Below are 115343 nucleotides of genomic sequence, written 5' to 3'. Positions count from 1 at the left end.
TACCAGGCCGGCCCATCGCTATGGCAGGGAGTGAAGAGCTTCGGCGGCTGACGCCTGCGTGACCGTTCTCCCCATGAAAAAACGCCGCGGGTGCGGCGTTTTTTCATGCAGCGCAAAGAGTCCGGTCAGAACGTTTCCCATTCGCCGTCGTCGCCGGCCGGCGCCTTGGGAGCGGCCTTGGCGGCGGGCGCCGGCAAAGGCTTGGCGACCGGGGCCGGCGCCGTCTTGAGCGCGGGCTTGGCCGCCGCGCGCGGGGCGGCCGGCTTGGCGGCAGCACGTACCGGCGCAGGCGCCGGCGACACGGCTGCGGCAACGGCCGGCGCCGCCTCGCCGCCTTCCACGCGGAAGGTCGCCACGGCCTGCTTCAGGCGGCGCGCCTGTTCTTCCAGCGAGCCGGCGGCGGCGGCGGCCTCTTCCACCAGCGCCGCGTTCTGCTGCGTCACCTGGTCCATCTGGCCGATGGCGTGGTTGACCTGCTCGATGCCATGGCGCTGCTCTTCGGAGGCGGCCGAAATCTCGCCGACGATGTCGGTCAGGCGGCGCACCGCGGCCACCACTTCGCCCATGGTCTCGCCGGCGCGGGCCACCTGGTCGGAGCCGCTGCCCACACGCTGCACCGAATCCTCGATCAGGCCCTTGATCTCCTTGGCCGCCTGCGCGCTGCGCTGGGCCAGGCTGCGCACTTCGGAGGCCACCACGGCGAAGCCGCGGCCCTGCTCGCCGGCGCGCGCGGCTTCCACCGCGGCGTTCAACGCCAGGATGTTGGTCTGGAAGGCGATGCCGTCGATCACGCCGATGATGTCGGAAATCTTGCGCGAGCTTTCGGTGATGCCTTCCATGGTCTGCACCACCTGGCCCACCACTTCCCCGCCGCGGCTGGCGATCTCCGAGGCGCTGTTGGCCAGCTGGCCGGCCTGGCGCGCGTTGTCGGCGTTCTGCTTCACGGTGGAAGTCAGCGCATCCATGCTCGAAGCGGTGGTCGCCAGCGAGCCGGCCTGCTCTTCCGTGCGCGAGGACAGGTCGAGGTTGCCGGCGGCGATCTCGCGCGCGCCGATGTCGATGGCGTCGGTGCCCTGGTGGATGCCCTTGATCACCTGCGCCAGGCGCTCGCGCATGGACGCCATTTCAAACAGCAGGCTCTTGCTGTCGCCGGGGCGGGTATCGACACGCACGGTCAGGTCGCCGGCGGCGATGCGGGTGGCGATGTCGACCGCATAGGCCGGCTCGCCGCCCAGGCTGCGCGTGATGCGGCGGATGATGGCCAGCATCATGGCCGAGACCACCACGCCCACCACCAGCAGGATGCCCAGCAGCTTGAACAGGTTGTTGAGGAAGTGCGCCTGCACGTCGCTGAGGAACACGCCGGTCACGATGAACCAGTCCCAGTCCTCGTTGTGGATCACGTAGCTCATCTTGGGCGTGCGGTTGCTGTCGTCGGTGCCCGGCAGGCGGCCCATGTATTCGACATAGCCCTTCTTCTCCGCCTTGCCGACCTTCACCATCTCGGTGTAGTAGGCCTTGCCTTCCGAGTCCTTGCGGTCGGCCACGTTCTTGCCGACCATGCCCTTGTTGGAGGGCAGCAGCAGCACCACCGGCTGCGAGTCGAAGACGAACAGGTAGTTGTCGCCGTCGTAGCGCATGGCGCCGATGCGCTCCAGCGCCGCCTTCTGGGCGTCGGCCTTCTGCATGCGGCCGGCGGCGACATCGCCGACGTAGCTGGCGACCACGCCATTGGCGGCCTCCACCACGCGGCGCAGGCCGTCCTTGCGTTCATTGATCATGTTTTCGCGGGCGCTGAAGGCGGACCATGCCGCCAGCAACAGCAAGCCCACCCACATCACCACCAGGGCGGACAGCAGTTGCGCTTTGAGGCTTTTCATTGTTGTTCTCCGTATAACGCTGCCGGCGCAATGTTGCCGGCAAATAATTTGGCGAACCGCGAAGATACGCCATAAGCAAGCCCGACAATCGCCTGAATACACCGCCATCGCACCCGCGATTTTGCGGATTGCGGCGCTGCCACATGACGAAGCGACAAGAACTTTCCGATCGGAAAGCGTTTTCCGCAGGCCGTTTCGACAATGCCCGGCCTGGTTCCGGCGGTTCATCCGATGTTGCAATGACGGTATAATCCGAAACTTTCCCCCTGCCCTTTGCACAGGCCGCCCGCGAGGTTGCGCGGACCGGCTGCGAGGCTTTTCCAGTTCAGCGCCGTGAATCCCCTACTCGACCAACTGCAGCCCTACCCCTTCGAAAAGCTCAAGAAGCTGTTCGCCGGCATCACGCCCGACGCGGCCTTCCGCCCGATCAGCCTGGGCATCGGCGAACCCAAGCACCCTACGCCGGCCTTCATCCAGAAAGCGCTGGCCGACAACCTGGCCGGCCTGGCCAGCTATCCGGCCACGCTGGGCAGCGACGCGCTGCGCGGCGCCATCGCCGACTGGCTGCAGAACCGCTACGCCATCCCGCGCCCGGATCCGGCCACCGAGATCCTGCCGGTGAACGGCTCGCGCGAGGCGCTGTTCGCGCTGGCGCAGACCGTGATCGATCCCGGCAAGCCGGGCGCGCTGGTGATGTGCCCGAACCCGTTCTACCAGATCTACGAGGGCGCGGCCTACCTGTCGGGCGCCCAGCCCTACTTCGTCAACTCCGACCCGGCGCGCAACTTCGCGCCCGATTTCGGCGCGGTGCCGGAAGAGGTCTGGCAACGCGTGCAACTGCTGTTCGTGTGCTCGCCGGGCAACCCGACCGGCGCCGTGCTGTCGCTGGAGGACTGGAAGGAACTGTTCGCGCTGTCGGACCGCTACGGTTTCGTGATCGCCTCCGACGAGTGCTACTCGGAAATCTATTTCAAGAACGACCCGCCGCTGGGCGGCATGGAGGCCGCGCGCAAGCTGGGCCGCGGCTATGAGCGCCTGATCTCTTTCTCCAGCCTGTCCAAGCGCTCCAACGTGCCGGGCATGCGCTCGGGCTTCGTCACCGGCGACGCCGCGCTGATCAAGAAATTCCTGCTGTACCGCACCTACCAGGGCGGCGCCATGAGCCCGGTGATCCAGGCCGCCTCGGTGCTGGCGTGGCAGGACGAAACCCACGTGCAGGACAACATCGCCAAGTACGTGAAGAAATTCTCCCAGGTCACCCCGCTGCTGCAGGAGGTGCTGGACGTGGCGCTGCCCGACGCCAGCTTCTACCTGTGGGCCAGGGTCGACGGCCTGGGCATCAGCGATACGGAGTTCGCCCGCCGCCTGTACGCCGAATATAATGTCACCGTCCTGCCCGGCAGCTACCTGGCGCGCGAGGCGCACGGCATCAATCCGGGCGCCGGCCGCATCCGCATGGCCCTGGTGGCCGAGGTCGATGAATGCCTGGAAGCAGCGCAGCGCATCGTCGCCTTCGCCAGGAAACTCTCGGGCCGCGCCTGAGCCGCCCGAACCCCATTCGCATTTTTATCGCATCTTTATTTTTCACCCAACGCTCATAGATATCAACATGACACAGTCCATTCAGCAAATCATCGATCAGGCGTGGGAAGACCGCGCCAGCCTGTCCCCGAAGTCCGCTCCCGCCGACATCCGCAATGCGGTGGCCGAAGTGATCTCCGGCCTGAACGATGGCACCCTGCGCGTCGCCAATCGCCAAGGCGTCGGCCAGTGGGAAGTCAACCAATGGGTGAAGAAGGCCATCCTGCTGTCCTTCCGCCTGGAAGACAACGTCGTGGTCTCGTCGGGCGCGCCCGGCTATCCGCAGTTCTACGACAAGGTCCCGACCAAGTTCGCCAACTACACCGCTGAAGATTTCGCCCGTGGCGGCTTCCGCGTGGTGCCGCCGGCGGTCGCCCGCCATGGCTCCTTCATCGGCAGGAACGTGGTGCTGATGCCCTCCTACGTCAACATCGGCGCCTACGTCGATGAAGGCGCCATGGTCGACACCTGGGCCACCGTCGGCTCGGCCGCGCAGATCGGCAAGAACGTCCACCTGTCCGGCGGCGTCGGCATCGGCGGCGTGCTGGAGCCGGTGCAGGCCGGCCCGGTCATCATCGAAGACAACTGCTTCATCGGCGCCCGTTCGGAAGTCGTGGAAGGCGTGATCATCGAAGAGAACTCGGTGCTGTCGATGGGCGTGTACATCGGCCAGTCGACCAAGATCTACGATCGCGAAACCGGTGAAGTGCACTACGGCCGCGTGCCGGCCGGCTCGGTCGTGGTGCCGGGCAACCTGCCGTCCAAGGACGGCAAGTACAGCCTGTACGCCGCGATCATCGTCAAGAAGGTCGACGCCCAGACCCGCTCGAAGACCTCGATCAACGAACTGCTGCGCGGCGAGTAATCACCGACGCCCGTAGTACCTCGCGCCGCGCCGGCTGTCTCGCACACCGGCGCGGCGTCGTGTTCTAAGGACGAACGCATGAGCAAGAACATCACGCTGTACGGCATCCCCAACTGCGACACCGTCAAGAAGGCCCGCGTGTGGCTGGACGGGCAAGGCATCGCCTACACCTTCCACGATTTCAAGAAGGCCGGCCTGGACGCCGCCCAGGCGCAGGCCTGGCTGCAGGACGTCGGGCGCGACGTGCTGGTGAACCGCAAGGGCACCACCTGGCGCGCGCTGCCCGACGCGCGCAAGGCGTCGATCACCGATGACGCCGCCGCCGTGGCGCTGATGGTGGAGAACCCCTCGGTGGTCAAGCGCCCGGTGCTGTTCGACGGCCGCCAATATCACGTCGGCTTCAAGGCCGACCAGTATCAACACATCTTTGAAAAATAATCATGAGCAAGACGCTGGCCCTGACCCAGGAACTGATTTCCCTCTCCTCCGTCACCCCTGAAGACAAAGGCTGCCAGGCGCGGCTGGCGGAACTGCTCGCGCCGCTGGGCTTCGTGTGCGAGACCATCCAGTCCGGCGAGGTCACCAACCTGTGGGCCCGCCGCGGCAGCGCGCAGCCGCTGCTGGTGTTCGCCGGCCACACCGACGTGGTGCCCACCGGCCCGGTCGAGAAATGGCAGTCGCATCCCTTCCAGCCGACCATCAAGGACGGCCGCCTTTACGGCCGCGGCGCCTCCGACATGAAGACCTCGATCGCCGCCATGGTGGTGGCCTGCGAGGAGTTCATCGCCGCCAACCCGAACCACGGCGGCTCGATCGGTTTCCTGATCACCAGCGACGAGGAAGGCCCGGCCATCGACGGCACCGTGGTGGTGTGCAACGCGCTCAAGGCGCGCGGCGAACAGCTCGACTATTGCATCGTCGGCGAACCCACCTCGGCCAAGACCCTGGGCGACATGATCAAGAACGGCCGCCGCGGCACCATGTCGGGCAAGCTGACCGTCAAGGGCATCCAGGGCCACATCGCCTACCCGCAGCTGGCGCGCAATCCCATCCACCAGGCCGCGCCGGCGCTGGCCGAGCTGGTGGCCGAGCAGTGGGACGCCGGCAACGAATACTACCTGCCGACCTCCTGGCAGGTCTCCAACATCCACGGCGGCACCGGCGCTTCCAACGTGATCCCGGGCGACGTGGTGATCGATTTCAATTTCCGTTTCTCCACCGCCAGCACCGTGGAAGGATTGCAGCAGCGCGTGCACGCCATCCTCGACAAGCACGGCCTGGAGTACGACCTGAAGTGGACCGTCGGCGGCCTGCCGTTCCTGACGCCGCGCGGCGGCCTGTCCGACGCGCTGGCCAAGGCGATCAAGGATGAGACCGGCCTGACGACCGAACTCTCGACCACCGGCGGCACCTCCGACGGCCGCTTCATCGCGCAGATCTGCCCGCAGGTGATCGAGTTCGGCCCGCCCAACGACAGCATCCACAAGATCGACGAGCACATCGAGGTGCGCTACATCGATCCGCTGAAAAACATTTACCGCAAGACGCTGGAGAACCTGCTGGGCTGAGGCCCGCTCGCCAAGCCGGGATACGCCCGCCCTTTTGCCGTCGTCCCCGCGAAAGCGGGGATCCAGTGACGTTTTTCGATACGCAACGAACGTCGCTGGGTTCCGGTTTTCGTCAGGACGACGGAAGTGAAACAAAGATTGCCGAAGCGATCACGCTCACCAAGAGATCAACACCATGACCGCCAATACCTTCGCCACCGTACGCGACCTCCTGCGCTACGCCGTGACCCGCTTCAACACCGAGCAGCTGTTCTTCGGCCACGGCAGCAGCAATGCCTTCGACGAGGCCGCCTACCTGATCCTGCACACCTTGAAGCTGCCGCTGGACCAGCTCGATCCTTTCCTCGACGCCCGCCTCTTGCCCGAGGAAATCGCCGCCGTGATGAGCGTGATCGAACGCCGCAGCAAGGATCGCGTACCGGCCGCCTACATCACCAACGAGGCATGGCTGGGCGCCTACCGCTTCTACGTGGACGAGCGCGTGATCGTGCCGCGCTCCTTCATCGCCGAACTGCTGCCGCAGCACTTCGCGCCATGGATCCAGGATCCCGAAGAGATCGGCAACGTGCTGGACCTGTGCACCGGCTCCGGCTGCCTGCCCATCCTGCTGGCCGACGCCTTCCCAAATGCCAGGATCGACGCCGTCGACATCTCTGCGCAGGCCCTGGAAGTGGCGCACAGGAATGTGGCCGACTACCAGCTGCAGGACCGCATCACGCTGGTCGAGTCCGACCTCTACACCCAGTTGGCGCCGCGCAAGTACGACCTGATCATCAGCAATCCGCCCTACGTGAATTCCGGCTCGATGGCCAAGCTGCCGCCGGAATACCTGCGCGAGCCGCAACTGGCGCTGGCCGGCGGCGAGGACGGCATGGACCTGGTGCGCAAGATCGTGGCCGGCGCCGCCGAGCGCCTCACCGAGAACGGCGTGCTGGTGGTGGAGATCGGCAACGAGCGTGAATTCGCCGAGGCCGCCTTCCCTGAACTGGAACTGACCTGGATGACCACCAGCGCCGGCGACGACATGGTGTTCCTGGTCACCGCCGAACAACTGCAACTGGGCTGAGCCCCGGGCTCTCCCTGATGATGATTCACCGATGATCCGTTTCCAGCAAGTTTCCCTCCAGCGCGGCGTCAAGCCGCTGCTGGAGAAGGTCGACCTCACGCTCAACCCGGGCGACAAGATCGGCCTGATCGGCGCCAACGGCGCCGGCAAATCCAGCCTCTTCGCCATGCTGCGCGGCGAACTGCATGCCGACCAGGGCGACGTCGATTTCCCCGCCAAATGGCGCATGGCGTACGTGGCGCAAGAGACGCCCGCGCTCGACCGCGCGGCGATCGAATACGCCATCGACGGCGACGTCCACCTGCGCCAGTTGGAGGCCGCGCTGGCCGAGGCCGAAGCCCAGCCCGACGGCGCCCATGACGGCAACCGTATCGCCGAGCTGCATACCGGGCTGGCCGACGCCGACGCCTATACCGTGCGCTCGCGCGCCGAACAGCTGCTGCTGGGCCTGGGCTTCTCGCTGGAACAGATGGCGCGGCCGGTGGCCAGCTTCTCGGGCGGCTGGCGCATGCGCCTGAACCTGGCGCAGGCGCTGATGTGCCCGTCCGACCTGCTGCTGCTGGACGAGCCGACCAACCACCTGGACCTGGACGCCATCATCTGGCTGGAAGACTGGCTGAAGCGCTATCCCGGCACGCTGCTGATCATTTCCCACGATCGCGATTTCCTCGACGGCGTAGTGAACGTGATCGTTCACATCGACGACCGCAAGCTCAAGCGCTACTCCGGCAACTACTCGGCCTTCGAGCGCCAGCGTTCGGCCCAGCTGGAGCTGATGGCCGGCATGATCGAGAAGCAGCAGCGCCAGCGCGCCCACCTGCAATCCTTCATCGACCGCTTCAAGGCCAAGGCCACCAAGGCACGCCAGGCGCAGAGCCGCATGAAGGCCTTGTCCAAGATGGAGGAGCTGGCGCCGCTGCGCGCGGCGGCCGAGTTCTCGTTCGAGTTCCGTGAGCCATTGTCGGCGCCCAATCCGCTGCTGGTGATGGAGAAGGTCAACGCCGGCTATCGCATCGCCGGCCAGGGTAGCGAACCCGATGAAGAGAAGATCATCGTGCGCGGCATCGACTTCTCGCTGCAAAGCGGCCAGCGCATCGGCCTGCTGGGCGTGAACGGCGCCGGCAAGTCGACCCTGATCAAGACCGTGGCCGGCGAGATCGACCCGCTCTCCGGCACCGCCCGGCTGGGCAAGGGACTGGTGATCGGCTACTTCGCCCAGCACCAGGTCGAGATGCTGCGCCACGACGAATCGCCGCTGTGGCATCTGGCGCGCCTGGCGCCGGATGTGCGCGAGCAGGAGCTGCGCAACTTCCTCGGCAGCTTCAATTTCAACGGCACCATGGCCAGCTCCTCGATCGCGCCGTTTTCCGGCGGCGAGAAGGCGCGCCTGGCGCTGGCGCTGATCGTGTGGCAACGCCCCAACCTGCTGCTGCTGGACGAACCGACCAACCACCTCGACCTGGAAACGCGCGAAGCGCTGACCATGGCGCTGGCCCAGTTCGAAGGCACCCTGGTCCTGGTGTCCCACGATCGCCACCTGCTGCGCGCCACCACCGACCAGTTCCTGATCGTGGCCGACGGCAAGCTGCAAGATTTCGACGGCGACCTCGACGACTACAAGGACTGGCTGTTCAAGACCAAGCTGGCCGCGCGCAGCGAAGGCGCGGACACCGCGCCGCTGCCATCCAAGGCGACGGCCGCCGCCGTGGCCGCGGGCGAGGCCGCCTCGGCGGTGGACCGCAAGGAGCAAAAGCGCCTGGAAGCCGAGCAGCGGCAGAAGATGTCGGCGCTGAAAAAACCCATCGAGCAGCGCATCAAGCGGCTCGACGAACAGATCGCCAAGCTCAATGCGCGCAAGGCCGGGATCGACGCGCGCCTGGCCAGCCCGGACATCTACGACGCCGCCAACAAGGAAGAACTGAAGACCCTGATCACCGACCAGGCGTACTGCGCCAAGGAGCTCGACCAGCTGGAGAACGAATGGCTGGAACAGCAGGACGCGCTGGAGCAGTTGCAAGCCTGAGCCGCCGGCCCCGGAAGCTTGCGCATCGCTGCATAAGCTTCCTACATGAATGTATGTAGCAGGCCCTTGAACTTTGCCAAAACGAAGGCATCATTGCGGCCTGGCTGCTTTTTCCGCAGCACTCACTCTGAAAGGACGCATGCGATGAACAAGAATTTCAAGACATGGCTGCTGGCAGCCGCCGGCGCGACCCTGCTGGCATCGAGCCTGTCGGCCTCCGCCGCCGACCTGCTGCAAACCGTGAAGAGCCGCGGCACCCTGAAGGTGGCGCTGGAAGGCAACTATCCCCCGTTCAACTTCAAGGATCCCAAGACCGGCCAGCTGACCGGTTTTGAAGTGGACGTGGCCAACCTGCTGGCGGCCAAGCTGGGCGTCAAGCCGGAATTCACCACCACCGAGTGGAGCGGCATCCTGGCAGGCCTGGGCGCCGGCAAGTATGACGTGATCATCAACCAGGTCGGCATCACCGACGAGCGCCAGAAGGCCTTCGACTTCTCCGATCCGTACACCCTCTCCAGCGCCCAGCTGATCGTGCGCAAGGATGAGACCCGCCAGTTCAAGAGCCTGGAAGACCTGAAGGGCAAGAAACTCGGCCTGGGCCAGGGCACCAACTTCGAACAGAAGGCCAAGAGCGTGCCGGGCATCGACGTGCGCACCTACCCCGGTTCGCCTGAATACCTGGCCGACCTGGCTGCCGGCCGTATCGACGCCGCGTTGAACGACAGCCTGCTGGTGAGCTACATCCTGAAGTCGACCAAACTGCCGCTCAAGGGCGGCAGCCCGGTGGGCGCGGTCGACAAGATCGGCATCCCGCTGCGCAGGGACAATCCGGAATTCAAGGCCGCGCTGAACAAGGCCCTGGCCGACATCAAGGCCGACGGCAGCTTCAAGCAGGCTTCCGAGAAGTGGTTCGGCATTGACGTCAGCCAGCCGCCGAAAGCACAATAAGCGGCGCGCCGGCCAGGCTGGCCGGTCTCCGTATCGAAGCAGAGTTATCCCCGCATCGCGGGGATAATTTTTTATATCGAATTCTTATGGAAATCCTCGAACTGCTGCAGCAAGCCGGCCCCACGCTCATGAAAGGCGTGGGCTACACCCTGCTGTTCGCGCTGGCCTCGATGCTGGGCGGCCTGGTGCTGGGGTTCGTGCTGGCCGTGGCGCGCATCGTGCCGTGGCGCCCGATCCACTGGCCGGCCGCGGTCTACGTCAGCCTGATGCGCGGCACGCCGCTGCTGGTGCAGATCTTCGTGGTGTACTACGGCTTGCCCAGCATCGGCATCGAGTTCTCACCGCTGACGGCGGGCGTGCTCACGCTGAGCCTGAACGCGGGCGCCTATCTTTCGGAGAGCCTGCGCGGCGCCATCCTGGGCGTGACGCGCGGCCAGTGGAATGCCGCCTACAGCATCGGGCTGCCGTATTTCCAGACGCTGCGCTTCATCATCGTGCCGCAGGCGGTGCGCATCGCCGTGCCTGCCATGAGCAACACGCTGATCAGCCTGATCAAGGACACCTCGCTGGTGTCGGTCATCACGGTGACCGAACTGATGCTGGCCACCAAGGAAGTGATCGCCGTGACCTTCCGACCGCTGCCGCTCTACATCGCTGCGGCGGGCATTTACTGGATCCTCAGCCTGGGGTTCGAAGCCTTGCAGCACCGGCTGGAGAAGAAGCTCGGGAAGGCGCACGAAGCCTGAGGCCGCGACGGATGTCACGCGCAAAATGAAAAAGCCCGGACGGGATTTCGTCCGGGCTTTTTCTTTTCATAAAATTACCGCTTGAACGTTGTGGCGCGCATACGATCTGATGCAAACGGGCCGCCGCAGTTTCCGCTGGTCAATCTTCAGCGCTTGACGCGGTAGATGTCCTGGCCTGCTTCGTTGATCTGCCGACGCAGTTCGCGGCGCTCGTCGGGACTCAGTTTTCCGGCCCGGCGCTGCTCCTGTTCGGCGGCCATCTGGTTGCGGTGATCCTGGGCATTGAACTCGCCGCCGCGCTGGCGAAACTCGCCCTGCGCACCCGACATCGGCCGGCCGCCTTGCGGTGGGGCCGCCAGCGAGGCGGCTACCGCTCCCAGCGCCAGCCATGCGGCCAGACAGAGCTTGTTGACGACAGCAATCTTCATAACGCGTTTTTCACCGATGCAGGAATCAAATTCAGGATACTTTTGGGGTTACGTTCGACTCGATTCCAGTGTAGGCCGCAGGCCGCGATGGTATAAGATGATTAAGGTAAGGGATGTAACAGTTTGTAATGAATAGTCGACCGCGACTTGCTCTAAATCGCGAAGACGCTACCATAGGCACCATGAACTCGACCAACGGCAACAATACTAATACGACAACATCCGCCAATCAATTCAAAGTGTTGGTGGTGGATGACGATATCCGCCTGCGCGACCTGCTGCGACGCTATCTCACCGAACAAGGCTTCAACGTGGTGACCGCGGAAAACGCGCAGGCCATGAACAAGCTGTGGATCCGCGAGCGCTACGACCTGCTGGTGCTCGACCTGATGCTGCCGGGCGAAGACGGCCTGGCCATCTGCCGCCGCCTGCGCGGCGCCGGCGACCAGACCCCGATCATCATGCTGACCGCCAAGGGCGAGGACGTGGATCGCATCATCGGCCTCGAGATGGGCGCCGACGACTACCTGCCCAAGCCCTTCAACCCGCGCGAGCTGGTGGCGCGCATCAATGCCGTTCTGCGCCGCAAAGGCCCGGAAGAACTGCCCGGCGCGCCGTCGGAAACGCCGGAGACCTTCGAATTCGGCGACTTCCTGCTGGACCTCGGCACCCGCACCCTGAAGAAGAACGGCGAGAGCATTTCGCTGACCACCGGCGAATTCTCGGTGCTCAAGGTGTTCGCCCGCAACGCGCGCCAGCCGCTGTCGCGCGAGAAGCTGATGGAAATGGCGCGCGGCCGCGAATATGAAGTGTTCGACCGCAGCCTGGACGTGCAGATCTCGCGCCTGCGCAAGCTGATCGAACCGGACCCGGCCAACCCGCTCTACATCCAGACCGTCTGGGGCCTGGGCTACGTCTTCATCCCCGAAGGGAAGCCGCGCTGATTCCCCGCTTGCATTCCAACGCTGACCCGCAGGCCGCTTGCCGATGAAAGTCCGCTCCCAATCAGGATGGTTCAGCAACGGCCTGTTCTGGCGCACCTTCTTCCTGTTGACCTTCCTGATCACCGCCAGCATGGTGGCGTGGGTGGCCAGCTTCCGCATGGTCGAACGCGGCCCGCGCGCCGAACAGCTGGCCGCGCAGATCGTCTCGGTGGTCACCATCACCCGTGCGGCGCTGACCCACTCGGCGCCCGAGATGCGGCGCGAGCTGCTGTTCGACCTGGCCAGCAACGAGGGCATCCGCATCTACCCGCTGGAGAAGACTGACAAGATCGTCCCGCCGGAAGACTCCCCCATCGTTCCCGAGCTTGAGTACTACGTGCGCCAGTCGCTGGACGAGAACACCTTGTTCGCCTCCAGCGTCAACGACGTCGAAGGCTTCTGGATCAGTTTCAACATCGACGACGACAAGTACTGGCTGATGCTCGACCGCGGCCGCCTGGACCGCACCTCCGGCTTGCAGTGGCTGGGCTGGGGCTCGATCGCGCTGTTCCTGTCGCTGATCGGCGCGGTGTTCATCTCGACCCTGATCAACCAGCCGCTGGCGCGCCTGACGGCCGCCGCGCGCGCCATCGCCAAGGGCCGGCCGACCGAGCCGCTGCCCGAGTCCGGGCCGACCGAGATCGAGGAAGCCAATCGCAGCTTCAACCAGATGGTGGCCGACCTGAACCGCGTCGAATCCGACCGCGCGCTGATCCTGGCCGGCATCTCGCACGACCTGCGCACGCCGCTGGCGCGCATGCAGCTGGAAGTCGAAATGGCCAACCTCTCCGACGAATCGCGCGACGGCATGCACCTGGACCTGGCCCAGATGGACAGCATCATCGGCCAGTTCCTCGACTACGCCAAACCCTTCGATGCCGGCAGCCTGGATCCCATCGACCTCGGAGCCTTACTGCAGGATGTCGCCGCCAACGCCACCCGTCTCTCCGACGTGAAGATCAGCACCGACATCGCGCCCTCCGCGGAAGTGGCCGGCAACGGCACCGAACTGGCGCGGGTGTTCAGCAACCTGGTGGAGAACGCGCGCCGCTACGGCAAGACGCCCGGCACCGATTGCGCCGAGATCGACTTGCGCAGCCGCATCGAGGGACATAGCGTGGTGGTGGAAATCGGCGACCATGGCCCCGGCGTTCCCGACAGCGAATGCGAACGCCTGCTGCGCCCCTTCACCCGGTTGGAGATCGCGCGCAGCCAGGCCAACGGCTCTGGCCTGGGCCTGGCCATCGTCAACCGCATCGTGCTGCGCCACAACGGCAAGCTGGTGCTCAAGGGCCATGAAGAAACGCATGGCGGCCTGGTGGTCCAGATCACCCTGCCGCTGCGGCACCATCGCCGCCATGGCTGAGCGCCGCCGTACGGGGGCGTGCGTCGCCCTGCTCCTGGCGGCCTGGATCGCCCCATCGATCGCCGCCGCGCAAAGCTACGTCGACCGCAATCTCAGCGTGTCGCCGGCGGCCAGGGACGGCGGCCGGCCGATCGTGATCATCGCCCCGGTGCAACCCTCCACGCCCCCACAGGCCGCGACCCCGCAGCAGAAAACCGGCCCCATCGGCTCCTACGCATCGGACGCGCCCGGCCCCGACATCCGCGCCAGGAACGCCGACTACGTCACGCAGTTTCGCGTGATCGAACGCATCCCGCCGGGCGCGACCATCCGCGACGTGGCATGGCGCTACGGCGTGGCAAGCAAACCAAAGGGATTCGAAGCGGTATTGTGCTGGCAGGACGCCGGCACCTGCTGGAGCGTGACCGAAGCGGGGAGCGGCAACACCGCCTTCTTCAACGGCAAGGACGCAAGCCGGCCATTCCTGCTCTACTACCGGGTCAAAGGTAGCGGCCACCTGCCGGGCGGGCCGATCAAGGGCGACATGAACCAGGTCATCGTCACCTACGACGTGCCCGGCTGACGCCCCGTTCAATTCATTCAGCCGAGATCGTCGATCTCGCGCGACTTCTGCAGCGCATCGTCGATGCGCTCCACCGCAATCACCTTCAGGCCTTCGATCGCTTGCTTGGGCGCGTTGGCCTTGGGGATCACTGCGATCGAGAAGCCCAGCTTGGCGGCCTCGCGCAGGCGCTCCTGCCCGCGCGGCGCCGGACGGATCTCGCCGGCCAGGCCGACCTCCCCGAACACCACCAGGCCGCGTGGCAGCGGCTTGTTGCGCATCGAGGAGTTGATCGCCATGAGCACCGCCAGGTCGGCCGCCGGCTCGGTGATCTTGACCCCACCCACGGCGTTGATGAAGACGTCCTGGTCGAACGCGGCAATGCCGGCATGGCGGTGCAATACCGCCAGCAGCATGGCCAGCCGGTTCTGCTCCAAGCCCACCGACAGGCGGCGCGCGTTGGGCACGTGCGAGCTGTCGACCAGCGCCTGGATCTCCACCAGCAGCGGGCGCGTGCCTTCCTGCGTCACCATCACGCAGGAACCGGGCACCTGGTTCTCATGCTGCGACAGGAACAGCGCCGACGGGTTGGAGACGCCCTTCAGGCCCTTCTCCGTCATCGCGAACACGCCCAGCTCGTTGACCGCGCCGAAGCGGTTCTTGAACGCCCGCACCAGGCGGAAGCTGGAATGGGTGTCGCCCTCGAAGTACAGCACCGTGTCGACGATGTGCTCCAGCACGCGCGGGCCTGCAAGCGCACCTTCCTTGGTCACGTGGCCGACCATGATGATGGTGGTGCCGGAGGTCTTGGCCGCGCGCGTGAGCTGGGCGGCGCATTCTCGCACCTGGGCCACCGAGCCGGGCGCCGAGGTCAGCGCGTCGGAGTAGATGGTCTGGATGGAATCGATCACCGCCACCTCGGGCTTGTGCTCGGCCAGCGTGGCCAGGATCTTCTCCAGCTGGATCTCGGCCTGCAGCTTCAGTTCGCCCGCATCCACCGCCAGCCGCTTGGCGCGCAGCGCGATCTGCGCGCCGGACTCCTCGCCGCTCACGTACAGCACCTTCTTGAGCCTGGAGATGTTGGCCAGCGCCTGCAGCAGCAGGGTCGACTTGCCGATGCCCGGGTCGCCGCCGATCAGCGCCACCCCGCCCGGCACCAGGCCGCCGCCCAGCACGCGGTCGAACTCTTCGATGCCGGTGCCGAAGCGTGGCACGTCGATCGCCTCGATATCGGCCAGGCTGAGCACCGGCGCGGTCTGCGCCAGGCTTTGCGGCTGCGAGGAATAGCGGTTGCCGCCGGCGGGCTCGACCAGCGTCTCGACCAGGGTGTTCCACTGTCCGCACGCCGGGCATTGCCCCGCCCATTTGTTGTTGATGCCGCCGCACTCGGTGCAGGTGTAATTGGTCTTGACCTTGGCCATCGTCCCTTGCCTGTTTCTTTGCTGTTGTTGACGCTTGTTGTCGCTTATTCCACTTCGCGCACCGCGACCCGGGGGGCCAGCGCGCACATCAATTCATAGCCGATGGTGCCGGCGGCGAACGCCACCTCGTCGATCGGCAGGTCCTCGCCCCACAGCACCACGCGGCTGCCCACGCCGGCGCCGGGAATGTCGCTCAGGTCGACCGCCAGCATGTCCATCGACACGCGCCCCACGGTGCCGGCGCGCCGGCCGTCGACCAGCACCGGCGTGCCGTTGGGGGCATGGCGCGGATAGCCGTCGGCGTAGCCGCAGGCCACCACGCCTATCTTCATCGGCTTGTCGGCCACGAAGCGGCTGCCGTAGCCGACCGCTTCGCCGGCCACGATGTCCTGCACGCCGATGATGGCGCTTTCCAGCGTCATCGCCGGGCGCAGGCCGAAATCGGCCGCCGTGCCGCCGCCGGGAGTGCCGCCGTACAGCATCACGCCGGGACGCACCCAATCCTGCGCCAGCTCGGGATGCAGCAGGTCGGCCGCCGAATTGCAGACGCTGCGGGCCCCCTCCAGGCCGGCGGCGCCGGCCTCGAAGCGCCTGACCTGCTCCTGCAGCGACAGGCCGGGATTGCCGGCGTCGTCGGCATTGGCGAAGTGCGTCATCAGGGTGATGCTGCGAATCGACGGGATCTTCCCAAGCCGCTCATGGGCGGCGCGATAGGCCTCGGGCCGAAAGCCCAGGCGGTTCATGCCGCTGTTCATCTTCAGGTGGGCATGCAGGCCGGCCTCGGTCTGGAACGCCTCCAGCAGCGCGATCTGCTCCTCGCAGTGGACGGCGAACTGGATATCGTGGCGCGCCAGCAGCGGCAGGTCGTCGGCGTCGAAAAAGCCCTCCAGCAGTAAAATCGGTTTGTTCCAGCCCAGCTCGCGCAAGCGCACCGCGTAGTCCACCTCGATCAGCGCCAGGCCGTCGGCGGCCGCCAGGCCGCGCAACGCGCGCTCCAGGCCATGGCCGTAGGCATTGGCCTTGACCACGCCCCAGGCGCGGGCTTTGGGCGCGCGGGCGCGGGCGACGGACAGATTATGTTGAAGCGCGGAAATGCTGATGGAGGCGACGATCGGTCTTGGCATGATGTCCTGAAGCGGGTTGGCGATGGGCGCAGGCAATGCGGAACCGGAAGGTCCGCCCGGAAGTTTTGCCCTGCCGGGGAACAAGCGGCAATTTTACCGGACGAACTTGTTTCTGGTTCACTTATAACTGGGACCTCATGGTTTCATGGTATAAAGCTAGCCGGACCTAATTTGTTACATTTTGGACAGGGATGAATCGCGGTTTTTACACCATCATGGCGGCGCAATTCTTTTCGTCGCTCGCCGATAACGCGCTGCTGATCGCCGCTATCTCGCTTCTCGCCGAAATGCATTCCCCCGCGTGGATGACGCCGCTGCTCAAGCTCTTCTTCGTCCTCTCCTACGTCCTGCTGGCCGCATTCGTCGGTGCCTTCGCCGACGCCTTCCCCAAGGGGCGGGTCATGCTGATCACCAACATGATCAAGATCGTCGGCTGCTCCCTGATGTTCTTCACCGTTCACCCGCTGCTGGCCTACGCGGTCGTGGGCTTCGGCGCGGCGGCCTACTCGCCGGCCAAGTACGGGATCCTGACCGAACTGCTGCCACCGGAGAAACTGGTAGCCGCCAACGGATGGATCGAGGGGCTGACGGTAGGCTCCATCATCATGGGAACGGTACTGGGCGGCGCGCTGGTCAATCCGCATGTTGCCGCCATGATCCTCAGCTTCGACTTCCCCCTCTTCGACCTCCCGGTCGATACGCCCACCGAAGCGGCGCTCTGCATCATCTCCGTCATCTACATCGTCGCCGCCCTGTTCAACCTCAGCATTCCCGACACCGGCGCCCGCTACGAGCACCAGCAACGCAATCCCATCCGCCTGATCATCGATTTCGCCGGCTGCTTCACCACCCTGTGGAAGGACAAGCTGGGCCAGATCTCGCTGGCGGTGACCACGCTCTTCTGGGGCGCCGGCGCGACGCTGCAGTTCATCGTCCTGAAATGGGCAGAGAAGTCCCTGCACATGCCGCTGGACCGCGCCGCCATCCTGCAGGGCATCGTCGCCGTGGGCGTGGCGCTGGGCGCGATCGCCGCCGCCCGCTTCGTACCGCTGAAGAAATCCCTGTCGGTGATGCCGCTGGGCATCATCATGGGCATCGTGGTGATGCTGATGACCACCACCACCTCGGTCTGGGTCGCCTATCCGCTGCTGGTGATCGTGGGCGCGCTGTCGGGCTACTTCGTGGTGCCGATGAACGCCCTGCTGCAGCACCGCGGCCACGTGCTCATGAGCGCCGGCCATTCGATCGCCGTGCAGAACTTCAATGAGAACCTGTCGGTGCTGACCATGCTGGTGCTGTACGCGGTGATGGTGCGCCTGAACCTGGACGTGAACACCGTGATCATCATCTTCGGCTCCTTCGTGGCCGGCATGATGTACCTGATCATGCGCCGGCACGCCGCCAACCAGCGCGAGCACGATTCGCTGGCCCTGATCGGCGAAGACAAGCACCACCACTGACGCCGCCGGCGGCGTGTGCTCGCCGCCTGTCCCTTCAAACCCGCTGCACGGCAAGCCTGACGGCTTCGGCCGCGCGTTGGCGCCAGCCGTCCGGCGCGATGAAGCCGCGCTCGGTCTCGATCGCCTCTTCCCCATCCTCCGAGATCTCGCACACCGCCACCATCTGCGGCGCCGCCTCAAGGGCCAGGCGCGTCGCCAGCTCGCCTTGCAGCTCAGGCCAGGTCAGCGTGCGCGCCAGCGCCACCCGCGCCGGCGCCAGCCATTCCAAGCGCGGCAGCAGCACGAATCGCGCGTCTTGCGGAAATACGCGCGCCGCCAGCTCCTGCGCCTCGCACCAGAAGCCCCGGCAATGTCCGGCGGCGATTCCCATGGACGGCGGCAACGGCAATGCTTCGTCGCGATAGAACAGCCAGCCCTTGACCAGCGCCCGGGCCGACGTCACCGGCTGCGCCAGCACGGCGGCCGCGGCCGGATGCCGCGACAGCATCAGCTGCCGCTCCATGATCTTGCGCATCTTGCGCCCCAGCGAGTCGGCCAGGTTGGGGCCGACGAAGGCCTCGGCGCCCGGGCCTGCCGGCGATATCGACGGCGTTTCAAGCAGATAGAATTTGGTCGCGAACTCCCAATGCTCCAGCCCCTCTGCGCAAGCGACATCGGGACGCCGGACCAGGAAATCGAATTCCCCCAGCGTCTCGCGCGTGGGGCCGCCGTTGCGCACCTGGAGATTGGCCGCCACCAGCTGGTTTTGCTGCTGCAGGTAGAAGCCGAGCAGCTTTTCGGCGTAGCGCCCCAGGCGCGCCGATGCTTGGCGCGCCAGGTGGTCGCGCAATAAATGATTGAGCTGCGGATCGTCCTGCAGGCGGTTCACCCAGGCCTCCACCCCGGCGCTTACCGGCCCCAGCGTGGCGATGCGCCCTTCCCAACAAGGCGCGTCGGCGGCCATCAGGTCGGACGCATCCAGCAGCCAGGCCAGCGCCCTCGCGTGGGGATCGCGCAGGCGCGGCCAGCGGCGCTGGAAGCGTTGCTGGAACTCGCCGCCGGCCATGTCAGCGGGGCGATTGCTGTTGATAGGTCGTCATCGCCAGGCAGAGGTCGGCCCATGCCTTGCTCTTGTCGCCCAGCGTGCGCAGCAGGTAAGCCGGGTGATAGGTCACCACCAGCGGCAGGTCCTGGTAACGATGCACGGTGCCGCGCAGGCGCGACACCGGCGTCGACGGATCCATGCCCAACAGCGAGATCGCCGCGGTCTTGCCCAGCGCCACCAGCACGGTGGGCTGGATCAGCGCGATCTGGCGCTGCAGGTAAGGCAGGCAGGACGCCACTTCCTGCGGCGTCGGCGGACGGTCGCGGCCATCGTCGCCGGTCGGCCGGCATTTGACGATGTTGGCGATATAGGCGTTGTCGCCGCGCTTCAAGCCCATGGCCACCAGCATGTTGTCGAGCAGCTTGCCGGCCGGGCCGACGAAGGGTTCGCCCTGCTGATCCTCGTTGCGGCCGGGGCCTTCGCCGATGAAGAGCCACTTGGCCTTCTCGTCGCCGACGCCGAAGACGCTGTTCTTGCGCCCGTTGCACAGGCCGCAGCGGCGGCAGTCCGCCACCAGCTCCTTGAGCTGCGGCCATTCCATGGCGGCGATCTTCGCCACCATCGGGTCGACCGGGGCCGGCGCGTCATCCTCGTCATGCGCGCCGCCATCGGGGATCAGCAACGGCTCGGCCGAGGCCGCGAAATCCATCTCGTCCAGCCAGGACGGCGGGCCGCCGTCGTCGTCGACCGGTGCGCTGCGGCGCTCGGGCGGACGGGCCGCAGCGTGCGGAGCCGCCGACGCCGGACGTGCGACCGGGCGCGCCGGCGGCGCGGCCGGTGCGGCGGCGAAGGCATCCTCCAGGGCGCCGTCGTCGACTGCCGCGCTTGCCGGAGCAATCGCGCGGGCCGGCGCGACGGCCGCTTGCGCATCCTGCGCCGGCGGTGCGTCCTGCTCGATGGCAGCAACGGCCACCGCCTCTTCCGCCGCCAGTTCACGGCGCACCCACACCGGGCCGATGCCCAGGGCGTCGAGCAGCTCCAGCGAGGAGCCGAATCCGTTCTCGTTGTTCAATTCTTCGCTCATAGCGCCAGACTCATGACGATGGCTCCCTCGCGGGCATGGTCGGCGGCGGGATAGTAGTTCTTGCGCCGGCCCAGCTCCGAGAAGCCATATTGTTTGTACACCTTGATCGCATGCGCGTTGGACTCGCGCACCTCCAGCAGCATGGTGCGCATGGCATGCCGGCGCGACACCATCACCGCCTGGTCCAGCAGCATGCGGCCCAGGCCGCGGTGCTGGTGCGCGGCGGCCACGCTGATATTGAGCAGGTGCGCCTCCTCCACCGCCAGCATCACCAGGAAGTACCCCAGCAACTGCTGCCCGTCGCGCAGCGTCTGCGCCTGGTAGCCGCTGTAGAGCGAATCGAGGAAGTTGCCGCGCGTCCAGGGATGCGAATAGACCGCGTTCTCGATCTCCACCACGGCGTCGATGTCATCGGCCGTCATCGGTGCGAACTGCGGCGCCTCGTGTTGCGCCGCCGCCGTCATCACGCAGCCCCCTTGTGGGCGTCGCGCACTTCGCGTTCGGCGGTGGTCAGGGCCACCTTGTTGCGCAGGTAGAACGGTTGCGCCTCCTCCGCAGGCAAGGCCCGGCCTTCGCTGAAATGGTATTGGCCAAGCGCGGCGACATGGCGCGCGTGGGGCATGGCTTGCGGCCAGGCGGCGGCAAACTCCCGCTCGCAGAATGCCGGCGTGAAATGCGCGCCGTACATGGCAAGGCCGTTGCCGCCGGCGACCGGACGGCCGCCGGTCGCGACCCCTTCGGCTGCGGACAGGGCCGGTTCAGCCAGCACATCCCAGCCGCCGCCGATGCGAGCACGGTAGCGCGCCCAGTAGACCTCGCCCATGCGGGCGTCCAGGATGCTGAGGACTTCATCGGCTTGCGGATGAAGCGCGCGGCAGGCTTGCGCGGCCGCTTCCAGCGTGACCACCGGCACCACCGGACGGTCGCTGCCGAAGGCCAGCCCCTGCACCACGCCGCATGCGGTGCGCACGCCGGTAAAGGAGCCCGGGCCGACGCCGAAGGCCAGCGCATCGCACTGCGCCAGCGAGAGGCCGGCCTCGGCCAGCAGTTGCTGGATCATCGGAAGAATCGAATCGGAATGCGTCTGCGCGCCGGCGGATTCGCGCGCGATGAGCTCGCCCTTGTGCAGCAGCGCTGCCGATGCGAGCTCGGTCGATGTTTCTATGGCTAAAATCGTGGACATCCCGCTATTTTACCGTGCGGCGCGCCAAAAACCTGCGTCGGCGCCGGCGCGCGCATGCACTTTGTTCCTGCGCAAAACCGGGCGCGCCGAAGGGGGTAAAATAGCGGCGCCATGTCCTACCAGAAATTAGACCAGACCAACCGCCGCCAACTCGCCGAGGCGCTGCGCAACGACACCTGGGTCGTCGCCTGCCTGTGCGCAGCCTGGTGCGGCAGCTGCCGCGAATACGAGGCGGCCTTCAGCGCGTGGGCGCAACGCCACCCGCAGCACCATTTCGTCTGGATCGACATCGAAGACCAGGCCGACCTGATCGGCGACCTCGACATCGACAACTTCCCCACCCTGCTGATCGAACGCGGCGCCACCGTGGCCTTCTTCGGCCCGATGGAGCCCGATACCCGCCTGGCCGAGCGCATCCTGCTGTCGCAGCTGGAAAAGAGCGACGGCGAGCTGCAGCGCGAAGCGCTCAGCACTGCGGAACGCCGGCAATGGCAGCAGGAATGCAGCCTGCTGGACAAACTGGCCGACGTGGTCTGATCAGCCCAGCCAGGGATCGCTCTCCGGGTGCGGATAGCGCGCGCTGACGAACTCCACGAAGCTGCGCACCTTGGCCGACAGCAAGCGCCGGCTCGGATAAGCCATCGAGATGGCGACCTGGCCGATGTCGTACTCCGGCAGCACCCGCACCAGCTTGCCGCAGCGCAGGTCATCCCCCAATGAAAACGACGGACGCAGCGCAATCCCCATGCCCGCCAACGCGAACTCGCGCAGCAGCACGCCGCTGTTGGACACCACCTTGCTGGTGATGGGCACGTCCTGCACGCCGTCCACCGTGTTGACGTGCCAGTGGTGGCGCAGGTATTCATGCGAGAAATTCAAGCAGCTGTGCCGCGTCAGGTCTTCCGGCACCTCGGGCGCGCCGCGCTGCGCCAGATAGGCCGGGGAGGCCGACAGCACCACCTGGGCCATGCCCAGCTGGCGCACGATCATGCTGGCGTCCACCTTCTGGAAGCTGCTGAAAAATCCGATATCGATGCCTTCCTCGACCAGGTCGACGGCGCGATCGGACAGCGTGATGTCCAGCACCACCTCGGGATAGGCCTGCGAATAGCCCGACACCAGCTCGCCCAGCTGGCTCTGGCCGAAACCGGCATGCGAATAGATGGCCAGGGTGCCGGCAGGCTTCTTGGTGTCCTGCGACACCAGCGCCTCGGCATCCTCGACCTCGGCCAGGATCATGCGCACCCGCTCCAGGTAGGCCTGCCCCGACTCGGTCAGCGAGAGGCGGCGCGTGGAGCGGTTCAGCAGGCGGGTGCCCAGGTGCGACTCCAGGTCGGCGATGAAGCGCGTCGCCACCGCATTGGAGATCTCCAGGATCTCAGCCGCGCGCACGAAGCTGCCCTGCTCCACCACCTTGGCGAATACCCGCATGGATTGCAAGCGGTCCATAGTTCCCCTCAGATTGTTCCGTAATTGGAAATAGTCAATTCCGATTAAAGCCGTTTTTCTTTGCGCAGGCAATATTTACACTGCGTACATCGGTTGGGGGAATGCAACAGACCTCCCCGCCGGGCTCCCTGGAAAGCCGCCGCACAGATGCCGGAGACCATGGAGTTTTATCAACTCACCAAGAAAGAAGGACAAGATCATGAACATCAAGAACATCACCGTCGCAGCCGCCCTGTTGATCTCCGCCGGCGCCGCCATGGCCGAAGCACCGTATCCTCCTGCCACCGCCTTCGTCTCGACCCAGACCCGCGCCGACGTGCAAGCTGAACTGCAACGCGCCCGCGCCAACGGCGAAATCGCTTCGCGCAACGAGTACCCCATCGTCCGCCAGGCTCCCTCCAACCTGACCCGCCAGCAAGTGCAGACCGAAGTCCAGCAAGCCAACAACGCCAAGGACCAGAACCTGTACAGCGGCGCCTGATGCCGCAGCGCCGGACATGAACGTGTCACGGCCCCGGGCATGCAGCGTTCCGCCACCGCGCGTCTGAACCGCAGCCTCAAGGGCCGAACGGCAAGCACAGCAGCAAGCAGTACCGAAGCATCACATCCGTACCGCAGCACCAACTGCCATGCCGCCTGCGACCATCGCAGAGCATGACAGCTGGTGCCCCCTCCCTCTCTCCCGCAGCGCCCTCCGACTCCATTGCCCGTATATGCGCCTCGACGGTTGCATTCGCACGGTTTTCGCATGGTTTCGCGCCAAGCCCCGCAAATCTCCCGATCCAGACGTCCGACACCTTTGATTTGCTGCATTGCCACATGCAAATACCAGCCTCAAAAGCCCGCTCCGGCCAGCTTTTCCTTGAGGTTTTGGCCCGCCGGATGTAGAGTCAAGGGTTTGTTCCCTTCGGCCTAGCTAGCGGTTGTTCGTCAAAGTCGGCCACATTTTTCTATCCCTATGGCTTTATACGTTCACAAATACGGCGGCACATCGATGGGCTCGACCGAGCGCATCATGAATGTCGCGAAGCGCGTTGCCAAGTGGCACGACGCAGGCCACCAGATCGTCGTCGTTCCGTCGGCGATGTCCGGTGAAACCAATCGTTTGCTCGGCCTGGCCAAAGAAATCATGGCCCAGCCCGACGGCCGCGAGCTGGACATGCTGGCCTCGACCGGCGAACAGGCATCGGTAGCCCTGCTGGCCATCGCGCTGCAGGCGCTGGGCAAGCAAGCCGTGTCCTACGCCGGCTGGCAAGTGCCGATCAAGACCGACTCCGCCTTCACCAAGGCGCGCATCCGCTCGATCGACGACACCAAGGTCCGGCGCGACCTGAACGCCGGCAAGATCGTGATCATCACCGGCTTCCAGGGCGTTGACGCCGACGGCAACATCACCACCCTGGGCCGCGGCGGCTCGGACACCTCGGCCGTGGCGGTCGCCGCCGCCATCAAGGCAGCCGAATGCCTGATCTACACCGACGTCGACGGCGTCTACACCACCGACCCGCGCGTGGTCAGCGAAGCGCGCCGCCTGAACACGGTCACCTTCGAGGAAATGCTGGAAATGGCCTCGCTGGGCTCCAAGGTCCTGCAGATCCGCTCGGTGGAATTCGCCGGCAACTACAAGATGCCGACCCGCGTGCTGTCGTCGCTGACAGACCCGCTCATGCCGCTCGCCGAGGAAACCGTTTCCGGCACCCTGATTTCGTTTGAGGAAGACAACAACATGGAACAAGCAACCATCACCGGCATCGCCTTCTCGCGCGACGAAGCCAAGATCACCGTGCTGGGCGTCCCCGATCGTCCAGGCATCGCCTACCAGATCCTGGGCCCGGTAGCCGACGCCAACATCGAAGTGGACATGATCATCCAGAACCAGTCCGTCGACGGCAAGACCGACTTCACCTTCACGGTTCCGCGCGGCGAATACGCCAAGGCCGTCGAAGTGCTCAACAACAGCGTCAAGGCCCACATCGGCGCCGCCTCGATCAACGGCGACACCAAGGTCTCGAAGGTCTCGGTGGTGGGCGTGGGCATGCGCAGCCACGTCGGCATCGCATCGCAGATGTTCCGCACGCTGTCGGAAGAAGGCGTCAACATCCAGATGATCTCCACCTCCGAAATCAAGATCTCGGTGCTGATCGACGAGAAGTACATGGAGCTGGCCGTACGCGCCCTGCACAAGGCCTTCGACCTCGACAGCGCCAAGTAATCCGCGCCAGAAAAAGTCGACGGAAAAATCAGTGTTTTTTTGCAAGACGCTGATTGACCAAACGCAGATGAGAAGCTATTATGCGTGACTTCGCTCAGGCAGAGTAACAACAGCCTGCAGTGTGGAGACGTGGCCGAGTGGTCGAAGGCACTTCCCTGCTAAGGAAGCATATGGGCTTAAACCTGTATCGAGGGTTCGAATCCCTCCGTCTCCGCCAAAGCTTTAAAAAAAACGGGCCTTTCGGCCCGTTTTTCATTTCTGCCCATAATACAACTCATAAATTACTGTCGGCTCAAACAGGCACTCATGGGAGTTGATTGGCACAATCTTCGACTGGATCGAGACGTGAGAAGCCTGCTTGCTGTCGCGAGCTGTGGCCCTGGCTCTCATCTAAAACATGGCGCCTTGAGCGCTATCGCAAGCTGATTCGCAAAGTCGCCTTTCGAGATATGTTCTACATCTTCCAACCGCTGCATCATCTCAACCGCATTTCCCAGTGGGTTAAGGACTGCAATGGTCAGGTCCATGTGTCAGCAGATACATTTGCGCTCTCCATTCACTTAGCAGGTCGCGTAATCAGGCTGCAACCCAGATTCTCAACTAAAGTCGCGGGAAGAATGGGCTATACACGTCTCTTTGACGGCAAAGGAGCCTTTATTGGCTGGGTCCCGGATGCCTCGCCGACGTGGCCCGAATCGCTCGATAAGGCACGATTCAAGCTCAGCGCCAGCAAACTAAAGCTACGTGTGCCCGCCGGCTGGAATAGCGGCGAATTTCTAGCGGAAGACTATCTGATTAAACCAAGGAATGGATCGTTCGGCGCAAACATCGTCGGTCCGTACAAGACAAGCCTGGTAAAACGACCGCTCGCGGGGCCGGAACAATTCTACGAACAGTTCATTCCCGGACGCAGCATGAAAATATGGTGCTGGAACCAGCATGTAGCGGCGGTCGAGGTAATCGAACCGCCTTACCTGATTGGCGATGGTCGAAGGAGCCTTCAGGAACTTGCCGGATATCGGCGCAGCAACGTCGATAAGGTGCTGTCGCTGGACACCTCGGCGGATATCTTGGCCTGGCAAGGAGTGCGTCTCGACTCGGTGCCCAAAGCGGGCGAACGCATCTGGATCGATTTCAAATACGTGACACCATTCGATAATGTCACTTTCCTTGATCGAGACAACTGGAATGCGTGTTCCTCTTCCGTGCGACATCAGGTGGCGCATGCTGCAGCAAGCCTGTACAAGCACATCTCGGAGGAGCTCCAGAACCTGCTGTTCACCATTGATGCTGTGGTCGACCACGAGGATCGGGTCTGGCTGCTTGAAATGAACAGCCATCCGATGGTTCATCCCAATATCTACCCATTAATGCTGCCAGACATCTGTCGCCCCCCAAATGCCTGACATGTCGTCCGGCGACTGGGTGAATTCAGGGGAACGGATGGGGGAAGCGTGCCGCCCGCCGTAAGAACATATCCATCGCCAATGGCATCTTGCCGTAGCCGAAACTGATGGAGATGGCATTCGGCACCAATATCCGGCCCGACACCAGGCGCGTTCCATCGATCGTTGTGGGGGCGTCGGGCAATGTCATGTCTACCCATAGCGCGGATGTGCCAGCATCGCGCAAACGAAGAGCGATATTGGCAGAATTACGCGAAAGACATTCGAGGACAGTGTCGTAATCGATTACGAGACGTGACCTCCCTAGCGCGTCGGCACGCCTGAAATAGCGCGGATTTGTGTACAACTCAGCGTGGTCGTCAGCATTCGTCACCCGTCGCGGAGTCAAGTCTGATCCTGATGCACGTCCCATTCTTGCGCTAACCGCGGTTTCGATTTCCGAAAATACGGATTCGAGAGAACGCTCGACATCTACCCCGGCAGCGGCGGACACAGCCGTGAAGTGACGGCCGGCGTTCTGAACGAAAAAGAACCAGACTGGAAACAATCCCAGATCCAGCATCTGCAAACTGACGTGACAACCTCTGCGCGTCAGCTCGCCCATTCTTGATGACCAGTGGCCCGGCAGAGAGGCCTGCCTTACCTCCTGCCCGCCACGCTGCGCGAACCAATGGCGCATGAAAGCATCACGTTCAACCACCTCAAACAGCGCAGCCTGCTGCGCTGTCTGCTCATTCCTGCCGCTCGCGCATCCTGACGAGTTTGCCGACGTAAGTGGATACGCACTGTACTCTTCGGGAAGCGAAGACAAGGCATAGACGCATTCAGCGGGTAACCAATGCCGTGCTCCGGTGTGAATATTCATCGCCTCACGCCAGAGATATTGGCGTGTCGGGTCGAATGGATGATAAGGAAAGTCCTTCGAGCGATATTGAGATGGTAGATATCCCACCAATGACTGTGGCGGTAGCATATCGGGCAGCTCACCCCACCGCCCCACGCGGCAGCCCCGTGGCTGCCGGTAAGCATATCGCTCGGCGGCTTCTGCGATTGCCTTGTCGTAGGCGCGCGCAGGATCTGCGTCACGCCCATAGCCGCTGACCCGCATTCCCGGTTGCGGCCCAGAGATGACCGCCTGCCCGGTATGAAACGGCCAAGCATGCCGTTTCTCCTTCCATTCGAAATGAACCTCCGATGCACGAGATAGTGTTCCGCCATAGTCCGTACCATCAGCACCAGGATTGCCGAATAGGCCGCTGACGATAGGAGGCGAAATTGCCGGATCGCAGTCAAACACGGCGCCAGCATGAGCTATGTCGATGACTCCCATGGCGCGCCAAGCACAAGCTTGCTCTGTTGCCGCCAGCGCGATGTTCTGCACCACCGAACCGGCTTCGATCAAGGCATGAGAAAACGCCCGGTTACCGTATTTCAATGCGCCTGCCCGAACATCAGCCGAAATGAGCAACCATCCTGTAGCGCCACGCATGATGGCTGGATTTGCCAAGGCCCTCGGTACCTGACCAACATCAACCGATGGCAAGGCCTCTAGCAGAACAGCCCCCTCGGTGAAGTGCACCTTGTATCCACCCGCAGGAATATCCTCAATTTCGCTCAACAACACCAGATGCAGTATCAACGGATAGAAGCCGCCCGCTGAAGCGACCATCCTGTGACCATCATTACTTTGCCCATAGGCGGCGAAAAGGAGCACATTCAGGCTAGCCTTCGAAAAGGCCCCACCTCCGAAAGCGGGCGTCGATGAGCGTGCCGCCCCCAGCGACAACAGCTTGCTAGCGGGCGGGGCGCCAAGTCCGATCAGGTTACCCAGTTGTGGTAATTTCGGGGCTGCAACCACTGGCCACGAATCGGCTTGCGGAGGCTTGCCACTCTTTTCCAGTACCCTAGAAAAATGTGCCAAGCCAAGCGAGGCATCGACTAACACGCCGCTTGCCAACATGGCCGAGACGAAAGCGGAGAACTCGCAATCACCGAAATGTGCGAGCGCGCGTTCGTCAATCTGCGTCAGCGAGAGCTCGCCCTGGCACCAGTCAAATAGCTTGTCCAGATAGCGACCGGGCGCTGCTACCTCAACGATCTCGTCAGCCAGTCTGATCCACAACCTGTTGCCACTAATCTTGCCAATTCCGGCCAATATCGGACATAGCCGCGCTGGATCCTTCAGGCGTTCCTGCAACCCCGGTGAGGATGTCGTCATGCGATCAGTCCTTGTGAGCGATCCACAGTTCGCGCGGCAAGTCGTAACCGGAATGGCGTACCAGCTTGCCGCCGAAGCGCTCATGCGCACGACGCAGCCGTTCAATACCACGCGCGCTGACCGCATTACACGCCATCCAACCGCCCGAATCCAGATACGACCACAATGGCACGAACAGATCGACCTCGCTTTCTCCGGGACAGCCTAGCCAAATCATGTCTGGGGTAGGCAACATCGCTGGCACGCCCTCCAGTTCAGAGAGAAGGATGTCGACATGTACGCCGTGAGCGAAAGCGTTGTAGGCGATGTCCTCGCAGCGATCTTCGTATCGTTCAATGGCAATCACCCGGGATTCGGGACGCGAAATCTTCCATTCAATGGCTATCGCTCCAGAACCGGCGCCGACATCCCACATCACATCACCCGAAACACCATTCAGCTGTCGCATGATCTCCTGACGCAAACGCATCGGAGTCTGCTGCGCTCCGAAGCGAGACAGATAGTGACGCGAAGCACGCGCCGCCTCGTCCGCGTCCGTGTACGGTGCTGGTATGGTCATATGCGCAAACTGATCAGGCGTTGGCCAACGAGGCAAGGAACTCGTCCGCCTCGACATGGGTTCCAGCACCAGTCCAACGAACGCCCTCGCCATCGCGGTCGACCGCATGGCTACTGATAACGAAGCCGCCGGCAATATAGCTCCCGCCCTCTTCCACATCCAGGTGATAGAGCGGCGTGTCAGGGTGCATCATGTGGTAAATCGGCTGCACATGTTTCCAGCCATCGATGTGAGCATGAGTCTGGGGTACGTCGAAACGCAACGGTTTGGCATCGCGCTGCAACCTGACGCCAATCCCGTTTTCCTTTTCCACCAAGTAGTGATTGAAGTTGTAGACGCCCCACCATTCGGTCTGTAAGCCATCTTGTTCAAATCGCATCCACATCGCATGCTCATCGGAGATCATCAAAGGCGCTTCGTTGCCTACACACAATTCGATAATCCGGCGCGTTACCCCCAGCCTTGGATTTTCCAGCGCCCGCACCCGCGATACACCGCTCAGAGTGCGCACCATCTCGCCCCCCGTAAAAGTCTCGATGGCTTTGGTCGTGCCATCGGCGAGCAAGACTGGAGTGCCGGCCAGCACGCAAGATCCGGAGTCGCAACCAAGGCTGGCAACGGAAGCATCAAATGAGCGCTCGACCGGCAACCGCGTCACACTCCAGCTAGCTACGGTCTGTGTCGAAGGACGGTAGAAAATAGTAAAGTCGCTCGGATTTTCGGTGTTCGCCGACGTGGACTGAATGTGTTGTTCGGACATCGCCTTGCTCCCTGAATAGTTAGTGTTTAGCCGAAGAAGCGACTGCTTCCCATTTGATTACCTTTGCGTCACCTTGCGGCATCGGTGCCAACTGGTGGATGACCTGGCCCGGGAAGATGTTGACACGCAGTTCGGTCAAAATATCCTGTACGCCGCCATACGGTGCAATCAGGTCGATGATCCACACCTGCTCACCGGAACGCCAATCGGCGGCTGTCAAATGATGTGGCGCTTTACGATAGCGGCTCACCACGTCGTCCGACAATTTTGCCCAAGTGACAAAAGCCAACGGCATCTGCTCGCGCATGTATAACTTGGCTTGATCCAACACCAATGGCGGCATGATGCGCCACTCCAGGTCGCTTAGCAGCGTATGTCGTGTTGCTGCCTGCTGCATCATCAACCAGGTGACCGGCCCCAGAATCGGGATTTTCTGGCTGACGCGCTTTGCTTGGTCCATCGCGATTTCGGCCAGATCGTGCAGCTCCTTGCCGGAAAATTCATTCTTTGCTTCGCTCATCAATCATCCTTCAGTGTCATATATGTTCGGCGCTCAAAAGACATCGCATGCTATTGAGCTATGGAAGATGGTTTGCGCACCATCAGAGCATCAATTTGATAGACATCTTGCTCTACCAGCAAGCCTGCTGACGCTTTAAGGCGGAGGCCTTGCATCAAGGTTTCATATTTGGTCTTCACCAGATCGCGCTGAGCAGAGGCCAATTGCTGTTCGGCATTCAAAACGTCGATGTTAATACGCGTTCCGATACGGTAGCCCACTTTGTTGGCTTCGACGGAGCTTCGGCTAGACTCGACCGCCGACTGCAATGCATCAATCTGAGACTGTCCGCTGTCAAAGGCAGTAAACGCTTGCTTGGCTGATGTCGCCGCTTGCCGTGTTGCCGTCTCCCAGTCTGCTCGCGCTTTATAGTAGTTGGAGGCCGCCTCGCGTACTTTGGACTCCGTCGCACCGCCTGAGTAGATTGGAATGTTCAGCTGGACACCGATCTGGGTGGAACGCGCCCGCGTATCGATATCCGCCGGCGAAGTCAGGCTGCCCGACGAGTAGTTGCGTCCGTACGAGGCAGTCATGTCCAGCGTCGGAGCATGCCCTGCCCGGTTCTTCGCGATCTCCTTCTTCGCTACCTCTTGCGCCGCCAACTGCACACGCACCAATGGATTCTGTTCTCGCGCAGCCGCTAGCCAGGACGGTAGATCCGGCGGGGTGGGCTTGGGTAGAGATATATCCTGACGCAATTCGAGAAGATCACGAGGTTCTTCACCGGTCACGCGCTCATATTCAGCGCGTTTGTTAACCAGGTCATTCATCGCCGCAATGCGCTGCGAAGTAGCCAGATCAAAACGTGATTTAGCTTCATAGGTATCTGTAATCGTCGATACCCCGACGTCAAAATTGCGTTTGGCCAAGCCAAGCTGCTGCTCGACCGCGTTGAGCTGCGTCTGGGCAACCGACAAGCTTTCTTCAGCAACCAAGACATCGAAGTACGCCTGAGCGACCCGTAGTACCACGTCCTGCTGCGCTTGTGAAAATTGGGCATCTGCTTGGCGGATTTGCGCATCCGCCTGATCGTAAGCAATCCAATTCGCAAGCCTGAATAGCGGCTGGTTCAACTGCAAGGACCATCCCCGTGTGCGCGCGTCTCTCGCCATATATGGTGCGTCGCTGAACGATGCGTCGCCTTTCTGCGAACTGGCGTTGAATCCGGCATTAACGTTTGGCAACAATCCTGCTCTGGCTTGCGGCAACCTCTCCTGCGCAGCTTCCAATGCATAGCGGGCCGAATCGAATACCGGGTCTTGTTTCAACGCTCGCCGATATGCCTCACTCAACGTCTCCGCACGCACCGGGAAAATAGAAGCCGCTAGCGCAAATCCTACTAATCCGATCACATAACCACGCTGCGCACCATTCTTAAGAATCCCGGTCGACTGATGCTTCTTCCAACGATCAACGCTCACGCAACGACTCCTCTTTGTAGCGCAGCATCGGAGCGAGGAAATACTCGATCATACGGCGTTCATCGGTCTTGATATCGGCGGTGACGTTCATCCCCGCGACAATGCGGCCCTTGTTACCGTGGACCCTATTCGGTGTGTGCATGTCCTTGAGCTGGATACGCACCGGGTAGATAGGGCCTAGCTTTTGATCCATCACAGCATCAGTTCCTACCCACTGAACTGTTCCTTCGATATAGCCATAGCGCGTGAAATCGAACGTCTCGATCTTCGCAATGACTCGCTGTCCAATGCGGACGTGGCCGATATCACGATTATTGACCTGCGCCTCCACCTCCAACGGCGAATTTTCGGGAACCACGCTCATCAACGGTTGCGCCGGTGTGACCACCCCACCTACCGTGGTCACGGCCAATTGTTGGACAACGCCATCAATGGGTGCCTTGAGCACTTGCAGGTCGCGACGCTGCGTAGCCTTGACCAGCTCCTGCTTGGCTACGTTGACCTTCTTGATGGCGTCGACCAGTTCCGACGATGCCCTTGCCCGGAATTCCGCCAGCGCCTGCGCCTTCTGCTGCACGGCCGCACGCATGCCCGCGCCAGATTCCTTCAGCCGATTCTGCTGGATGGCCTCTTCCTTCTGCAGGTTGATCAGCTCCAACTTGGTCTCGATCAGGCCGGTTTCGGCGATATGCCCGGTCTTGGCCAGTTCCTCGCGCATCTGATGCTTCTTTTCAACTAGCGGCAAGCTGACCCTGATTTGCTGAACGTTGGAAGCCACCGCATCATAGTCAGCCTGACGCCGAGCGACGTCGGCATCAAGCGACGCCATCTTCGATGACTGTTCAGTCAGGCGGCTTGTCAGAATCGCCTGTTGGTTCACCAGAATCTCCTTGGGCGCATCACCAGGCAGACTGAAACTCGACTTCCCCTGCAACAGCGCGTTCAGACGGGCAACATCCGCCTCGCTCTCCCAGTATTCGTATTGCAGACGGCGTCTGTCGGCATCTGTCGTGGTCTGATCAAGCGTCAGCAGGATGGTGCCGGAGGCTACTTTTTGACCATCCTTGACGAATATCTCCTTGACCACCCCGCTCTCCAGAGACTGAATTACCTTGCTCTTCCCCGACGGAATAACGCGCCCTTGGACTGAGACGACGATGTCGATATGCGCCAGGAAGGCATAGATCGCCGCCATGAACGCCATCGCGCAAATGGCCAGTGTCACCATGCGCGCTATGTAGGCCGGCGGCCTAGCCTGAATGCTGATGGCTGCAGAAGAAAAAGCATGACCGAATTCCTTTTGCGCAGAATTGGCAGTGGCCAGTTGCAGATCAGACATGTGCCACCTCCACCTGCTTGAGCGCCACCGCCTCCCCGCTAACCTCCAGTACTTGGTGCGCGTTGTACAAATCGAAGTAGCGGCCGCGTCGCGATACCAGTTCCTGATGGTGCCCCGTTTCGATCACCTTGCCGCGCTCCAAAACAAGAATGCGGTTGGCTAGCCGCAAGGTTGACAGCCGATGCGCCACAATAAACACTGTCCGTCCACGACAAATTTCCGCCATGTTGTCGTGAATGACGCGTTCAGACTCATAGTCCAAGGCTGCCGTTGCCTCGTCCAGCAGCAGTAGTCGCGGATTGGTCGCCAGGGCGCGGGCGATCGATATGCGCGCGCGCTGTCCGCCGGAAAGCTTGCTGCCACGCTCACCGATGACGGTGTCATAGCCCTCCGGTAACTCGAGAATGAACTCATGCGCGCCGGCCAACTTGGCGGCATTCATGATCTCTTCCATCGACAGCTGTGAATTGGCCAGCGCAATGTTGTCGCGCACTGAGCGGTTGAACAAGATATTGTCCTGGCCCACCACCCCGATCTGCCTACGAAGCCAGCTGGTGTCGACCAGGTTCAGGTCAATGCCATCAACCAGGATACGCCCGCGCTGCGGCGTATAAAGCCGCTGTATCAGGCGCACCAGCGTAGTCTTTCCAGCACCGGACACGCCCACCAGCCCGATTATCTCGCCGGCGGTGACATCGAACGAGACTTCGTCCAACACGTCAGGGCCATCCTGGCGATAACGGAACGAGACGTCGCGGAAACTCACGTTGCCTTGGATGCTGGGCGGCGTCGCGCGCGCGGGTTGGAATGCCGGCTCTGCCGGCGCATCCATGATGTCAGCCAGGCGTTTGATCGAGACCTTCATCTGCGTGAAGTCCTGCCACAAGGAAGCAAGCTTCAGGATTGGCGCATTCACGCGGCCCGATAGCATGTTAAAGGCGATCAGGCCGCCGACGGTCAGGTCGCCGTCGATCACAAGTCGAGCACCAAACCACAGCAGCAAGACAGTCAGCAACTTGCTGGTGAGCGAAATGAACTGGTTGGTCGCGCTGCCGAGGTGGCCGCTAGAAAAGGCTACGTTGACATAGTCGCCCAGGCGCCGCTCCCATTCGCGCTGCCATTGCGGCTCGACGGCTTGGCCCTTCAAGGTTTCCATGGCCGTGATCGTCTCGACCAGGAAGGTCTGGTTTTCCGCACCCAGCGCGAACTTGTCTTCCAGCTTCTTGCGCAGTAGCGGCGTAATGAGCCAAGAAGCACCGAAAAAAATCGGCAAGGCGGCCAGCACGATGAAGGTCAATGTGGCGCTGTAATAGAACATGACACCCAGGAAAACAATCGCGAAGAGCAGATCCAGCCAACTGGTCAGCGCTTGGCCGGTCAGGAAATTGCGGGCGTTCTCCAGTTCGCGCATGCGCGCGACGGTGTCGCCGCTGCGGCGCGACTCGAAGAAGGCGAGCGGAAGGTGCATCAGGTGCCTGAACAACTTGGAGCCTAGCTCCACATCGATGCGGTTGGTGGTATGCGAAAACAGGTAGTGGCGCATGCCGGAAAGCACCACCTCGAAAATGGCAACACCGACCATGGCAACGACCATCACGTCCAGCGTGGATAACGACCGATGCGTCAGCACCTTGTCAATCACAACTTGGAAAAACAGTGGCGTAATTAAGGCAAATACCTGAACGAAGAACGATGCCAGCAGCACTTCGCCCATCAAACCGCGGTACTTGCGCAGAGCTTGCCAGAACCAGCCCACACCGAACTTGTGCACCTCCGTGCGGTTCTGCTCGTGAATACCGGCGCGGCGTACCGCCTTGATCCAGCGACCGGTCCACATCTCACCGAACTGCGTCAGAGCCAGTTGGTGAGGCTGACGTTCGCCGGCAACCTGCACCACGACGCTCCCGGCCTCGACGCGTCCCAGCAGCATGAAACGCCCGTCGAGGCCTTCCGCCAGCAAGGGCAGCATTCCCGCATTCAGTTGTTCAATACGCCCTCTTTGCAGCGAAGCTTCGAACTCCAGTCCTTGCAGGGCCTGGATCATTTCAGCCATGCCAAGAATCGTTCCCGGCACTGAGAAATAGTGCTCCAACTGCTGCGCATCCAGGCTCAATCCATTGAGCTGGGCATACAGCCGGATCAAATCCAGATTGGCCGTATCGGCTGGAGTGCGCTGCCTGTCGTCCAATGCAGCGGCCGGGCTGTTGAGCCCGTCATTTACGGTGTTCATTTTGCTATCCCTCGTCGCCCCACCCCTGGGGCATTGACTTTCTCAGTAGCTCAGGCCGATTGACGAATCGCCAATGGCGTCATGAAGTTGGAACCGCAGTTCTTGAAACCCAGGTGCGCCATGAAACGATTGAAGCGCTCCTGATCCACATCGACACTCATGTTGATGCACAGCTCCGACGCATTACGGTTCTCAGCCCAGCGGCGGAACGCGATCAATAACTTCAATGCAGCCGAGCTTCCCCGATGCTCCGGCGTGACGAAGAAATAGCTGTCCTGGGCCACCAGCGCGTTGCTGAAAAAATAATCGACGACATAGCCGGCGAGCATCCCCACCGCCTCTCCTCCCTCGTTCCTGGCCAACAGGATGCAACCAGCCAAAGGATTGCCTATCAGCTTTTCCATCGAGGCCCGGGTTTTCGCATGGTTCATCGGAAACACGCTGAAACGAGATTCCGCGTGCATCCGAATTCCCAGTGCCATCAAATCATCGACGTCCTTCAATTCCGACAAATAGATCTTCATTTACGTCCTAACTGGTGCCTGTATGGGCGACTACGTATTGGGATTGTTCGTTCGATCCTGCATCCGCAATAGCGAGCAGGTCCGCGCCCAGCGACGCGACCGAGTGATCGGGTGCCGGAATGAACGCCAGCGGGTCGTCGGGCGGGCTGTGGCTGGTCGCCACGACCTGGTTGAACAGGAGCGCCATCTGCCTGATGGCCGCAAGATCATCCATTGCTGCCTCAACTATCGACGGTGCGATCTGAGATGCAACTGTGGCCCCGTCAACCGGCTGAGATGGAGGATCCATCGACGCGGGCGTTACGCTCGCAACATCGCCATGCGCGGCGACCGTTGCCTCCACGACGCCCTGTGCCACAGGTGTCGTTTCGTTATGAGCAGCTCCGCCACCGTCACTTGCCGCCGCCGAATGCGCGCCGGAATCAGTTGTGGAAGCCGACTGCGCGTGCGCGCCGGCATCAGCCCCGGAGCTACCGGTCGAATTCGCGCTGACGGCTTCGAGGGCTGCCTTAGCGGCATCGGGCAAGGGCGATATCTCACCACCGAACATGACGTCGCCGGCGCGTGATGTATGCCCGTCGGAAAAGCTTACCTCGCTGGTGCCGAACACGACGTTGCCGTTGTTCAGTTCTGGGCTGCCCTCCCGATGCAAGCTGATCGAGGTGATACCCATCTGGTCCAGCGAGATGAATTCACCCGTATCCTGCACCCCGTTCTTGTTCAAGTCCCGCAAGATGCCGAACGACGACCATTGCGCATCATAGGCGGTCAACTTGCCGTCACCGTCGGTGTCGAACGCGGCCAGACCTTCCATGTCGGTTCTGGCACCTTCCTTGTAGCCAACGAAGGAAATCTCATTGCTGTCGGTGATACGACCATCGTGGTTGACATCAAAGGCCAGAATTCCGTCGTCAGTCGAAGCCCAACCGATGTGCTCGCGCCATCCTTGTCCGTTCAGATCGGCAAACATGTGCGAATCCTGAGGTTTTACCAATTCGATACCGTCGCCGTCCAGGTCGATCACAATGGGGCACTTACCGCCACCGCCCGCACTACTGCCCCTGTGAGCCGTATAGATCATTGCATCGGTGCTTGCCCCCTGCGCATCTGTGACCCTAATTGAGAAAGGATCCGAGCCGGAATAGGGATCGCCACGATGGCTGTAGTATTGCCATGCACCCTTTTCGTACACGGCGTAATAAGATTCCTGCGTGTGATCGACACCACTCGAAGCAGACGGGGCAGACGGTGTGGTGTATTCATTGGCCCACGCGTGCCCATGCTGCGGGCCGCCGCCGACCGAGAACGTCAGCGCAGCCGTCGGACCGTCAACGTCGTACGCAATCACCTTGCCGTTCTGGCGATACGGGTCATCGTTTGGCACGTGTCCATTCTCGCCATACAAATCGGTTGCATCGATATAATCGAAACCAATCGGTCGCAGCTGGCCACTGCGGTAGTAGTTCAGCCCCATGGCGTTGCCGTTCGCATCTAGCAAATCGTTTGACCGAGACTCGGTCATTCCGGAGACGCGATCGTATGGATTAGACGCTAATGCAATTGCAGTAGCCTCATCCGTGACCGGTACCAACGACCAGCTCGCCGTGTGATACCAGCCGCCTTCCTCCAATACGTCATTTGGTGCCCAGCGATATCCGTAGATCGGACGGCCATACCAGATGTCTTCAATTACAGGTGCGTCATTGACCGATTGCACGGTCAGATACGCCGTTGCCCACGTGGATCCGCCTTCACCGTCAGACACCTGGTATTGGAAACTGGCCGCGCCGTTGAAGTCCTGAGTCGGCATGAAACGCACACTGCCATCGGCCTGCAGCGTCACTGTTCCATGAGATGCATTGGCCACGGCCGAAATGCTCAGGTGCGATAAGGACGATGGATCAGGGTCGGTATCGTTGGCCGTCAACTGCGCTGCCGAGATGATGAAAGCGGTATCCTCGAAACCAACGAAACTGTCATCGACCGCGATCGGATTGACATTGACCCGAGAGAAATCGATCTGGGTCGTACCCACCACTTCCGCGCCATCGGTATCCCGCACCACATACTCGAAACTGCCCACGCCACCGTATCCTGCCTCCGGTACGAAGGTAATGGTGCCATTTGGGTTCAACACGACGGTACCGTGCTCGGCATGTTGGACCGCCACGATGGTCAGCGCGTTCGGGTCTTCGACATCGGTGTCATTGGCCAGCAGCGCCGCCTGGGTCAGCGTGTAGGTGACGTTGCGTTTGCCGTTGAACATCTCGTCGTTAACGACAGGGATGTCGTTGACCGAGTTGAAATTGATGTCCACGCGCGCTTCGCTCTGCCCGCCGACGCCGTCGTCGACGACATAGGTGAAGCTGGCAGGGCCGAAGTAGTTGAGATCAGGCGTGAAGACGATCTCGCCGTTCTCCAAACGAACCGTTCCGTGGGTAGCATTGCCCACCGACGTCAAGCGCAGCTCGCTGTGATCGTTGTCCACGTCGTAGTCGTTGGCCAGCAGGCCGTCGACGGAGAAATGGATGACCTGGTCTTCGTCGGTAGTCGCTGCCTCTCCTTGCAGGCGCGGCGCGTCGTTGACAGGGAGGATGTCCAGCGTGGCCGTGCCAACGGTGAATCCGCCCACGCCGTCGGAAACGGTATAGGTAAAACTGGCCGCACCGAAGTAGTCCGCGTCCGGCACGAAGCGAATCGATCCGTCCTGGTTCAAGGTCACTACGCCGTGGCTGGCGTTGTCGACGGCAATGATCTTCAGGTCAGTATGGGGATTGTCAACATCCGAATCATTGGCCAGAAGGAGCGCCTGGTCGATAGTCTGGATGTTGTCCTCATCGAACGTCAGCGTCTCACCCACCACATCCGGCGCATCGTTGACTGGCGCGAGATTGACCACGGTGGTCCCAATGACCTGGCCGCCGTTTCCATCGTCGACCGTGTACGAGAACGACGCCGGGCCGAAGTAATTCAGCTCAGGGATGAACCTGATCGTACCGTCCGCCAATAATTGCACAGTGCCATGCTGGGCGTTGCTGACGGCCGTGATGGACAGCACCTGGCCGTTGGTGGCGATGTCGACGTCGGTGTCGTTGGCCAGCAGGAAGGATTGCGGTATGTCCAGGATGATATCTTCGTCGCTGTCGATCTGCTCGCCCGTGACCACCGGCAAGTCATTGACCGGAATCACCGTAAGATGCATCGTCCCCGGGACCTCATATCCCACTCCGCCGTTCACGACCAGCTCCGCGTTATCGCGGTCGGCGACCCAATAGGTGAATTGCGCCGGCCCGTTGTAATCCTGGTCGGGTACGAAGCGAATCGTTCCGTCGCTGTCCAGGAAGACCTGACCGTGCTGCGCCTGGCCGACACGGGTGATGCGCATGACGTCGCCATCGACCGCGCTGTCCACGTCCAAATCATTGGCCAGCAGGTCGGCCGCGTGGAACATCAGCACATTGTCTTCATCGCCGGCGACGGTATCGTCGCGCACCAGCGGCGCGTCGTTGACCGGTGCCAACTCAATAGTAGCGGAAGCCACGCTCGAGAGGCCATACTGGTCGGTCACCGAATAGCTGAAACTGGCCTGCCCATGATAGTTGGCCTCCGGGATGAAGACGACTTCGGTCTTGCCCTCTTCATTGGTGCGCAATGCCACCTGGCCGTGCGTTGGACTGAAGACGGCCGTGATGCGCAGCATCTGCTGGTCCGGGAAAGCCGGGAAGTTGATGGTCGAGTCGTTGGCCAAGAGCATCGATTCCGGCAAGCGCAGGCCAATGTCCTCGATGCCAGTGATGAATTCGCCGGCCACGGTGGGATAGTCCAGAACGACCTCGGCAGTCGCGGGAAGTACGGATCCACGGCCATTCGTGCTATCGAAAACCTCTTCCTGCGGTGCCTGAACTGCCGATATGTCGCCGTGATCCTGTCCTCCGGCGCCAGTTCCGCCGCCCAGTCCCTGAAATGGCACCAGTGGATCGGCGCCGGCAATGCTGCCGGGCGGCGGTAGCAAGGTCCCGACAATTCCGGAGCCCGAGTTGCTGATGGCCGTGGGCTGGTACAACTGCTCCAGCGGCACGTTGACGGCCGACTGGTGCGCGCCAGAATCGGTCGAGGTGCTGCCGGTTGCGGTCGAACCGAGATCAGTGCTGATGAATTCGCCGACCCTGTTCGCATTGCCTTCCTGCGTACGTGCACTGCCCGCCGTGCCCGCATCCACGTTTCCAGCGGAAGCAACGGTCGGCCATTGCACTGCCGCCGCAGCCACGCCGACGGCAACCAGCGGCGCGCCTGCGCTGCTGAGGCCGAACAGGCTGTTGTCGGCGTTGCGGATCATGTCCTCGGTAACCTGGCGCAGTTCCTGGCCGGCCGTTGCCGCCCCATTGGGAACAAAGGCGACCGGATTGGAGCGCACCTGGCCCGCCGTCGTGTTGCTGGCCCCCGGCGTCCCGGTCCCTTGCCCCGAAACAGCGACCCCGGCCGTGCCTGCCCCCAGGCGGTTGTCGTTGGCGCCGATCGTTGTATCACCGCGCTGACTGGTATTGGCAATGGTCTTACTGGTGGTCGACGTCAGGCCGGGATTGCCGGCATCGACCAGCACCTGGCCGCCGTCTGTATCGGCATCTCCGCCATGCGTATGCTCAGCTTGGCCGTCGAACTCACGCGTGTTGACGGCATGCAGCACCGTTTCACCGCCCTCCTGCGACTCCAGCAGTCCTCCCGGCGTCATCAAGTAGGCCACGCCCTTGACGTCGCCGGTGAGCTGCCCGGCATTGAGCGCAAGGGTGCTGCTGTCGGACTTGACCAGTACCGGCGGATTCTTCGAGAAATCGATCGCGGTGATCCCCGCCGCCGCCAGCGACTGCAGCTCTCCAGGCGAGGTCGAGGTCGCTGTCTGCGATACGCCGTCATGATTGGCGTCGATCCATACCTTCAGCACCGCAAACGCCGGATCGCGCGCATCGAGGATGCCATCACCGTTAGCATCGAGCCAGCGCACGCTGTTGCGCTCCAGCGAAGCAGCAGGATCAAGATTCAGCAGCTCGCCTGCAGTGATCTTGCCGTCGCCGTTCAGGTCGATGGACAGGATCCCCTGATTGGAGGAAATCCAGTCCACCTTTTCCAGGTAGCCGTCACCGTCAATATCGGCATAGATCCGATCGTTGGTGGCGCCAGCCGCCGCCGGGACCACCGGGAAAGTCAGCGCCGTGAAGCTTTGCGTCAAATGCTGCACGTCCTCTACCGGCATGCCGGCGTGCTCACCTGGTTTGGCGGTGGCGCTGACGCCTTCCTGGAGGTAGTGCTGGCGGATGGTTTCGGCTTCCCAGGCAGGAACGACGGCGTCCATCGCATGCTTCATGAAGTCGCTCAGGAGCGTATCGCCAGTACCGTCGCCGCGGCTGCCTGCGCCGTCGTAGTAACGCGTCTGGACTTGACCGTTGTCGTCAATCCATTTGAGATACAAGTGACCGCTAGCACCGTTGGCCAAATTGAAGCCATCTGGATCGTATTGATAGCCAATCGAAGGCAGCCTCGAGGCAATCAGTCCATACAGCGGCTGTCCATTGGCATCCACCATTCCGCCGAGCTGCGACTGCAAGCCGTCGACTAGGTTTTGCATCCACTTAGTGGCCGTTGCGCCCCCACCTTCGGCATCTTGGGTTGTAATGACATGGGTATGCCCATCGGCATCCCAGACCGCCTGAGCTTGTCCCTCCAGCATAGGCTCATCTGAGCCAAACATGCTACTGATGATGGTAATAACGACCGCAGCAATTGCGCCATAAGGGCCGAGATACCCGAGAGTAGATAAAAGACTGAGGGCCGACGACGCAATCGACAAGGGATTGCCCGACTGAATTGCCATCACGAGCCCAACGCCTCCTGCCACTGCGCCCAAGCCTTGGGCAGCATTGCCTAGCGCGCCTACCGCATTGCCGGCCTTATCCACCAAGTCGACATTCTGCATCATGGCGTATAGCTGAATGCCCTGCGCCCCCAGATTGGCTGAGGACTGTATGATGGCTAGGGCATTACCAGACTTCAGCGCATCAGCGAGATTCATTGCTGAAGAAACAGCTCCGAGTCCAGCACCGACTTCTTTCATCGCATCGGAAAACGACCTCAGCTCCGCCGGAATTTGACCACCAGCAGCGAACATTTGGTTCATCATTGAAACGCCAGCAAGAGAGGCGGCAAATGTATTACCAGTCTCAAGTGCCTGTATCAATGACAAAGCGCTCTGAACAGCCCCAAATCCGGCTTGCATTTGCTGGATTTGCTGGCGATCGGTCTCGCTGTAGCCTTTAAGAACCAATTGCGAGCGACCGTCAGCGCCAACCTCGAATCCGTTCTCGTTACTATCGACATAGCGAATTGCACCGTCGCTACTTTTACTCAAATAACCGACCGCTGTCCCATCACTATTGGTGAGCGTGACAGTTCCATCCGACATCTGATGGAAGTCGACATCAGTCAAGCCGAGTTGCGCTAACTGTTGTGTAAACGTGGCTTGCTGGCTCCCGGCAAGGCCGAGGGTAGTGTTTTGTAGTTGCTCACTGATTGACTGATGAGTACCGGAGTATTGATCTCCGGCCAGATCCATACCGCTAATCGGCGAGAGAGGCTCTTGCTCAGTAGCGCTCCCCGCAATTGACTTCCGAATCCGTTGCTCCAGCTCCTCTGAGAAAGGTAGATCTTGCACATTCCCGTCAGCGCCCACTTGCTGGTAGGAAGATGCTTTGTAATTTCCTTCTTTATCAAAAACGGAAACCACTCTTCCGTTGCCTGATACGTGCTCGACCTTATATCCTGTGACCTCGCCATTTTGATCGACGACGTCAGAAACTATACCGTCGCTCCCGTGCAAGACCTCAGCTTGACCTTGAATCTTCAGACGAAGAGCTACCTCTGAAATTTGAGCGTCGTGCGCTCCATCTGAATTTCCAAACGAAATATGCAACGCGTCTTGCCCGGCCCCATCTTGCTGCGATGAATGCTCTTGACTATCTCCTTCATTATTCGGTGGATTTGTGCTTGATGGTATTTGGTCATCTACACTATGCGAAGAATCCGGCACATGCACCGATTCAACAATTCGATTGAGCTCAGCTAATCCTTCAGGATCCGCCATCGCAGACGAAATCGCTGTAACCAAATTCGGATCAGAAAATACTTTGGACTCAGTTACTGCTGCCCAAATCTGGTCTACCTGAAGTTTAAGATCGTCGGGCAGTACTGCGGATGCATAGCCTGCACCTACGGCAATGGCACCTGCAGCCGCTGCAACAGCCAATGCCGTCCCAATGGGAATTGATGCACCGGCGACAACAACGGTTGTCGCACCTGCAGCCAATGCAGTACCTAGCGCGGTAAAAAGGCCGCCAGACACCATACCGGACACATCACCCACCAATGCTGTGAGTGTGTTGTACTGTATAGCACCATCACCGAGCTGGAGAGATGCTTTCTGCATATCTCCGTATAAACTGACACCTCCGCCAACTACCCCTGCATAGCCACTTGCCCTTGATAGGGTGTTAGATGCTGTGACAAATAACGACGTGACTCCACTGCCTAACTGTATTGCACCACCTGTAGCAGTAAGCGCCGCAGCGTCCTTCAAGGAATCAGGAACTCCCGCATCGTTGCCAAAAGCGGCTTTCGCGTCTCCAACGGCGCTGTAAATTCCGCTCCCTTGTCCCGTAATCGTAAGAAACGATGACCATATTGCCGCAACATCTCCCGACTGGCTTGCTTGAATTGCGGCCGTACGCGCCGCTTGCTGCTGCGCGATTAAACCCCATGGAATATTACCGGCCACGATTCCCCCGACCTTGAGTAAGCCCCCCCCATCGGATGAAGCTCAACAATAAACTTAGCGCAAAGAAACCAGCCGCCACCCTGTTTAGCTTATAAAGCCAAGCCTCTTTCTTTAGATTTTTCTCTGCTTTTTCGTACGACAAGACGTTTATATCGTCGATATCAATACGCCACACAGTGACTTCTCCGCCTTGGTGGTGGTGTGTCCATAAATATGCGTACACAACACCTTTTTTGCGCTGCTCTTCTATTAGCGAAAAAATATCCACGCTTTGATTGAATGCATAAGAAGCGACAAGAAAACCTCTTCCATCGCCATCCTTGCGAACAAATCTGACCGCTGCGTTTCTCCCCCTTATTGTCTCGACTTCGAACGGTCCCTCGCGAACTAGCTCTTGTTCGAGAGGACCAGCTTGGTAAAGCTCCTTCCAGGGCTTGCCGGCAAACAGCGCACAGACAAATGCCGTCAGCAAAAGCAATTTAACAATTGATATTTTTTTTATAAACAACTGCATAAGCACTCCACCGCACTATTTAATAGCTTTCCTACCTACCACCGCACTCGCCATGTTGGCGACCAAATTGCTCTCCAAGGAGCCAAGGCCTCAACAGCTAGGTTCACTTTGCGAATAAGAGTTGGATACACGCCCATTTAAAAATCCCGTGAAATGGGAAATATTCCAAACGGCAATTGTATTTCAGTTGTAAATAGATGTAACCAATATTTTCAAAAATCAATTTACATAGTTAATTTTTTATTCATTTATTACTAAAGCCATATCCAGAAATCGCGCAGCGAACTAGCTGACTCATCAATTTTCCGAATATGCCTTGCGAAACTTTAGGTGGTCAAACAGCTGACAACGCGAACCAAGGTGGCCGTTCTAATTGCCGCTCCATGTGATGCAGTCACCCTGCTTAAAACCCAGAAAACAAATCTCTTAATTTTGCGGAGGCATTTAGCCATGAACTGTTGAATTGCATTGAAAACCCACTTTTGGAGTGAACCCCTCGGGCTGGGCCAGGGCATGGAGATGAAGTGATACGCTTGTCGAGCCTTCTCAGGAGGAGCGACATCATGGCATCACGAGGTCACCATAGGCGGCACAGTCCGCAATTCAAGAACAGATCTGCAGCGATATCCGCAGCGGAAAGGTGGGGCGACGAGAGGCGCTCAAGACCCATAACTTGTCAGCGAATCTCATGCAGATGTGGCTTGGGTAGTTTGATCGCGGCGAGCTGGACCAGGAAGACGCCGCTGCAACAACGGTCGCAGAGTATGAAGCCCATATTGCTGCTTTGGAACGGAAGGTCGGCCAGCTGACGATGGAGCTGGATCTCCTTAAAAAAACGCCACGGCTACGACTCGTCAGCAACAACGAGAACTCATCGATTATCAGCGGCCCCAAGCCTGCTCCATCCGACGAGGATGCCAAATGATCGATCTGCCACGTAGCACCTATTATTACCAGTCTAAGCTGGCTACTTTGGCACTCGGTGATACTGAACTGGCGCGTCTGGTAGAGGACATCCACGATGTCTTTCCAGGTTATGGCTATCGTCGAATCACGTTGGAGTTGAGGGCACGCGGGCATGTGGTCAATCACAAGCGCGTAGCCAGGATCATGCGCGAGCACCAGGTGTGCGGCCACCATCGGCGCAGATTCAAGCCAGTCGCCGGCTCTGAAACTAACGTCGCCGTCTTTCCTAATCTCTATCAGAACATCATTCCAACGGAGCCAGATCGTGTCTGGGTTGCCGATATCACCCACATCCGAATAGCATCCGGCTTTATCTACCTGGCCGTTGTTTTGGATGCTTGCAGCCGCAAGGTAATCGGCTACGCTTTATCCAAGCGGATCGACACGCCTTTGGCCCTGGCCGCACTGGCGGCCGCCTACAGAATTCGCAAGCCGGCGCCCGGCACCTGCATTCACCATACGGATCGCGGGTGCCAATATGCCAGCGCTTTGTACCGGGATGCTCTGGCGGAGTTTGGTCTGATAGGATCGATGAGTGCGCCAGCCAATCCGTATCACAACGCGCAGGCGGAGAGCTTCATGAAGACGCTCAAGGTCGAAGAGGTTTATCTGGCCGGCTATGAGAAATTCGACGACGTAGCGGCGAGACTGCCATACTTCATCGAAGAGATTTACAACGAGCGGCGCATGCACTCTGCACTGGGCTATCAATCACCTAACCATTTCGAAGCACAACTCGCTCGGCAAGCGGCTTAGTTTCTCCATCAACCTTGGTCCAGCTAGAGGGGTTCACTCCATAGCTGGGTCAAAATTAGGAATGTAGATTTTTCCCTCATTGCTTGCTGAGGGCAGCTCGGCAGTCATACCACTTCTATATTTCAGTCTCTAAAGTTCAGGAAATCTGTTTCAAGGCAGTTCGTTGTTCACGAAATTTGACCATGGCCCTTCAATTCCAATAGCTTTCAAACCCATATCACTCCACTATCAAGAGAATTATTGGGAGCGGACAAATATGCTGAGATCATGCGCATAACTGATCGACATAATTTTCGGTGTTAAGGAAACGGATGTGGAAAGCCTGAGGCTTGCTTCGAGAACAGGTCCATCGCTAGCGACATCTAGCCCCAAGCGTATGCGGGCAACCAAGAGATCGAACCAGAATCTCTAAAATCGATATATATAGTTAGCTCTCGACTACCAACATCCAGAACATCAACGAGGCACGAGAAGCCGAGCAGGTTCCGTGGCAGCCGATTGCGACCGGGAATTGGGAAGACCGCTGTACCGGGCGCGGATCTATCGTGAGCGGGAATCTGCCTCGACGGTGACGGCACGATTTTTCCGTTCTCAACATTCGCCACCATGCCCCCCCAGAGGGCTGGTTCTTTATTGTGCAGCAGCGCCATCCCACGCCCAAAACAGCGCACACCCGCCCCACTTTACGCCGCACGCGCACGTCTGCGGCGGCACTACCAAAAACAGCATCCCTCACAAAGCCGCCACCAGACTGGATTAGCGTGATCCAGCAACAACCAGAAGGACGCTGGCACGCCTCCTGCTTAAAGATATTCATTCTTGTATTCAAGATTGAATATAACCATGCCAACCACCTCGCCTCTCCGCCACGAACCCGCCCAGGCGCCTGATCGCCTCACCATTTCGGCGCTGCTCGACGATTACCGCAGCGGCGCCGCCACGCCCGGCAAGACGGTTGCCGAGCTGCTCTCGCGCATCGAGGCGTCCGATCGCCATGAGGTGTGGATCAGCCGCGTGCCGGCCAAGCAGTTGAAGCAGCAGGCGGCGGCGCTCGACCTGATGTTGCAGATCAAGGGCGAGGCGGTGTTCGATGCCATGCCGCTGTTCGGCATTCCCTTTGCCGTGAAGGACAACATCGACGTGGCCGATATGCCCACCACCGGGGCCTGCCCTGAGTTCAGCGCGGTGGCCGCGGCCAGCGCCACCGTGGTGCGGCGCCTGCAGGCGGCCGGCGCGCTGCTGGTGGGCAAGACCAATCTCGACCAGTTCGCCACCGGCCTGGTGGGCGTGCGCTCGCCCTACGGCGCGGTGCGCAATTCGATCAAGCCGGAGTATGTCTCCGGCGGTTCCAGCTCAGGTTCCGCCGTCGCCGTGGCGCTGGGCCAGGTGCTGTTTTCACTCGGCACCGACACCGCCGGCTCCGGCCGCGTGCCGGCGGCCTTCAATCACCTGGTCGGGTTGAAACCCACGCGCGGCCTGATCAGCGGGCAAGGCTTGCTGCCGGCCTGCCGCACGCTGGATTGCATCTCCATCTTCGCGCATGACGTCGCCGGCGCCTGGCGCGTGCTGCAAAGCGCGGCCGGTTACGACGATGCGGATTCCTACTCGCGCAAGCCGCCGATGCTGGGCGTGAAGCGCCGCGGCTATCGCATCACCGTGCCCGAGCAGCCGGAGTTCTACGGCGACGCCCTGGCCCAGGAAGCCTACGAGCGCACGCTGGCCAGGATCGCCGCCATGCCAGGCGTGGCCATTGCCAAGATCCCGTTCGAGGCCTTCACCGATGCGGCGCAGCTGCTGTACCAGGGGCCATGGGTCGGCGAGCGCCGCGCCGTGCTGGGCGAGTTCTTTGTCGAACACGCCGCGGACATGGATCCGGTGGTGCGCCAGATCACCGCCCAGGCCGACAACTACGATGCCGTCGACGCCTTCAACGCCCAATACCGCCTGGCCGACCTGAAGCGCGAAGCCGAGACGCTGCTCGAAGGCAGCGACCTGCTGCTGGTGCCTACCACCACTACCTTCCCCACCATCGCCGAGGTCGAGGCCGATCCGGTGGCGCGCAATTCGCAGCTGGGCTACTACACCAACTTCGTCAACCTGATGGATATGGCGGCCCTGGCCATTCCCGGCCTCTGGCGCGACGACGGCCTGCCGGCCGGCGTGACGTTGATCGGGCCGGCCGGTTCCGACCACCGGCTGGCCGAAGCCGGCGCGCAATTTCAATTGCTCCTGGGCGGTGCCGCGCAGGCCGACGACATCGCGACCGCGCCGCTGCCTTTCAACGAGACCACGATCGCGGTCTGCGTGGTCGGCGCCCATCTCTCCGGCCAGCCGCTGAACTGGCAATTGCTGGAGGCCGGCGCACGCCGCGTGGCCGTCACCCGCACGGCCGCGCAGTACCGCCTGTACGCCCTGGCCGACACCACGCCACCCAAGCCGGGGCTGGCGCGCACCTCCGTCGGCGACGGCGCGGCCATCGCGGTGGAAGTGTGGGAAATGCCGCTGCGCCAGTTCGGCGGATTCGTCGCCGCCATTCCGGCGCCGCTGGGCATCGGCACGGTGGAGCTGGCCGACGGCAGCAGCGTCAAGGGCTTCATCTGCGAGCCGGCCGGCATCGCCGGCGCCACGGACATCACCCATCACGGCGGCTGGGCGGCCTACCTGGCGGCGCGCGCCTGAACCTTTTTTTGCAGCATCGCATCACCCCTGACCCCTCACCACGGAGCCGGCAATGAAAAAGATTTCTGAAGCAAGTCCCCCGCACACTGCGAATCCTTCCCGCCGCAGCTTCATCGCCAAGACCGGCGCGGTCGTCGCCACCGCGGCCATCGCCGGCGCGCCGGCCATCCTGCGTGCGCAAAGCGTGCCGATCCGCATCGGCTACTGGCCGGTGGCGGCCGGCCTGCCGTTCTACGCCGCGGTGGAAGCGGGCTATTTCAAGGAAGCCGGGCTGGAGGTGCAGGCCCTGAAATTCGCCGGCGCCCAGCAAGTGATGGAGGCCATGCTCTCCGGCCGCGCCGACGGTTCGGCCAACGGCACCGGCGCGGGCAACCTGGCCATCGGCGAGATCGCCCAGCCGGGCCTGTTCAAGATCTTCGCCACCAACCCCAGCAACGCCAAGTACGTGCTCGATGAATTCCTGGTGCCCAAGGACAGCGCGATCAAATCGATCGCCGAGCTCAAGGGCAAGAAGGTCGCCTCCGGCCCCGGCATCCAGAACGTGACGCTGGCCAAGACGGTGCTGGAACGCGCCGGCGCCACCGGCGCCACGGTGGTGGAACTGCCCATCGGCCAGCACGTGGCTTCGCTGGCGGCCGGCCAGATCGACGCCTGCTACACGCTGGAGCCGACCGGCACGGTGGGCCGCATGAGCAACAGCACCCGCGTGCTGGAAACCGGCGTGATCGCCAAGTACATCCTGGGCGACCCGATGGCGCCATGGCATGGCGGCGCCGCCGCGCTGACCACCGAGTTCATCAAGAAGCATCCGGTCGAGGCGAAGAAATACATCGCCGCCTACGCGCGCGGCATCGAGCTGGTGCGCAGCAATCCCGACAAGGCGCGCACCTACCTCAAGGGCTATACCGCCATCGAAGGTTCGCTCACCAATGAGGTGCCGCTGGCGGCCTACATGCTCTACAACGAGTTCAAGCCCAGCGATATCGCCTACTTCCAGAAGTTCTACGACCTGTTCGTGGAGAAGGGTGTGTTCTCGCAGCGCATCGTGGTGGACAACCTGATCTACAAGGGCTGAGGCCATCATGACCGAGACCGTCGCCGGCGCCCGCGAAGCGGGCCGCGCAAGAGAACCGCAGGCGCGCGCGCCTGCCCGCCCTGCCGTCAAACGCGGCCTGCCTTCGCTGCGCAGGCTGCTACCCTTCATCGGGCCGATCGCGCTGTTCGTGGTGTGGGACCTGGTGGTGCGGGCCGGCTGGATCAAGGCCATCCTGCTGCCGCCGCCGGGCGCCACGCTGATCACCATGGTCAACGGCCTGGCCGGCGGCCCGCTGCTGCTGGACTTCGCGGTGACGGTGGCGCGCACGCTGGAGTCCTTCATCATCGCCGCCGTGGTCGGCGTGCCGCTGGGCGTGCTCCTGGGCAGCAACGAGCGCGCTTACCGCAGCGTCGAGTTCCTGATCGACTTCTTCCGCTCCACGCCCTCCTCTGCGCTGATCCCGTTGTTCCTGCTGATCTTCGGCGTATCCGACATCAACAAGGTGGCCATCGCCGCCTTCGGCGCCTTCCTGATCGTGCTGTTCAACAGCGCCTACGGCGTGCTCAACGCCCGCAAGCAGCGTGTGATGGCGGCCAAGGTCATGGGCGCCTCGCGCTGGCGCATCTTCTGCGACGTGCTGCTGTGGGAGAGCCTGCAAGCCACCTTCGTCGGCCTGCGCAGCGCGGTCTCGATGGCGCTGGTGATCGTGATCGTGGCCGAGATGTTCATCGGATCCGAGAACGGCCTGGGCCACCGCATCATCGATGCCCAGCAGGTCCTCAACGTGCGCGAGATGTACGCCGCCATTCTCTCTGCCGGCGCGCTGGGCTATGTGCTCAACGTGGCCTTCATCGTGATTGAAAAACGTATCGTCCACTGGAGCGGAAGATGAGCGTCGTGATCAGCCCCAAAGTCGAGTTGCCCCCGGAAACCCCGTTCGTTCCCGGGCCGCCCGGCACCCATATCACCATCCGCGGCCTGACCAAGCACTTCGCCGGCTGGCCGCTGTACGAGGACTTCGACCTCGACATCCCCAAGAACAAGATCGTCTCGGTGTTCGGCCCCAACGGCTGCGGCAAATCCACGCTGATCAACATGATCGCCGGCCTGATCCCGGTCGACGCCGGGCAGATCCTGTTCGACGGCAAGTCGCTGGCCGACACCAAGATCGGCTACGTCTTCCAGAACTACCGCGACGCCATGTTCCCGTGGCTGCGCACCATCGACAACATCGCCTACCCGCTCAAGCTGGAAGGCAAATCCAAGGCCGAGATCAAGCGCCGCGTGGACGAGCTGGTGGCGTCCTTCGACGTCAAGTTCGACCTGATGCGCTATCCCTACGAGTTGTCCGGCGGCCAGCAACAGACCGCCTCCATCATGCGCGCGCTGGCGCCGGGGCCGGAGGTGCTGTTCCTGGACGAACCGTTCTCGGCGCTGGATTTCGAGATGACGCTGTTCATCCGCGAGAAGCTGCAGGAAGTCTTCATGCAGACCGGCACCACCATGGTGCTGGTCTCGCACGACCTGGAGGAGGCCGTCTACCTGGCCGATGAAATCCTGCTGCTGACCAAGCGCCCCACCGCCGTGGCCGACATCCTGCGCTACGACGATCCGCGCCCGCGCACGGTGGAGACGCTGTCGCAGCCGGGCTTCATCTCGGCCAAGAAGCTGTCCATGGAAATCTTCCAGCGCGAGGTCCGCAAGCCGGCCCGCATGCAGGCGCCGGGCACGCTGGCGCTGTCCTGATCCCGGGCCCGATTGATCCCTTTCAACCACCACGCACGTCCTCATTGGAGCACAACAACATGAAGAACCGCCGCGATTTCCTGAAACTGTCCGGCGCCGCCGCACTGGGCGCCGCCTTGCCGCTGGACCTGCTGGCGGCAGGCCCGCTGACCGTGGGATTCATCTACGTCGGCGCGCGCGATGACTTCGGCTACAACCAGTCCCATGCGCAGGCCGCCGCCATCATCAAGAAGCTGCCGGGCGTGAAAGTGATCGAGGAAGAGAAGGTGCCCGAGACCGTGGCGGTGCAAAAGACCATGGAGGCCATGATCCAGCAGGACGGCGCGCAACTGATCTTCCCCACGTCCTTCGGCTATTTCGAACCGCACGTGCTGAAGATCGCCGAAAAATATCCCAAGGTGCGCATCGCCCATTGCGGCGGCCTGTGGACCGCCGGCAAGCACCCGATGAACGTGGGCAGCTTCTTCGGCTACATCGAAGAGTGCGAATACCTTTCCGGCGTCGTCGCCGGCCATATGAGCAAGAGCAAGAAGCTGGCCTTCATCGCCGCCAAGCCCATCCCGCAGGTGCTGCGCAACATCAACGCCTTCACGCTGGGAGCGCAGTCGGTCGATCCGGCCATCACCACCCACGTCATCTTCACCGGCGACTGGTCGCTGCCGGTCAAGGAGGCCGAAGCCGCCAACAGCCTGATCGACCAAGGCTGCGACGTCATCACCTGCCACGTGGACGGCCCCAAGGTGATCGTCGAGACGGCCGAGAAGCGCGGCATCATGACCACCGGCTACCACGCCAGCCAGGCGGCGCTGGCGCCCAAGGGCTACCTCACCGGCGCCGAATGGAACTGGGCCACGCCCTACACCGAGATCGTCAAGGCCACGCTGGAAGGCAAGCCGATGATCAACTTCCTGCGCGGCGGCCTGAAGGACAACTTCGTGAAGATGTCGCCCTACGGCGCCTCCGTCAGCGCGGCGGCGAAGAAGAAGGCGGATGACATCAAGGCGCAGATGCTGGCCGGGAAGTTCCAGATCTTCAAGGGTCCGATCAAGGACAACAAGGGCAATACCGTGATCGCCGCCGGCACTACCCAGGTCCAGACCGACGTGGCGCTGGAGAAGATGAACTACCTGGTAGCCGGCGTCGTCGGCCAGGTTTGATCCGCACCGCCAGACGCGGCGCGGCCGACCGCGCCGCCCCGATTTCCTCGCACGGGATATCGCCATGACATCCGTTCCCGCACCGGCCGCCGCACCGGCCGCCGAGCACACCGCAATCGCCGCGCCGCCGCACCTGAAGCTGCGCGCCGCCCTCTTCAACGCCGCCGCGCCGGCGCTGCCCACGCTATTCGCGCTGGCCGGCACGCTGTTGCTGTTCGTGCTGTTCCTGCTGCTGCAAGGACGGCCGGCCGGCGAAGCCTGCCTGCTGATCTACCAGGGCGCGTTCGGCTCCATGTTCGCCTGGCAGAACACCTTGCAGCGCGCCGCGCCCCTGCTGCTGACGGCGCTGTGCGTGGCGCTGCCGGCGCGCGTGGCCTTGATCGTGATCGGCGGCGAAGGCGCGCTGGCGCTGGGCGGGCTGGCGGCGGCGATGATGCCGCAACTGGCCCCGGGCCTGCCCTCGGCGCTCATGCTGGCGCTCATGGCGGCCGCCGCGATGGTCGCCGGCGGCCTGTGGATCGCCCTGTGCGGCGGGCTGCGCCAGTGGCGCGGCGTCAACGAGACGATCTCCAGCCTGCTGCTGTCCTACCTGGCGGTGGCGCTGTTCAAGCACCTGGTCGAAGGCCCGCTGCGCGATCCGGCCAGTCTCAATAAGCCCTCGACCCTGCCGCTGCCCGAGCCTTACCTGGTCGGCTCCATGCCCTGGCTGGACGTGCATTGGGGCCTGGTGTGGGGCGCGCTGGCCTGCGTCGCGGCCTGGGTCTTCCTGCGCCATAGCGTGACCGGCTTCGCCATGGGCATCGCTGGCGGCAACGTGCGCACCGCGCGCCTGGTCGGCTTGCCGGTGAACCGGCTGGTGCTGCTCGCCTGCGCCCTGGGCGGCGCCGCGGCGGGCCTGGCCGGGATGTTCGAGGTCAGCGCCGTGCAAGGCAGCGCCACCAGCGCGCTGCTGGCGGGCTACGGTTTCTCCGGCATCCTGGTGGCCTTTGCGGCGCGCCAGAACCCGCTGGCCATCATCGTCTGCGCGTTGGTGATCGGCGGCGTGGAAGCCAGCGGCAGCCTGCTGCAACGCCGCCTCGACCTGCCCGACGCCACCACCCTAGTGCTGCAAGGCCTGCTGTTTTGCAACCTGCTGGCGTGGGAGGCCGTCACCGGCCGCCTCGCCGCCGTGAAGCTGCGCTGGCAGCTGCAAGCCCGGCCGCCCGTCAGCGTCAACCCCGCCAAGGAACCCGGCCATGCATGACTTCGACTACGCCACCCTGCTGCTGGCCCTGTTCGCCGGCGCAATCCGTGTCGGCACGCCGTTCCTGTTCGTCAGCCTGGGCGAATGCCTGACCGAGAAAGGCGGCCGCGTGAACCTGGGGCTGGAAGGTATCCTGGTATGCGGCGCCATGACCGGCTACGCCGCCGCCTTCTTCACCGGCTCGGCCTGGCTGGGCGTGCTGGCAGCCGGCGGCTCGGGCCTGCTGCTGGGCACGCTGCACGGCCTGGTGTGTTCGCTGCCGCGGGTCAACGACATCGCCTTCGGCATCGCGCTGATGCTGCTGGGCACCGGCCTGGCCTTCTTCCTCGGCAAGCCGTTCATCCAACCGCAGGCGCCGATGCTGCCCTCGATCGATTTCGGCGCCTGGAGCGGCAACCCGCAACTGCACCACGCGCTGCAGATCAATGCGCTGTTCATCGTCGGCGTGGCGCTGGCGGCCGCGCTGCAATGGGGCTTGTCGGCCACGCGCTGGGGGCTGGCGCTGCGGCTGGTGGGCGACCATGCCGAGACCGCCCGCGCGCTGGGCTATCGCCTCAACGCCACGCGCATCGCCGCCACCGCGGCCGGCGGTTTCCTGGCGGCGGTGGGCGGCGCGTATCTCTCGCTGTACTACCCGGGCAGCTGGAACGAAGGGCTCTCCAGCGGCCAGGGCCTGATGGCGGTGGCGCTGGTGATCTTCGCGCGCTGGCAGCCTTGGCGCTGCCTGCTGGCGGCCCTGCTGTTCGGCGCCGCCGGCGCGCTGGGCCCGGCGCTGCAAGCCGTCGGCGTGACCTCCGGCTACTACCTGTTCAACGCCGCCCCCTACGCGTTGACCTTGCTGATCATGATCCTCACCTGCCGTCCCGACCGCACGCTCTCCAGCGCGCCCGGCGAGCTGAGCCTGACACGATAAATCCACCAAGGAGAACCCCATGTCCGAACGCTTCATCCACGCCGAACCCTACCCCTGGCCCTACGACGGCGCGCTCACGCCGGCCAATACCGCGCTCATCGTGATCGACATGCAGACCGACTTCTGCGGCATCGGCGGCTACGTCGACAAGATGGGCTACGACCTGTCGCTCACGCGCGCGCCGATCGAGCCGATCAAGCGCGTCCTGGGCGCCATGCGCGCCGGCGGCTACACCATCATCCACACCCGCGAAGGGCACCGCCCCGACCTCTCCGACCTGCCGGCCAACAAGCGCTGGCGCTCGCGCCGGATCGGCGCCAACGGCGTGGGCATCGGCGACGCCGCCCCTTGCGGCAAGATCCTGGTGCGCGGCGAACCGGGCTGGGAAATCATTCCCGAGCTGGCCCCGGCCGCCGGCGAGGTCGTCATCGACAAGCCGGGCAAGGGTTCGTTCTGCGCCACCGACCTTGAGCTGGTGCTGCACACGCGTGGCATCCGCAACATCGTGCTGACCGGCATCACCACCGACGTCTGCGTGCACACCACCATGCGCGAGGCCAACGACCGCGGCTTCGAGTGCGTGATGCTGGCCGACTGCTGCGGCGCCACCGATCACGGCAACCACCTGGCGGCGCTGTCGATGATCAAGATGCAGGGCGGCGTGTTCGGCGCGGTGTCGGATTCGGCCGCCCTGATCGACGTCATCGGAACATAAGGAGACACGGCCATGCACGCGCTCGAGCTGGAAATCATCGGCGCCGGCAAGTCCTTCGGCGACTTCCGCGCGCTGGACGAGGTGTCGCTCAAGATACGCGCCGGCACCATCCATGCGCTGCTGGGTGAGAACGGCGCCGGCAAGAGCACGCTGGTCAAGGGGCTGGTAGGCTACAGCCCGCTCGACCAGGGCATCGTCATGGCCGACCGCCGCGAGGTCGAGATCCGCGGCGCGCGCGTGCCCAACCAGCTCGGCATCGGCATGGTGTACCAGCACTTCACGCTGGCGCCCAGCCTGACGGTGGCCGAGAACCTGCTGCTGTCGCGCGGCGACCTGCCGTGGCGCATCCGCTGGCGGGACGAACGCGCCGCGCTGCGCGAGTTCATGGCGGCGATGCCGTTCAGGCTGGAGCCCGACCGGGCGGTGAGCGGCTTGTCCGCCGGCGAGAAGCAGAAGCTGGAAATCCTCAAGCAGCTCTACCTGCGCCGGCGCCTGCTGATCCTGGACGAGCCGACCTCGGTGCTCACCCCGCAGGAGGCCGACGAAGTGCTGGGCCTGATGCACGCCCTGACGCGCAAGCAGGAACTCAGCGTGCTGATGATCACGCACAAGTTCCATGAAGTCACCGCCTATGCCGACGACGTCACCGTGTTGCGCCGCGGCCGGCTGGTCGGCGGCGCCCGGGTGGCCGACACCAACCCGGCCGAGCTGGCGCACTGGATGATGGGCCAGGCGCGCGAGGAGAAAGCCGCGGCGCCGCGCGCGGCGGTGCCGGCCGATGCGCAGGACGGGCTGGCCATCGAGGGACTCAACGTCAACAACGACCGGGGCGTGGCGGCGGTGCGCGACCTGTCGCTGCGCGTGCGGCGCGGCGAGATCGTCGGTCTGGCCGGCATCTCCGGCAACGGCCAGAAGGAACTGGTGGAAGCGCTGCTGGGCCAGCGCCGCCGGCTCTCGGGCAGCGTCATGGTGGACGGCGCCGGCTATGGCGCCAGCCGCGAGGAGATGCGCCGCCTGCGCGTGTTCGCCCTGCCCGAGGAGCCGCTGCGCAACGCCTGCATCCCGGGCATGAGCGTGGCCGAGAACATGGCGCTGCGCAATTTCGACGTCGCCCCCTTCAAGCGCGGCGGCTGGCGCGTCGACCGCGGCGCCATGCGGCGCCAGGCGCAGGACCTGATCGCCGCCTTCAACGTCAGGCCGCCGCTGCCCGAGCGCGCCATCGGCACGCTCTCCGGCGGCAATGTGCAGCGCGCGGTGCTGGCGCGCGAACTGGGCGACGCCGCGCGGGACGATGCTGCGAACGTGCTGATCGTGGCCAATCCGGTGTTCGGCCTGGACTTCGCCTCGGTGGCGGACATCCATGCGCGCTTGCTGCAGGCGCGCGCACGCGGCGCCGCCGTGCTGTTGGTGAGCGAAGACCTGGACGAACTGCTGGAACTGTCCGACCGCATCCTGGTGATGGCCGAGGGCCGCATCGTGCATGCCGCCGAGGACGTCGCCGCGCGCGGTGCCGACCGCGCGAGCCTGGGCCGGTGGATGGCCGGCCACGATGAACAGACCCGACAAGCGGAGGCCGCATGAGCAGCGTCGATGCATTTCCCTATCCCTATGATTTCGATGCGCGCACCACCGCGCTGCTGGTGATCGACATGCAGCGCGACTTCGTCGAGGAAGGCGGCTTCGGCAGCGCGCTGGGCAACGACGTGCGCCCGCTGGCGGCCATCGTGCCGACGGTCGCGGCGCTGCTGCGGCTGGCGCGCGGCGCCGGCATGATGGTGGCGCATACGCGCGAATCGCACCTGCCCGACCTGTCCGACTGCCCGCCGGCCAAGCGCCTGCGCGGCAATCCCATCCTCGGCATCGGCGACGCCGGACCGATGGGCCGCATCCTGGTGCGCGGCGAGCCGGGCAACCAGATCCTGGCGGCGCTGGCGCCGGCGCCGGGCGAGAGCGTCATCGACAAGCCCGGCAAAGGCGCCTTCTACGCCACCGACCTGCATGCGCAATTGCAGGCGCGCGGCATCACCCACCTGCTGTTTGCCGGCGTGACCACCGAGGTATGCGTGCAGACCTCGATGCGCGAGGCCAACGACCGCGGCTACGAGTGCCTGCTGGTGGAAGACGCCTGCGCCAGTTATTTCCCCGCGTTCCACGAGGCCACGCTGGCCATGCTGACGGCCCAGGGCGGCATCGTCGGCTGGAAGGCGCCGCTGGCGTCGCTGCAGCGCGCCCTGCCCCTACCCCAAGGAGAAACTCCATGAAGCCGATCAACCTGCCGCACGTGGTGGCCGAGGTCGAGGAGGCCTTCGCCGACTACGAGTACGCGCTGCTCGTCAACGACATCCCGACGCTGGACCGCTGGTTCTGGTACGACCCGCAAACGGTGCGCTACGGCGTGGCCGAGGTGCTGCTGGGCGGCGAGACGATCCGCCAGTACCGCAAGACCTGCGCCCCGGTGCCGGCCTCGCGCAAGCTGCATCGCACCGTTGTCACCACCTTCGGCACCGACTATGCTACGGTCTCGACCGAATTCACCGACCACACTTCGGACCGGATCGGGCGCCAGATGCAAACCTGGGTGCGCATGGATGAAGGCTGGCGCATCGTCGCCGCCCATGTCAGCCTGATGGCCTGATCCCGATACCAGCCCATGCGCCACCCCACCGAACCCGATCCAGGCCAGCCATGACCGTCACCGTCGCCAACCCGCTCGCCGAACAGGTCTACAACCGGCTCAAGGACGACATCTTCAGTTTCCGCCTGCTGCCGGGCGACAACTTCACCGAGACCGAGATGGCGCAGCGCCAGGGCGTGTCGCGCACGCCGCTGCGCGATGCGCTGTTCAGGCTGCAGCGCGAAGGTTACCTGGAGGTAGGTTTCCGCCGCGGCTGGAAGGTGCGCCCCATCGATTTCGACCGCCTGGACAACCTCTACGACCTGCGCATCGTGCTGGAGATGGCGGCGCTGGACAAGCTGTGCCAGCAGCCGGAACCGCCCGCCGAGCTAAAGGCGCTCAACGCGATCTGGCTGGTCGCGCCGCAGGCGCGAGAGACCGACGCCGTCAAGGTCGCCGAGTTCGACGAGGCCTTCCACACCAACCTGGTGGCCGCCGCCGGCAACGAGGAGATGACCCGGGTGCACACCGAGGTCACCGAAAAGATCCGCATCGTGCGCCGCCTCGATTTCCTGAAGAAGAAGCGCATCGAAGCCACCTACGAGGAGCATGCCAAGATCCTGCAGCTGGTGGCCAAGCGCCGCGCCACCGAGGCGCAGATCCTGCTGCGCGCGCACATCACGCAGAGCAAGCTGGAGGTGCGCAAGATCACCATCTGGATGCTGGCCGAGGCGCGCCAGGAACAGGAGCCGGAGGCGATGCGCGCCCAGCAGTGACGGCGGCGCCGGCATCGGCCGGGGCGCCTGCGACCGTGTTTGAGCAAGCTCATCAGCAGCACAAATAGAAAGCGTCCGGAGGGGCGCTTTTTCGTTATTGCCACATGGAAAATGGAGTATCATTCGGTCGTTCCGGCCCTCTCGCCTGCGGCTTACGGGACGCTCTTGGCAACGGCAACTTAATTCTTTATCACATAGAAATAAGCGGTTCTTTCCAAATGGATAATAACGAATTCGAACTGCAGGACGCGAGATACCAGGTGTCGTCCCGAAGGGAAATCATTGCGCTGCTCAGCGCGATGATGAAGGACAACCTTCGCCTGACCATGCTGCTCAAGGACATGGATATCGAGAACGAGGTGCCGACCTCGATCCTGCACATGGATGAGGATGCGATGTTCCTCAAGGCCGCTCCCGATCCCGACCTGAACAAGGCGATCGTCGAGGGCGGCGATATCGTCTTCGCCGCCAATCCGCACAATGCCCTGATCAAGTTCTCGGGCAAGGTCCAGCGCACCCAGGTCGAGCACTTCCTGGCGCTCAAGGTGAGCATCCCCGAAAGCCTGGTGCGCATCCAGCGCCGCGAATTCTTCCGCATCGCGGTTCCGGCGGCGGCCTCGCTGCGCTGCAAGATCAGCTTCACCGGCGCCGACGGCCAGTTCAACATCGTCTGGGCCTCGGTCCACAACATCAGCGCGGGCGGCATCGGCATCACCGACAACAGCGCTTGCATGCCGCTGGCGACCGACGTCACCTACAACGACTGCAAGCTCGAGCTCGGCGTGGCGGTCCAGGTCCCGGTTCGGCTGAAGGTCTGCTCCAGCAGGAAGGAGGAGCTGCAGAACGAGCGGTTCCTGCATCATTTCGGCTGCGAATTCGTGGAGACGCCGCGCGCCGTGCTGGCCAGCATCCAGCGCTACATCCTGCAGCTGGAGCGCGAGCTCAATGCGCAGAAGATCAAGGATACCGGCTGAGCGCCACCCGCAAGCCGACGCCAGCAAACGCACAGCCCGCCCTCGCGGGCTGTTTCGTTTCCGCGGCGCCGCGCGCATATCGGCCAACTCGGCTATGCTCTCCATGCCTCATCCAAACCGCCTCCCCGGAGACAGACAAGAATGAAAATCGCCGCCATCCTCGACAAGAGCCTGCTCACCCTCACCTTGCTCACATCGGTATCCGCCATGTCCTCATCCGCCCAAGCACAAGCCGCCGCGCCAAGCGCGGCCATCGTCTCCGCCTTCGCGCCTTCCGGCACGCTGCGCGCCTCGATCAATCTCGGCAATCCGGTACTGGCCAATCTCGATGCCAAGACCGGCGAAGCTGTCGGCGTCTCGGTCGATCTCTCGCGCGAGCTGGCCAGGCGCCTGGGCGTGCCGCTGCAACTGGTGGTCGTGAAGTCGGCCGGCAATTCGGTGGAGAACATCGAGCAGGACAAGGCCGACATCGGCTTCTTCGCCATCGATCCCAAGCGCGCGCAGGAGATCAGCTTCACCCGTCCTTACGTGCTGATCGAAGGCTTCTATGCGGTGCGCCAGGATTCGCCGGTGACCGGCAACGAGCAGGTGGACCGCGTCGGCACCACGGTGGCCGTCGGCCTGGGCAGCGCCTATGACCTGTTCCTCAGCCGCGAATTGAAGCACGCCACGCTGGTGCGCGTGCCGACCTCGCCGGCGGTGGTGCAGGCCTTCATCGACCAGAAGCTCGACGTCGCTGCCGGCGTCAAGCAGCAGCTGGAGCACGATGCCCAGAAGGCCGGCGGCCTGCGCATCCTCGGCCAGCGCTTCATGGTGATCCGCCAGGCCATGGGCGTGCCGACGCGGCGCGGCGCACAGGCCGCCGCCTACCTGGCCGCCTTCGTGGAAGACATGAAGGCCTCCGGATTCGTGGCCGCCTCGCTGGCGCGCCAGGGCATCGAAGGCGCCATCGTGGCCGGCCCCAACGACTGATCGGCGGCAAGCGCACAAAAAAGCGCCCCTGCGAGACTAATGCCGTTCAGTTAAGCACTGAACGGCATTATTTTTTGGTTGTTGGAAGTGAAGCTCCGTTTGCCCTGAGCAGCCGCGTAGCGGCGTATCGAAGGGCAGCTTAGGGCGATGCCCTTGGTAAACAGGCTTCGATACGGTCCTGGGAACCTACTCAGCCCGAACGGAGGCGCATAGGGAGCATCGCGCTTAACTGAACGGCATTAGCCCTGCGAGGCCGCTTTTTTTCCGCTGGGACTTCAGGCCCCAGGCATTGGCATCATCCCATCCCGCTGGTGCTTGGCATCTGGCCGACGTCGTCCAGCGGCAGCAGCGGATGCTCGCCGGCGATGACCAGCCTGCGGCCGTCCATCAGCATGGCGTGGAAATCGGCGGCCGGCACCGGGCGCGAGAAGATATAGCCTTGCAGCTCGTTGCAGCCGGCGTCCTTGAGGAAACTGAACTGCTTCTCGGTCTCCACCCCCTCGGCGATCACCTTGTGGCGCAGCTGCTTGGCGATGCCGATGATGGCGCTGGCGATGGCGCAGTCGTTGGTGTCGTCCGGGATGCCCATGGTGAAGGAGCGGTCGATCTTGAGGGTATTGATCGGGAAGCGCTTCAAGTAGGACAGGCTGGAATAACCGGTGCCGAAATCGTCCAGCGAGATCGTGATGCCCAGGCTGCAGATCTTTTCCATGATGGAGATCACGCGGTCGGTGCTGTGCATCAGCATGCTCTCGGTGATCTCAAGCTCCAGCCAGTCGCCGCTGAGCAGATGCCGGCTCAGCGCGGCGCGGATGCGGTCCGGCAGCGAGCGCGTGAATTCGCGCGCGGTGACGTTGAGCGCGATGCGGATCGGCGCCAGGCCGGCTTCCTTCCAGGCGCGCGCCTGGCGGCACACCGCATCCAGCACCCAGTCGCTCAGTTGCACGATCAGGCCGGTCTCTTCGGCGATGGGAATGAACTCGCCCGGCAGCAGCAGGCCGCGCTCGGGATGCTGCCAGCGCACCAGGGCCTCGGCGCCGGTGATGGCGCCGGTGAGCATGTCGACCTTGGGCTGGTAGTACAGCAGCAGTTCGTTGTATTCGAAGGCGTGCAGCAGACCGGTTTCGATGCGCAGCAGGTCCAGCGTGTTGCGGTTCATCTCTTCGCTGTAGTACGCGTAGCCGCCTTCGTTGTTCTCGCCGCCCCGCTTGGCGCGGTACATGGCGATGTCGGCCAGGCGCAGCAGGGTTTCGGTGTCGCCGGCGTCTTCCGGATACATGCTCACGCCGATGCTGGCGCCCACGCGCAGCTCGTGGCCGTCGATGAAGAACGGCTCGTCGAACAGCGACAGCAGTTTTTGCGCCACGAAGCCGGGATGGTAGTCCTTGTCGATGTCGAACAGCGCCACGGCGAACTCGTCGGCGCCCAGGCGCGCCACCACGTCCTGGTCGCGCAGCGCGCGGCGCAGGCGGATCGCCACCTCCACCAGCAGCATGTCGCCGGCCACGTGGCCCAGGGTGTCGTTGATGGGCTTGAAACGGTTCAGGTCGATGAACATCACGCAGCCGTGCATGCTGCCCTGCTGCGCTTCCAGCAGCGCCTGGTCGACGGTGCGCGTGAGCAGCGTGCGGTTGGGCAGGCCGGTGAGCGAATCGTAGTACGCCAGGTGGTGGATCAGCTTCTCGGCGTTCTTGCGTTCGGTGATGTCGTTGATGTAGCCGATCAGGCCGATGGGGTTGCCGTGCTGGTCGCGCATGACCGACAGCGACAGGCTGGCCCAGAAGGTCTCGCCGGATTTCTTGCGGCGGCGCACCTCCATCTCGCGCCCGCCCTGCTCCAGGAACATGCCGGCCAGCGTGTCCTCTTCGTCCTCGTTCTCATAGAGGAACAGCACGTTGCGGCCGATCGCTTCCAGCGCGGTGTAGCCGAACAGCTGTTCGGCGCCGCGGTTCCAGCTGGTGATGAAGCCGGCGGCGTCCATCGTGATCACCGACTCGTGCATCTGGTTGAGGATCTGCGCCTGCTGCTCCAGCTTGGCCTCGATCTGGTCCAGCGCGCGGGCGCGCTTCTCGGTCTCGGCGCGACGCTGCATCAGCCGGCCGGCAAAGGCGGCGAGCATGGCCAGGCGATCGCGCTCGGGTTGGGTATAGGGACGATTGAGTTCCGGGAAAACGAAATGCCCGAATTGCTCGCCCTCATGCGCCACCGGCTGCAGCAGGCCGGCGCCTTCAGGCGCGGGACCGCTTACATAGCGTCCGCCGGGGCGCTTGAGGAAGCCCGTGGCAATGCCGCCCAGCGCCGTATGCAGCGCCATGCCATGCAGGTTTTGCATCGCGTCCAGCAGTGCCGAGCAACATGCCAGATCATCGGTGCCGACAGAGGAAATCATCGAATTCAAGCCTCTGTGCTGACTCTGGTTGCCCAGTTGAAGGCCTGCATGAGGCATTCGCAATACACCCGGCCGTCGAGGCCGGCGGCCTCAAGATCGGTGTGGCGCAAGGGAATGCGGCCGTACTCGGAGCGCTCCACCACGTCGAGCAGCTTGCCCAGGCGGCCGGTGCGCGTGGTCAGGGCGTTGACGATGTCCACCGGCAGCTTGAGCGGTTCGATGATGTCGTTGAGCGGCATGCCCAGGAGCACGTCGAGCAGCGAGAACATGCCGGTGATGAACGCGCGGTCCAGCTCTTCCTCGGTGCACTCGACGCGCTGGGCCATCGCTTCCATCATGGCCGCGCGCGCCGCGGCGCGCGGCAGCAAGGGATTGGCCGATTCGTCGCCGGGGAAACGCGCATACAGCAGCAGCTGCAGCCAGCGTTGCAGCTGGCGGCGGCCCAGCAGGTTGATGGCCTGGGTGAAATTGGTGATGTGCGCCGAGAAGCCGAAGGCGGCCGAACTGACCAGCTTGAAGAGCTGGTAGGACAAGGCAGGATCCTGCTTGAGCAGCGACTCCAGGTCGCCGGCATTGGCGTCGCGCGCCACCAGTTCAAGCAGCTTGAGCAGGCGGGCGCGGGAAATCGAATTCTTTTGCGACAGGCGGCTGTCCGGGTGCAAGGCGTAGTCGCCCGAGAACCAGCGGAAGCCCTCCGCGCGGCACAGGTCGAACTGGATGGCGTCGCCGACGTTTTCCACCAGGTGCGGGCCGCGCAGGCGATGCAGCCACTGCACGGCTTCCGGCAAGCTGCCCACGCTGGCGTCCAGGGCCAGCGATTCGACGAAGGGAAACACCTTGGCGCCCGGCGCCGGCAAGCCGTCGGCGATGATGGCGAAGCCGCGGCTGTAGAGCCAGTCCAGCGCATCGATCTTGCCCGGGTCGACGCAGTGCTCGACCGGCACGCGCAACGCGACCTGGCCCGGCTGGATGGGATTGTTGAACTCGGGCGCGAAAACGGCCGGATCCCGCACCGGGATGATGCAGGTCAGCCCTCCCAGCGCGTCCTGCAGGCCGAACTCGTTGAAAAGTCGGGATAGCAAGACGCTGCCATCCTCGTCGATGGGAGAGATGTGCAGCGACAGCGCAGTCCATACGTGGTGAACGTCGGCGACTGGCTGTAAAAACACGAGAGGAAAAGGAACGCTTTTATCCTGGACAGCCATATATTTTTATCGTTGACGCCCCTTTTTATTGTTGTCTGAGGCGTTCGATCATGATGAAAAACTGATAAGAAGTTTCCCAGCAGAATACTTAATTAAATTCAAATTTTTCTAAATATACCTGATAAAAAATCACTTGCAAGCGAGCTTTAGCTCAACAGGAAAATTTCTTGCAAATCGTTAAGAAAACGGCGTCCCAGCTCGGTCGGCCGGATCAAAGCGTGATCGCGGTACAACATCCCCTTCTGCTCGGCCAGGTTCAGTTGTTTCTCTATCTGGTTCAGGCCCATGCCGGTGCGTTCGGCAAACAGGTTGGGCGAAAAGCCCTCGGTCAGGCGCAGCGCGTTGAGCATGAATTCAAAGCCCAGCGCATCGCGGCCGATTTCGGATTCTTCCTGGATCGGCGCGCCGGCCCGGGTCTTTTCCAGGTAGCTCTGCGGATGCTTGTAACGCATCTGCCGCACGATGCGGTGCGGGAAGGACAGCTTGGAATGCGCGCCGGCGCCGATGCCGAGGTAGTCGCCGAACTGCCAGTAGTTCAGGTTGTGCCTGGCGCGGCGCTTGGGCTGGGCGTAGGCCGAGACTTCGTAGTTGGCGTAGCCGGCGCCGGCGGTCATCTCGGCGATCAGGTCTTGCATGTCGGCGCTGGCGTCCTCGTCGGGTACCGCCGGCGGGAACCTGGCGAACAGCGTGTTCGGCTCCAGCGTCAGGTGATACAGCGACAGGTGCGGCGGCGCGAACGAGAGCGCAGTGGCGATGTCGGCGCGCGCCTCGGCCAGCGTCTGCTGCGGCAAGGCGTACATCAGGTCGAGGTTGAAATTGTCGAAATTGGCCTGGGCGATCTCGACCGCCCTCAACGCCTGGTCGCCGTCGTGGATCCGGCCCAGCGCCTCCAGGTGGCGCGCGTTGAAACTCTGGATCCCGATCGACAGGCGGTTGATGCCGCTGTCGCGGTAGGAACGGAATTTCTCGGCCTCGAAGGTGCCGGGATTGGCCTCCATCGTGATCTCGATATCGCTGTCGAAGGGCAGCAAGGTGCGCAGGTCCGACAGCAGGCGGTCCAGCCCGGCCGCCGACAGCAGGCTGGGCGTGCCGCCGCCGATGAAGATGGTGGTGATCTTGCGGCCCCAGATCAGCGGCAACGCCATTTCCAGGTCCACGCGCAGCGCATCCAGGTAGTCCTGCTCGGGGAAGCTGCCCTTGACTTCATGCGAATTGAAATCGCAATACGGGCATTTGCGCACGCACCAGGGGAAATGCACGTACAGCGACAGCGGCGGCAAGGCCGTCAGCTGCAGGCTGCCCGGCTTGAGGAAGGCCAGCGCCGCCTGGGCCGGGCCGGACGTTGCCTGCGCGGCCGGCACGGTGGCCGCGACCGGTTTGATCGGGATCATTTCAGTTTCTCTACCAGTGCGCGCAAAGCCTGGCCGCGGTGCGACACGGCGTTCTTCTCGGCCGCGCTGAGCTCGGCGGCGGTCTTGCCCAGCGCGGGCAACAGGAAATACGGGTCGTAGCCGAAACCGCCCTCGCCGCGCGCCTCGGCCACCATCTCGCCCTTCCAGACGCCATCGGCGATCACCGGTTGCGGATCGTCGGCATGGCGCACGTAGACCAGCACGCAGTAGTAATACGCCGACTTGTCGGCATGCGCGGCCAGGTCCGCAATCAGCTTGGCGTTGTTGGCGGCGTCCGACTTCGGCTCGCCGGCGTAGCGCGCCGAATACACGCCGGGCGCGCCGCCCAGCGCGTTGACGCAGACCCCGGAGTCGTCCGCCAGCGCCGGCAGGCCGGTCAGGCGGGCGGCGTGGCGCGCCTTGGTCAGCGCGTTCTCGACGAAGGTGCCGAAGGGCTCTTCGGCCTCCGGCACGTTGAATTCGCCCTGCGGGCGCACATCCAGGCCGATGCCGCCCAAGAGGCTGGCGAACTCCTTGAGCTTGCCGGCGTTGTTCGACGCCATGACGATCTTTTGCTTGGTATCCATGCTTGCTTCTTTGCTATCTGTTCGTTGACTGCCTCGGCTGGCCGGATCGCCTGTTACAGGCCCAGCGCCTGCTTCTGCAGGGTGTTGAGGGTAGCGATGCCCTGCTGCGCCAGATCCAGCAGGCTGTTGAGGGCGGCGCGGTCGAACGCGGCGCCTTCCGCGGTGCCTTGCACTTCGACGAAATGGCCGGCATCGGTCATGACCACGTTCATGTCGGTGTCGCAGTCGGAGTCTTCCAGGTAATCCAGGTCCAGCACCGGCACGCCGCGGTACACGCCCACCGAGATCGCCGCCACGAAATGCTTGACCGGGATGGCCTCGACCAGGCCGCGCGACTTCAGCACCGAGAAGGCGTCGTAGGCCGCCACCATGGCGCCGGTGATGGCTGCGGTGCGGGTGCCGCCATCGGCCTGCAGCACGTCGCAGTCCAGGTGCAGCGTGCGCTCGCCGAAGGCTTCCAGGTCGAAGGCGGCGCGCAGCGCGCGGCCGATCAGGCGCTGGATCTCCTGGGTGCGGCCGGATTGCTTGCCCTTGGCCGCCTCGCGGTCCATGCGGGTGTGGGTCGAGCGCGGCAGCATGCCATACTCGGCGGTCAGCCAGCCCTGGCCCCGGCCCTTCAGGAAGCCGGGCACCTTCTCCTCGATGCTGGCGGTGCACAGCACGCGGGTGTCGCCGAACTCGATCAGCACGGAACCCTCGGCGTGCTTGGTGTAGCCGCGCGTCAGGCGCACCTCGCGCAATTGGGAAACGGCGCGGCCGCTGGGACGTTGGAATGCTGTCATGGTGATCCTTGTACTGTCTGGCTGATGAAGATGCCGCCTGTGAGAACGCTCACGAAAAGCGGCAATTTGGATGTTTTGATAGCGCGCCGCCGCCAATCTTCTTTAAAATGCGGGATCCGAACGCGATGCCATGGGCAAACCGCCGCGGCGGCAGCCGGAATAATCAAAACCGGCATTGTAAAGGATGAGGGGCCGCCCGGCGCGGCCGCCGCCATTCCCGCCCCGCATCGCCAACCACCAGACAGAACCACCCGCCAGCACACCGGAGCCCGAATTTGACCATCTACAGCATGACCGGCTATGCCGTCACCACCCGTGAAACCACAGCCGGCACGGTCACCCTCGAAATGAAGAGCGTCAACTCGCGCTTCCTCGACCTGCAATTCCGCGTCAACGACGACCTGCGCGCGGTCGAGCCCCTGCTGCGCGAGGCCATCATGGGCCGGCTGGTGCGCGGCAAGGTCGAGTGCCGCCTGTCCTTCGGCCGCAAGGTCGCCTCCGGCAACAGCCAGGCGCTCAACGCCGGCGTCGTGGCCGGGCTGGCTTCGCTGCAGGATCAGCTGCGCGCGCAATTCCCCGACGCCCCGCCGCTGTCGGTCAACGAGCTGCTGCGCTGGCCGGGCGTGATGGAAGAAGCCGAGATCAGCCAGGAAACGCTGCAGGCCGACATCGTGGCGACCATGGGCCAGACCCTGGACGCCTTCGTCGACAGCCGCGCGCGCGAAGGCGCGGCGCTGCAGGCGGTGATCCTGGCGCGGGTCGACGCCATGGAAGCCATCGTGGCGCGTATCACGCCGCTGGTGCCGCAACTGGTGGCGCAGTTCCAGCAGAAGGCCACCGAGCGCATGACCGAGGCCCTGGGCCTGGCCCTGAATGCCCAGGGCACGCCGGTCGCCACGCGCGAGGAGTCGCTGGAGCGCATCCGCCAGGAAGTCACGCTGTACGGCATCCGCATCGACATCGCCGAAGAACTGGCTCGCCTGTCGGCGCACCTGGGCGAGACCCGCCACATCCTGAAGAAAGGCGGCCAGGTCGGCAAGCGCCTGGACTTCATGATGCAAGAGCTCAACCGCGAGGCCAACACGGTCGGCTCCAAGGCCGCCGTCAAGGAACTGGCCGACGCCTCGATGGAGTTGAAGCTGCTGATCGACCAGATGCGCGAGCAGGTCCAGAATCTCGAATGATCCCGGCGGGCCGCGCCCGCCATCGACACCCTATTGACGACACAACAAAAACAGCGAGGATCCCATGCCAGCTAAAACCCCCACTTCCGGCAGCCTGTTCATGGTGGTTGCACCGTCCGGCGCCGGCAAATCGACCCTCGTCAATGCCCTGCTGAAGCAGGAGCCGGCCATCAAGCTGTCGATTTCCTTCACCACCCGCGCGCCCCGCCCGGGCGAAGAACACGGCCGCGAATATTATTTCACCAGCGCCGAGGACTTCCTCAAGCGCCAGGCCGAGGGCGAATTCCTGGAATGGGCCGAGGTGCACGGCAACTACTACGGCACCTCGCGCCTGATGATCGCCGACCAGATCGCCAACGGCACCGACGTGCTGCTGGAAATCGACTGGCAAGGCGCGCAGCAGGTCAAGAAGCAATTCCCCAACGCCATCGGCATCTTCATCCTGCCGCCGTCGATCGCGGCCCTGGAAGAGCGCCTGAAAAAGCGCGGACAGGACGAGCCGCACGTCATCACCCGCCGCATCCTGGCCGCCGGCGGCGAAATCGCGCACTCGCCGGAGTTCGAATATGTTATTATTAATCAAGAGTTTGCCGTCGCTTTGTCCGAGCTGACGGCGATTGTCCAGGCAGCCCGCTGCCGCTTCCCGCAGCAAGCCGCGCGCAACGCCTACTTGTTCACCCAGCTCGGCATCCACGCGCAGTAACGCAGCAAGCCTGCCGCCCGGACCGATCCACCATTTCAAGCAAGCCCGTCATTCAGGAGTTATACATGGCCCGCATCACCATCGAAGATTGCCTCAAGCAAATCCCGAACCGTTTCCAGCTGACCCTGTCCGCCACCTACCGTGCGCGCCAGCTGCTGCAAGGCCACACTCCCAAGGTCGACGCCAAGGACAAGCCGACCGTGACCGCCCTGCGCGAAATCGCCGCCGGCAAGGTCGGCGTGGAAATGCTGAAAAAGGTCCCGGCCTGATCCTGGTCCGCGCGTGAAGCTGATAACGGTCAAGCATGAGCCTTACCCCCACCGAATCCACCTTATCAGCATCGACTAGCAACAAACGGGCCGCCGGTTCCGGCCGCCCAGTCCCCCCGAACGATCCCGCCTCCGCCGCTGCCCACAGCGGCGTGGCGACGTTCGCGCACCTGATTCCCAAGCTCGAGGAGTACCTGACGCCTTCCGAATTGAAGAAGGTCAAGGAAGCCTATCGCTTTGCCGACGAGATGCACCTGGGCCAGATGCGCAAGTCGGGCGAGCCCTACATCTCGCACCCGCTGGCGGTGGCCGAGATCTGCGCCGAATGGAAGCTGGACGCCCAGGCCATGATGGCGGCCTTCCTGCACGACGTGATGGAAGACCAGGGCGTCAAGAAGGAAGAGCTGATCGAGCGCTTCGGCGCGCCGGTGGCGTCGCTGGTAGACGGCTTGTCCAAGCTGGACAAGATCGAGTTCCAGAGCCAGGTCGAAGCCCAGGCCGAGAATTTCCGCAAGATGCTGCTGGCGATGGCGCGCGACGTGCGCGTGATCCTGGTCAAGCTGGCCGACCGCCTGCACAACATGCGCACGCTCGGTTCGATGCCGCCCGAGAAGAAGCGCCGCATCTCGCGCGAGACCATGGAAGTCTACGTGCCCATCGCGCACCGCCTGGGCTTGAACAACATCTATCGCGAGTTGCAGGAGCTGTCGTTCTCGCACCTCTACCCGCTGCGCCACCGCACGCTATCCAAGGCCGTCAAGGCCGCGCGCGGCAACCGCCGCGAGGTGGTGACCAAGATCATGGAGTCGGTCACCAGCACCCTGATCGCCGCCGGCATCCCGGCCCAGGTCGACGGCCGTGAAAAGACCCTCTACGGCATCTACCGCAAGATGCGCAACAAGCACCTGACCTTCTCGCAGGTGCTGGACGTGTACGGCTTCCGTGTAGTGGTGGACAGCTTCGCCAACTGCTACGTGGCGCTGGGCACCCTGCACTCGCTGTTCAAGCCGATGCCGGGCAAGTTCAAGGACTACATCGCCATCCCCAAGCTGAACGGCTACCAGTCGCTGCATACCACGCTGATCGGCCCCTACGGCACGCCGGTCGAGTTCCAGATCCGCACGCGCGAGATGCATCGCGTGGCCGAATCCGGCGTGGCCGCGCACTGGCTCTACAAGGATGACGAAGGCAGCCTGACCGACCTGCAGCAACGCACCCACGCCTGGCTGCAGTCGCTGCTCGACATCCAGAAGCAGACCGGCGACTCGGCCGAGTTCCTGGAGCACGTCAAGGTCGACCTGTTCCCGGATTCGGTCTACGTCTTCACGCCCAAGTCCAAGATCATCGCGCTGCCGCGCGGCGCCACCGCGCTGGACTTCGCCTACAGCATCCACACCGACATCGGCGACCAGACCACCTCGGCCATCGTCAACCACGAACCGGCGCCGCTGCGCGCGGAGCTGCACAACGGCGACATCGTCGAGATCATCACCTCGCCGACCTCGCGCCCCAGCCCCAACTGGCTGGGCTATGTGCGCACCGGCAAGGCGCGCTCGGCGATCCGGCACCGCCTGCGCACGGCCAACAAGGTGGAGTCGCAATCGGTGGGCCGCCGCCTGCTCGGCAACGCGCTGCATACCCTGGGCATCGAGCCCGAGCTGCCGTCGCACATCGTCGAGCGGCTGCTCAACGAGTCCAGCGCCAAGACCCTGGACGACCTGTACGCCGAGATCGGCATCGGCACCCGCATGGCGCCGCTGGTGGCGCGCCACATCATGACCATGATGGACACCGGCGTCTCCGTGCCGCAGCTGGATCCGGAAGGCCACATGCTGCCCAACAAGCCCGATCCGGTGGTCATCACCGGCAGTGAAGGCGCCTCGGCGCAGCTGTCGTCGTGCTGTATGCCGATCCCGGGCGACCGCCTGACCGGCTACCTCAAGCCGGATCAGACGCTGATCGTGCACACCCAGGAGTGCGAGACCGCCAAGCGCCTGCATGAGAAGGAGCCTGACCGCTGGATCGACCTGGTCTGGGGCCACGACCTGAACCGCCGCTTCGACTGCCGCATCACCATCCTGATCCACAACGAGCGCGGCACGCTGGCGCGCATCGCCGCCGAGATCGGCGAGTCCGACGCCAACATCGTCTCGGTCAGCATGGACGACGACGGCGGCTCGTCGATGAAGTACCTGCGCTTCACCATCCAGGTGGAAGATCGTGTGCACCTGGCGCGCACCATGCGCGGCATCCGCAGGATCGACAGCGTCACCCGCATCCTGCGCGAACGCGGCTGACCCGGCCACGGCGGTCGCGCAAACAAAAACGCCCGCAGATGCGGGCGTTTTTGTTTTCATTGCGGCACCAGAGGGCTAGGCCGGCGAGGCTGCCGCGATCCCTTCCCCGGTCTTGTTCGCACGCCCGCGCGTGCCGCCGGCGGCCTGGCCTGCCTTCACCTTTTCCTTTTCGCGCTCGCGGTGCTCCTGGCAGACCTGCGGCCCCTTGTCGGCGATGCCGCGTTCCAGCTTGTCGGCGAAAAACTCGATCAACGCCGACACCGCGGCCGGCAGCTGGCGGCGATGCACATAGACGGCGTACAGCCCCGTGGAGTCGCGCTGGTAGTCCGGGAGGATGTGCACCAGCGTGCCGTTGCGCAAATCTTCCGAGGCCAGCATGGTCGGCAGCAAGGCGATCCCCAGCCCGGCCCGCGCCGCGCGCAGCTGGCCCTGGGCGGTATTGATGCACAGGCGCGGCGTCACGCGCACGCTTTCCGGCCCCTGCGGGCCTTCCAGCTTCCAGGTCGTGTGCTGCGAGGCCTGCGAGGTCGCCAGGCACTCGTGCCCGATCAGGTCGCCCAGGGTAGCGGGCATGCCGTAGCGCTCCAGGTATTCGGGGCTGGCCACCAGGCCGCGATGGCTGTCCACCAGCTTCTTGGCCACCAGGCTGGAGTCCGGCAGCACGCCGCCGCGGAAGGCCAGGTCGATGCCTTCGGCGATCAGGTCGGCGCGGCCGTCGTTCAAGACGAACTCCAGCTGCACCTTGGGATACAGGCGCATGAACTCATGCATCCACTCGATCGAGAAATTGTCGAAGAAATCCACCGGCGCGGCCACGCGCAGGCTGCCGGTCGGCTCGCCGCTGCTTTCGGTAAGGCTGGCGCTGGCGTATTCGATGTCTTCCAGGCCCGGCGCGCAACGCTCGAAGAATTCGCGGCCGGCGGCGGTCATGTTGAGCTGGCGCGTGGAGCGCTGCAACAGGCGCACGCCCAGTTGCGCTTCCAACGCCTGCAGGCGGCGGCTGATGGTGTTGGGCGGCGTCGAGAGCTTGCGGCCGGCGGCGGCGAAGCTGCCGGAGCGCACCACGTGGACGAAGAGCCAGATATCGTTCAGGTCGACCATGAGAAATTACCGCCAAAAATGGATCAGTGAAATGCGATTCTCTCATCTACCGGCGGAAATGAAAACTGCGTATCTTCCTTTCAACGCCGCAAGAAAGGCATATCAGGAAGCAAAGATACATCCATTTCGCTTCCGCCGCTTTCGGCGCTGCATTTGACGACAGGTCGCGGGCCTTCCCGGCGGCCACACCCACCACCGACGCCATTGCCGACAAGCAAGCAATGGCGATGCAACCGAAAAGGAATGACCATGAGCACCCTGCTGCACATCGACTCCAGCGCCCGCACCAGCGGCTCCATCTCGCGCCAGCTGACCGCCTCCTTCGCCGAACAATGGTCGGCCAAGAACCCGGGCGGCAAGATCGTCCACCGCGACCTGGCCAGCGACTCGCTGCCGCACCTGACCGAAGCCCTGCTGGGCGCCTACTTCACCCCGGCCGAGAACCGCACTGCGGAACAGGCCCAGCTGATCAAGCAATCCGACGCCCTGGTCGACGAGCTGCTGGCGGCCGACACCCTGGTGATCGGCGTGCCGATGTACAACTTCGCCCCGCCGTCCACGCTCAAGACCTGGATCGACCACGTGTTCCGTGCCGGCCGCACCTTCCGCTACACCGAGACCGGCCCGGTGGGCCTGGCCACCGGCAAGAAGGCCATCATCATCCTGTCGCGCGGCGGCAAGTATTCCGAAGGCCCGATGGAAGCGCTGGATTTCCAGGGCAAGTACATCAAGGGCGCGCTGGGCTTCATCGGCATCACCGACGTCGAACTGGTGGTCGCCGAAGGCGTGTCGATGGGCGATGAGGCCGTCAAGGCGGCCCTGGCCAGCGCCCAGCAAAAGATCAGCGCCACCATCTGATCCCCTCCGTTCCCGCGCAAGCAGACGGGGCGGCCGCTACCAGAGGCTCGCCCCGTTTTCTCATGGGCGCGCCGCGTTCAATGCGGCCCCAGCCCCTTGTGCATGCGACGCAGTCCCAGCCACACGCAGGCCGCCACCAGCGGCACCACCAGGCCGGTGGCCAGGTCCGGATTAAGCGGCACGCCGGCCGCCTTGGCGGCTTTGCCGGCATAGCCGATCAGGCCGATCACGTAGTAGGAGATCGCCGCCACCGAGAGCCCCTCGACCGCCTGCTGCAGCTTGAGCTGCTGGGCCGCGCGGGCGTTCATCGATTCCAGGATCTGGCGGTTCTGCTGTTCCTGCACGATGCCGATGCGGGTGCGCAGCAGGTCGTTGGTGTGGGCGATGCGTTCGGCCAGCGCCTCTTGCCGGCGCGCGATGGCCTGGCAGGTGTCGATGGCCGGCATCAGGCGGCGCTCCATGAATTCGCCAATGGTCGGCACGCCTTCGATGCGCTGCTCGCGCAACTCTTCGATGCGCGCCTGCACCAGCCGGAAATACGCCTGCGAGGCCGAGAAGCGGTAGCTGTTTTCCAGCGACAGCTTTTCGATGCGCGCCGCCAGCCCGGTAATCCTGTGCAAGACGCGCTCGTCCTCGGCCTGCTGCTCCGGCGTGCCGCCGGTGGATTGCTCGGACTGCACCATGGCCGCCGTCAGGGCCGCCAGGTCGCCTTCGATCCGGTTCAGGAAGGGGCCGGACTGCTGCGCGTGGGGCAGGCCCAGCAGCGCCATCATGCGATAGGTCTCGATCTCCAGGATGCGCTGCGCCAGGCGGCCGCCCTGCAGCTCGCGCAGGTCGATGTCGCGCACCACGAAGCGCGAGAAGCCGTCCGACTGGATCTGGAAATCGGTCCAGATTTCCCCGCCCTGCAGCACCTTGCTGGAGCTCATCAGCTTGCCTTCGAAGATGCGCTGCATCTGGCGCGCGGTACCGGCGGTGTCGTCGGCGCCGGGCTCGACCACCACGTGCGCCGCCACCATCAGCTTGCCCTGGAGCGACAGCAGCCATTGCTGCGGGATGTGCGACAGCGGCGCCCGGGCGAAGGCGTCCAGCGTGGAAAGCGCTTCCTCGTGGGCCTGGGCGAAGGTGTAGGTGGCGAACTCGGTGTGGCATTCCCACTTCAGGCGGAAGCGTCCGAAGTCGTGGTAGAAGTGCTTGGCTTCCGGCCCCGGCGCGACCACGCCGAAGTGCGCGCACAAGGCCTCCAGCAAGCCATGCTGGGCGCGCGCGTGCTGGCTGCCGTTGCCGTCCTCGCGCACGTAGACGGCGAGATGCGTGAGCGTCTCCGAGCGGGTGAGCTGCAGGAAGGGCCGCGAATGCACCTCCGCCGCCAGGACGACGCGCTGCGGGTGATTCAGGCTGGCAAAGACGATGGACATGTTTTCCCCGTGGATGATGTGAATTCTGTGCGTCCGGCGGCAGCCTGCCCGCATGCGAAATGCATGCCGGGCCCGGCGCGGCGGGCGTCATGGACGATATTGGCGTGATCGGCGTCGGCGCCGGATCGGGTCGGCGCTCACGGCGCCGGATAGCTCACTTCCAGGATGGTCAGCTGCTCCACGCCGGAGGGCGTCTGCAATACCACCTCGTCGCCCTCGCGCGCCTTGGTGAGCGCGCGCGCCACCGGCGAGATCCAGCTGATCTTGCCCCTGAGCGGGTCGAGCTCGTCGATGCCGACGATGGTCACCGTATGCGCTTCCCCGCGCTGGTTCTCATAGGTGATGGTGGCGCCGAAGAAAATCTGGTCGCTGCCGTGGTGCACGCTCGGGTCGACCACCTCGGCGATATCGAGCCGCTTGGTCAGGAAGCGGATGCGGCGGTCGATCTCGCGCAGGCGCTTCTTGCCGTAGAGGTAGTCGCCGTTCTCGGAACGGTCGCCGTTGGAGGCGGCCCAGGAGACGATCTTCACCACCTCGGGACGCTCCTCGTCGATCAGTTGCAGCAATTCGTTCTTGATGCGCTGGTGCCCCTGCGGCGTCATGTAGTTCTTGGCGCCGGCGGGGATGGCCGGCAAGGCGATGTCGTCATCGTCGTCGCCGCCATCGGATTCTTTTACAAAGGCCTTGTTCATGCTGTGTTCTGTCCGGGGTTGCTGGCCGCCGCGGCGGCGCAATGGTGCCATGCTGTCAATCCACATTGTAGCCGCATGCGCGCCCCCGCGAAGGTACAGTTGGGGCCGTCGGCATGGGCGTGACTGTGCTGGATGCGGGCTTGCCGATGACGCTCGCCCTTTCCCGCGCACTCGGCGATAATCGGGGCATCGCACTCCCGTTCACATTGCGCACTCACCAACGAGCCTCCATGTCTTCGTCCTCCATCTCCCCCCGCTACCGTATCGGCCTGATCGCCAACCGCGCCCACCAGGACGCTCCCGACTCGGCCCTGGTCCAGCTGCTGACCGGTTCGCGCCGGCGCATCGAAACGCTGCAGCCGGAACTGATCGTGGTCGGCCGCACGCTCGACGCCATCGGCCAGATGGACCTGCTGCCGGACTATCCGCACCTGGTGCGCTTCCCCTATGGCCGCCAGGGCGGGCTCATGAAGCTGGTCTCGCGCACCGTGGACGCCGATCCCGAGCGCACGCTGGACGCCGTGATCTACCTGATCGACCCGGTCGATCCCTCCTCCGCCTTCCCCGAGGCGGTGGCGTTGAAGCGCCAGTGCGTGATCCACGGCAAGCCCTTCCTGTCGACGCTGGCCGGGGCCCAGGAGTGGTTCGAGCTGGAGTCGATCGCCAACGGCGCGGCGCCCGACCCGGTATTCGACGATCGCTTCAAGCTGGAGCAGGAAGGCATCGCCCTGATCGCCCACGATGCGATGAAGCCGCGCATGCTGGAGCTGGCCGAGAAGCACTTCGACGTGCTCGACAAGTTCGCCTTCCGCTGCGCCACCGGCACCACCGGCGGCCTGCTCAACCAGCTGGCCGTGAAGATCAAGGGCGAAGCCGGCCGCAACTGGGTCAAGCCCTTCCTCTCCGGCCCTCTCGGCGGCGACGCCCAGATCGCCGAGCTGATCCTGGAGCGCCAGTGCCGCCGCGTGCTGTTCCTCGAAGACCCGCACGTGGCGCGCCAGCACGAGGCCGACATCCAGCTGCTGGAACGCGCCGCGCGCACCGTGACCGACTACGCCTCCTGCATGAGCGACATCAAGTGGGGCGACCGCTGGCTGTCGCAAATCAAGGCGCGCCAGGTCTGAATCTCCCCTCATGTCGCAACCCTCCCCGCAGCAGCAACCGCCGCAGCAACGCCAGGCAAGGTGGCGCCGCCGGCTGCTGGCGCCGCTGATCTACACGGCGGCGCTGCTGCTGATGCTGGAGGAGTGGCTGTGGGACGCGACCCAGGCGCTGCTGGCGCGCATCCCCGACTGGCCCTTCCTGCAAAGGCTGCAGCGCCGGGTGGAACGGCTTTCGCCCTACGCCGCGCTGTCGATCTTCCTGGCGCCGACCTTGTTGCTGCTGCCGGTGAAGGTCCTGGCGCTGCTCTCGATCACGCATGGGCATCCCACGCTGGGGCTAGCCATCATCGTCGCCGCCAAGCTGCTGGGCACGGCGCTGGTGGCGCGCATCTATGCGCTCACGCGACGCAGCCTGCTGTCGCTGGCGTGGTTCCGTCGCGCGCATGACAAATTGCTGGCCTTCAAGGACAGGATGATCGCGCAACTGCACGCCAGCGCCGGCTGGCAGCGCGTGCAATCGCTGATGGCGGCGGTGCGCGGCGCCTTCACGGCCGCGCCGCGCTCCGAGGGCGGACGCCTGGCGCGCCTGCTGCGGCGGCTGGCCGCGCGCATGAGGAAATACCGCTCGCGCTGAAGCGCCCGGCAACAAAAAAGGCTGCCATCAAGGCAGCCTTTCTATTGTGGGCGCGATGCATCAATCGTCATCGTCGTCATCGTCGTAGCCGCTGGGCGGCGGCGCCATCGACATGCCGGTCGGCTGGGCGACGTTGTTGGTGGAAATGCTGTTGCCCCATTCGAAGGCATACTTCTCGGCCTCGAAGAAATCGTCGGCCGACAGCTGCAGCTCGCTCAGCAGGCGCTGCATTTCTTCCTGGTCCTGTTCGCGCTGCTCGGTGCACTCCACCAGCTTCAGGGCCATGCCGTAGAAACCGGTGCGGCGCAGCAGCGCCTCGCGGATCTCGGTGCTGACGGTAATCTGGCGCAGCACGCTCTCCATGCTCATGCCGAACAGCGCATCCACCAGCGACATGATGCCCACCGTGAAGGCCATTTCCGACATCTTGCGCCGGCCCGGGCGCAGCTTGGCCGTGATCAGCTCCAGCATCTTGCCGCGCGTGGCGGCCAGGATCATCAGCGGCGACAGCGCGGACTTGTCCTTCTCGGTGTTGGCGTACAGCAGGATCTGCAGCCAGCGCTTCAACTGACGGCGGCCCAGCACGATCAGGGCCTGGCCCAGCGAGTCGATGAACTTCTGGAAGCCGTAGACCGGGGTGTTGACCAGGCGCAGCAGCGTCAGGCTGAGCGCCACGTCGCGCTTGATGTAGCGCACGATCTCGCCGTTGTCGACGTTGCGCACCAGGAGCGTGAGCAGGTGCATGATCACCATCTTCGAGGCCTCCAGCTTCTTACCCTGGAGGATCATCGGCTTGGCGAAGTAATAGCCCTGGAAATAGTCGAAACCGAAGGTCACGCAATCGTTGAACTGCTGCAGGGTCTCGACCTTCTCGGCCAGCAGCTCCTTCTGGGCGCGCTTGAAATGCACCGACAGCTTGAGCAGCTTGCTGGGATCGACTTCCATCACGTCGATCTTGATGATCTTGATCATCGGCAGCAGTTCTTCGATCTCGGCCGACTCGGCCACCACGTCGTCCAGCGCGAACACATAGCCGGCCTTGACCAGCTCGCGCACGCGCACCACCAGTTCCGGCGTGACCCTGACGGTCTCCAGGATTTCCAGCACCACCTTGTCGGTCGGCAGGAAATAGATGAAGTCGCTCAGCAGCACCGCGGCGTCGACGTTGATGAAACCCTGCAGGTTGCCGATGACGTTGGACAAACCCAGTTCCGAGGCATGCGCGATCACCGCCGCGGTCGCGGTCACGCCATCCTTGACGTTGGCCGGGCCGAACGCGGCGCTGCGGAACAGCAGCTCATAGCCGATCAGATCCTGCTCGCGGTTCAGGATCGGCTGGCGTGCCAGGAAAAAATCCAGGGCGTGCTGCGCAGGGGTGGAATTGTCGGATGACTGATCAGGCATGGTTGTTATTTTAATTACCCCAAGCGTTGCAATGCTTCTCTGTTTTCGGCAATTCCGGCATTGTATGCCGATTCGGCATCGCTTCCCACCCTGCCGGCGGCACTGAGACCATAAAATCACAAAAAATCACGCACAAAGGACGCGCAGTCATCACACCTCCCCTGACTCAAGGACGAAGCCGGCGCTATCGTCCACGCCCAGCACGTCCACCAGATAAGGCATCAGTTCGCGCAACATCGGCTCCAGCGTCCAGGGGGGATTGAGGATGAACATGCCGCTGTTGTGCAGGCCGAAGCCGTCCGGCGCCGGGCCGTGGATCGCCAGCGTGACGTTGAGCCAGCTCTTGGCGCCCAGGCGCTTGAGCTTCTCGGGCAGCTGGATCGACTCGTTGCGCTGCAGGACCGGATACCAGACGGCGTACATGCCGGTCGGGAAGCGCGTCAAGGCGTCGCGCAGCACTTCGGCCGTGCGCGCGTAGTCGCGCTTGTCTTCATATGGCGGGTCGATCAGCACCAACCCGCGGCGCGACGGCGGCGGCAGCAAGGCCTTGAGCCCGGCGAAGCCGTCGCCGCGGTAGGTCAGCACGCGCTTGCCGCGCGCGCTGGGACGCTGGCCCTGGGCCGCGGCATGCGCTTCGAGCTTGCGGAAGTTTTCTTCCAGCACCTTCACTTCGCTGGGGTGCAGCTCGAACAGGCGCAGGCGATCCTGCTCGCGCATCACCTTTTCGGCGCAATAGGGGGAACCGGGGTAGTAACGCATCTTGCCGCTCGGATTGAGCGACTTGACCACGTCGACGTACTCCCGCACCGCTTCCGGCAGGTCCTTGCGGTCCCACAGGCGGGCGATGCCGGTTTCGTACTCGGCGTTCTTGCTGGCGTAGTCGCCATCGAGCGCATACACGCCGGCGCCGGCGTGCGTGTCGATGACCATGTAGGCAGTGTCTTTCTGCCCGAGGTAGCGCATCAATTGAATCACCACCATGTGCTTCAGGACGTCGGCGTGATTGCCGGCATGAAAAGCGTGGCGATAACTCAGCATGTGGAATTCGTCTTGGTATGAGGTTGGAAATCGCCCGTCAACGCTCGGCTGCGGCACGATTGAAGAAAACGTTTGGCATTCTAGCAAGGATACGAGACGCTTAGGCCGGCCATCTCGGATTTGTTACAAAGAAACAGCAGCTTTCATTTGCGTACCAACCCTTTCCGGGAGCGGGATTCCCGCCTCCACAGGCGGGCTCCGGCCGATGCACGCAATTGCGGCGTGTCAATGATTAACAAAAAAGCACGCGGATCAATTACCCGCGCGATCCAGCCGGAAGTACGCGTCCAGCAGCGAAGTCTTGAACACCACTCCCAGCAGCCGGGGATCCTCGGCGCTGGCGATCACCGGCAGGCGCTCGCCCTGGTGATTCAGGAACAGCTGCAGCGCCTCGCCCAGCGACATGTCGGGCGTCACTTCATGCAGGAAATGCGGGCGCAGGAAATCGCGGGCCGTCCGCCCGGCCGGCTCCTTCTTGTCGAGCAGCCAGGAGGTGATGTCCTGCAGCGCCACCACGCCCTGGTAGCGTTCGCGCTCGTCGACCACGTAGACATACTTGACCGGATACTTGAGGAACAGCGCGCTCACCTCCTCCAGTCCGGCATCCTCGCGCAGCACCGTCTCGGCCGGGCGAATCAGTTCGCTCATGTGGGTGCCGCGCAGGCGCAGGCGCTCCTCGGCATCCTTGTGGCGCTTGAGCGTGATGTCGTACATCGAGCGCCCATCCAAGCTGCGCGCGACCACGTAGGCCACCACGCAGGACAGCATCAGCGGCAGCACCACCTGGTAGCTCAGCGTCATCTCGAAGATCATCAGGATCGCCATCAACGGCGCGTTCGAGGCCGCAGCCAGGAAGGCGCCCATGCCCACCATGGCGTAGGCGAAGGGCTGCGACATATGGAACGGCAGCAGCGCCTGCGCCGTCGCGCCGAACAGGAAGCCCACTGCCGCGCCGACGAACAGCACCGGCGTGAAGATGCCGCCCACGGCGCCCGAACCGACGGTGATCATGGTCGCCAGGATCTTCACCAGCAGCACCATCAACACCGCCTGCCAGAGCCAATCGGTATGCAGCAGGGAGTTGACCAGGTCGTAGCCGTTGCCCCACACCTCCGGCACCTGTACCGAGATCAGTCCCACCAGCAAGCCGCCCACGCCCAGCCGTACCGGCAGCGGCAAGGCCAGTTTGCCGAACGCGGCCTTGCCGAAGTCGAGCGCGCGCAGGAACTGCGAGGCCAGCACGCCGGCCAGTACGCCCAGCAGGACGAACAGCAACACTTCCCAGCCGGCGATCTCGGGGAAGAACGGCATCTCATAGGAAGGCTTGTAGCCGGGCAGCTCGCGCATGGTGATATTGGCCACCACCGAGGCCACCACCACCGGACCGAAGCTTTCCATCACCAGCGAACCCAGCACGATCTCGGTGATGAAGAAGGCGCCGGCGATCGGCGCGTTGTAGGCCGAGGTGATGCCGGCCGCCGCGCCGCAGGCCACCAGCAGGCGCAGGCGCGAGGCCGGGAAATGCGAGAACTTCCCCACCAGGGAGGCGCACAGCGCGGCCATCTGCACCATCGGGCCCTCACGCCCGATCGAGCCGCCCGAGGCGATGCTGGCCAGCGAAGAGATGCTGCGCAGCAGCGTATTGCGCACCGGGATGACGCCGTCGCCGATGGCCACCGCCTCCATGTAGTCGCCGCCGGCGCCGGCCGGCGTACGCCGCGCCCACACCAGGAACAGTCCGGCCACCACGCCGCCGCAGGCGGGCAGCAGCACGCGCATGTGCCAGGGCAAGCCCTTGGCGATCTCGACGAAACTGCCGCTATGGCCGGTCAACAGCAGCTGCAGCAGGGAGATGCACTCGCGGAAGGCGATCGTGGCCAGCGCACCGACGAATCCGGCCAGCGCGCCCCACAGCAGCATCGAATGATTTTCGGAAACGCGGCAGGCGTTGAGCACCCGCAACCGGTATTTGAGCCAGAGTTCGTGCATGGCCGCCCGCTATTGCTCTTCGCCGGAGGCGTCGCCGTTCATCAGCGAACGCAGGTAGCCGAGGTCGGCGGCGATGCTGGCATCGGCCTTCTTCTGCATGCGCTGGTAGCGCGCCAGCACGTCGCGCCCGAGGTCGGTGACGACCGCGCCGCCTCCGCGCGCGCCGCCGGTGGCGGTGGTCACCAGCGGGCTGGCGAAGCAGCGGTTCATTTCTTCCACCAGCAGCCAGGCCCGCCGATAGGACATCTCCATCTCGCGCGCGGCGCCGGAGATCGACCCGCTGCGCCCGATGGCCTGCAACAGGTCGGCCTTCCCCGGGCCGAAGGCGATGGTGTCGCCCTGCATCACGCGCAGTCTGATGGTCTTGGAATCGTTCATGCGCGTGATTGTACAAGGGCAATGCGGCAACCGGTACACCCAGGCGCTTGCGCGGCGCGCACAGTTCCCGGTCCGGTTGACTGCCGCTATATCCTTGCGTATATTTCGACAGATCCAACGAGCGCGCGTCGGCCCTGTGTCCGCGCGCTTTTGCTTGTCTGCGCATTGCGCGACGCCCTTACGACAACAGACCAGAAAACAGGATTACCGATGCTCAAGAACACCCACCTGAAAGCCGCCCTCGGCGCCGCCTTCGCCGCCGTGCTGATGTTGTCGGCCAGCGCCGCGCACGCCACCGACCTGGTGGTCTCTGCCGCCGCCAGCCTGACCAATGCCTTCAAGGAACTGGCGCAGTCGTTCGAGCAGCAGAATCCGGGCGTCAAGGTGGTCACCAACTTCGGCGCCTCCGACGTCCTGATGCAGCAGATCGTGCGCGGCGCCCCGGCCGATGTATTCGCCTCGGCCGACCAGACCGCGATGGACAAGGCGGTCGCCGAGAAGGCCGTCAATCCTGCCACTCGCAAGAACTTCGCCGCCAACCAGATCGTGCTGATCATCCCGCACGACGGCAAGCTGCAGCCGGCCGCCCTGAACGACCTGACCAAGCCTGAATACAAGCGCATTGCGCTGGGCAACCCGGCCTCGGTGCCCTTCGGCCGCTACACCAAGACCGCACTGGAACAAGCCGGCCTGTGGCCGCAGGTGCAGGCCAAGGGCGTAATGGCGGAGAACGTGCGCACCAGCCTGGACTATGTGGCCCGCGGCGAAGTCGATGCCGGCTTCGTGTTCGCTACCGACGCCGCCGTGATGCCGGAGAAGGTGAAGGTCGCCGTGCGCATCCCATCCGACACCCCGGCCACCTACCCCATCGCCATGACCGCCGGCACCCAGCAGAAGGAACTGGCCGACAAGTTTGTCAGCTACGTGCTCTCGCCGACCGGCCAGACGGTGTTGGCCCGCTACGGCTTCCTGAAGCCCTGATCGGCCCGTTCCTGCCATGCATCCCGTCTGGACGCCGCTGCTGCTCTCGCTCAAGGTCGCCGGCCTGGCGACCCTGGCCAACATGGTGCTGGGCGTGGCCGCGGCCTACGGCCTGTCGCGCTGGCGTTCGCCGCTGCGCGATTTCATCGACTCCGTGCTGACGCTGCCGCTGGTGCTGCCGCCGACCGTGCTGGGCTATTACCTGCTGGTGCTGTTCGGCCGCCGCGGCACCTTCGGCGCCTGGCTGGAAAGCGTCGGCATCCAGCTGGTCTTCACCTGGCAAGGCGCGGTGGTGGCCTCCACCATCGTGGCCTTCCCGCTGGTGCTCAAGGCCGCCCGCGCCGCTTTCGAAAACGTCGACCACCAACTGGAAAACGCAGCCCGGGTGCTCGGCGTGGGCGAAGCGGGCGTGTTCTTCCGCGTGAGCCTGCCGCTGGCGACCAAGGGTATCGCCGCGGGCGTGCTGCTGGCCTTCGCCCGGGCGCTGGGCGAATTCGGCGCCACGCTGATGGTGGCCGGCAACCTGCCGGGCCGCACGCAGACGCTGTCGGTCGCCATCTACGAGGCGGTGCAGGCCGGCGACGACGGCGCCGCCACCCTGCTGGTGGCGATCACCTCGGTCACCTGCGTAGTGGTGCTGATGCTGGCCGGCCGCCTGGTGCCGGACCGCTCCCAGCTGCAGTTGCGCTAAGCTCCCCTTTTCACTTTCTTCCTTTGCATCCGCCGTGAGCGTCGAACTCCAGATCCAGAAAAAGCTCCACGCGGGCGACCGCGTGTTCGACCTCGACATCGCCTTCATGTCCGACAGCGAGCGCATCGTCCTGTACGGCCCGTCGGGATCGGGCAAGAGCCTGACCCTGAAAGCCATGGCCGGCCTGATGACGCCCGACGCCGGCCATATCCGGCTGGACGGCCGCACCCTGTTCGATGCGCGGCAGCGCATCAATGTCCCGGTGCAGGAGCGCAACGTCGCCTACCTGTTCCAGGACTACGCGCTGTTCCCGCACCTGACCGTGGCCCAGAACATCGCCTTCGGGCTGGCCCGCGGCTGCTTCAACCTGCGCCGCCCGGCCGCCCATCCGGCGGTGCAAAAATGGCTGGCGGCCTTCGAGCTGGAGACGGTGGCCGGCAGCCTGCCCGGGCAGATCTCCGGCGGGCAGCGGCAGCGCGTGGCGCTGGCGCGGGCGCTGGTGTCCGAGCCCGACATCCTGCTGCTGGACGAGCCGTTCTCCGCGCTCGACCTCTCGCTGCGCGCGCGCATGCGGCGCGAGCTGTCCGAGCTTCAGCAGCAGCTGGACGTGCACATGCTGCTGATCACCCATGACCCGGCCGACGTCGAGGCGCTGGGCGACGAGGTGTTTGAAGTGCGCGACGGCCGCATCAGCGCGCAGCGCACGCTGTAAGGCACAACGCCCTTTCATCCCGCGCCCGTTTCGCCATAAAAAAAACCGCAGCCTTGTGGGCTACGGTTCCAGGTTGGGGGATCGCCCCGGCCGGCTCGCGCAAGTAACGAGCCGGCGTCACACCACACTCAATTCCACCTCCGCGCCGTCAGGCCGCCTTCTTCTCCGACTTCTCTTCGAAGAACTGTTCATCCTCGGTCGAACCATGCAATGCGGTGGTCGACGACTGGCCTTGCTGGATCGCCTGTGTCACGGCGTCGAAGTAGCCGGTGCCGACTTCGCGCTGGTGCTTGACCGCGGTGAAGCCCTTGGGGGCGGCGGCGAACTCGGCTTCCTGCAGTTCCACGAAGGCCGACATCTGGTTGCGGGCATAGCCGTGCGCCAGGTTGAACATCGAGTAGTTCAGGGCATGGAAGCCGGCCAGCGTGATGAACTGGAACTTGTAGCCCATCGCGCCCAGTTCGCGCTGGAACTTGGCGATGGTGGCGTCGTCCAGGTTCTTCTTCCAGTTGAACGAGGGCGAGCAGTTGTAGGCCAGCAGCTTGCCCGGGAACTTGGCGTGGATGGCTTCGGCGAAGGTCTTGGCGAAGGCCAGGTCGGGCTTGCCGGTTTCACACCAGACCATGTCGGCGTACTCTGCATAGGCCAGGCCGCGCGAAACCGCCTGGTCGATGCCCGGGTGGGTCTTGAAGAAACCTTCGACGGTGCGCTCGCCCGACACGAAGGGCTTGTCATTGGCATCCACATCCGAGGTCAGCAGGTCGGCCGCCTCGGCATCGGTACGGGCGATCACCAGGGTGCCGGTGCCCATGACGTCGGCCGCCAGGCGCGCTGCGTTGAGCTTCTCGACCGCCTCGCGGGTCGGCACCAGCACCTTGCCGCCCATGTGGCCGCACTTCTTCACCGACGCCAGCTGGTCTTCGAAGTGCACGCCGGCGGCGCCTGCCTCGATCATCGACTTCATCAGTTCGAAGGCGTTGAGCACGCCGCCGAAACCGGCCTCGGCGTCAGCCACGATGGGCGCGAAGAAATCGATGTCGTCCTTTCCCTCGGACCACTGGATCTGGTCGGCCCGGGCGAAGGTGTTGTTGATGCGCTTGACCACCATCGGCACCGAGTTGGCCGGATACAGCGACTGGTCGGGATACATCTCGCCGGCCAGGTTGGCGTCGCCGGCGACTTGCCAGCCGGACAGGTAGATCGCCTTCAGGCCGGCCTTCACCTGCTGCATCGCCTGGTTGCCGGTCAGGGCGCCCAGCGCGTTGACGAAGGGCTCGTCATGGACCAGCTTCCACAGCTTGTCGGCGCCGCGCTTGGCCAGCGTGTGCTCCACTTGCAGCGAACCGCGCAGGCGCACCACGTCGGCCGCGGTGTAGTTGCGCTTGATGCCCTTCCAGCGCGGGTTTTGCGCCCAGTCGCGTTCCAGTGCCTGGATTTGCTGTTCACGTGTGCTCATGGTGGATCTCCTTTGTCGTCAGTGTTGAGGTGTTTGAAAACTGGATGAAATCGCGAATTCCATGACTTCATGGTAGTCCCGCCATGTGCAGAGCAACAATGTCTTATATAAGATATAGGTAAATTTTTATATCAATAAAATCAAATACTTATTTATCATTTTTTGCGATACGGAACACAAATCCGGAAAATGAAAAATGCTTTTGATGCTGCGCACTTCGATTTTTCACAATACGAAATCAAAAATTCTCATCGTGAAAAAGCCGCACTTGCAGCGGCGCCGTCCTCCTCTTCCGGTAGGGATTCCTTCGTATTAATACGAGCGTTCGAAATTTTTTGACGCCCATCTCCTCGTCTTGCATAATAAAAGTGACTTGCCCAAGGCAAGCCTTATCCAAGGAAAGCAAAGGGGCGCGCCCGCGCCCGGAGGACGACAATGACGACAAGAGAAGAGACGCTGGCGCTGTGGCGCCAGCAGGAACAAGCTGTACGCGCCAAGCTGGCGGCGCCGGGCGTGGCCAGCCTGGCCGACCTGAAGGCCGGCACCGGCATGGAGTTCCTGCAAAAGATCTGGGACGGCCTGCTGCCGTCGGTGCCGATCGGCGAAACCCTGGACTTCATCCCGGTCGAGGGCGAACCCGGCCGTGTGGTGTTCCAGGGCACGCCGCACAAGCGCCACTACAATCCGCTGGGCACCGTGCACGGCGGCTACTTCTGCACGCTGCTGGATTCGGCCGTGGCGTGCGCGGTGCACTCGATGCTGCCGCAAGGCGTGGGATACACCACGCTGGAGCTGAAGGTCAACCTGGTGCGCGCGCTGACCGACAAGAGCGGCCCGGTACGCGCCGAGGGCCGGGTGATCCAGGTCGGCAAGCAGGTCGGCATTGCCGAGGGCCGCATCGTCGACGCCGACGGCAAGCTGTACGCGCACGCCACCACCACCTGCCTGGTGTTCCCGCTGCCCTGAGCGCGACGCCCGCCATCGTTCGCGCGCCTGTTGCGCGCGGACGATGAAAAGACTTCACGCGCCGTCCCGGCGCGCTCCCTTGCTCTCCCCACAGCGCCGCCGCCTCCCGCACGGCTGCGCCAGCGACTGCCGCAGCCGCGTTTTGTTCAAGGTATTTGTTTTGCGCCGCGCTCCTCATCCGGTTGTTTAATCGCGCAAGAAGGCACAAAATGGGCGACTACCAAAATTGAACGGCGATTCAACGTCGATACGTCTTCATGCATTACGCCCTGGACATCCGCACGTTTCTATTCAGTCACTATTTCTATACTGGGGTGCGGATCGCAATCGGGGTGGTCGGCTTCACCATGCTGGTCTACAACGTGGCCGACATGCCGACCACCATGACGGTCTTCCTGGGCGCGCTGTGCACCAGCCTGATGGACCTGCCCAGCCCGCTGCGCCACAAGTTCAACGAGATGCTGGCCGGCGTGCTGCTGTGCACGCTGGTGATGCTGGTCATCAGCCTGGCCGCGCCCATCCCCTGGCTGGTCAGCGCGATGATGGTGGTGGTGAGCTTCTTTGCCAGCATGATGGTGGTCTACGGCAAGAAGACCATGCCGCTGCAGTTCGCTGCGCTGATGGTGATGACGCTGTCGATGGAGAACCAGGCGCCGATCACCGACGCCGTCCTGCATTCGGCCTTCTTCCTCGGCGGCGGCCTCGGCTACCTGGCTTATTCGATGGCGGTGTCGTGGTTCCTGCGCCGCCGCATCAAGCAACAGGTGCTGGCCGAGGCGCTGTTCGAGCTGGCCCGCTACCTGCGCATCAAGGCCGACTTCTACGATGTGCGGCACGACCTGGCCAGCCAGTTCAACCAGCTGGTGCGCCAGCAGATCGTGGTGGCCGACAAGCAGCAAGCCTCGCGCGACCTGATCCTGCGCGACCTCCACACCAAGCAGGACGGCCTCCTGGTGCAGGTGCACCTGTCGATGCTGGAACTCTACGAGCAGGTGCTCTCCACCCACGCCGACTATGCCTTCCTGCGCAACCACTTCGGCAACGCCGACGTGATGATCTTCCTGCGCGACCTGGCCAACAAGGCCGGCGAGGACATCGAGTCGATCGCCTACGCCATCACCCGCAAGAAGGCCTCGACGCCGACGGTGAGCTACAAGGCCGAGCTGCGCGCGATCCAATATGAGATGCAGCAGATGTCCCAGCCCGGCCCCGGCCAAGCCTCCGAGGAGGCGCTGACCATCCTGCGCGTGACCTACAACAAGATCCGCGACATCATGGAGCTGATCGGCCAGCTTCACCAGGCCACGCAAAACCCGGTCGACCCCATCCCCATCCTGCCGGGCTCGGACATGACGCCCTTCCTGACCCAGCAGAAGTTCAAGTTCAACATGCTGCTGGTGAACCTGCGCTGGCAGTCGCCGATCTTCCGCTTCGCCATCCGCGTGGCGCTGGCGGTGACCACCGGACTGTGGATCTCCAACCACCTGCCCTACATGGCGCACGGCTACTGGATCGTGCTCACCATCGTCATCATCCTCAAACCCAATTTCAGCGCCACCAAGCAGCGCATGGCGGACCGCCTGATCGGCACCATCATCGGCTGCCTGATCACGATGCTGATCCTGCGCTTCGTGCACAACCCGATGGGCCAGATGGCGGTGCTGTTCGCCGCCAGCGTGGCCGCGCCCGCCTTCACCTATGTGAAGTACCGCTACACCGCCATCGCCGCCTCGGTGCAGATCCTGATGCTGCTCAACCTGCTGGTGCCGGCCGGCCACCAGGGGGTGATCGGCGAGCGCCTGATCGACACCGTGATCGGCGTGGTGATCGCCACCCTGTTCAGCTATGTGCTGCCGGCCTGGGAATACCGCGACCTGCCCAAGCTGCTGCGCAACGTGCTCAAATCGAGCCAGCGCTACCTCACCGCCAGCCGCGACATGCTGGAGGGCAAGGTCAAGGACGATTTCTTCTACCGCGTGTGCCGCAAGGGCTTCATGGACAGCCTGGCGGCGCTGATCTCGGCGCTGGTGCGCATGATGGATGAGCCGGCGACCAAGCACCGGGCGGTCAAGGAACTGAACCGCTTCATCGTGCAGAACTACCTCGTGGCGGCCCATATCGCGGCGCTGCGCCTGATGCTGCGGCGCCATCAGGAAAACATCCCCGAAGGCCCGGTCAACAAGCTCATCGAAGACACCTACCTCGAAGCCAGCGAGCACCTGGCCGAAGCCCAGCGCATCCTGGCGCCGAAATCGAAGAAGCGCGGCGGCGCGGTGGTGGTCTCGCCCGAGGCGCCCGAACAGAAGGCGCTCTCGGCCAAGATCGAACTGGTCGGCCCGGTCACGCCCGAACCCCTGCCGGCCGAAGCCAGCGCGTGGTCCGGCTGGGTCACGCTGCAACGGCGCGCCAGCCTGCTGAACCAGGATCTGCAAGAAATCGTGGCCCAGACCTCGGCGATCGACAACATCCTGCGCAAGAATTAAGGACCCCGGCCTCGTCCGGCTACCCGGAATAATTCGAAAAAAACTCAATCGAACCTTCGCCGAAAACGAACAAAGCCTCGATCTGGCTATAGTCGCCAGGATGAACTCCATCCATTGGTTTCCCAAAGCCGCCCGCCAGTTGCGCAATCTGGAGCAGCACGTGCGAACGATGATCGTGGAAGCGGTCGCAACCCTGCGGCACATGCCCGACTGCGGCAACGTCAGGGCCTTGAGCAGCCATGCCTTCGGGTATCGCTTGCGGGTGGAGAATTACCGGGTATTGTTCGACTGGGATGACGGCATCCGCATCGTCGAAATTCAAGAGATGGGAAAGCACGATGAACGCATGGACTAACGCGCAGACCATCGTCGGCGCCGATGGCAAACCGGCCTTCGTGGTATTGCCCTATCAGGAATTCCTGAACCTGTATCGCGAGCAGGAGCTGATCCCGCATGCCGTCGTGCAGGCCGCCATCCTCAGCGACGCCACGCCGGTCAAGGCTTGGCGCGAGCATCTGCGGCTGCTGCAACAGGAAGTCGCGCTGCGCCTGGGCATCTCCCAACCGGCCTATGCCAGGCAGGAAAACAGCCGCAAGCCGCGGCCCCGCACCCTGGAAAAAATCGCGGCCGCGCTGGGCCTGACGCCGGAGCAGATCAACTTCTGAGCGCCGCGCAACGCGCCGGCGACCATGGCCTCAGAGCGCCTGGCGCGACACCAGCACCCCATCCGCGTCGGCATAGATCCAGTCGCCCGGGTGCACCGCCACGCCGGCGATGGTGACGCGGATGCCGGCGTCGCCCGCGCCCTTGCGGAAACTGCGCTGCGGATGCGTGGCCAGCGCGCGGATGCCGATATCGCAGGCGTTGAGCTCCAGCGCATCGCGCACGCAGCCGTTGACCAGGATGCCGGCCCAGCCGTTCTTCTCGGCCAGTTGTCCCAGGTTGCCGCCCACCAGCGCGCAGCGCAGGCTGCCGCCGCCATCGACCACCAGCACATGGCCCTCCCCGGGCGTCTCCAGCGCGGCGCGCACCAGCACATTGTCCTCGAACACCTTGAGCGTCCTGGCCGGACCGGCGAAGACGGCCTGCCTGCCGAAGGACGCGAAGATCGGCGGCAGCACATGCAGCGCGCCGGCGGCCAGTTTGTCTTCATTGGCGTCGCACAGGTCGCAGGTGGCAAAGCTCATGGCGTTTTCCTCTGGCAGCTGAAGGGTACGGCCTACACCGACAGGATGCGGTGCAGGCGCTTCTGGTCGAACATGCGCGAATCGGCCACGCGCAACAGGGTTTCCACGTCCAGGCCGTCGGCCGGGTAAAGCGAGACGCCGACCGAGGCGTCCACCGCGTACTGCTGGCCGCCGCGGCCCTCGATGGGCTTGTTGACCGAATGGCGGATCTTGTCGGCGATGCTGCGCGCGATCTCCATGTCGGAGACGCCGTGCAGGTAGACCACGAATTCGTCGCCGCCGAAGCGCGCCACCGAGTCGTCGTGGCGCAGCGTATGCTGCAGCCGCTCTGCGATGGCGATCAGGACCTTGTCGCCCTCGTCGTGGCCGTGTTCGTCGTTGACCGCCTTGAAGCGGTCGAGGTCGATGAACAGCAGCCCGAACTGCAGCGGATTGGCCTCGGAAGAATTGCGCCGGCGGAAATCGATCTGGGCGATCAGCGAGTCGCGGTTGAGCACATTGGTCAGCCGGTCGGTGCGCAGGTTGCGTTCCATCTCCTGGAAACTGTGCGCCAGCTGGCCGATCTCGTCGTTGCGGTCGATGTTGAGCGCCGGGAACGGACTGCCGTTGCCGATGCTCTTGGCCGCCAGGGTCAGCTTGCGGATGTCGCGCAGCACCCAGCGCAGCAGCAGGAAGCCGATCACGAAGGTCAGGCACACCGCCACCAGGCCCAGCAGCAGCGTCTGGTAGACGCCGCCGGTGACCGAGCCCAGGAAGTCCGAACGCGGCGCGGCGCTGATGGCCAGCCAGTCCAGCCCGGCCGGGTCATGGTGCAACCGGAACGCCACCTCGATCTTGGTGCCCTCGCTGCGCGCGCCCAGCAACACCAGCCGGCCCGGCTCGGCCGGATTGGCCGCCAGGTGGCGCTGCACCTCGGCGAAGGCCTGCTGCACCAGCGGCGACTTGCTCTGCTGCGCAGTGAGGCGTGTGAATTCGGCGCCATTGCCCTTGATCTCGTGCAGCGGCTCGTTGAGCGAGGTGGCGATCATCTCGCCCTTGAGTTCGGCCACGAACGCCACGCCGTTGCGGCCCAGGGGCAGCTGCTGCAGGAACTCGGTCAGCTGGCGCAGGCCGATGCTGCTGCTGGCCACGCCCATCAGGCTGCCGTCGGCGTCGAAGATCGGCTTGGAGAGGTTAATGCCCAGGTGCTTCAGGCGGAAATCGGTGTAGACAGGGGACCAGGTCTCGCGCCCACTCTCGATCGCCTGGCGGTACCACGGACGGGTGCGCGGATCGTAGTCCTGGACCGCCGTCAGTTTCATCTCGGTGCCGGGGCCGCGCAGATAGGACACGTAGTTCTTGCCATCCGGCTCGCGCACGCTGTACATGAAGCGGTTGCGGGTCTCCTGCTTGATGCCGAGGAAACTGCCGTCGGCGCCGCCGAAATACACATAGCTGGGATCGTCAAACAGGCCGTTGGCCAGCCACAGGCGTTCTTCCAGTTGCTTGCGGTCCTTGGGGAAAGGCAGAACGGCCGGGGCCTCGCCCGGCTCGAACGACGGCACCGGCGGCGGCGCCACCACGTTGAGGCTTTCACGCGCGCTCAGGGTCTGGCGATCGATCGCCTGGCCGACGCGACCCATGACCTCCATCAGCGCATTGCGCGCCAGCACCTCGGTGGCGTCGTCGCCGGCCCGATAAAGGAACCACCCGATGGTCAGCGCCAGGCAGACCATCAGGAAGATGAACGGCAAGATGAACAGCCGCTGCAAAGACGATTGCTTCAGAATCGCCCCCTTGCTTGACTGCCCAGACTGCAACTTTCTTTAAGCATGTTTCCCTTGCTGCCGTATGTCCCGTGACGGTGCGGCGCCTGCGGCGGCCAGGCGGCCGCCGCGTTTCCCAAGAACAAGCATTTTATGCGAAAGCGCCCCGTCGCTGTTCCCATCCGGCAAGGAAAGTGTCGGCGCTTGTATGCCGATCATGTAGATAGCACATCCCAGCTTCCTTTGGGAATCATTTTCATCCCTGCGGGGCCGCCCTGTCGCTGATCCACGATCAATCGTGAATTGTATGACAACTTATGCACCCCGGGGCCAGCGGCATGCGCAGCCGCAACAAAAAACGGCGGATGCGCTTGCACGCATCCGCCGCTTGCGGCGCCGGGGCTGTCGCCCCGCCGGTATTGCCCGCCCTTACTTGCTGAAGCTCAACTGCCCGTTCTTCACATCCACATGCACCACGTCCTTGGGACCGAAGCGGCCGGCCAGGATTTCCTTGGACAGCGGGTTCTCGATCTCCTGCTGGATCGCGCGCTTGAGCGGCCGCGCGCCATACACCGGATCGAAACCGGCTTCGGCAATCTTCTGCAGGCCGGCGTCGCTGATTTGCAGGCCGATCTCCAGCCGCGCCAGGCGCTGCTCCAGGATGCGCAGCTGGATCTTGGCGATGGCGCCGATGTTCTTCGCATCCAGCGCGTGGAACACCACGATCTCATCCACCCGGTTGATGAATTCCGGGCGGAAGTGGGTGCGCACCTCGGCCATCACCGCCAACTTCACCAGCGCCGGATCACTCTCCTCCATCGACTGGATGCGGTGCGAACCCAGGTTCGAGGTCATCACGATCACCGTGTTCTTGAAGTCCACGGTGCGGCCCTGGCCGTCGGTCATGCGGCCGTCGTCCAGCACCTGCAGCAGCACGTTGAAGACATCCGGGTGCGCCTTTTCGATCTCGTCGAGCAGGATCACGCTATAGGGCTTCCTGCGCACGGCTTCGGTCAGGTAGCCGCCTTCCTCATACCCGACATAGCCCGGCGGCGCGCCGATCAGGCGGGCCACGGAATGCTTCTCCATGAACTCGCTCATGTCGATGCGGATCATCGCCTCCTCGGTATCGAACAGGTAGGACGCCAGCGCCTTGCACAGCTCGGTCTTGCCCACGCCGGTGGGGCCGAGGAACATGAACGAACCGTAGGGCTTGCTGGGATCGCCCAGCCCCGCGCGCGAACGGCGGATGGCGTCCGAGACGGCGACAATCGCCTCCTCCTGGCCCACCACGCGCTCATGCAGCACCTGCTCCATGTGCAGCAGCTTCTCGCGCTCGCCCTGCATCATGCGCGAGACCGGGATGCCGGTGGCGCGCGCCACGATCTCGGCGATTTCCTCGGCGCCGACCTGGGTGCGCACCAGCTTGGGCTTTTCAGTAGCGACGCCGGCCGCATCCTTCTTGTTCTGCACTTCCAGCGCGGCTTCCAGCTCGGCCAGCTTGCCGTACTTCAATTCCGAGACCCGCTGCCAATCGCTCTTGCGGGTGGCCTCTTCCATCTGCAGGCGCACCTTCTCGATCTCTTCCTTCAACTGCTGGCCGCCCTGCGCGGTCGACTTCTCGGCCTTCCAGATTTCTTCCAGGTCGGCATACTCGCGCTCAAGCTTGCCGATCTCTTCCTCGATCAGCTGCAGGCGCTTCTGCGAGGCCTCGTCCTTCTCGCGCTTGACGGCCTCGCGCTCGATCTTGAGCTGGATCAGGCGGCGATCGAGCTTGTCCATCACTTCGGGCTTGGAATCGATCTCGATCTTGATCTTGGCGGCGGCCTCGTCGATCAGGTCGATCGCCTTGTCCGGCAGGAAGCGGTCGGTGATGTAGCGGTGGGACAGCTCGGCCGCGGCGACGATGGCCGGGTCGGTGATGTCGACGCCGTGGTGCACCTCGTACTTCTCCTGCAGGCCGCGCAGGATGGCGATGGTCGCCTCCACGCTCGGCTCGTCGACCAGGATCTTCTGGAAGCGGCGCTCCAGCGCGGCGTCCTTCTCGATGTACTGGCGGTATTCGTCCAGCGTGGTGGCGCCCACGCAGTGCAGCTCGCCGCGCGCCAGCGCGGGCTTCAACATGTTGCCGGCATCCATCGCGCCCTCGGCCTTGCCGGCGCCCACCATGGTGTGCAGCTCGTCGATGAAGACGATGGTCTGGCCTTCGTCCTGGGCGATTTCCTTCAGCACCGCCTTCAGCCGTTCCTCGAACTCGCCGCGATACTTCGCGCCGGCCAGCAGGGCCGCCATGTCCAGCGACAGCACGCGCTTGGACTTGAGGCTGTCCGGCACTTCGCCGTTGACGATGCGCTGCGCCAGGCCTTCGACGATGGCGGTCTTGCCCACGCCGGGTTCACCGATCAGCACCGGGTTGTTCTTGCTGCGCCGCTGCAGCACCTGGATGGCGCGGCGGATTTCGTCGTCGCGGCCGATCACCGGATCGAGCTTGCCGGCGCGGGCGCGCTCGGTCAGGTCCAGGGTGTATTTCTTCAGGGCTTCGCGCTGCCCCTCGTCCTGCTGCGAGGACACCGAGGCCCCGCCGCGCACGGCCTTGATGGCCGCTTCCAGCGACTTGCGGGTGAGGCCGTTTTCGCGCGCGGCGCGCCCGGCGTCGGACTTGTCGTCGGCCAGGCCGAGCAGCACCATTTCACTGGCCACGAACTGGTCGCCGTGCTTCTGCGCTTCCTTGTCGGCCAGGTTAAGCAAGGCCACCAGCTCGCGGCCGACCTGCACTTCGCCGCCGTTGCCGGAGACCTGCGGCAAGCGCTGCAAGGCGCCCTGCAAGGCGGTGGACAGGCCGTTCACGTTCACGCCCGCGCGCTGCAGCAGCGAGCGCGCGCCGCCGTCGTCCTGGTTCAGCAGGGCGATGAGCAAGTGCACCGGTTCGATGTATTGGTTGTCGTGGCCGACTGCCTGGGATTGCGCGTCGGCCAGCGCTTCCTGCAATTTGGTGGTGAGTTTGTCGAGACGCATGGTTCGCTCCAATTTTTCAATGAGAAGAAAATTGGGCCGGCCATTTGATTTTCAAGCAAGACCCATGCCGCGAAATTTGATTTAGCTCAGGAACGCGGCATCCTCACGTCCGCCGGGACTGCGGTAGTTGCCAGGCCGGCAACGCGCCTTCACGCCGCGTGTTCCTGCGCGGTGCCCACGCCCTGCATCTCCTCGCGCAGCGTGCCGATGCGATCCAGCGCCTGGTGATCCTCCTGCAATGCCTTGTCCACGCTTTCGTGCATCCAGTCGACCCAGGTGCTGATCTTGGCGTCGAGGTACTGGCGCGAGGGGTACAGCGCGTACACGCTCATCTGCTGCACCTGGTGCTGCGGCAGCACGCGCACAATGGTGCCGCTGCGCAAGGGATCGACCGCCGAATAGATCGGCAGCACGCCGATGCCCATGCCTTCGCGGATCGCGCCCAGCATGGCCTCGGCCACGTTGACCTGGAAATTGCTCTTGACCTCTACGGTGCTGGAGCCCTCCGGCCCTTCCAGCACCCATTCGTACAAGGGCGACACCGGGCTCATCAATTGCAGCAGGGCATGGTTGTTGAGGTCGGCCGGCTTTTGCGGCGCCCCGTATTTGTCGAGATAGGCCGGCGAGGCGCACAGCATGCTGAAGGTGCTGCCCAGCTGGCGATAGATCAGGCCCGAATCCGGCAACTCGCGGGCCAGCACCAGCGACACGTCGTAGCCCTCTTCGAGCATGTCGGGGATGCGCTGGGCCAGGGTCAGCTCCACCGCCACGTCGGGATAGCGCTTCTGGTAACCCGAAATGGCCGGAATCACATAGCGCTGCCCGAAACTGGTCATGGCATGGATTCGCAAACGGCCGGACGGCTTGACGTAGGCCGAGCCGGCCTCGGCTTCGGCCTCCTCCACATAGGACATGATCTGCTGGCAACGCAGCAGGTAGCGCTCGCCTGCCTCGGTCAGGGCGATGCGGCGGGTGGTGCGGTTCAGCAGGCGCGTGCGCAAATGCCGCTCCAGGTCTGCCACCGCGCGCGATACGTGGGCGGTGGTCAGGCCCATCTGCTGGGACGCCAGCGTGAAGCTGCCGGCGTCGACCACGCGCACGAAGACGCGCATGTTTTGCAAGGTGTCCATACTCTTCCTATGCTGTAACCAGTCGCCGCACGAGCAGCCCCTTGGGCCGGCTCGCGTTTCAACTACGCTTCGCGCAGTGGCGGATGACAGCATTGTTACCCAAAATGAAGCAATGATTATTGCACTATCTGAGATAAGCAATTGCGTGTGCGCTGATTTTTCGTCAGATCATTACAAAATAGAATACATACCATCTGATATTTGCATATTTTTGGGTAATTCCATGAAACGCATGTCCTACCATCGCGTGTGCGCCCTGAGCGTCATTGCGCTATCCCTGACAATCGCCGGCTGCGCCGACCAGGGCGGGATCAAGCCGCAAGCCCAGGTGCGCGACGTCACCGCGCTGGCCGCCGGCCAGGCCATCCGCACCGCCGGCGCCGAAGCCGGCTGGCCGCAGCGCGCATGGTGGAGCGCCTACAACGATCCCCAGCTCGACGCCCTGGTGCAAACGGCCGTGGCCGGCAACCCCAGCATGGCCATCGCCGCCGCCCGGGTGCGCCAGGCGCAGTCGATGGCCGTGGTGGCGCATGCCGGCGAGCTGCCCGGCGTCCAGCTGGACGCTGCCGTGGGCCGCAAGGATTGGTCCGACAACGTCTACTACGGCGCCAGCTTCCGCGACAAGCTGACCTGGAACAACACCGCCACCCTGGGCCTGTCCTATAACGTCGATCTCTGGGACCGCAACAAGAACGCCACCGAGCGCGCCCAGGACGAGATGCACGCGGTGGCCGCCGACGCCCGCGCCGCCCAGCTCGACCTGGAAAGCAACGTGGTGCGCGCCTACGTGCAGCTGGCCCTGCAATACGGCCTGCTGGACAACACCGAGGCCATGCTCAAGGAAGAGCAGAAGATCCTCGACCTGGCGCACCGCCGCTTCACCGGCGGCCTCGGTACCCAGTTGGACATCACCCAGGCCGAAGCCCCGCTGCCGGAGACCCGGCGCCAGATCGAGGCCTTGAATGAAAGCATCGCGCTGGTGCGCAACCAGCTGGCCGCGCTGCTGGGCCAAGGCCCCGGCGCCGGCGAGAAGATCGCGCGCCCGGTGCTGGCGCTGCACGCCGCCATCGGCCTGCCCAGCGCGCTGCCGGCCGAGCTGGTGGGCCGCCGTCCCGACATCAGCGCCGCGCGCTGGCGCGTGGAGGCCGCAGGCAAGGGCATCGCAGTGGCCAAGGCGGCCTTCTATCCCAACGTCAACCTGCTGGCCGGCATCGGCCCGGCCGCGGCCGGCGGCGGCATGCTGTCCTTCCTGAGCCTGCCCAACTGGCAGACCACCTACGGCCCGGCGATCTCGCTGCCGATCTTCGAAGGCGGCCGCCTGCGCGGCCAGCTGGGCGCCACCACGGCCGGCTACGACATCGAGGTGGAGCACTACAACGCCCTGCTGACGCAGGCGCTCAAGGGCATCGCCGACCAGGTCGTGACGCTGCAATCGGTGCAGCGCCAGCAGCAGCAGGCGCGCGAATCGGTCGCCGCCGCGCAGAAGAATGTCGACATCGCCACCCGCGCCTACCAGCGCGGCCTGACCGACTACCTCAACGTGCTGCACGCGCAAACCCAATGGCTGCGCCAGCAACAGATCGTGCAGCAGCTGCAGGCCCAGCGCCTGTCGGCCTGGGCGTCGCTGTCCGCGGCGCTGGGCGGCGGCCTGGAAGCGGCCGACGCCAATGACGTCATCAAGGCCGCCGCGCAATGAACCGGCCCGCCGACACCAGCGCCGATACACCGCGCGTCCCCCTTGGCGCGCAGCTGCGCGACGCCGCCGCCGACTGGCTGCACAATGACGGCCCGACCTGGATCTATGTCTTCAAGATGGTCTTCGCCGGCCTCCTGGCGCTGGGTATCGGCTATGCGCTTGACCTCGAATCGCCGCGTTCGGCCCTTATCACCGTGTTCATCGTGATGCAGCCGCAAAGCGGGATGATCCTGGCCAAGAGCTTCTACCGCGTGGTCGGCACCCTGGTCGGCTCGGCCGCCATCGTGGTCTTCGTCGGCCTGTTCGCGCAGACGCCCGAACTGTTCCTGCTGGCCTCGGCGCTGTGGATCGGGCTGTGCACGGTGGGTTCGGCGCACAACCGCAACTTCCGCTCCTACGGCTTCGTGCTCTCGGGCTACACGGTGGCGCTGATCGGCTTGCCGGCCGCGCTCAACCCCGGCATCACCTTCGACTCGGTGATGACCCGCGTGACCGAGATCACCGTGGGCATCGTCTGCGCCGGGCTGGTCAGCGCGCTGGTGTTTCCGCAGGCCAGCGCGCCGGGCCTGGTGCGCATCATCCGCGGCCGCTTCTCGGCCTTCGTCGACCTGATCGGCGCCACCCTGGGCGGCACTACCGAACGCAAGAAACTGGAAGCCACCAACGCCCGCTTCGTGGGCGACATTATCGGCCTGGAGGCGCTGCGCAGCTCGGCGATCTTCGAGGACCCGGAGATCCGCCTGCGCAGCGGCCGGCTCACGCGCATGAACAGCGAGTTCATGGCGCTGTCCACGCGGGTGCATGCGTTGCACCAGCTGATGAACCGGCTGCACGCCAATCCCGCCCCCGGCGCGCAGACGGTGATCGCGGCCATCTCGCCTTACTTCAAGGAAGTGCAGCCCCTGCTCACGCGCGACAGCGGCGAGCCCGTGATGAGCGCGCTCGACGCCGCCGATGCCGGTCTCAAGCTGGAGGCCTACAAGCGCGAACTGCCGCGCCGCGTGCGCGCCACCCGCGACGCGCTGGAACTCGACAGCGACAGCGCCATGCTGGACTTCGACACCGCCTCCGAGCTGCTGTACCGCGTGATCGAAGAGTTGCACGCCTATACCCTCACCTATGCCTCGCTGACCCAGCGCCGCCACGAGCGCGAGCAATGGGAGCACGCCTACGCGCCCAAGACCAGCATGATCACCGCGCTCATCGCAGGCGCCCGCGCCTCGATCACGCTGCTGCTGTTGTCGGCGTTCTGGCTGGCCAGCGGCTGGCCCAGCGGCGACGTCGCGGCGCTGAACGCGGCCGCCTTCTGCGCCATCACCTCGGCCGCGCCGGATCCCGCCAAGGCCACCCGTACCGTCACCGTGGGCGTGGTGTTCGCCGCCATTGCCGGCTACGTCTACACCTTCCACGTGCTGCCGCGCCTGGACGGCTACTGGATGCTGGCCGCCGCCCTCGCGCCGGTGCTGATGCTGGCGGTGCTGCTGACCACCAAGCCCAAGTGGGCCGGCTACGGCCTGGGCATCTGCATCTTCTTCCCCTTCCTCGCGGTGCCGGACAACTTCGCCCGCTTCAACGCCGCCGGCTACATCAACGAGTCGATCGCGCTGATGGTCTCGCTGGTCGTGACCGCCGTCTCGTTCATGGTGCTGTTGCCGCCGACCACCGACTGGACCGTGCGCATCCTGGAAAAGCAGTTGCGCAAGCAGGTGGTGGACGCTTGCTTCGGCAAGCTCGGCCACCTGGCGCTGAAGTTCGAGAGCGGCACGCGCGACCTGATGCACCAGATCACCATGCTCACCAGCAGCCGCCCGGTGCTGCGCCAGATCGCCTTCGGCTGGATGTTCGCCACGCTGGAAGTGGGCCACGCCATCATCGAGCTGCGCACCGAATTGAACGGCATCCGCACCGAAGCGCCCGACCTGTTGCCGCCGGCCGCCTACGCCGCGCTGAACCGCCTGCGCGAAACCATCCCGGCGCTGTTCAGCCAACCCGGCCGCGACACCCTGGCCGACGCCCTGGCCGCCAACGACCAGGCCATCGCCCAGGTGCAGCAAGCCATCGGCCCGCACTACCGCGAACGCAGCGAGCGCCATCGCCTGCAGCGCACGCTGAGCTACCTGCACTTCATCCGCACCGCCCTGCTCGACCAGCAATCGCCGCTGCATACGGTACGCGCCGGCAGCCCCGACAACGCCAACAACGATTCCGGAACACGCCATGCCACGTGAAATTTCATTCTTCGACGCCTACATTCCCACCGTGCTGCTGCTGGTCGTCCTGGCCGCCGCGCTGGCCGTCATCGCCGACCGCATCCTGGTGCGCTTGGGCTTCTACGACCTGACCTGGCACCCGGCGCTGTTCCGCGTGAGCATGTTCGTCTGCCTCGCTTCGCTCATGGGGCTCTACGTGTACAGCTAGCCGCTCCCAACCTTCCGCGCCAACCCGATAACACGCTTCACGACAAGATAAAGAAATCATCAGGAGTAGTTCACCATGCCGGTCAAATCGATCTTCCGTTCCATCGTCACGCTAGCGATCTTCCTGCTGGCCATCCTGCTCGCCTGGACCCTGTGGCAGCACTACATGCTCTCGCCGTGGACGCGCGACGGCCGCGTGCGCGCCGACGTGGTCAACATCGCGCCCGACGTCTCCGGCCAGGTGGTCGAGCTGCCGGTGCGCGACAACCAGCTGGTCAAGAAAGGCGACTTGCTGATGGAAATCGACCCGGCGCGCTACCAGCTGGCGCTGCAGCAGGCGGAAGCGGCGCTGGCCGCCCGCAAGGCTGAGCTCGACGTGCGTCGCGCCGAAGTCGACGGTCGCCGCGCCGACCTCGACATGCGCCGCGCCCAGGCCCGCCGCCGCGCCGACATGGATGCGCTGGTGGTCTCACGCGAAGCGCGCGAAGACGCCGGCACGCAAGTCACCGCCGCCCAGGCGCAGACGCAGGCCGCGCAAGCCCAATACCAGTCGGCCCAGGCCAACTACCAGGCCGCCGTGGCCCAACGCGACACCGCCAAACTGAACCTGGAACGCACCAAGGTGTTCTCGCCGGTGGACGGCTACATCACCAACCTGAACGTGCGCCGCGGCGACTTCGCCACCGCCGGCGCGGCCAAGATCGCGGTCATCGACAGCCACTCGTTCTGGGTCTATGCCTACTTCGAGGAAACCAAGCTGCCGCTCTTGTCCATCGGCGACAAGGCGAAGATCCAGCTGATCAACGGCGCCTCCCTCTCCGGCCACGTCGACAGCATCGCGCGCGGCATCTACGACCGCGACAACCCGCAAAGCCGCGAGCTGATCGCCGACGTCAACCCGACCTTCAACTGGGTGCGCCTGGCCCAGCGCATCCCGGTGCGCATCCACTTGGACGAGGTGCCCAAGGACGTGCTGCTGGCCTCCGGCCTGACCTGCACCGTGGTGCTGGAACCGGGCAGCGGCAAGCGACAGGAGCGGGAAACCGCGAAGAACTGAGCCCCCTTCCGCCAAAAAAAAAGCGACCTCAAGGGTCGCTTTTTTCATGTTGGAGGACGTTTGAGCCCGACCGCGCCGACCGTCATGCCCATGGGCTTGAGCAGCTTGTCGGCGGTCGCCAGCGTAGGGCTGGATTCGCCCCGCTCGATGTCTTGCAGCGTGCGCGCGGAGACGCCGCACAGCCTGGCGTATTCGGCGATCGTCAGCCGCAGCGCACTGCGGATCTTCCGGATCACGGCCGCCACCGGCATGGCCGGATCGGCCGCCAGTTCCTCCGACAAGGCGCGCCGCTCTTCCAGCTGCTCGATAGGCGTCATGGGCTTGAAGCGCTTGTCCATTCAAAGATCCTCCAGCTGGGCGCGCACCTGCGCCACCGTGGCCGCCAGCGGCGCCACGAACCTGTCTTCGATCTGCAACTCCCGCATCAACGCCGGCAAGCCTGCCAGCGGCGCAGCCATTTGTTGCACTCCGCGGCACACCGGCTCGGGATCGACGCCTGCCGCCGCGCAAGCCTGCGCAATCGCGCTGGCCCATTGCGGCGAGCCGGCATCGTCGCGCTCCCAGCGCATGCGGCGCGCGATACCGTCCGGATGCAGCCACATGGGAGCGAAGTCGAACAGCGGCGTGAGCCCGATATCTCCATTCGCATCGCGTCTGATAGCGGTATTGCGCGCGTGGTTGTCCTTGTTGCGCAAGACGATGTTGGCGATATCGCGCCTGAGATATTCAGTCACCTCGCGCGCCGGATCGCTTGTCACCTGCCCCAGGCGGGCGCAGGCGGCATTGTGCGACGGCGCCGCGCCGAAACCGCTGACGCCGCACAGCGAGGCGATGCTCTCTTGCGCATGGCGCAGCACGGCGCCCTCGCGCACCTCGCGGTCGAAGCGCGGGATGAACAAGGCTCCCCCGTGCAACTCGAGTTCGCCGTGGACGTCCAGCCCTAGGTAGCCGGCCAGCCGCATGTAGGGCGCTTCCAGTCGCAGGATGTCGGCCAGCGACGCATCGCTGCCGCGGCTGAACTTGACGATGAAATGCGCCTCGGCCAGTTCGTCGGCAAGCGCATGGTCGAGGTAAAACAGCCCGTCCCGCCCGCGGGTCAGGAGGATCTTGGGCCATTCGCCCTGCACGCCTGACGAGCCGGCCAGAAACAGTCCATCCTGGGCAAGGTACTCATTGAAGTCTTCCGAACGGGCTGCGATCTCGTCGATGCTGAAGCCGCGCAGCTTGCCGCCGCTGCGCTCGCTCACCCACTCATGCGCCTCGCGCACGCGCAGGTTGCCGATGGGATTGCCGCCGCCCGCGCTCAGGAGTTGCCAGTCAGCCGAGGCTTCGGCCCGCTCATCCAGTCCGAGTTGCCGCAACAGCTCGCCGCGGCCATGGCCCTGCGGGAGCAGGTCGATCAGGAACGGCGGCCACGCCGGCTCCTGGCGATCCATGAAGTCCACTGGCACGTTGGCCGAGAAAGCTGCCGCATCCCTGCGCCCCTGATACGCGATGACATGCCCGGCGGCATAGGCCAGGTAGCTGGAACAAGCCATGCCCCGGGCGGCATCACCGGTGAGCGACAAGGCGCCAGCGTCGCGCCAGGCGCCGTCAATGAAGACCTGAAGAGTGCAAGATTGATTCATATATACACCATACTATCATTATTGATAGAAATTTCTACATCAAAAATGATACTTTAATGTGTATATAATGGATTCCAATGTAGCGATCAGACTGCAAACACCTGGATCACCAGCCACACATTGGCCGCCGAAATGGCGGCGAACAAGATCCAGGCCACGCCCGCCACCCACCACGGGTTGACCAGCGCGCCCATCAGGTCGCGCCGGCCGGTCAGGCGAATCAACGGATACATCGCGAACGGCAGTTGCAGCGACAGCACCACTTGGCTGGCCACCAGCAGCTTGCCCACCGAGTGCGGCCCCAGCGTGAGCACGCCGACCAGGGCCGGCACCAGCGCCAGCGCACGCGTGATGACGCGGCGCTGCCAGCACGGGATCTTCAGCTTCAGGAAACCTTCCATGATCACCTGGCCGGCGATGGTGCCGGTGAAGGTAGAGCTTTGCCCGGCGGCGAACAGGCCGACGCCGAACAGGATGGCGGCGGCGGCCGAGCCGGTGATCGGGTCCAGCAGGTGGTAGGCCTGGTCCAGTTCGGTCACCTGCGTATTGCCGCTGCGATGGAAGGCCGAGGCCGCCAGGATCAGGATGGCGGCGTTGATGACCATGGCGATCATCAGCGAGACGATGGTGTCGATGCGGGTGTAGCGCACCGCGTCGGCCAGCGACGCCGGGTCGCGCCGCACGCTGCGCGTCTGCACGATGGAGGAATGCAGATAGAGGTTGTGCGGCATCACGGTGGCGCCGACGATGCCGATGGCGAGGTACAGCGGTTCACGGCTGGAGATGGCCTGCAGCGACGGCACGAAGCCCAGCGCCACGGCGTGCCAGTCGGCCTTGACGAAGGCCAGCTGGGCCAGCAGGCAGACGGCGATGGTGATCACCAATCCCAGGATGATCGCCTCCACCTGGCGGAAGCCCCGCCCCTTCAGGCCCAGCACGATCAGCGTGTCGAGCGCGGTCAGCATCACGCCCACCGGCAGCGACACCCCCAACAGCAGGTTGAACGCCAGCGCGCAGCCCAGCACCTCGGCCAGGTCGCACGCGATGATGGAGAGTTCGGCCAGGAGCCACATGCCGCGCGCCACCGCCGGCGGGTAATGCTCGCGCGAGTGCACGGCGAGGTCGCGCCCGGTGGCGATGCCCAGCCGCGCGCACAGGCATTGCAGCACGATGGCGGCGAGGCTGGAGAGCATCACCACGAACAGCAGCTGGTAACCGAACTGCGAGCCGGCCCCGATCGACGTCGCCCAGTTGCCCGGATCCATGTAGCCGATCGACACCAGCAGGCCCGGCCCGACGTAGATCTTGAGTTTTTGCCAGACCGAGGCGGTGAGAGGAACGTCGACCGAGCCGGCGACCTCGGAGGGACAGAACGGCGCCGTCGCAGTGCTGGGCAGGCCAGGGATGCGCGGCAGTTTGAACGTGAATGGCAAGAGCGGTTTCCCCTGTTGGTGCGATGCGCGGCCGTCGCTGCGGCCTTATTGTTTCCACTTGCCGAGCGCGGCGTCGTCGCTCTCGCGGGCGTCGACCCAGCGGGCGCCGGCGCGCGTCTGTTCCTTCTTCCAGAACGGCGCCTGGGTCTTGAGGTAGTCCATGATGAATTCGCAGGCGGCGAAGGCTTCGCCCCGGTGCGGCGAGGTCACCGCCACCAGCACGATCTGCTCCTGCGGCCGCATTGGGCCGACGCGGTGGATCACCAGCGCGTCGAAGATCGGCCAGCGCGACTTGGCCTGTGCCACGATCTGCTCCAGCGCGCGCTCGGTCATCTCGGGATAGTGCTCCAGCTCCATTTCGGAAACCGCGGCGCCGTCATTGAGGTCGCGCACCGTGCCGACGAAGCTCACCACCGCGCCGACCTTGGGATTGGACAGGCGCAGTTGCGCCACCTCGGCGGAGAGATCGAAATCGGCGGTCTGGACGCGTATGGGCATGGCGCAATCGGTAATGGGCGATGGAGAAAGTGCAGCAACAGATTCTACCAGCGCAGGGCTGGCTGCAAACGCCGCCGGGCCCCGCGCAGGCCGCGATCCAGCGGCGTCGACGGCGTATGCAGCTAACGCCCCCGCCACAAGGCGAGGACGAACGAACAGAACACCGCCAGCAGCATGAAATCCGGCTTAGACAAGCAGCCCCCACAGCACCAGCGTCATGCCCAGGCCGATGACCGACACCAGCGTCTGGATTACCGACCAGGTCGCCAGCGTCTGCTTCAGGTTCAGGCCGAAGTATTCCTTCACCATCCAGAAGCCTGCGTCGTTGACGTGGCAGAAGAACACCGAGCCGGCGCCGATGGCCAGCGCCATCAGCGAGTTGTGGGTGGCCGACAGGCCCGCCACCAGCGGCGCGACGATGCCGGCCGTGGCGGTGGTGGCCACGGTGGCCGAGCCGGTGGCCTGGCGCAGCGCCACGGCGATGATCCATGCCAGCAAGATCAGCGGCATGTGGGTGCCGGCCGCGACCTTGGTGATGGTGTCGCTGATGCCCGCGGTCAGCAGCGCCTGCTTCAGGCCGCCGCCGGCGCCGATGGTCAGCAGCAGGCCGGCGATCGGCGGCAGCGCCTTACGCAGCGTGGCGCCGACGTCGAAGCGGCTGGTGCCCTGCCCCCAGCCCAGCACCACCACGGCGAACAGCACGGTGACGGTGAGCGCGATGATGGGTTCGCCGAAGAAGTTGAGCATTTCATACAGCTCCGTCTTGGGCGCGACCCAGATGCGCGCCACGGTGCGGCCCAGCATCAGCACAACCGGCAGCAGGATGGTGACCAGCGCCGGGAAGAAGCCCGGCTGGGTCTGCTGCTCGCGGGCGGTGAACAGCTTGCCGATCTGGTCAGGCTCGCTCACGTTCAGCCGCGGCGCCAGGAAATTGCCGTACAGCGGGCCGGCGATGACGACCGCCGGGATCGCCACCAGGAAGCCCAGCAGCATGGTGGTGCCGAGGTCCGCATGCAGCGCGCCGACGGCGATCAGCGGGCCCGGGTGCGGCGGCAGCAGCGCGTGCAGCGTGGTCATGCCGGCCAGCGCGGGAATGGCCACGCGCATGATGGGCAGCTCGGCGCGGCGCGCCATGACGAAGATGATCGGCGCCATCATCACCAGGCCGACCTCGAAGAACAGCGGCAGGCCGATCACCAGCGCCACCACCGCCATCATCCACGGGATGGCGCGGCCGCGCGCGTAGCGCAGCAAGGTGGTGACGATCCGGTCGGCCGCGCCGGAGTCGGCCATCAGGGCCCCCAGCATGGCGCCCAGGGCGATGATGATGCCGGCCTCGCCGAGGATGCTGCCGGCGCCCTTGCTGAACGCCTTGGCGATGTCTTCCAGCGGCAGGCCGGCGCCGATGCCGGCCACGAAGGTGCCGATCAGGATGGCGAGGAAGGGAGCGATGGAGAGGAAGCTGATCAGGACGACGATGGCGACCAGCGCGGCCAGCGTCACCAGCAGCAGCTGGGTGTCCTGGGCCGCCCAGGCGGCCAGTTGGGTGGATATCACGATGTGTTCCTTCTTCAGGTGTGGATGAATGCGCGCCATTCATTGTTCATGGCGTCTGTTGCATCTCCCCTTTGGTCGGGCATGTTTGGCGCATGCCCTGTCTCCTCCCAAAGAAAACGGATCGCAGCGCCATCGGGCGCCGCCTGCCGCCGCGTCAGATCTTGCGCCAGACGCTGGCCAGCCACGGCTGCTGCTCGCGCGGCAGTCCGTCGGGGCGGTAATAATGCCGCAATTCCATGAATCCTGCAGCGACCAGGTAGCTGCGCCAGCCCGCCAGGCTGTGCCACACGCCATAGCGTTCGCCGCTCCAGCCTTCGACATCCTCGCCGCGCGGGTTGGAGCTGAACAGGATGCCGCCTTCCTTCAGCGCCGCGCGCAGCTGCGCCAGCACGCGCGGCAGTTCGGCCGAGGGCACGTGGAACAGCGAGGCGTTGGCGAAGATGCCGTCGAAGCGCTGCGGCGGCAGATCCAGCGCGAGGAAATCCTGGTGCAGCACTTCGCAACCGGAAGCCTCGCGCGCCATGCGCACGAACTCGCCGGCGCCGTCCAGGCCGACTGCCTCATGGCCCAGCCGGGACCAGGCAAGCAGGTCGCGCCCCGGGCCGCAGCCGAAATCGAGGATCGAGAACGGACCGGCGCCGGCAGCGCCCGGGCGCATCGACAAGGCATCCAGCAAGGCCCCGATGTTCTGGCTGACGTCATGGCCCCAGGTGCCGGCGCGGAAGTCGTCGGCGTTACGGCTGTAGTGGCCCAGCGTGCCGGCCGACGCGTCGTCCTTGGCGGCCATCTCAGCCACCGGTCACCGGCGGGAAGAACGCAACCTCGCCGCCGTCGGCGATCTCGGTGTCGGCCTCGGTCATCACATGGTCGTAGGCCATGCGCAGGTTCTTCTCGGGACCGAGCACCTCGGTCCAGGCGCCGCCGCGGCCGATCAGGAAAGCGCGCACGTCGCCCACGGTCTTGACGCTGTCGGGCAGCGTGATCACTTCCTGCGATGTCTGGAGCGCTTCGCGCACGCTGGCGAAGAAGCGGAGTTCGATTTTCATCAGAGCAGATCCTGGAAAGAGATGAAGGAAACGATGTCGCCGGCGGCGATGGTGCGGCCCGGCGCATTGTCGACCAGGCCATCGGCCCACACGGTGGAGGTCAGCACGTTGGAGCCTTGGCTGGGGAAGAGGTCGAGCCCGCCGCGGTCGTTGCGGCGCACGCGCAGGAACTCCTGGCGCTTGTCGGCCTTCTTCCAGTCGAAGTCGGCGCGCATGGTCACCGGCGCCGGCAGCGCGGCTTCGCGCGGCAGGCCCTGCAGGCGCAGCAGGAAGGGCCGCACGAACACCAGGAAGGTGACGAAGGACGACACCGGATTGCCCGGCAGGCCGATGAAGAAAGCGCGGCCATCCTGGGACGAGGCGCGGTTCACTTCGCCGAAAGCCAGCGGCTTGCCCGGCTTCATGGCGATCTGCCACATGTTGATGCGCCCTTGCGCTTCCACCGCCGGCTTGACGTGGTCTTCCTCCCCCACCGAGACGCCGCCGCTGGTGATGATCAGGTCGTGCCGCTGCGCCGCCTGGCGCAAGGTCTCGCGGGTCGCGTCGAGGTTGTCGGGGACGATGCCGTAGTCGCTGATCTCGCACCCCAGCTGTTGCAGCAGGCCGCGCAGAAGGAAGCGGTTGGAGTTGTAGATGGCGCCGGGCTTGAGCGCTTCGCCCGGCATGGCCAGTTCATCGCCGGTGAAGAACACCGCCACGCGCGCGCGGCGGCGCACCTGGAGATCGGCCTGCCCGACCGATGCCGCCAGGCCCAGCTCCTGCGGACGCAGGCGCGCGCCGGCGGCGAGGATGACGCCGCCCTGGCGGATGTCTTCGCCGATGTAGCGCACCCATTCGCCCGGCCTGGGGACATGGCGCACCACCACGTGCTCGCCGTCGGCCTCGCAGGACTCTTGCATGACCACCGCGTCGGCGCCCTCCGGCATCATCGCGCCGGTGAAGATGCGCGCGGCGGTGCCGGGCTGCAGCGGCTGGCCGACATGGCCGGCGGCAATGCGCTGCGACACCCGCAGGCGCGCCTGGCCCGAGGCGCAGTCGGCCGCGCGCACGGCGTAGCCGTCCATCTGCGAATTGTTCATGCCCGGCACGTTGATGTGGGCCAGCACCGGCGCCGCCAGCACGCGGCCGCAGGCCTCCAGCGTGGGGACGGTCTCCACGCCCTCGACCGGAACGGCGGCGTCGAGCAAGGTGCGCAGCGCCTGTTCCACGCTTTGCAGCGGCGCGCGGGCCGGCTGCGCGGTTGGTCCGGAAGAATTCTGTGCAGTGGTGTTGGCTTGCATGTCTGGCCTGTTGCGGATCCTGGATGGGTTGCCGGCGCGCTGGCGTTGCGCCGATACAGCGGCCTGACATTCTAATGCAATCGGGCCGTCCTTTCCGCCGCGCGCCGACGAGGCTGCGGCGCCATGAAAAACGCCGCGCGCACCGTCATGGCGCGAGCGGCGTCGGTACGTCCTGCGCGCTTACAGGCCGGTATGCTCGGCCACGAACGCCTTCACCTGCGCGGCCTCGGCCTGCATCACCTCGAAGCGCTGCGGCAGCGCCTCGATATTCTCGAAACCGGCCGGACGGTCGGCGTCGCGCCCCAGGGCTTCGCGGATGGTCTCGTTGAACTTGGCCGGCAGCGCGGTTTCCAGCACGATCATGGTGACGCCCGGGCTCAGGTTCTCGCGCGCCACCTTGATGCCGTCGGCGGTATGGGTGTCCACGGTGATGCCGTAGGCCTGTTCGGCGAAGCGGATGGTATCCAGGCGGTCGGCGTGGGTCGAGCGGCCGGAAGCGAAGCCGTACTTGATCACGCTGGCGAACTCGTCGCCGTCGCTGCCCGGCTTGCCGGTCAGGTCGAAGCCGCCGGCGGTCTCGACCTTGTGGAACAGCGCCTTGACGCGGCCGGCGTCGCGGCCCAGCAGGTCGAAGACGAAGCGCTCGAAGTTGGAGGCCTTGCTGATGTCCATGCTGGGACTGCTGGTGTGATACGTCTCGGCCGACTTGCGCACGCGGTAGACGCCGGTGCGGAAGAACTCGTCGAGCACGTCGTTCTCGTTGGTGGCCACCACCAGCTTGTCGATGGGCAGGCCCATCATGCGCGCGATGTGGCCGGCGCAGATATTGCCGAAGTTGCCCGAAGGGACGGTGAACGATACCTTCTGGTCATTGGCGCTGGTGGCCGCCAGGTAGCCGCGGAAGTAGTACACCACCTGCGCCACCACGCGCGCCCAGTTGATGGAATTGACCGTGCCGATCTTCTTGGCGGCCTTGTAGTCGAGGTCGTTGGAGATGGCCTTGACGATGTCCTGGCAATCGTCGAACACGCCCTGGACGGCGATGTTGAAGATATTGGGATCCTGCAGGCTGAACATCTGCGCGGTCTGGAACGCACTCATCTTCTTGTGCGGCGACAGCATGAAGACGCGGATGCCCTTCTTGCCGCGCATCGCATATTCGGCGGCGCTGCCGGTGTCGCCCGAGGTGGCGCCGACGATGTTGAGCTCGGCGCCCTTCCTGGCCAGCGCGTATTCGAACAGGTTGCCCAGCAGTTGCATGGCCATGTCCTTGAAGGCGAGCGTCGGGCCGTTGGACAAGCCCTGCAGCACCAGCTTCTTGCCATCCTTGTCTTCCAGCGTGCGCAGCGGCGTGATCTGCGAGGCGTCCTCGCCGGCGCGGGTGTTGCGGTAGACGTCGGCGGTATAGGTCTTGTGCGCCAGCGCCTTCAGGTCTGCCTCGGGGATGTCGGTGGCGAATTTCCTGAGCACCTCGAACGCCAGGTCGGCGTAGGACAGCTTGCGCCATTGGTCCAGCTCGGCGCCGGTCACCTGCGGGTATTGCGACGGCAGGTACAGGCCGCCGTCCGGCGCCAGGCCGCCCAGCAGGATTTCGGAAAAGGAGGGAGTTGCAGAATGACCGCGTGTGGAGACGTATTGCATGACGTATGAAGGCAGCAGGCGCGTGGTAGGAGGAAAAGCGGGAAAAGACGGCCATTATAGCCTCCCCCGCGCCCTGCCCGTCACATTTGCGGACCGCCCGGCGCCTGCGTCCGGAGGGCATCGGCCTGCGCCTGTTTCATTGCGGAAACCGCAAGCGCGACGACATGCGAGTGCAATAAAACGTTACCGCCCTTGAAAGCCGACGACAGGCGGGCTATGCTGCGGCACTTTGCTGCGATGCGCCGACGACGCCGGCTTGCCGCCGGGCGACGCATCCAACGACGGCCTTCAACGAAACAAGGATGGAAACAGCATGAAACAGAATACAAAATCCCTGCTGGCGATCTCCGGTCTGTTTGCCGCTTTGCTGGCAACCGCGCCGGCCCATGCCGAGAACTGGCAATCGCTGGGCGGAACGGACCAGTCCGAACTGCTGGTGGACACCGACTCCATCGTCGAATCCGGCGGCATCCGCGAAGCCTGGTCGCTGTGGAATTTCAAGGAAGCGCGTCCCAACACCGGCGACAGCGGCTTCCCCACGCTGAAGTCCTACAAGGACCTGCACCAGTACAACTGCAAGGCCGGCACGATGAGGCTGGTGCGCGAGATCATCTTCGCCGAGAACGACGGCAAGGGCGACAAGCGCGACCATTCCGATGCACTGAAGAACTCGCAGTTCGAGAAGACCAAGCCGCTGTCGGTGGGCGACGCCATGCAGCAGGCGGTGTGCGGTTTCGAGATCAAGAAGTAAGCATCGCGGCCGCCTTGGCGCAGCGATAAAAAAACGGAGCCCGCGGGCTCCGTTTTTCATTGCGGCGCCGGACGCTGCCGCAACGGTTCAGCTCAGTTCAGCTCTTCCAGGCGGATCTTGGTCACCTTGCCGGCCAGCGTGGCCAGGGCTTCGATCTTGGTGATGGCGGCCTCGATGTTCTTCTCCTGGGTCTGGTGGGTCAGCATGATGATATCGGTCTGCTGTTCGCCCTCGGCCGGCTCCTTTTGCAGCATGGCGTCGATCGAGATCGACGAATCGGCCAGGATGCGGGTGACGTCGGCCAGTACGCCGGCCTTGTCGGCCACGCGCATGCGCAGGTAGTAGCTGGTGGTCACTTCGGCCATCGGCAGCACCGGCGTGTCGGCCATGGCGTTGGGCTGGAACGCCAGGTAAGGCACGCGGTGTTCCGGATCGGCAGTGGCCAGGCGGGTGATATCGACCAGGTCGGCGATCACGGCCGAGGCGGTCGGCTCGGAACCGGCGCCCTTGCCGTAATACAGGGTCTCGCCGACGGCGTCGCCGCGCACCACCACCGCGTTCATCGCGCCTTCCACGTTGGCGATCAGGCGCTGCGCCGGGATCAGCGTCGGGTGCACACGCAGCTCGATGCCACGGCCGGTCTGGCGCGTGATGCCCAGCAGCTTGATGCGGTAGCCCAGCTGTTCGGCGTAGGTGATGTCGCTGGCCTGCAGCTTGGTGATGCCTTCGACGTGCGCGCGGTCGAACTGCACCGGGATGCCGAAGGCGATCGAGGCCATGATGGTCAGCTTGTGGGCGGCGTCCACGCCTTCGATGTCGAAGGTCGGATCGGCCTCGGCGTAGCCCAGGCGTTGCGCTTCCTTCAGTACGACGTCGAAGTCCAGGCCCTTGTCGCGCATCTCGGAGAGGATGAAGTTGGTGGTGCCGTTGATGATGCCGGCGATCCACTGGATGCGGTTGGCGGTGAGGCCTTCGCGCAGCGCCTTGATGATGGGGATGCCGCCGGCCACGGCGGCCTCGAACGCCACCATCACGCCCTTTTCCTGGGCGGCGCGGAAGATCTCGTTGCCGTGCGTGGCGATCAGCGCCTTGTTGGCGGTGACCACGTGCTTGCCGTTGGCGATGGCCTTGAGCACCAGCTCCTTGGCGATGCCGTAGCCGCCGATGAGCTCGATGACGATGTCGATGTCGGGATCGTTCACCACCAGGTTGGCGTCGTTGACAACCTTGACTTCTCCATTGGTCAGCTCGGTGGCGCGCTCGGTGTTGAGATCGGCCACCATGGTAATTTCAATGCCCCTGCCCGCGCGGCCGGCGATTTCTTCCTGGTTGCGCTTGAGTACATTGAAAGTACCGGAACCCACGGTGCCGATGCCGAGCAAACCTACTTTGATGGATTTCATGAATTGTCTTCGTGGTTGGTGAAAAATTGCCGCCGCCTCCAGCCCTCCGAGGCGGCGGATGCAGCAAGCCTTACGCGGTGCCGTGGCGGCGGCGATAGCCTTCGAGGAAGTGGGCGATGCGGCCCATGGACTCGGTCAGGTCGTCGGTGTTGGGCAGGAACACGACGCGGAAGTGATCCGGCGTGGGGCAGTTGAAACCGGTGCCCTGCACGATCAGCACCTTCTCCTCGGCCAGCAGCTCGTAGGCGAACTCCTGGTCGTCCTTGATCGGGTAGATTTCCGGATCCAGGCGCGGGAACATGTACAGCGCCGACTTCGGCTTGACGCAGGTGACGCCGGGAATCTCCGTGAGCAGCCGGTGCGCCAGGTCGCGCTGCTTGGTCAGGCGGCCGTTGGGCGCGACCAGGTCGTTGATGCTCTGGTAGCCGCCCAGCGCGGTCTGGATCGCGTACTGCCCGGGCGCGTTGGCGCACAGGCGCATCGAGGCCAGCATGTTGAGGCCTTCGATGTAGTCGCGCGCATGCTTCTTCTCGCCCGAGACCACCATCCAGCCGGCACGGTAGCCGCAGGAGCGGTAGTTCTTGGACAGGCCGTTGAAGGTGATGAACAGCACGTCGTCGGCCAGCGAGGCCAGCGAGGTGTGGGTGTTGCCGTCGTAGAGCACCTTGTCGTAGATCTCGTCGGCCAGCACGATGAGCTGGTGCTGGCGCGCCAGCTCGATGATTTCCTTCAGCACCTCGACCGAGTACAGCGCGCCGGTCGGGTTGTTGGGGTTGATGACCACGATGGCCTTGGTGTTGGGCGTGATCTTTTTCTTGATGTCGGCGACGTCGGGCTGCCAGCCTTGCTGCTCGTCGCAGACGTAGTGCACCGGGGTGCCGCCGGACAGGCTGACCGCGGCGGTCCACAGCGGATAGTCGGGCGACGGCACCAGCACTTCGTCGCCGGTGTTCAAGAGCGCGTTCACGCTCATGACGATCAGCTCGGAGGCGCCGTTGCCGAGGTAGATGTCGTCGATGGAGACGCCCTGGATGTTCTTTTGCTGGGTGTAGTGCATGACCGACTTGCGCGGCGCGAACAGGCCCTTGGAGTCGGTGTAGCCGGAGGCGTTGCCCATGTTGCGGATCATGTCCTGCACGATCTCGTCGGGCGCGTCGAAGCCGAACGCGGCCAGGTTGCCGATGTTGAGCTTGATGATCTTGTGGCCCTCTTCCTCCATCTGACGCGCTTTTTCCAGCACGGGACCACGAATGTCGTAACACACATCTGCCAGCTTCTTGGATTTCTGAATCGGTCGCACAGCTCTTCCTCTACACGTTTCGGCGCGGATTTTACAAGCCGCGCCCTCCTTGGCACCGCGGGGCTCGGAACCTTTCCGGCTCCAGCGTCTCCATCACGGCGCATTCATCTGGTTTGCATTTCTGTGCCTCGCGGCAATTTCCCTGGATTTTGGGCCGGGGCCGGGCGCCTGGTTGCAGTGCAGCGCGAGGCTGCGGCGAAGACCGGCAAATGCGCTCCGAAAGCCGCGCGGCCTGTGGGTCGGGAACCGGCCATTTTGCCCAAAGCTGTCCATTTTATCAATCAAATAGGCGCGCGCCGGAGATGGAAACGGCTACAATGCTGCACTTTACGACCAGATTGCTGCAATGCATGTCGGAATGACATCGCGGCCGCCGGCCCGGCGCTCATCCGGCTGCATCACCCGTCACCATTCCAGCCCGTCTTGCGATGAAGCTTCACACTACTGAAACCAAGCAATACCAGACCGTCACCGGCTACGATGAGGATGGCGTCGAACTCAACGCGATCCGCTTCACCAACAGCCTGCTGGTGCTGCCCGAGAGCGATCCGGTGCCGTGGCCGGTGGAGAGCTTCGATGCGCTCACCGCAGCCAACTTCGAGCAGATCGACGCCACCGCGCCCGACGTGGTGATCCTGGGCACCGGCGAGCGCCAGCGCTTCGTCCATCCCAAGCTGATCACGGTCCTGACCGCGCGCCGCATCGGCGTCGAATGCATGGACAACCAGGCCGCCTGCCGCACCTACAACATCCTCATGGCGGAGGGACGCAAGGTGGCGCTGGCGCTGATCATCGCGCCCAAGGCCTGAGCCCGCGCTTTGCCGCGACAAGAAACCCAAGAACACGCACAAGGAACCGCCGTCAATGCGCGAACTGTACAAATCGAAGGCGTTCGTCTGGACGCTGCTTATCCTGTTTCTGCTGGTCTGGTTCTGGATGCTGGGCGCGCGCGTCCTGGTGCCGACCGATGAGGGCCGCTACGCCGAGATGGCGCGCG

At 64.0% G+C, this 115343-nt stretch carries 100 protein-coding genes and 1 tRNA gene (2 of these 101 only partly in view); 54 read left to right on the top strand and 47 right to left on the bottom strand.

Translation table 11 applies throughout. The annotated features are described in order from the left end of the window. Window positions 1-51, top strand: the end of a protein-coding gene (locus Herbaro_RS10370) for a branched-chain amino acid ABC transporter substrate-binding protein (RefSeq protein WP_275013738.1). The gene continues 1107 nt to the left of window position 1, outside the view; 51 of the gene's 1158 nt are visible here — the last part of the coding sequence; its start codon lies beyond the left edge, outside the window; the stop codon is at window positions 49-51. 74 nt (window positions 52-125) lie between these two features. Here the strand turns inward: Herbaro_RS10370 and Herbaro_RS10365 are convergent, their stop codons facing one another. Further along, a complete protein-coding gene (locus Herbaro_RS10365) occupies window positions 126-1880 on the bottom strand; it encodes a methyl-accepting chemotaxis protein (protein ID WP_275013737.1) in 1755 nt (584 codons plus the stop codon). Between the two features lie 333 nt (window positions 1881-2213). On the opposite strand from Herbaro_RS10365, the gene dapC reads away from it, so the two are divergent. The 8 genes from dapC to Herbaro_RS10325 all read left to right on the top strand — a co-directional run bounded on the left by dapC (window position 2214) and on the right by Herbaro_RS10325 (window position 10677). Continuing rightward, window positions 2214-3422 (top strand): succinyldiaminopimelate transaminase, encoded by a 1209-nt coding sequence (gene dapC / locus Herbaro_RS10360; protein ID WP_275013736.1) that lies wholly within the window; start codon window positions 2214-2216, stop codon window positions 3420-3422. A gap of 67 nt (window positions 3423-3489) precedes the next feature. Next, window positions 3490-4326 (top strand): 2,3,4,5-tetrahydropyridine-2,6-dicarboxylate N-succinyltransferase, encoded by an 837-nt coding sequence (dapD, locus tag Herbaro_RS10355; protein ID WP_209603948.1) that lies wholly within the window; start codon window positions 3490-3492, stop codon window positions 4324-4326. Window positions 4327-4404: 78 nt separating this feature from the next. Next, window positions 4405-4764 (top strand): ArsC family reductase, encoded by a 360-nt coding sequence (locus Herbaro_RS10350; RefSeq protein WP_275013735.1) that lies wholly within the window; start codon window positions 4405-4407, stop codon window positions 4762-4764. A gap of 2 nt (window positions 4765-4766) precedes the next feature. Continuing rightward, window positions 4767-5894: a succinyl-diaminopimelate desuccinylase gene (dapE, locus tag Herbaro_RS10345; protein ID WP_275013734.1), complete on the top strand. Its 1128-nt coding sequence runs from the start codon at window positions 4767-4769 to the stop codon at window positions 5892-5894. 175 nt (window positions 5895-6069) lie between these two features. Then, complete coding sequence (prmB, locus tag Herbaro_RS10340) at window positions 6070-6960, top strand: 50S ribosomal protein L3 N(5)-glutamine methyltransferase (protein WP_275013733.1); 891 nt, start codon at window positions 6070-6072, stop codon at window positions 6958-6960. Window positions 6961-6991: 31 nt separating this feature from the next. Then, the gene (locus tag Herbaro_RS10335) at window positions 6992-8983 is read left to right on the top strand and encodes an ATP-binding cassette domain-containing protein (RefSeq protein WP_275013732.1); all 1992 of its coding nucleotides are present in this window, start codon (window positions 6992-6994) and stop codon (window positions 8981-8983) included. A gap of 144 nt (window positions 8984-9127) precedes the next feature. Then, entirely contained in the window at window positions 9128-9931 is an 804-nt protein-coding gene (locus Herbaro_RS10330; protein ID WP_275013731.1) for a cystine ABC transporter substrate-binding protein, read from the top strand. Between the two features lie 86 nt (window positions 9932-10017). After that, window positions 10018-10677: an amino acid ABC transporter permease gene (locus Herbaro_RS10325; RefSeq protein WP_275013730.1), complete on the top strand. Its 660-nt coding sequence runs from the start codon at window positions 10018-10020 to the stop codon at window positions 10675-10677. Between the two features lie 146 nt (window positions 10678-10823). On the opposite strand, the gene Herbaro_RS10320 is transcribed toward Herbaro_RS10325, so the two are convergent. Next, window positions 10824-11105: a hypothetical protein gene (locus Herbaro_RS10320; RefSeq protein ID WP_275013729.1), complete on the bottom strand. Its 282-nt coding sequence runs from the start codon at window positions 11103-11105 to the stop codon at window positions 10824-10826. A gap of 182 nt (window positions 11106-11287) precedes the next feature. On the opposite strand from Herbaro_RS10320, the gene ompR reads away from it, so the two are divergent. The 3 genes from ompR to Herbaro_RS10305 are packed head-to-tail and all read left to right on the top strand — an operon-like array spanning window position 11288 to window position 14016. After that, entirely contained in the window at window positions 11288-12049 is a 762-nt protein-coding gene (ompR, locus tag Herbaro_RS10315) for an osmolarity response regulator transcription factor OmpR (protein ID WP_275013728.1), read from the top strand. Between the two features lie 43 nt (window positions 12050-12092). Beyond that, window positions 12093-13454, top strand: a complete 1362-nt coding sequence (locus Herbaro_RS10310; protein ID WP_275013727.1) for a sensor histidine kinase family protein — start codon at window positions 12093-12095, stop codon at window positions 13452-13454. Continuing rightward, window positions 13447-14016 carry a flagellar protein FlhE gene (locus Herbaro_RS10305; protein ID WP_275013726.1) on the top strand — a complete coding sequence of 190 codons (570 nt, stop codon included), beginning with the start codon at window positions 13447-13449 and terminating at the stop codon, window positions 14014-14016. Before Herbaro_RS10310 ends, Herbaro_RS10305 begins: the two co-directional genes overlap by 8 nt. A gap of 17 nt (window positions 14017-14033) precedes the next feature. On the opposite strand, the gene radA is transcribed toward Herbaro_RS10305, so the two are convergent. Continuing rightward, a complete protein-coding gene (gene radA, locus Herbaro_RS10300) occupies window positions 14034-15416 on the bottom strand; it encodes a DNA repair protein RadA (protein WP_275013725.1) in 1383 nt (460 codons plus the stop codon). A 44-nt stretch (window positions 15417-15460) separates the two neighbouring features. Further along, a complete protein-coding gene (alr, locus tag Herbaro_RS10295) occupies window positions 15461-16540 on the bottom strand; it encodes an alanine racemase (protein WP_275013724.1) in 1080 nt (359 codons plus the stop codon). Between the two features lie 191 nt (window positions 16541-16731). On the opposite strand from alr, the gene lplT reads away from it, so the two are divergent. Beyond that, window positions 16732-18000, top strand: coding sequence for a lysophospholipid transporter LplT (lplT, locus tag Herbaro_RS10290; protein WP_275013723.1), 1269 nt, complete (start codon window positions 16732-16734; stop codon window positions 17998-18000). A gap of 34 nt (window positions 18001-18034) precedes the next feature. On the opposite strand, the gene Herbaro_RS10285 is transcribed toward lplT, so the two are convergent. The 4 genes from Herbaro_RS10285 to tsaB are packed head-to-tail and all read right to left on the bottom strand — an operon-like array spanning window position 18035 to window position 21291. Continuing rightward, complete coding sequence (locus tag Herbaro_RS10285; RefSeq protein ID WP_275013722.1) at window positions 18035-19045, bottom strand: DUF1853 family protein; 1011 nt, start codon at window positions 19043-19045, stop codon at window positions 18035-18037. 1 nt (window position 19046) lies between these two features. Then, window positions 19047-20108 (bottom strand): uracil-DNA glycosylase, encoded by a 1062-nt coding sequence (locus Herbaro_RS10280; RefSeq protein ID WP_275013721.1) that lies wholly within the window; start codon window positions 20106-20108, stop codon window positions 19047-19049. Continuing rightward, window positions 20105-20530, bottom strand: a complete 426-nt coding sequence (gene rimI, locus Herbaro_RS10275; protein WP_275013720.1) for a ribosomal protein S18-alanine N-acetyltransferase — start codon at window positions 20528-20530, stop codon at window positions 20105-20107. Before rimI ends, Herbaro_RS10280 begins: the two co-directional genes overlap by 4 nt. Before the next feature lie 41 nt (window positions 20531-20571). Further along, window positions 20572-21291, bottom strand: coding sequence for a tRNA (adenosine(37)-N6)-threonylcarbamoyltransferase complex dimerization subunit type 1 TsaB (gene tsaB, locus Herbaro_RS10270; RefSeq protein WP_275013719.1), 720 nt, complete (start codon window positions 21289-21291; stop codon window positions 20572-20574). Between the two features lie 111 nt (window positions 21292-21402). On the opposite strand from tsaB, the gene Herbaro_RS10265 reads away from it, so the two are divergent. Continuing rightward, window positions 21403-21828 carry a thioredoxin family protein gene (locus Herbaro_RS10265; RefSeq protein WP_275013718.1) on the top strand — a complete coding sequence of 142 codons (426 nt, stop codon included), beginning with the start codon at window positions 21403-21405 and terminating at the stop codon, window positions 21826-21828. Here the strand turns inward: Herbaro_RS10265 and Herbaro_RS10260 are convergent, their stop codons facing one another. Beyond that, complete coding sequence (locus tag Herbaro_RS10260; protein WP_275013717.1) at window positions 21829-22740, bottom strand: LysR family transcriptional regulator; 912 nt, start codon at window positions 22738-22740, stop codon at window positions 21829-21831. It lies immediately after the preceding gene. A gap of 199 nt (window positions 22741-22939) precedes the next feature. Here Herbaro_RS10260 and Herbaro_RS10255 point away from each other — a divergent pair, with 199 nt between their 5' ends. The 4 genes from Herbaro_RS10255 to Herbaro_RS10240 all read left to right on the top strand — a co-directional run bounded on the left by Herbaro_RS10255 (window position 22940) and on the right by Herbaro_RS10240 (window position 26358). Beyond that, window positions 22940-23221, top strand: a complete 282-nt coding sequence (locus Herbaro_RS10255) for a DUF4148 domain-containing protein (RefSeq protein ID WP_275013716.1) — start codon at window positions 22940-22942, stop codon at window positions 23219-23221. A gap of 477 nt (window positions 23222-23698) precedes the next feature. Further along, window positions 23699-24952, top strand: a complete 1254-nt coding sequence (locus tag Herbaro_RS10250; protein ID WP_275013715.1) for an aspartate kinase — start codon at window positions 23699-23701, stop codon at window positions 24950-24952. Between the two features lie 123 nt (window positions 24953-25075). Next, window positions 25076-25169 (top strand) — tRNA-Ser (locus Herbaro_RS10245). 232 nt (window positions 25170-25401) lie between these two features. Next, window positions 25402-26358, top strand: coding sequence for a hypothetical protein (locus Herbaro_RS10240; protein ID WP_275013714.1), 957 nt, complete (start codon window positions 25402-25404; stop codon window positions 26356-26358). Window positions 26359-26383: 25 nt separating this feature from the next. Here the strand turns inward: Herbaro_RS10240 and Herbaro_RS10235 are convergent, their stop codons facing one another. From Herbaro_RS10235 to Herbaro_RS10190, 10 genes are all read right to left on the bottom strand, one after another. Beyond that, on the bottom strand, window positions 26384-28576 hold the full coding sequence (locus Herbaro_RS10235) for a YcaO-like family protein (protein ID WP_275013713.1): 2193 nt from the start codon (window positions 28574-28576) through the stop codon (window positions 26384-26386). Between the two features lie 4 nt (window positions 28577-28580). Continuing rightward, entirely contained in the window at window positions 28581-29024 is a 444-nt protein-coding gene (locus tag Herbaro_RS10230; RefSeq protein WP_275013712.1) for a class I SAM-dependent methyltransferase, read from the bottom strand. Between the two features lie 124 nt (window positions 29025-29148). Next, complete coding sequence (locus tag Herbaro_RS10225; protein WP_275013711.1) at window positions 29149-29895, bottom strand: Hint domain-containing protein; 747 nt, start codon at window positions 29893-29895, stop codon at window positions 29149-29151. 19 nt (window positions 29896-29914) lie between these two features. Then, window positions 29915-30415, bottom strand: a complete 501-nt coding sequence (locus Herbaro_RS10220) for a toxin-activating lysine-acyltransferase (protein ID WP_275013710.1) — start codon at window positions 30413-30415, stop codon at window positions 29915-29917. Window positions 30416-30465: 50 nt separating this feature from the next. Next, window positions 30466-31875 (bottom strand): TolC family outer membrane protein, encoded by a 1410-nt coding sequence (locus Herbaro_RS10215; protein WP_275013709.1) that lies wholly within the window; start codon window positions 31873-31875, stop codon window positions 30466-30468. Beyond that, window positions 31865-33214: an HlyD family type I secretion periplasmic adaptor subunit gene (locus Herbaro_RS10210; protein ID WP_275013708.1), complete on the bottom strand. Its 1350-nt coding sequence runs from the start codon at window positions 33212-33214 to the stop codon at window positions 31865-31867. Before Herbaro_RS10210 ends, Herbaro_RS10215 begins: the two co-directional genes overlap by 11 nt. Continuing rightward, on the bottom strand, window positions 33207-35444 hold the full coding sequence (locus Herbaro_RS10205; protein WP_275013707.1) for a type I secretion system permease/ATPase: 2238 nt from the start codon (window positions 35442-35444) through the stop codon (window positions 33207-33209). The genes Herbaro_RS10210 and Herbaro_RS10205 overlap by 8 nt, the downstream gene beginning before the upstream one ends. A 50-nt stretch (window positions 35445-35494) precedes the next feature. Then, entirely contained in the window at window positions 35495-35968 is a 474-nt protein-coding gene (locus Herbaro_RS10200; protein ID WP_275013706.1) for a GNAT family N-acetyltransferase, read from the bottom strand. A gap of 7 nt (window positions 35969-35975) precedes the next feature. Further along, window positions 35976-39779, bottom strand: a complete 3804-nt coding sequence (locus Herbaro_RS22470; RefSeq protein ID WP_446719335.1) for a cadherin-like domain-containing protein — start codon at window positions 39777-39779, stop codon at window positions 35976-35978. 4000 nt (window positions 39780-43779) lie between these two features. Then, window positions 43780-44304 (bottom strand): hypothetical protein, encoded by a 525-nt coding sequence (locus tag Herbaro_RS10190; RefSeq protein ID WP_275013704.1) that lies wholly within the window; start codon window positions 44302-44304, stop codon window positions 43780-43782. Between the two features lie 873 nt (window positions 44305-45177). Between Herbaro_RS10190 and Herbaro_RS10185 the strand changes: the two genes are divergently transcribed. From Herbaro_RS10185 to Herbaro_RS10115, 15 genes are all read left to right on the top strand, one after another. Next, window positions 45178-46026: an IS3 family transposase gene (locus Herbaro_RS10185; protein WP_342456510.1), complete on the top strand. Its 849-nt coding sequence runs from the start codon at window positions 45178-45180 to the stop codon at window positions 46024-46026. Window positions 46027-46869: 843 nt separating this feature from the next. Further along, on the top strand, window positions 46870-48705 hold the full coding sequence (gene atzF, locus Herbaro_RS10180) for an allophanate hydrolase (protein ID WP_275013703.1): 1836 nt from the start codon (window positions 46870-46872) through the stop codon (window positions 48703-48705). A gap of 52 nt (window positions 48706-48757) precedes the next feature. Further along, a complete protein-coding gene (locus Herbaro_RS10175) occupies window positions 48758-49780 on the top strand; it encodes an ABC transporter substrate-binding protein (protein WP_275013702.1) in 1023 nt (340 codons plus the stop codon). 7 nt (window positions 49781-49787) lie between these two features. Beyond that, the gene (locus tag Herbaro_RS10170) at window positions 49788-50633 is read left to right on the top strand and encodes an ABC transporter permease (RefSeq protein WP_275013701.1); all 846 of its coding nucleotides are present in this window, start codon (window positions 49788-49790) and stop codon (window positions 50631-50633) included. Next, a complete protein-coding gene (locus Herbaro_RS10165; protein ID WP_275013700.1) occupies window positions 50630-51487 on the top strand; it encodes an ABC transporter ATP-binding protein in 858 nt (285 codons plus the stop codon). The genes Herbaro_RS10170 and Herbaro_RS10165 overlap by 4 nt, the downstream gene beginning before the upstream one ends. A gap of 59 nt (window positions 51488-51546) precedes the next feature. Beyond that, on the top strand, window positions 51547-52644 hold the full coding sequence (locus Herbaro_RS10160; protein WP_275013699.1) for a BMP family ABC transporter substrate-binding protein: 1098 nt from the start codon (window positions 51547-51549) through the stop codon (window positions 52642-52644). A gap of 64 nt (window positions 52645-52708) precedes the next feature. Then, window positions 52709-53887, top strand: coding sequence for an ABC transporter permease (locus tag Herbaro_RS10155; RefSeq protein WP_275013698.1), 1179 nt, complete (start codon window positions 52709-52711; stop codon window positions 53885-53887). Further along, window positions 53880-54800 (top strand): ABC transporter permease, encoded by a 921-nt coding sequence (locus tag Herbaro_RS10150; protein ID WP_275013697.1) that lies wholly within the window; start codon window positions 53880-53882, stop codon window positions 54798-54800. The genes Herbaro_RS10155 and Herbaro_RS10150 overlap by 8 nt, the downstream gene beginning before the upstream one ends. Window positions 54801-54819: 19 nt before the next feature. After that, entirely contained in the window at window positions 54820-55515 is a 696-nt protein-coding gene (biuH, locus tag Herbaro_RS10145) for a biuret amidohydrolase (RefSeq protein WP_275013696.1), read from the top strand. A gap of 12 nt (window positions 55516-55527) precedes the next feature. Continuing rightward, window positions 55528-57096, top strand: coding sequence for an ABC transporter ATP-binding protein (locus tag Herbaro_RS10140; protein ID WP_275013695.1), 1569 nt, complete (start codon window positions 55528-55530; stop codon window positions 57094-57096). Continuing rightward, entirely contained in the window at window positions 57093-57776 is a 684-nt protein-coding gene (locus tag Herbaro_RS10135; protein ID WP_275013694.1) for a cysteine hydrolase family protein, read from the top strand. The genes Herbaro_RS10140 and Herbaro_RS10135 overlap by 4 nt, the downstream gene beginning before the upstream one ends. Beyond that, window positions 57773-58150 (top strand): oxalurate catabolism protein HpxZ, encoded by a 378-nt coding sequence (hpxZ, locus tag Herbaro_RS10130; RefSeq protein WP_275013693.1) that lies wholly within the window; start codon window positions 57773-57775, stop codon window positions 58148-58150. Before Herbaro_RS10135 ends, hpxZ begins: the two co-directional genes overlap by 4 nt. Window positions 58151-58200: 50 nt before the next feature. Beyond that, window positions 58201-58905: a GntR family transcriptional regulator gene (locus Herbaro_RS10125; RefSeq protein WP_275013692.1), complete on the top strand. Its 705-nt coding sequence runs from the start codon at window positions 58201-58203 to the stop codon at window positions 58903-58905. Between the two features lie 218 nt (window positions 58906-59123). After that, window positions 59124-59879, top strand: coding sequence for a flagellar brake protein (locus tag Herbaro_RS10120; RefSeq protein ID WP_275013691.1), 756 nt, complete (start codon window positions 59124-59126; stop codon window positions 59877-59879). A gap of 207 nt (window positions 59880-60086) precedes the next feature. Beyond that, window positions 60087-60851, top strand: coding sequence for an ABC transporter substrate-binding protein (locus tag Herbaro_RS10115; RefSeq protein ID WP_275013998.1), 765 nt, complete (start codon window positions 60087-60089; stop codon window positions 60849-60851). 295 nt (window positions 60852-61146) lie between these two features. Here Herbaro_RS10115 and Herbaro_RS10110 read toward each other — a convergent pair whose 3' ends face one another. The 5 genes from Herbaro_RS10110 to rph all read right to left on the bottom strand — a co-directional run bounded on the left by Herbaro_RS10110 (window position 61147) and on the right by rph (window position 67205). Beyond that, entirely contained in the window at window positions 61147-63240 is a 2094-nt protein-coding gene (locus tag Herbaro_RS10110) for a putative bifunctional diguanylate cyclase/phosphodiesterase (protein WP_275013690.1), read from the bottom strand. A 5-nt stretch (window positions 63241-63245) separates the two neighbouring features. After that, window positions 63246-64445: an EAL and HDOD domain-containing protein gene (locus tag Herbaro_RS10105; RefSeq protein ID WP_275013689.1), complete on the bottom strand. Its 1200-nt coding sequence runs from the start codon at window positions 64443-64445 to the stop codon at window positions 63246-63248. Window positions 64446-64591: 146 nt separating this feature from the next. After that, the gene (hemW, locus tag Herbaro_RS10100) at window positions 64592-65836 is read right to left on the bottom strand and encodes a radical SAM family heme chaperone HemW (RefSeq protein ID WP_275013688.1); all 1245 of its coding nucleotides are present in this window, start codon (window positions 65834-65836) and stop codon (window positions 64592-64594) included. Next, window positions 65833-66423, bottom strand: coding sequence for an RdgB/HAM1 family non-canonical purine NTP pyrophosphatase (gene rdgB / locus Herbaro_RS10095; RefSeq protein WP_275013687.1), 591 nt, complete (start codon window positions 66421-66423; stop codon window positions 65833-65835). The genes hemW and rdgB overlap by 4 nt, the downstream gene beginning before the upstream one ends. A 53-nt stretch (window positions 66424-66476) precedes the next feature. Continuing rightward, window positions 66477-67205: a ribonuclease PH gene (rph, locus tag Herbaro_RS10090; protein WP_275013686.1), complete on the bottom strand. Its 729-nt coding sequence runs from the start codon at window positions 67203-67205 to the stop codon at window positions 66477-66479. A gap of 275 nt (window positions 67206-67480) precedes the next feature. Between rph and Herbaro_RS10085 the strand changes: the two genes are divergently transcribed. The 4 genes from Herbaro_RS10085 to Herbaro_RS10070 all read left to right on the top strand — a co-directional run bounded on the left by Herbaro_RS10085 (window position 67481) and on the right by Herbaro_RS10070 (window position 71658). Further along, a complete protein-coding gene (locus tag Herbaro_RS10085) occupies window positions 67481-68389 on the top strand; it encodes a YicC/YloC family endoribonuclease (RefSeq protein WP_275013685.1) in 909 nt (302 codons plus the stop codon). A 64-nt stretch (window positions 68390-68453) separates the two neighbouring features. Continuing rightward, entirely contained in the window at window positions 68454-69092 is a 639-nt protein-coding gene (gene gmk / locus Herbaro_RS10080) for a guanylate kinase (RefSeq protein WP_275013684.1), read from the top strand. 65 nt (window positions 69093-69157) lie between these two features. Continuing rightward, on the top strand, window positions 69158-69361 hold the full coding sequence (gene rpoZ, locus Herbaro_RS10075; protein ID WP_008112385.1) for a DNA-directed RNA polymerase subunit omega: 204 nt from the start codon (window positions 69158-69160) through the stop codon (window positions 69359-69361). A gap of 35 nt (window positions 69362-69396) precedes the next feature. Next, complete coding sequence (locus Herbaro_RS10070) at window positions 69397-71658, top strand: RelA/SpoT family protein (protein ID WP_275013683.1); 2262 nt, start codon at window positions 69397-69399, stop codon at window positions 71656-71658. Window positions 71659-71733: 75 nt separating this feature from the next. Here the strand turns inward: Herbaro_RS10070 and Herbaro_RS10065 are convergent, their stop codons facing one another. Further along, a complete protein-coding gene (locus tag Herbaro_RS10065; RefSeq protein WP_275013682.1) occupies window positions 71734-72759 on the bottom strand; it encodes a LysR family transcriptional regulator in 1026 nt (341 codons plus the stop codon). A 249-nt stretch (window positions 72760-73008) separates the two neighbouring features. On the opposite strand from Herbaro_RS10065, the gene Herbaro_RS10060 reads away from it, so the two are divergent. Further along, a complete protein-coding gene (locus Herbaro_RS10060) occupies window positions 73009-73617 on the top strand; it encodes an FMN-dependent NADH-azoreductase (RefSeq protein WP_275013681.1) in 609 nt (202 codons plus the stop codon). 77 nt (window positions 73618-73694) lie between these two features. Here Herbaro_RS10060 and Herbaro_RS10055 read toward each other — a convergent pair whose 3' ends face one another. Further along, the gene (locus tag Herbaro_RS10055) at window positions 73695-75035 is read right to left on the bottom strand and encodes a DUF3422 family protein (RefSeq protein ID WP_275013680.1); all 1341 of its coding nucleotides are present in this window, start codon (window positions 75033-75035) and stop codon (window positions 73695-73697) included. Between the two features lie 137 nt (window positions 75036-75172). Then, complete coding sequence (gene greB, locus Herbaro_RS10050; RefSeq protein WP_275013679.1) at window positions 75173-75727, bottom strand: transcription elongation factor GreB; 555 nt, start codon at window positions 75725-75727, stop codon at window positions 75173-75175. Window positions 75728-75957: 230 nt separating this feature from the next. Here greB and Herbaro_RS10045 point away from each other — a divergent pair, with 230 nt between their 5' ends. Both Herbaro_RS10045 and Herbaro_RS10040 read left to right on the top strand, forming a co-directional pair. Then, entirely contained in the window at window positions 75958-76851 is an 894-nt protein-coding gene (locus tag Herbaro_RS10045) for a methylglyoxal synthase (RefSeq protein ID WP_275013678.1), read from the top strand. A 10-nt stretch (window positions 76852-76861) separates the two neighbouring features. After that, window positions 76862-77464, top strand: coding sequence for a hypothetical protein (locus Herbaro_RS10040; RefSeq protein ID WP_275013677.1), 603 nt, complete (start codon window positions 76862-76864; stop codon window positions 77462-77464). Between the two features lie 60 nt (window positions 77465-77524). Here Herbaro_RS10040 and Herbaro_RS10035 read toward each other — a convergent pair whose 3' ends face one another. The 4 genes from Herbaro_RS10035 to Herbaro_RS10020 form a co-directional block, all read right to left on the bottom strand. Beyond that, window positions 77525-78868, bottom strand: a complete 1344-nt coding sequence (locus Herbaro_RS10035) for an EAL and HDOD domain-containing protein (RefSeq protein ID WP_275013676.1) — start codon at window positions 78866-78868, stop codon at window positions 77525-77527. Window positions 78869-79018: 150 nt separating this feature from the next. Next, window positions 79019-79906: a 23S rRNA (adenine(2030)-N(6))-methyltransferase RlmJ gene (locus Herbaro_RS10030; RefSeq protein ID WP_275013675.1), complete on the bottom strand. Its 888-nt coding sequence runs from the start codon at window positions 79904-79906 to the stop codon at window positions 79019-79021. Window positions 79907-80158: 252 nt separating this feature from the next. Next, on the bottom strand, window positions 80159-81895 hold the full coding sequence (locus Herbaro_RS10025) for a ClcB-like voltage-gated chloride channel protein (protein ID WP_275013674.1): 1737 nt from the start codon (window positions 81893-81895) through the stop codon (window positions 80159-80161). Between the two features lie 9 nt (window positions 81896-81904). Continuing rightward, window positions 81905-82273, bottom strand: coding sequence for a winged helix-turn-helix domain-containing protein (locus Herbaro_RS10020; RefSeq protein ID WP_275013673.1), 369 nt, complete (start codon window positions 82271-82273; stop codon window positions 81905-81907). A 210-nt stretch (window positions 82274-82483) separates the two neighbouring features. On the opposite strand from Herbaro_RS10020, the gene modA reads away from it, so the two are divergent. The 3 genes from modA to Herbaro_RS10005 are packed head-to-tail and all read left to right on the top strand — an operon-like array spanning window position 82484 to window position 84657. Further along, on the top strand, window positions 82484-83254 hold the full coding sequence (gene modA, locus Herbaro_RS10015) for a molybdate ABC transporter substrate-binding protein (protein WP_275013672.1): 771 nt from the start codon (window positions 82484-82486) through the stop codon (window positions 83252-83254). A 16-nt stretch (window positions 83255-83270) separates the two neighbouring features. Beyond that, window positions 83271-83945, top strand: coding sequence for a molybdate ABC transporter permease subunit (gene modB / locus Herbaro_RS10010; protein ID WP_275013671.1), 675 nt, complete (start codon window positions 83271-83273; stop codon window positions 83943-83945). 34 nt (window positions 83946-83979) lie between these two features. Continuing rightward, window positions 83980-84657 carry a sulfate/molybdate ABC transporter ATP-binding protein gene (locus Herbaro_RS10005; protein ID WP_275013670.1) on the top strand — a complete coding sequence of 226 codons (678 nt, stop codon included), beginning with the start codon at window positions 83980-83982 and terminating at the stop codon, window positions 84655-84657. Window positions 84658-84805: 148 nt separating this feature from the next. Here Herbaro_RS10005 and aceA read toward each other — a convergent pair whose 3' ends face one another. Further along, complete coding sequence (aceA, locus tag Herbaro_RS10000; RefSeq protein ID WP_275013669.1) at window positions 84806-86113, bottom strand: isocitrate lyase; 1308 nt, start codon at window positions 86111-86113, stop codon at window positions 84806-84808. A 435-nt stretch (window positions 86114-86548) separates the two neighbouring features. Between aceA and Herbaro_RS09995 the strand changes: the two genes are divergently transcribed. The 4 genes from Herbaro_RS09995 (at window position 86549) to Herbaro_RS09980 (ending at window position 90227) form a co-directional block, all read left to right on the top strand. Continuing rightward, window positions 86549-87079: a PaaI family thioesterase gene (locus Herbaro_RS09995; RefSeq protein ID WP_275013668.1), complete on the top strand. Its 531-nt coding sequence runs from the start codon at window positions 86549-86551 to the stop codon at window positions 87077-87079. Between the two features lie 257 nt (window positions 87080-87336). Further along, a complete protein-coding gene (locus Herbaro_RS09990) occupies window positions 87337-89562 on the top strand; it encodes an FUSC family membrane protein (RefSeq protein WP_275013667.1) in 2226 nt (741 codons plus the stop codon). A 100-nt stretch (window positions 89563-89662) separates the two neighbouring features. Then, window positions 89663-89917: a type II toxin-antitoxin system RelE family toxin gene (locus Herbaro_RS09985; protein ID WP_275013666.1), complete on the top strand. Its 255-nt coding sequence runs from the start codon at window positions 89663-89665 to the stop codon at window positions 89915-89917. Next, on the top strand, window positions 89901-90227 hold the full coding sequence (locus Herbaro_RS09980; protein ID WP_275013665.1) for a type II toxin-antitoxin system RelB family anti-toxin: 327 nt from the start codon (window positions 89901-89903) through the stop codon (window positions 90225-90227). Before Herbaro_RS09985 ends, Herbaro_RS09980 begins: the two co-directional genes overlap by 17 nt. A 30-nt stretch (window positions 90228-90257) precedes the next feature. On the opposite strand, the gene rraA is transcribed toward Herbaro_RS09980, so the two are convergent. The 4 genes from rraA to Herbaro_RS09960 all read right to left on the bottom strand — a co-directional run bounded on the left by rraA (window position 90258) and on the right by Herbaro_RS09960 (window position 96639). Continuing rightward, window positions 90258-90749, bottom strand: coding sequence for a ribonuclease E activity regulator RraA (gene rraA, locus Herbaro_RS09975; protein ID WP_275013664.1), 492 nt, complete (start codon window positions 90747-90749; stop codon window positions 90258-90260). Window positions 90750-90781: 32 nt separating this feature from the next. Then, window positions 90782-92482 carry a diguanylate cyclase gene (locus tag Herbaro_RS09970; RefSeq protein WP_446719318.1) on the bottom strand — a complete coding sequence of 567 codons (1701 nt, stop codon included), beginning with the start codon at window positions 92480-92482 and terminating at the stop codon, window positions 90782-90784. A gap of 441 nt (window positions 92483-92923) precedes the next feature. Continuing rightward, the gene (gene clpB / locus Herbaro_RS09965) at window positions 92924-95509 is read right to left on the bottom strand and encodes an ATP-dependent chaperone ClpB (RefSeq protein ID WP_275013663.1); all 2586 of its coding nucleotides are present in this window, start codon (window positions 95507-95509) and stop codon (window positions 92924-92926) included. Window positions 95510-95658: 149 nt separating this feature from the next. After that, a complete protein-coding gene (locus Herbaro_RS09960; RefSeq protein ID WP_275013662.1) occupies window positions 95659-96639 on the bottom strand; it encodes a LysR family transcriptional regulator in 981 nt (326 codons plus the stop codon). Between the two features lie 223 nt (window positions 96640-96862). On the opposite strand from Herbaro_RS09960, the gene Herbaro_RS09955 reads away from it, so the two are divergent. From Herbaro_RS09955 to Herbaro_RS09940, 4 genes are all read left to right on the top strand, one after another. Then, on the top strand, window positions 96863-98335 hold the full coding sequence (locus Herbaro_RS09955) for an efflux transporter outer membrane subunit (protein ID WP_275013661.1): 1473 nt from the start codon (window positions 96863-96865) through the stop codon (window positions 98333-98335). Then, the gene (locus Herbaro_RS09950; protein WP_275013660.1) at window positions 98332-100563 is read left to right on the top strand and encodes an FUSC family protein; all 2232 of its coding nucleotides are present in this window, start codon (window positions 98332-98334) and stop codon (window positions 100561-100563) included. The genes Herbaro_RS09955 and Herbaro_RS09950 overlap by 4 nt, the downstream gene beginning before the upstream one ends. Further along, window positions 100553-100753 carry a DUF1656 domain-containing protein gene (locus Herbaro_RS09945; protein ID WP_275013659.1) on the top strand — a complete coding sequence of 67 codons (201 nt, stop codon included), beginning with the start codon at window positions 100553-100555 and terminating at the stop codon, window positions 100751-100753. The genes Herbaro_RS09950 and Herbaro_RS09945 overlap by 11 nt, the downstream gene beginning before the upstream one ends. Before the next feature lie 75 nt (window positions 100754-100828). Then, window positions 100829-101809 (top strand): HlyD family secretion protein, encoded by a 981-nt coding sequence (locus tag Herbaro_RS09940; RefSeq protein ID WP_275013658.1) that lies wholly within the window; start codon window positions 100829-100831, stop codon window positions 101807-101809. Window positions 101810-101853: 44 nt separating this feature from the next. On the opposite strand, the gene Herbaro_RS09935 is transcribed toward Herbaro_RS09940, so the two are convergent. From Herbaro_RS09935 to thrC, 9 genes are all read right to left on the bottom strand, one after another. Beyond that, entirely contained in the window at window positions 101854-102147 is a 294-nt protein-coding gene (locus Herbaro_RS09935) for a helix-turn-helix domain-containing protein (protein WP_275013657.1), read from the bottom strand. Then, complete coding sequence (locus tag Herbaro_RS09930) at window positions 102148-103437, bottom strand: type II toxin-antitoxin system HipA family toxin (protein ID WP_275013656.1); 1290 nt, start codon at window positions 103435-103437, stop codon at window positions 102148-102150. A gap of 86 nt (window positions 103438-103523) precedes the next feature. Continuing rightward, complete coding sequence (locus Herbaro_RS09925) at window positions 103524-104870, bottom strand: Nramp family divalent metal transporter (RefSeq protein ID WP_275013655.1); 1347 nt, start codon at window positions 104868-104870, stop codon at window positions 103524-103526. A 45-nt stretch (window positions 104871-104915) separates the two neighbouring features. Then, window positions 104916-105368, bottom strand: coding sequence for a molybdenum cofactor biosynthesis protein MoaE (locus tag Herbaro_RS09920; RefSeq protein WP_275013654.1), 453 nt, complete (start codon window positions 105366-105368; stop codon window positions 104916-104918). Between the two features lie 186 nt (window positions 105369-105554). Next, a complete protein-coding gene (locus Herbaro_RS09915; RefSeq protein ID WP_275013653.1) occupies window positions 105555-106964 on the bottom strand; it encodes a GntT/GntP/DsdX family permease in 1410 nt (469 codons plus the stop codon). A 115-nt stretch (window positions 106965-107079) separates the two neighbouring features. Continuing rightward, window positions 107080-107712: a class I SAM-dependent methyltransferase gene (locus Herbaro_RS09910; protein ID WP_275013652.1), complete on the bottom strand. Its 633-nt coding sequence runs from the start codon at window positions 107710-107712 to the stop codon at window positions 107080-107082. A 1-nt stretch (window position 107713) separates the two neighbouring features. Beyond that, entirely contained in the window at window positions 107714-107971 is a 258-nt protein-coding gene (moaD, locus tag Herbaro_RS09905) for a molybdopterin converting factor subunit 1 (protein WP_275013651.1), read from the bottom strand. Continuing rightward, a complete protein-coding gene (locus Herbaro_RS09900) occupies window positions 107971-109251 on the bottom strand; it encodes a molybdopterin molybdotransferase MoeA (RefSeq protein ID WP_275013650.1) in 1281 nt (426 codons plus the stop codon). The genes moaD and Herbaro_RS09900 overlap by 1 nt, the downstream gene beginning before the upstream one ends. A 180-nt stretch (window positions 109252-109431) precedes the next feature. After that, window positions 109432-110892: a threonine synthase gene (thrC, locus tag Herbaro_RS09895; protein WP_275013649.1), complete on the bottom strand. Its 1461-nt coding sequence runs from the start codon at window positions 110890-110892 to the stop codon at window positions 109432-109434. A 313-nt stretch (window positions 110893-111205) separates the two neighbouring features. Between thrC and Herbaro_RS09890 the strand changes: the two genes are divergently transcribed. Beyond that, the gene (locus Herbaro_RS09890; protein WP_275013648.1) at window positions 111206-111643 is read left to right on the top strand and encodes a surface-adhesin E family protein; all 438 of its coding nucleotides are present in this window, start codon (window positions 111206-111208) and stop codon (window positions 111641-111643) included. Between the two features lie 92 nt (window positions 111644-111735). On the opposite strand, the gene Herbaro_RS09885 is transcribed toward Herbaro_RS09890, so the two are convergent. Both Herbaro_RS09885 and Herbaro_RS09880 read right to left on the bottom strand, forming a co-directional pair. Next, window positions 111736-113046 (bottom strand): homoserine dehydrogenase, encoded by a 1311-nt coding sequence (locus tag Herbaro_RS09885; protein ID WP_275013647.1) that lies wholly within the window; start codon window positions 113044-113046, stop codon window positions 111736-111738. 70 nt (window positions 113047-113116) lie between these two features. Continuing rightward, window positions 113117-114346: a pyridoxal phosphate-dependent aminotransferase gene (locus Herbaro_RS09880; protein WP_275013646.1), complete on the bottom strand. Its 1230-nt coding sequence runs from the start codon at window positions 114344-114346 to the stop codon at window positions 113117-113119. A 428-nt stretch (window positions 114347-114774) separates the two neighbouring features. Between Herbaro_RS09880 and Herbaro_RS09875 the strand changes: the two genes are divergently transcribed. After that, the gene (locus tag Herbaro_RS09875; protein ID WP_275013645.1) at window positions 114775-115155 is read left to right on the top strand and encodes an Mth938-like domain-containing protein; all 381 of its coding nucleotides are present in this window, start codon (window positions 114775-114777) and stop codon (window positions 115153-115155) included. A gap of 55 nt (window positions 115156-115210) precedes the next feature. After that, window positions 115211-115343, top strand: partial view of a glycosyltransferase family 39 protein gene (locus Herbaro_RS09870; RefSeq protein ID WP_275013643.1) — the start only. 1595 nt of this gene lie beyond the right edge of the window; only the first 133 of its 1728 coding nucleotides appear in the window; the start codon lies at window positions 115211-115213; its stop codon lies off the right edge, out of view.

This window comes from Herbaspirillum sp. WKF16 (genome assembly GCF_028993615.1).
Taxonomy (GTDB): Bacteria; Pseudomonadota; Gammaproteobacteria; order Burkholderiales; family Burkholderiaceae_D; genus Herbaspirillum.
The sequence above is the reverse complement of the archived record's forward strand: the minus strand, read 5'-3'. Positions and strand labels throughout refer to the sequence as shown.

What these genes read in the sequence shown, in the direction of transcription:
- Herbaro_RS10165 (WP_275013700.1), top strand. Translation starts at nt 50,630, where the DNA reads ATGAGCGTCGTGATCAGCCCCAAAGTCGAGTTGCCCCCGGAAACCCCG.
- tsaB (WP_275013719.1), bottom strand. Translation starts at nt 21,291, where the DNA reads ATGTCCACGATTTTAGCCATAGAAACATCGACCGAGCTCGCATCGGCA.
- Herbaro_RS10250 (WP_275013715.1), top strand. Translation starts at nt 23,699, where the DNA reads ATGGCTTTATACGTTCACAAATACGGCGGCACATCGATGGGCTCGACC.
- Herbaro_RS10115 (WP_275013998.1), top strand. Translation starts at nt 60,087, where the DNA reads ATGTCCTCATCCGCCCAAGCACAAGCCGCCGCGCCAAGCGCGGCCATC.
- Herbaro_RS10235 (WP_275013713.1), bottom strand. Translation starts at nt 28,576, where the DNA reads ATGACGACATCCTCACCGGGGTTGCAGGAACGCCTGAAGGATCCAGCG.
- Herbaro_RS10220 (WP_275013710.1), bottom strand. Translation starts at nt 30,415, where the DNA reads ATGAGCGAAGCAAAGAATGAATTTTCCGGCAAGGAGCTGCACGATCTG.
- Herbaro_RS10045 (WP_275013678.1), top strand. Translation starts at nt 75,958, where the DNA reads ATGTCTTCGTCCTCCATCTCCCCCCGCTACCGTATCGGCCTGATCGCC.
- Herbaro_RS09915 (WP_275013653.1), bottom strand. Translation starts at nt 106,964, where the DNA reads ATGGCGCGCATTCATCCACACCTGAAGAAGGAACACATCGTGATATCC.
- Herbaro_RS09930 (WP_275013656.1), bottom strand. Translation starts at nt 103,437, where the DNA reads ATGAATCAATCTTGCACTCTTCAGGTCTTCATTGACGGCGCCTGGCGC.
- Herbaro_RS09950 (WP_275013660.1), top strand. Translation starts at nt 98,332, where the DNA reads ATGAACCGGCCCGCCGACACCAGCGCCGATACACCGCGCGTCCCCCTT.
- Herbaro_RS10065 (WP_275013682.1), bottom strand. Translation starts at nt 72,759, where the DNA reads ATGGTCGACCTGAACGATATCTGGCTCTTCGTCCACGTGGTGCGCTCC.
- clpB (WP_275013663.1), bottom strand. Translation starts at nt 95,509, where the DNA reads ATGCGTCTCGACAAACTCACCACCAAATTGCAGGAAGCGCTGGCCGAC.
- prmB (WP_275013733.1), top strand. Translation starts at nt 6,070, where the DNA reads ATGACCGCCAATACCTTCGCCACCGTACGCGACCTCCTGCGCTACGCC.
- Herbaro_RS09875 (WP_275013645.1), top strand. Translation starts at nt 114,775, where the DNA reads ATGAAGCTTCACACTACTGAAACCAAGCAATACCAGACCGTCACCGGC.
- Herbaro_RS10105 (WP_275013689.1), bottom strand. Translation starts at nt 64,445, where the DNA reads ATGGCTGTCCAGGATAAAAGCGTTCCTTTTCCTCTCGTGTTTTTACAG.
- Herbaro_RS09940 (WP_275013658.1), top strand. Translation starts at nt 100,829, where the DNA reads ATGCCGGTCAAATCGATCTTCCGTTCCATCGTCACGCTAGCGATCTTC.
- Herbaro_RS09980 (WP_275013665.1), top strand. Translation starts at nt 89,901, where the DNA reads ATGAACGCATGGACTAACGCGCAGACCATCGTCGGCGCCGATGGCAAA.
- Herbaro_RS09945 (WP_275013659.1), top strand. Translation starts at nt 100,553, where the DNA reads ATGCCACGTGAAATTTCATTCTTCGACGCCTACATTCCCACCGTGCTG.
- atzF (WP_275013703.1), top strand. Translation starts at nt 46,870, where the DNA reads ATGCCAACCACCTCGCCTCTCCGCCACGAACCCGCCCAGGCGCCTGAT.
- moaD (WP_275013651.1), bottom strand. Translation starts at nt 107,971, where the DNA reads ATGAAAATCGAACTCCGCTTCTTCGCCAGCGTGCGCGAAGCGCTCCAG.
- Herbaro_RS10280 (WP_275013721.1), bottom strand. Translation starts at nt 20,108, where the DNA reads ATGAGCGAAGAATTGAACAACGAGAACGGATTCGGCTCCTCGCTGGAG.
- Herbaro_RS10200 (WP_275013706.1), bottom strand. Translation starts at nt 35,968, where the DNA reads ATGAAGATCTATTTGTCGGAATTGAAGGACGTCGATGATTTGATGGCA.
- Herbaro_RS10190 (WP_275013704.1), bottom strand. Translation starts at nt 44,304, where the DNA reads ATGCAGTTGTTTATAAAAAAAATATCAATTGTTAAATTGCTTTTGCTG.
- Herbaro_RS09985 (WP_275013666.1), top strand. Translation starts at nt 89,663, where the DNA reads ATGAACTCCATCCATTGGTTTCCCAAAGCCGCCCGCCAGTTGCGCAAT.
- Herbaro_RS10030 (WP_275013675.1), bottom strand. Translation starts at nt 79,906, where the DNA reads ATGCTGAGTTATCGCCACGCTTTTCATGCCGGCAATCACGCCGACGTC.
- lplT (WP_275013723.1), top strand. Translation starts at nt 16,732, where the DNA reads ATGAATCGCGGTTTTTACACCATCATGGCGGCGCAATTCTTTTCGTCG.
- Herbaro_RS10230 (WP_275013712.1), bottom strand. Translation starts at nt 29,024, where the DNA reads ATGCGACAGCTGAATGGTGTTTCGGGTGATGTGATGTGGGATGTCGGC.
- Herbaro_RS09935 (WP_275013657.1), bottom strand. Translation starts at nt 102,147, where the DNA reads ATGGACAAGCGCTTCAAGCCCATGACGCCTATCGAGCAGCTGGAAGAG.
- rimI (WP_275013720.1), bottom strand. Translation starts at nt 20,530, where the DNA reads ATGACGGCCGATGACATCGACGCCGTGGTGGAGATCGAGAACGCGGTC.
- Herbaro_RS10040 (WP_275013677.1), top strand. Translation starts at nt 76,862, where the DNA reads ATGTCGCAACCCTCCCCGCAGCAGCAACCGCCGCAGCAACGCCAGGCA.
- hemW (WP_275013688.1), bottom strand. Translation starts at nt 65,836, where the DNA reads ATGATCCCGATCAAACCGGTCGCGGCCACCGTGCCGGCCGCGCAGGCA.
- Herbaro_RS10260 (WP_275013717.1), bottom strand. Translation starts at nt 22,740, where the DNA reads ATGGACCGCTTGCAATCCATGCGGGTATTCGCCAAGGTGGTGGAGCAG.
- Herbaro_RS10320 (WP_275013729.1), bottom strand. Translation starts at nt 11,105, where the DNA reads ATGAAGATTGCTGTCGTCAACAAGCTCTGTCTGGCCGCATGGCTGGCG.
- dapE (WP_275013734.1), top strand. Translation starts at nt 4,767, where the DNA reads ATGAGCAAGACGCTGGCCCTGACCCAGGAACTGATTTCCCTCTCCTCC.
- modA (WP_275013672.1), top strand. Translation starts at nt 82,484, where the DNA reads ATGCTCAAGAACACCCACCTGAAAGCCGCCCTCGGCGCCGCCTTCGCC.
- Herbaro_RS10325 (WP_275013730.1), top strand. Translation starts at nt 10,018, where the DNA reads ATGGAAATCCTCGAACTGCTGCAGCAAGCCGGCCCCACGCTCATGAAA.
- Herbaro_RS10170 (WP_275013701.1), top strand. Translation starts at nt 49,788, where the DNA reads ATGACCGAGACCGTCGCCGGCGCCCGCGAAGCGGGCCGCGCAAGAGAA.
- Herbaro_RS10135 (WP_275013694.1), top strand. Translation starts at nt 57,093, where the DNA reads ATGAGCAGCGTCGATGCATTTCCCTATCCCTATGATTTCGATGCGCGC.
- Herbaro_RS10335 (WP_275013732.1), top strand. Translation starts at nt 6,992, where the DNA reads ATGATCCGTTTCCAGCAAGTTTCCCTCCAGCGCGGCGTCAAGCCGCTG.
- biuH (WP_275013696.1), top strand. Translation starts at nt 54,820, where the DNA reads ATGTCCGAACGCTTCATCCACGCCGAACCCTACCCCTGGCCCTACGAC.
- rdgB (WP_275013687.1), bottom strand. Translation starts at nt 66,423, where the DNA reads ATGGATACCAAGCAAAAGATCGTCATGGCGTCGAACAACGCCGGCAAG.
- Herbaro_RS10240 (WP_275013714.1), top strand. Translation starts at nt 25,402, where the DNA reads ATGTTCTACATCTTCCAACCGCTGCATCATCTCAACCGCATTTCCCAG.
- Herbaro_RS09885 (WP_275013647.1), bottom strand. Translation starts at nt 113,046, where the DNA reads ATGAAATCCATCAAAGTAGGTTTGCTCGGCATCGGCACCGTGGGTTCC.
- Herbaro_RS10070 (WP_275013683.1), top strand. Translation starts at nt 69,397, where the DNA reads ATGAGCCTTACCCCCACCGAATCCACCTTATCAGCATCGACTAGCAAC.
- Herbaro_RS10305 (WP_275013726.1), top strand. Translation starts at nt 13,447, where the DNA reads ATGGCTGAGCGCCGCCGTACGGGGGCGTGCGTCGCCCTGCTCCTGGCG.
- Herbaro_RS10020 (WP_275013673.1), bottom strand. Translation starts at nt 82,273, where the DNA reads ATGAACGATTCCAAGACCATCAGACTGCGCGTGATGCAGGGCGACACC.
- Herbaro_RS09955 (WP_275013661.1), top strand. Translation starts at nt 96,863, where the DNA reads ATGAAACGCATGTCCTACCATCGCGTGTGCGCCCTGAGCGTCATTGCG.
- dapD (WP_209603948.1), top strand. Translation starts at nt 3,490, where the DNA reads ATGACACAGTCCATTCAGCAAATCATCGATCAGGCGTGGGAAGACCGC.
- Herbaro_RS09990 (WP_275013667.1), top strand. Translation starts at nt 87,337, where the DNA reads ATGCATTACGCCCTGGACATCCGCACGTTTCTATTCAGTCACTATTTC.
- greB (WP_275013679.1), bottom strand. Translation starts at nt 75,727, where the DNA reads ATGAACAAGGCCTTTGTAAAAGAATCCGATGGCGGCGACGACGATGAC.
- Herbaro_RS10255 (WP_275013716.1), top strand. Translation starts at nt 22,940, where the DNA reads ATGAACATCAAGAACATCACCGTCGCAGCCGCCCTGTTGATCTCCGCC.
- Herbaro_RS09920 (WP_275013654.1), bottom strand. Translation starts at nt 105,368, where the DNA reads ATGCCCATACGCGTCCAGACCGCCGATTTCGATCTCTCCGCCGAGGTG.
- Herbaro_RS10060 (WP_275013681.1), top strand. Translation starts at nt 73,009, where the DNA reads ATGAGCACCCTGCTGCACATCGACTCCAGCGCCCGCACCAGCGGCTCC.
- Herbaro_RS10055 (WP_275013680.1), bottom strand. Translation starts at nt 75,035, where the DNA reads ATGTCCATCGTCTTTGCCAGCCTGAATCACCCGCAGCGCGTCGTCCTG.
- radA (WP_275013725.1), bottom strand. Translation starts at nt 15,416, where the DNA reads ATGGCCAAGGTCAAGACCAATTACACCTGCACCGAGTGCGGCGGCATC.
- Herbaro_RS10330 (WP_275013731.1), top strand. Translation starts at nt 9,128, where the DNA reads ATGAACAAGAATTTCAAGACATGGCTGCTGGCAGCCGCCGGCGCGACC.
- Herbaro_RS10160 (WP_275013699.1), top strand. Translation starts at nt 51,547, where the DNA reads ATGAAGAACCGCCGCGATTTCCTGAAACTGTCCGGCGCCGCCGCACTG.
- Herbaro_RS10350 (WP_275013735.1), top strand. Translation starts at nt 4,405, where the DNA reads ATGAGCAAGAACATCACGCTGTACGGCATCCCCAACTGCGACACCGTC.
- aceA (WP_275013669.1), bottom strand. Translation starts at nt 86,113, where the DNA reads ATGAGCACACGTGAACAGCAAATCCAGGCACTGGAACGCGACTGGGCG.
- Herbaro_RS09960 (WP_275013662.1), bottom strand. Translation starts at nt 96,639, where the DNA reads ATGGACACCTTGCAAAACATGCGCGTCTTCGTGCGCGTGGTCGACGCC.
- Herbaro_RS09995 (WP_275013668.1), top strand. Translation starts at nt 86,549, where the DNA reads ATGACGACAAGAGAAGAGACGCTGGCGCTGTGGCGCCAGCAGGAACAA.
- modB (WP_275013671.1), top strand. Translation starts at nt 83,271, where the DNA reads ATGCATCCCGTCTGGACGCCGCTGCTGCTCTCGCTCAAGGTCGCCGGC.
- rpoZ (WP_008112385.1), top strand. Translation starts at nt 69,158, where the DNA reads ATGGCCCGCATCACCATCGAAGATTGCCTCAAGCAAATCCCGAACCGT.
- Herbaro_RS10155 (WP_275013698.1), top strand. Translation starts at nt 52,709, where the DNA reads ATGACATCCGTTCCCGCACCGGCCGCCGCACCGGCCGCCGAGCACACC.
- Herbaro_RS10125 (WP_275013692.1), top strand. Translation starts at nt 58,201, where the DNA reads ATGACCGTCACCGTCGCCAACCCGCTCGCCGAACAGGTCTACAACCGG.
- ompR (WP_275013728.1), top strand. Translation starts at nt 11,288, where the DNA reads ATGAACTCGACCAACGGCAACAATACTAATACGACAACATCCGCCAAT.
- Herbaro_RS10365 (WP_275013737.1), bottom strand. Translation starts at nt 1,880, where the DNA reads ATGAAAAGCCTCAAAGCGCAACTGCTGTCCGCCCTGGTGGTGATGTGG.
- Herbaro_RS10265 (WP_275013718.1), top strand. Translation starts at nt 21,403, where the DNA reads ATGTCCTACCAGAAATTAGACCAGACCAACCGCCGCCAACTCGCCGAG.
- thrC (WP_275013649.1), bottom strand. Translation starts at nt 110,892, where the DNA reads ATGCAATACGTCTCCACACGCGGTCATTCTGCAACTCCCTCCTTTTCC.
- Herbaro_RS10140 (WP_275013695.1), top strand. Translation starts at nt 55,528, where the DNA reads ATGCACGCGCTCGAGCTGGAAATCATCGGCGCCGGCAAGTCCTTCGGC.
- Herbaro_RS09890 (WP_275013648.1), top strand. Translation starts at nt 111,206, where the DNA reads ATGAAACAGAATACAAAATCCCTGCTGGCGATCTCCGGTCTGTTTGCC.
- rraA (WP_275013664.1), bottom strand. Translation starts at nt 90,749, where the DNA reads ATGAGCTTTGCCACCTGCGACCTGTGCGACGCCAATGAAGACAAACTG.
- Herbaro_RS10025 (WP_275013674.1), bottom strand. Translation starts at nt 81,895, where the DNA reads ATGCACGAACTCTGGCTCAAATACCGGTTGCGGGTGCTCAACGCCTGC.
- alr (WP_275013724.1), bottom strand. Translation starts at nt 16,540, where the DNA reads ATGCCAAGACCGATCGTCGCCTCCATCAGCATTTCCGCGCTTCAACAT.
- Herbaro_RS10110 (WP_275013690.1), bottom strand. Translation starts at nt 63,240, where the DNA reads ATGATTTCCTCTGTCGGCACCGATGATCTGGCATGTTGCTCGGCACTG.
- Herbaro_RS10310 (WP_275013727.1), top strand. Translation starts at nt 12,093, where the DNA reads ATGAAAGTCCGCTCCCAATCAGGATGGTTCAGCAACGGCCTGTTCTGG.
- Herbaro_RS10225 (WP_275013711.1), bottom strand. Translation starts at nt 29,895, where the DNA reads ATGTCCGAACAACACATTCAGTCCACGTCGGCGAACACCGAAAATCCG.
- Herbaro_RS09910 (WP_275013652.1), bottom strand. Translation starts at nt 107,712, where the DNA reads ATGGCCGCCAAGGACGACGCGTCGGCCGGCACGCTGGGCCACTACAGC.
- Herbaro_RS10035 (WP_275013676.1), bottom strand. Translation starts at nt 78,868, where the DNA reads ATGCCTGATCAGTCATCCGACAATTCCACCCCTGCGCAGCACGCCCTG.
- rph (WP_275013686.1), bottom strand. Translation starts at nt 67,205, where the DNA reads ATGACAGCATTCCAACGTCCCAGCGGCCGCGCCGTTTCCCAATTGCGC.
- gmk (WP_275013684.1), top strand. Translation starts at nt 68,454, where the DNA reads ATGCCAGCTAAAACCCCCACTTCCGGCAGCCTGTTCATGGTGGTTGCA.
- Herbaro_RS10210 (WP_275013708.1), bottom strand. Translation starts at nt 33,214, where the DNA reads ATGTCTGATCTGCAACTGGCCACTGCCAATTCTGCGCAAAAGGAATTC.
- hpxZ (WP_275013693.1), top strand. Translation starts at nt 57,773, where the DNA reads ATGAAGCCGATCAACCTGCCGCACGTGGTGGCCGAGGTCGAGGAGGCC.
- Herbaro_RS09900 (WP_275013650.1), bottom strand. Translation starts at nt 109,251, where the DNA reads ATGCAAGCCAACACCACTGCACAGAATTCTTCCGGACCAACCGCGCAG.
- Herbaro_RS10175 (WP_275013702.1), top strand. Translation starts at nt 48,758, where the DNA reads ATGAAAAAGATTTCTGAAGCAAGTCCCCCGCACACTGCGAATCCTTCC.
- Herbaro_RS10150 (WP_275013697.1), top strand. Translation starts at nt 53,880, where the DNA reads ATGCATGACTTCGACTACGCCACCCTGCTGCTGGCCCTGTTCGCCGGC.
- Herbaro_RS10205 (WP_275013707.1), bottom strand. Translation starts at nt 35,444, where the DNA reads ATGAACACCGTAAATGACGGGCTCAACAGCCCGGCCGCTGCATTGGAC.
- Herbaro_RS10120 (WP_275013691.1), top strand. Translation starts at nt 59,124, where the DNA reads ATGGATAATAACGAATTCGAACTGCAGGACGCGAGATACCAGGTGTCG.
- Herbaro_RS10285 (WP_275013722.1), bottom strand. Translation starts at nt 19,045, where the DNA reads ATGGCCGGCGGCGAGTTCCAGCAACGCTTCCAGCGCCGCTGGCCGCGC.